The organism is Paenibacillus sp. GYB003 (assembly GCF_036577625.1).
In the GTDB taxonomy this organism is placed as follows: domain Bacteria; phylum Bacillota; class Bacilli; order Paenibacillales; family NBRC-103111; genus Paenibacillus_AB.
The window spans coordinates 1-104,092 of sequence record NZ_JARBDC010000085.1; the positions used below are offsets into that span (position 1 = coordinate 1).

Genomic DNA, 104,092 nt, shown 5'->3' on the forward strand with positions numbered 1-104,092 from the left:
TGAACCCGGACGGGACGTGGACGTATGTGCCGAACCCGGGCTATGTCGGCCCGGACAGCTTCACGGTAACGGTGAGCGACGGCCGGGGCGGTACGATCACGACGAAAGTCACGATCAATGTGACGGACCCGGGAACCGATCCTGGAACGAACCCAGGAACGGATCCGGGCACGGACCCTGGAACCGATCCAGGTACGAATCCTGACCCCGTAACGCCGAACGAACCGTCGACAGGCGGAGGAAGCGGAACGCCTTCAACAGGCGGAGGAAGCGGAACGCCATCGACAGGCGAAGGCAACGGAACGCCGTCGACAGGCGGAGGAAACGGGACGCCTTCGACGGGAGGCGGAGACGGAACGCCGTCGACAGGCGGAGGAAACGGGACGCCTTCGACGGGAGGCGGAGACGGAACGCCGTCGACAGGCGGAGGAAACGGGACGCCTTCGACGGGAGGCGGAGACGGAACGCCCTCGACAGGTAGCGGAAACGAAACGCCTTCGACGGATGCCGGAACCGGCACGACGCCGACAAATACGGAGACGGAAACGCCTTCCGCACAGCACGGCGTCGAAACGTCGACCAAGAAACCGGATCCGGAGAAGCCGCTGAACCGATTGCCGAACACGGCCGCCAGTTTTTATAACCTGGGCGCTGTGGGGCTGGCCGCTTTGCTCGCGGGCTTGGTTTTGACGAGAAGAAAAAATAAAGCTTGATGTCAAACTGAACATGCAAGCATGATCCCCGTTCAGGGAGATACATGCTTGCATTTTTTTATGGGAACTTAACGAAAAGGAGACACGAAAGTCGAATAATGTAATATTCTTCATTCTATTAGATTGTTTGTACTATTTACTGATTCATTTCTAGTTATTTCGTCGTGAATAATTGGTGATAATGGATTGTTTTAATCGAATAATAAAGGGATTTCGGATATCGCGCAGAAAATTGTCAAACGGTGGGAATAGGAGGTGATTAAAACGGTGCTAAAGATCATTAAAAGAAAGAGGAGGAAAAAACTTGAAGTTAAAAAGAAAAATGAGGGAAAGGATTCGTTACGTACTAACTCGCTTTGTGATAACTCTTATAATTTTTAGTATTTCTTTACCTTCTCCATCGTTTGTAAAAGCTGAAGAAACCGTGTTTCATTTTAATACTACTGACACTTTTTTAAGTGTTACATCTTATAACGGTAAGCCGGGCTTATGGTTATTGCAAATCGATGGTAATAATCCTTCAGCAGGAATCAAATTTGAGAAACAGTTAGCTTCTTCCATCACCAGTATAGACTCTATTGCAATGTCTAAAGATGGGACGGAGCTGTATGGAATAACAGCTGAAGTGAATACCTTGTTTTATAGAATTACTGGAGACGGTAATGTAACGGCAGAAACCTTATATATGCCGGGTGAACTAACGACGTTTAAACCCCAAGGTGGTGGGGCGGTTGATCCAATCTCGGGAAATTATGCTTTATTTGTTAGAGATTTATCACAAGGATTATCACGAATTATTCTCATTGACCCACATACCGGGACTGTAACAGATAGCAGTATTAGTCCAAATAACCGAGTTAACTTGCGTGATATCATTTTTGATGAAAAAGGAAACATTTATTATATTGATGCGACTAATGAAGAATGGGTGCGTTATGACCGTGCTACAGGGCAGGAAACGGTTTATGGACGAGTCGGAAATATTCCGGTTGCTACCCCTGGCCACGGTGCAGGATTAAGTTATTTGCCTTCTAATGAGTTGCTTATTGTGTTCACGCGAGGAGATCTCTTTGCTTCCAATCCAAAGGACAATATTGCGAGACACCTTGCGACAATACCAAATATCAATTTTCTATCGGATGCTGCATCTGCTGTTTTCCCTAATTTTTATACAGAGCTGAATGTAGAAAAATTCGCTAATGGAAGCAAAGGAACAAGTTCTTTTAAAAGAAATGACATAATCACCTACACAATAGTTGTTAGTAATGCGGGAAATATACCTGCCGACACTGTTGAATTAAAAGATAGCGTACCAGAAGGGACAGAGTATGTTGCGAATAGTACAAAATTAAATGGAAATGTCATTAGTGATATTGATGGTCAAAGCCCGTTAGTAACAGGGCTAAAAATTAAGTCATCTGCGGAAAATGCAAATGAAGGCGTGATACTTACAGGTGAAGAAAATGCTGCAACTATCAGTTTTCAAGTAAGAGTAAGGGATGATGCTGCATTAGATTCGGAAATTTTAAATACAGCAACTGTAACTTCATCCAAAGAAGTAATTCAATCCAATGAAGTCGTAAGTCGTGTGAATTATGATACTCCAGTGCTAGAGTCGCAAAAAACTGCAGTTATTGGAAAAAAAGCGGAAGGAAACACGGATAGTAATCATCCGGAAGCAGGAGATACTCTACTTTATACCATTCAAACACGAAATACGATCGCAAACAGTTTGGTGAAAAGTCTCACAATCTCAGATGTGATTCCTGCAGAACTGAAATACGTGCCCGGCAGCTTGAAGGTCGACGGCGTAACCGTCACCGATGCGGAAGGGGACGACAAGGGGCATTATGCTTCGGGTCAGGTCGTCGGACAGCTCGGCGACATTACAGACACCATCTGGCATACGGTTCAATTTGAAACGATCATCGAAGCCGGCCAAGCCGGCCAAGACATTCGAAATGTAGCCGCGGTGAATGGCGGCAATATCGTCACTCCGGACAAGCCGGAAGAAGTAGTGAAGGTATATCCGTCCAACCAAACGCCGATCGCACCGAACTTCGAACAATCGACGTGGAAAAATACGTCGGTGACCGGAAGCGTTTATGGCGTCGATTCGGACGGCGATCAGCTGACTTTTGAGAAAGGAAGCGATCCGCAGCACGGTACGGTGACGGTGAACCCGGACGGCACATGGACGTATGTACCGCATCCCGATTATACCGGCCCGGACAGCTTCACGGTAACGGTAAGCGACGGGAAGGGCGGAACGACGACGTCGACGGTGACGATTGGCGTCACGGAACCGCCGAACGAACCGCCGACGGCGCCGAATTACAGCGTAACGACGCAGCGGGACGCATCGGTAACCGGCAGCGTGTATGGAACGGATCCGGACGGCAACCCGCTGACGTATGCGATCGAAAGCAATCCGAAACAGGGCACGGTCGTTCTGAATCCGGACGGCTCATGGACGTACGTGCCGAATCCGGGCTACGTCGGCCCGGATATATTCACGGTGACGGTCAGCGACGGGAAGGGCGGAGTCACGACGTCGACAGTGACGGTTCAGGTGACGGACAAGCCGAACGAGCCGCCGACGGTACCGAATTATAATGTCACGACGCCGAACCACGTGCCGGTAAGCGGCAGCGTGCGCGGAACCGACCCGAACGGGGATGAGTTGACGTATACGAAAGGAAGCGATCCGCAGCACGGAACGGTGACGGTATATCCGGACGGCACGTGGACGTATGTACCGGCCCCAGGCTATGTCGGCCCGGACAGCTTTACGGTAACGGTGAGCGACGGCCGGGGCGGTACGGCGACATCGACGGTGACGGTCGGCGTCACGGAGAAGCCGAACAAACCGCCGACCGCGCGGGATGTGAGCGTAACGACACCGAAAGATACGTCGGTAACGGGAAGCGTGTACGGCACGGATCCGGACGGCGATCCGCTGACGTACACGAAAGGAAGCGACCCGCAGCACGGTACCGTGACGGTGAACCCGGACGGGACGTGGACGTATGTGCCGAACCCGGGCTATGTCGGCCCGGACAGCTTCACGGTAACGGTGAGCGACGGCCGGGGCGGTTCGATCACGACGAAAGTCACGATCAATGTGACGGATCCGGGAACGGACCCGGGAACGGACCCGGGAACCGACCCTGGAACCGATCCTGGAACGGATCCTGGAACGGATCCCGATCCGGGTACGAACCCTGACCCCGTAACGCCGAATGAACCGTCGACAGGCGGAGGAAGCGGAACGCCGTCGACGGGCGGCGGAAGTGAAACGCCTTCTACAGGAGGCGGAAGTGGGACGCCTTCGACGGGAGGCGGGAGCGGAACGCCTTCAACAGGCGGAGGAAACGGAACACCGTCGACGGGCGGAGGAAGCGGAACGCCGTCGACAGGCGAAGGCAACGGAACGCCATCGACGGATGCCGGAACCGGCACGACGCCGACAAATACGGAGGCGGAAACGCCTTCCGCACAGCACGGCGTCGAAACGTCGACCAAGAAACCGGATCCGGAGAAGCCGCTGAACCGATTGCCGAATACGGCCGTCCATTTTTACAACTTGGGTATTGCAGGATTGGCCGCTTTGTTCGCGGGCTTGGTTCTTCTGGGAAGAAAACGCAAAGCTTGATGGCTGACGGAAAAGCAAGCACGTTCTCCTCGGAGCAATGTGTTTGCTTTTCCTCTAAACCGCGAGGATGTCGGATGTGGAAACGGAGGGGATACCATGCGAAAGATCCTTGGCGCCGTTCTGGCGATATCGGGTACGATCGTTCTGTCTTTAGCCGTTATGCAATATGTGGATCATCGAACGAGCATCAACAAGGCGATGGCGGAAGCGAACGCTTTGATTCATACGTCGCGCGAAGAGGAACTGTCCGAAGAGGAGCCACAAACTCCCCCGGCACACACGGCCGAAACCATGCCTGCCCCTGAGCCTCTTATCGATCGGGAAACGTTTAACCCGAAACCGAACGATGTGATCGGCGTGCTGCAAATCCCGAAGCTGAAAGCCGATCTTCCCATTATCGAAGGCACCGACGAGGAAATGCTGAAAAAAGGAGTCGGCCACTACAGCGCAAGCGTATTTCCTTCGGACGGCGAGCAAATCGTACTGTCCGGACATCGCGATACCGTTTTTCGAAACTTCGACAAGCTCGCGATAGGGGATCGATTTGTCGTCAAGCTGCCGTACGGCACGTTCGAATATGAAATCAAAAGCACGGATATCGTGGATAAAGACGATACGACGGTCATTCGTTCGATGGGGAAGGAGGCGTTGGTTGTGACGACCTGTTACCCGTTTCGTTATGTGGGGGATGCGCCCGAACGTTATATATTGTACGCGTATCCGGTTGAGGACGATAAATCCATTTAATACAGCTGTGGCCAACTAAGGCGCTAGTACGGGAGACTTCCTGAGTTGGGGCCGGCCACGTGAAGTAGCGGATGAAAGTCCAGCTTGTCTTGCCTAAATGCAAAAGCCCTTCCCGGATTTTATCCGGAGGGCTTTTTTTGCGTCTGCGGCCGGCACGCGGCCCGGCATCTGCCTCCAAGTCCGCAGCTGCTCGATCGGTACGGCCGGGACTGGTGGTTCGAAACCGGCTTCTGTTGACTCTGACGTCCACTGGATCGGAGCAATCCCTTGATAAATATCGATTTTATGCACCCCCGTTCTACCGGGACGAGTTAAGCGGAATCCGCACCTATCGCCAGTCATGGGCATCGCTTGTATGCAAATTTCTTATGGATTGCTGTCTATCTCTGCATAAATGAACAAACATAAACATTTCGTTTATGTTTGCGAGTGCGGCAGTCGTTTTGCTGCCACGCTGAAGACCATACTGGAATTCGTATGGTTTTTCTTTTTTTTTCCGAATGTAAAGAAAATATAATACCGACCGGCAAACAACCGAAAATAAGGTACAAAATCCGAGCAATCGGGCATTACTTCGGGCACCGGCGGAATTTATACTGAAGTTGTCGCGACAAAAGGAGCATCATGGAGGGGGAAAGGCAAAATCGATTTGCAAATGTGGACGTTTTGCTCAAATATGCTCTATGTTATTTATTTGTAAACGTATTGACTGAATAGTAAGCGTTTTATATGATAGAAACGAGCAAAAATAAACAATTGTCAAAGGGGAAGGAGCAGCACATGAAAACTTCAACCTATGCGAAAACGGGGACCGTCCTTGCCGTCGCTATCGCTTTGGCGGGCTGCGGACAAAGCGGGGGGCAAACCGGCCAAGCCTCGGCGCCGGGAGAAAACAAAGTGCCGATCGAGAGCGTGGAGGCATTTACGAAAGAGCCGGTTAAATTGACGCTCTTCAATAGCGGGGCGGGCATCAATAATGCTACCGATTTGCAAAAGATTATTCTGGAACCGGTGCAAAAGATGTATCCGAATATTTCGATCGAATTGATTACGGGCAGAAAGCTGGAGGATTTGATCGCCGCCGGGGAAACGCCCGACATTATTTCGACCAGCAACTTTTCCCTGGATACGTTCATTAGTATGGGACTGGGGACGGATTTGAACGAATTCGTCAAAACATACAAAATCGATCTCGGCCGTCTGGAGCCGGAAACGATCAAAAATCTTCAATTGTACGGAAAAAACGGGGAGCTGTACGGATTTCCGTTCGCCATGAACTACGGCATGATGGCCTATAACAAAGATATTTTCGATAAATACGGCGTCGCTTATCCGAAGGACGGCATGACCTGGGAGCAAGTGATCGAGCTGGCCAAAAAGACGACCCGCGCACAGGACGCAACGCAAATTCTCGGAATCGACCCGGGCTTCCCTCAAGTGTTTTCACGCGCCTATTCGCTGCCCGTGACGGATAACGGAGCCAAGGCGGTGCTCGCGACGGACGGATACCAAAAAATGTTTTCCATGCTGCGGGGCATTTACGACATTCCGGGCATGGTCGAACCCAAAACCAACTATTTGAAGGACAATATCGACTTCTTCCTGAAGGAACAAAGAGTCGCGATGAAGCCTTACTGGATCGCCGCTTTTACGACGCGCGTATTGCCGCTTGTCGAGCAAAACCAAAACTTCAACTGGGATCTGGTTTCCTTCCCGAGCTTTGCGGATAAACCGGGATACGGCAGAGAGGTCGATTTCCATCTGCTCATGATCACGCCTTCGAGCAAAAACAAGGATGCGGCGTACCGCGTGTTGCAAGCGATGCAAACGTCGGAAGCGCAGACGATGATCAACAAGTTCGGGCGATTGACCGTATTGAAGGATCCGGCAATCCAAAAAGATTATGCCGCCGACCTGAAAATTTTCGAGGGCAAAAATTTGGCGGGCATTTTCTCCGTCAAGCCGGCGCCGGTTCCGCGCGGCAGCATGTACGATTCCAAAATTTATTCGTACTTGAACGAAGCGAATCGGGATGTGATCCTGAACGGCAAAGACATCAACACCGCGCTTCGCGAAGCCGAGGAAAAATCGAATAAATACATCGAAGAAGAAAAGCAAAAGCAGGCGAAATAAGCGAAAAACCTTGCGAATCGTCAATGACGGCGAGATCGCCGAACTTCTACCGGCGAGGAGCGAGAGTATACGAAACGACAATGGAATGGTATAATCATGACGGCACCCTAACAAAAGATGACAAAATAGGATTGTTGTCTACAATTTCATACATCGTACGACAATGGCAAACCCACTGAAAAGTGGCGACGCAAAGCTACAGGGGCTAATGCGGGGAATACCTCGCGATGCCAGCCAGCTGCCGAATACGACGGAAGCCTCCGTCTGCCTATCGATCTAGTCACCATTGGACGGAGGCTTTTTGTGTTCTTCATTATTCGAAGTGTCGAATAGTCAGGAGGATTGATCCAACCCATTATTTCGGGCGAACTATTATTATTTTACGAAGAAAGAAGGGGACTGATGACAGACATCGTTCGTTCGTGGAACCAAGCTACTGACCTTGACCTCTGTACATTACCGGAAGCAGACGGTCGTTTTCCTGCTACCCTCCATAGATCTGAAATCAATGAAAGGGCAGCGGAAAAGAAAGAGATTCTTGATTTGCTGCAAGAGGAAATCAGGAATATGAAACATTTGGTGCCCATACCCTATGTATTTGCTTTTGCCGATAGCGACGGAACGGTCTTGGATTATATCGGGGCGGATTCGTTTATCGATTTTTTGGAAAGCAATTATATTAAACACGGCACCTCATTTTCAATGAAAGACGCAGGAATCAATGCGATTTCATTATCCATGGAATCGCAGTCGCTTTCCGTCGTAATCGGGTCCGAGCACAGCAATGCTTCGTTTGCGGAATTAGCCTGCGTATGCACTCCGATTCGTATCAAACACGTTACCGTGGGCTACCTGGGTCTCAGTTTTCATTATTCGCATGAAGTTACATTTGCAATACCGTTAATAGAACGGCTCGCTAAGAACATTCAAGAAAAATTGCCCCTGAAAGATCCGACGATTCAAAAGGAATTGATTTACGCTCGTTTTGACGAATACGATTTGACGAATCGCGAGAAAGAAATCGCTTACGGATGGCTGGACAATAAAAGCGTGCCTGAAATAGCGGATCGCTGCGGAATTAGTCCGAATACGGTTCGTACGTTCATTAAAAAGATTTATGCCAAAACGAGAGTGAATCAAAAAGGAGAATTTTTAAAAAAATTTAAATAACCAGTTTGTGTACGGGACGCATTAAACAAAAATTATAAAAAAATACCCAACATTGGGTATTTTTTTTATGTATAGTCATTTCTATAATTACTATTGATGACACAACGACAAATTCATACATCGTACGACAATAGCAAACCCGCTGAAAAGCGGCGACGCAAAGCTACAGGGGCTAAGGCGCAACTTTTACCGCTATGCCAGCCAGTTGCCGAATACGACGGTAGCCTCCGTCTATTTCTTGTTGGGATGACGGGGGTTTTTTTGTTTAAGGAGGTGTTTAGACAGCAGGAGCAATCGGAAGGGCAGACTGTGCAAGTTTCAGCTGAACAAGTCGTGGAAACGCTAACAAAATGGAGCGGGACTAGAGCTCGGGAACGATATCATTACATGTTCATTCCGGAGGAACTTTATGAGCTACGTATTGGAGAACGATAAAGAGTTCGAACGGTTGGAACGGCAATCTCAGCTTGTGCACGATTGCCGAAAGGAATTGCAGGATGTTGACGTTAGGGATGGCGCTCATTTGCTGGATGCCGGTTGCGGATCGGGTGCCGTCAGCCGATACTTGGCCGAGCGGTTTCCGTCTTCCCGAGTCGTCGGGTGCGATTATACGGCCTCTCTTCTTGCACAAGCCCGGGAAGTATCGAGGGATATATCGAACCTCGTTTTCGAAAAGCAGGATCTAAAACAGTTGAGTTACCCCGACGGGCAGTTCGATCTCATCGTTACTCGTTTTGTCCTCCAACATCAGGATTCGGAAGGACGGTGTCGAATTATCGCCGAACTGGCACGGGTTCTGAAGCCCGGCGGCGAACTCGTTGTGATTGAGTCGGACGGTTCCATGCTCCATCTGTATCCGCAAACGCCCATCGTAACGGAAGGATTGAGGAAATTAGCGGCAGTCGGGGAGGTCGACGTACAGGTCGGGCGAAAAATCCCTTACCTGCTCGCCGAAGCCGGTTTTTCCACCGTTTCGTGGAGGATGGAAACGGTGGAATTCCAAGGGGAGATTAAACATCTCCACATTGGGTTGGCGCAGGAACGATTCCACAACGGCGGTGCGTTTTTTGAAAGGGTGATCGGCGGAAAAGATCGCTGGCGGGCATTCTCCGAATCGTATTTGGCATGTATGGAGCATCCGCAATCCGTTTACTTTTACCATAAATTTATAGTTCGTGCCGTAAAAACGAAGTGAAAAGAGGGGGGAATTTATAAATTAATCGTAAGCTCGGACAAAAAAGAATAAGGGAGGATTCACGATGCCGGGCCAACAACTGGACCTTGAGGCGGGAAACAAGCATCGGCAGATCGGTTTATCGGATCAACAGGTTCTGGGCATGTACCGGGCCATGGTTTTGGCACGGAAGGTCGACGAACGGATGTGGCTGCTCAACCGCGCAGGGCGGATCCCGTTTCTGGTCTCCTGTCAAGGACATGAAGCCGCACAGGTAGGAGCGGCATATGCGCTGGATCCGGCGACGGACTTCCTTTGTCCGTATTACCGGGATATGGGGATGGCCATCGTATTCGGAATGACGGCGAAGGAATTGATGCTTGCCGCTTTCGCCAAGGCCGAGGACCCGAACAGCGGCGGCCGGCAAATGCCGTGTCATTACGGAAGCAAACCGTATCGCATCCTCTCGACTTCAAGCGTCGTCGCCAGCCAAGTGCCGCATGCCGTCGGGATCGCCTTGTCCGCCCGCATGATGGGAGAATCTCTCGTCGTGCTGACCGCTTTCGGCGACGGGGCGAGCAATCAGGGCGAATTTCACGAGGCGGCGAACTTTGCGGGGGTGCACAGGCTTCCGGTTATTTTTCTGTGCGAGAACAACAAGGTTGCCATCTCGGTTCCTTATGCGAAGCAGGTCGCCTGCGAAAGTATCGCGGACCGGGCGCGAGGATACGGTTTTCCCGGCATCCGCGTGAACGGCAACGATCCGCTCGACGTATACCGTGCCGCGAAAAAGGCGGTCGACCGGGCCAGAAGGGGAGAAGGTCCTACATTGCTCGAAGCCGTCGTCGACCGACCGGTCCCCCATTCCAGCGACGATGACGACCGAACGTATCGCTCCCGCGAAGAAGTGGAGGCGGCGAAGAAGAACGACCCGCTGCTATCGTTCGGCCGCTATTTGAAGGAGCTCGGGCTGCTGGACGATCGTACGGAGCGAGACCTGTACGAGGGGATCGAGAGCGAAGTCGACGAAGCCACGGAGTATGCGGAGCATGCGCCGGATGCCGCCCCCGAAGATGCCCTTAAACACGTTTATGCGGAAGGGGGAGAGCGCAGTGGCCGTCATCTCTTTTATTGAAGCGATTACACAAGCTTTGCGCGAGGAAATGGAGCGCGACCGCAGAGTGTTCGTCCTGGGGGAGGACGTCGGGGTGCGCGGCGGCGTGTTTCGGGCCACCAAAGGCTTGTATGGGGAGTTCGGGGAAGGGCGGGTCATCGACTCGCCGTTGTCGGAAGCGGCCATCGCGGGCGTATCCGTCGGAGCGGCCGCATACGGGATGAGGCCTGTGGCCGAAATTCAGTTCGCCGAATACATCATGCCGGCCGTCAATCAAATCGTGAACGAAGCGGCCAAAATGCGTTACCGCTCGAACGGGGAATGGAGCTGCCCGCTGGTCGTTCGAGCCCCGTTCGGGGGAGGCGTTCACGGGGCGCTCTATCACTCGCAAAGCGTCGAGGCGATGTTTTGCAGCATCCCCGGCTTGAAGGTGGTCGTCCCGTCCACCCCCTACGATGCCAAAGGTCTGCTGAAAGCGGCGATCCGCGATGAAGATCCCGTGCTGTTTTTCGAGCACAAGCGATGCTACCGGCTGATCAAGGGCGAAGTGCCGGAAACGGACTATGTCGTCCCGATCGGAAAGTCGGCGATTGTGCGGGAGGGCAAGCATATTACGGTCATCTCCTACGGACTGGCCCTGCACTTCGCGATGGAGGCGGCGGAGCGGCTCGCGGAGGACGGATACTCCGCCCACATTGTGGACTTGCGCACCCTCTATCCGTTGGATCAGGAAACGATTGTGGAGGCTGCCCGAAAGACAGGAAAAGTCTTGATCGTTCACGAGGACAACAAGGAAGGCGGAGTCGGAGGAGAAGTGGCGGCTGTCGTTGCGGAGCATTGCTTCTACGATCTGGACGCTCCTGTCCGGCGGCTGTGCGGTCCCGACGTTCCGGCCATGCCGTACAACGCGTCGATGGAACACTTTTTCATGCTGAATCCGGACAAGGTGTATCGGGCCATGCTCGACTTGGCCGAGCTTTGATTCGCCGCGGCGAAGCGAAACAAATATATTTCGAAAGGGGAATATGTCGTGCATCCTAATCTTTCTTCGTGCCGCATCGTCGAAATCATCAACCCGTTTGAGCAATGGCGCGATCCCCTCGTTCGCGAGCTGTTCGAAAAGACGACGACGCTCAAGTTCGAAGGCTACGGGAGAAAATATCCGGCAGGCGTGATCCCGACCGATGCCGTCAGCTGGTTTTGCGATCATCTGCTGGTTTGCCGGGAACAAGAAGGCGAACTGCAGCCGATCTTGGGCTTTCAACGCGCTACGATGGAGCGGTACCGCCGGCATTACCGCCCGTTTTCTCCGCTGGCGATGTGCGAAAGTGTCGGGGACCCGCGGCATATAACGGCCATGAGGAAGCTGGCAGCCCAGTTTGACAGCCGGCCGCATCTGCTTTCCTATACGGGTTGTTTTGCGGTCGCGCCCGAGCTCCGGACGGACCGGACGTTGACCGAAGAACTCGTTCGCCTGATGGTGATTCTTCATTATTTCTTCCATAAGGAAGCCGGGGAAGGGCACGAAATCGTCACAGGTCCGACGATCCGGTTCCGACTGGATACGCTCTTGCTGAATTACGGATTTTTTCCGCTCGTGGAGTCGGAGGGCGAGCACGATAAAGCGGCTTTGCCGGTTAGCTCCTTCGACGGGGAAGAAGTCCGGATGGTGCGCTGCCGGGAGTTCAACCGTAATCTGGTGCAGCTGGCGGAGCCCTACACGTCGATGTGGGCGGATCGACTGGTGCTTCGCAGCCGAACGGATGCAAGCGGGACGCCAGGGGAGAGCTTGGTGCGGGCGCATGGCTGAATCGATCACGATGCCTCAATTGGGCGAAAGCGTAACGGAAGGGACGATCGTCCGATGGCTCGTCCGGGTCGGGGAACAGGTGAACAAGTACGATCCCCTGTGCGAAGTGACGACCGACAAAGTGAGCGCGGAGGTGCCTTCGGTCTTGAGCGGAATCGTGACCGAGATCGTTGCGTCCGAAGGGGAAACCGTGGAAGCCGGAGCCGTCATATGCCGAATCGAAGCGGATAGCGGATCGGCCGAGTCGGCGGACGCCGGCCAAGAGGCGTTACTCTCCGCGATGGCGGACAGCGGGCTCGGCGAAGCCGTCCCGGCGCGAACGGAGCCGGTTTACTCGCCGGCCGTGTGGAAGCTGATTCAAGAGCACGGCCTGGATCCGTCTCGGCTGCAAGGAACGGGCCGCTCCGGACGCATCACGCGCAGCGATGTTTTGGAGTTCCTCGAGAGGGGGGCGCCATCGGCCGCAGTTTCGTCGGCCGGGGCCGCTCCGTCTCCACGGGGCCTCAGCGAAACGGACGAAACGATACCGGTTACACCCGTTCGCAAAGCGATCGCTCAACGTATGACGCAGAGCAAGCGTGAAATTCCTCATGCCTGGATGATGCTCGAATGCGACGCGACGAACCTGGTGCGGGCCCGTCAGGCGATCAAGGACGAATTTCTGCGGACGGAAGGTATCGCGCTGACGTATTTCCCGTTTTTCCTCAAAGCGGTAGCCGAATCGTTGAAGGAATTCCCGATCGTCAATTCGCAGTGGGCCGGGGATCGCATCGTCCTGAGGAAAGAGATTAATCTCTCGATCGCCGTGGCCGCCGACCGGGCGCTGTTCGCTCCCGTCATTCGGAATGCCGATCGCATGGATATAACCGGTCTCGCCCGAGCGGTGCACGGCTTGGCAAGGAAAGCCCGAGAAGGCCGATTGACGGCGGACGATCTGAGCGGGGGGACTTTTACCGTCAACAACACCGGCTCCTTCGGATCCGTTCTTTCGGCGCCGATCATCAATTATCCGCAGGCCGCGATTTTATCGGTCGAAGCGATTGTGAAACGTCCGGCCATCGTCGAACGCATGCTGGTCGAGCGCGATAAGGTGAACATTTGCCTGTCCATGGATCACCGGATTTTGGACGGATGGGTGTGCGGGCAGTTTCTGCAGCATCTCCGGCAGAAGATCGAAGGCGTTGGACCGGATACCGGATTCGACCGGAACTTTGGGAAGGAGAATAGCGATGGGGCGGCAAGTCGAACCTAGCGTTGAATTCCATACGATGTCGGCTGGTTTCCAACGGGACAAGTATGCCGTCTTTAAGAAGATCAGGACCCGTCAAAGCCGCTTAGTAAACGGACATATGCAAGTCCGGTCGGCAGCGGCAATAGCAAAAAGGCTGGATATGGCGCAATGAACATACTCGTGCTTGGCGGCAGTCGTTTCTTCGGTAAACAACTGGTGCGCAGATTGGTTGACGATGGTCATGAAGTTACGGTAGCGACGCGGGGCTTTCAAAAGCTTGACGAGCTGAAAAAAAAGGTTCGGCATGCGATTGTCGACAGAAGCGACTGGGATTCGATGAAGGGCGCATTTAGCGGACGCAGCTATGATGTGATCTACGATCAGATTGCCTTCAACGCCCAGGATGCCAAAATCGCCGTTGATTTGTTTACAGGCCGGGTAAACCGATACGTGTTCACTTCCACGATGGCAGTCTACGACGGGAGGGAAGAAATACTCGACGAGAGGGCGTTCGATCCGATCGATTACAAGGTCGATTTGACGATGGACCGGTTTATGTACGGTTTATCGACGGACCGAGCTATGTACAAAGAGGGAAAGCGTCAGGCCGAAGCCTATTTGTATCAAAATGCTACTTTTCCCGTCGTGGCCGTCCGCCCTCCGTTTGTCATTAGTCACGAGGACGATTATACGGGCCGGTTCATGTTTCATGTCCATAAAATTGTAAACTGCGAGCCTATCAGTCTTGTCGGCTCATCGCCGGTCAGTTTCGTCTCCGCCGCGGAATTAGCCGAATTTCTCGAATATGCGGGCACGAATTCCGATTTTAAAGGACCCGTCAACGCGAGCAATACGGGATGGCTGGATTCGGAACAGCTGTCGCGGAAAATAGGCGACTTGTTGGGTGTCCCCCGATTTTTGGTGACGGACCGGAGAAATCTCCCTTTTGCATAAGCGAAACGTTCAAATTGTCGAACGACGTAGCCCGATCGAATGGGTTTACGTTTTTGCCGGTCGAAACGATGATCGAACGATTGATTCGTGATATGTCGGCGATGTCGGATGACAAGAAGTTAGGGCTCCGCCTGACGCAGAGAAACGATTATGCCGGGTCTTGATCGTACAGACGAGGGACGGAGTAGACCGATTCCTACATATACAGGAGGGAAGTTATGAGCTACGTGTTGGAGCACGACCAAGAATTCGAACGGCTGGAGCGACAATCCCTTATCTTGTACGATTATCGCAAGGAGCTGCGGGATGTCGAAGTACAGGATGGCGCTCTCGTGCTGGACGCCGGATGCGGGTCGGGGGTCGTGAGCCGCTACCTGGCCAATCGTTTTCCCGCCTCCCGGGTGATCGGCTGCGATTACACGGCATCCCTGCTCGCAAAAGCTCGGGATGCGGGCAAGGACATCCCGAACCTTGCCTTCGAGGAACAGGATCTGAAGCAGTTGAACTATCCCGACTGTCGGTTCGATCTCGTCCTTTGCCGGTTCGTCTTTCAACACCAGGATTCGGAAAGTTTGAGCAGACTCGTCGCCGAGTTGGCACGGGTTCTCAAGCCCGGCGGCACACTCGTGGTGATCGATTCGGACGGTCTCCTCTATAATTTGTATCCGCAAACGCCCGTGGTGGCAGAAGGATTGCAGAAATTGGCGGCGGTTCGGGAGATCGATCTCCATGTTGGCCGGAAGATCCCTTGCCTGCTTTCCGAGTCCGGACTCACATCCGTTACCTGGCGGATCGAAAATCTGGAGTCTTGGGGGGAAAGCCGAGCCGCTATGCTGGAGCTGATGCATGCCCGATTCCGTAATGCTTCCGCGTTTTTTGAAAGGGTGCTCGGCGGTCCCGAACAATGGCAGTCATTCTCCAAAGCCTACCTGGAATGTATGGAGCATCCGCAGTCGGTTTGCTTTGTGAACAAATTCATTGTCCGGGCCAAGAAGCCCTTATGACAAATGTCTTCCTATGATGACGGCAAGGACAGATTTCGAAATTTCGTAACGGAGGGGAAATCATGATGTCTTTGCAAACTTTTCCGTTTAATCCGAAGTCGTCTGCATTCCTGCAAGACAGACACGCCGTTTTTAAAGAGATGAGGGCCCATTCTCTGATCTATAAAGAGTCGGAGACGGATATCGGAGGACGTCCCTTTACCAGATGGCATTTTACTACCTATGAAGATGTTATGTTGATGTTTCGGGACAAAAGGTTCGTAACAGAGCTCAAGAAGGTCCTGCCCGCGGAACAGATTCCGCCGGTACCCGAAGATATACGGGCTCTGGACCGGACTCTAAAGAACGTAATGCTATATCGCGATCCGCCTGATCACACCCGTCTTCGTTCGCTGGTCAACAAAGCATTCACTCCACGGATTGCCGAACAGTTAGAGCCGCGAATTCGAGAAATTTCATCCCATCTTCTTAATGGGTTTGAACCCGGGGCGACTTTTGACCTGGTGCGCAATTTTTCATTCCCGTTGCCGGTAATCGTGATCGCCGAATTGCTGGGCTCTCCCGTAGAAGATCGTGACCTCATTAAGGACTGGTCGGCTTTCTTAACACGCACAATCGATTACAAGCCATCCAAGGAGACGCTTGTGAAAGGGAACCAAGCCGCGCTCGAGTTTCGCGATTACTGTCGCGGCCTAGTAGAAGATCGGTCTCGGAATCCCAAGGACGATCTGCTAAGCGAGTTGATTCGAGCTACCCATGAAGGCGATCGCATGTCCGTGGATGAACTTTTGGATATGTGTATCCTCATTCTTGAAGCCGGTCACGAAACGACGATGAATTTGCTTGCAAATTCCGTTTATTTAATGACCCAATATCCCGAGCAGCAAACATTGCTTCGCGCCCAGCCTAAATGGATGGAGTCCGCCATTGAAGAGATTCTGCGTTTCGAGCCGCCTGCCCATCTACGGCATCGCACAGTCGGGGAGGACATAGAGTATAAGGGCCACATGCTAAAACGCGGAGATTTAGTCAGCGGATGGATTGTCTCTGCGAATCGGGATCCCGAGGTTTTCTTCGCCCCCGATTCGTTCGACATTACCCGCGATAAAAATCCCCACTTGTCATTCGGACAGGGGATTCACTTTTGTTTGGGTGCACCACTTGCACGGAAAGAGGGGATGATCGCTTTGCAAACGTTACTTGACAAGTACTCACGACTGGATCGGGTTCACGAGCAAGTGGAGTGGATATCTTATCCGGGAAAGCGTTACTTGAAGGAGCTTATCATTCACGCGAAATGATGTTCACGCGGTCATCGAAGCTGCGATGGGAGGCGAAGATTTCTCCCTGTACCGGGAGCGGGTGCCCGGCTGCTTCATTTGGATGGGAACGGGGGGACCGAACAGCGGCACCGTCCGCGATTTACGTTGAACGAAGAGGCTCTGGCCGTCAGCGCTTCCTTGTTCGCCGAAACGGCCATGCTGGCTTTAAGGTCGATCGGATGAGCCGGATCCCTAAGCTTTGAATTTTCGGGAAAACTTGGCAGTTTAATGCCGAACCATCGGAATAAAGGCAAACCAATGAAAAGTGGCGACGTAAAACTACAGGGGCTAATGCGGTCGGAAAACCAACCGAGATGCCGGCCAGTTGCCTGAACGGCGGATGAACCTCCGTCTGTTATCCTTATGGTTTCCGGATGGAGGTTTTTTGAAAGGGTGATCGGCGGGAATGCCCGTTGGCAGGCATTCTCCAAATCCTACTTGGCATGTATGGAGCATCCTCGATCCGTTAACTTTTACCGTAAGTTTATTGTTCACGCCATAAAGACGAAATGACAACAGGGGGGACTCATAAGGCAGAAGCTTGAATGGGCTCACTAAAACTTTTGGAAGGGGAGTTTTGATGAGACAACATATTGATCAAAGTATTGAATTCAATCCCATGTCGGCCGATTTCCAACGGGACAGGTACGCCGTCTTTAAGAAGATCAGGACCCACTGTCCGATTTTAAAAGAATCGAAGACGGATCATTGGGGACGTAACTATACGACGTGGCATTTTACCTCCTACGAGGATGTCTTGTGGGCGTTTCGGGACAGAAGGTTCGTCAAGGACCTGACGAAGGTATTACCGGCGGAACAGATTCCGCCGGCCCCGGACCAATTGCGGGCTCTTCAACAGTCGATGCAGAACATGATGGCGTTTCGCGATCCGCCGGATCATACTCGCCTTCGTTCGCTGGTCAACCAAGCCTTCACCCCGAGCATCGCCAAACGGTTGGAACCGAGAATTCGCGAAATTGCATCCTATCTTCTTCAAGAGATCGAACCGGGCGAGACGTTCGACCTGTTTCACCGGTATGCCTACCAGCTGCCGATAATCGTGATCGCCGAATTGTTCGGTGCCCCTGCGGCAGATCGCGAGCTGATCAAGGAATGGTCGAGAAACTTGCTGCCTGCGGTCGATCACAACCCGTCCAAGGAGGCGCTTGTACAAGCGAACCAAGCCATGATAGAGATTCGCGATTACTGTCGGGACCTGGTGCGTGAACGATCTCGAAATCCGAAATTAGATCTGCTGAGCGGGTTGATCCGAGCCACGCATGAAGAAGACCGGATGTCCGAGGATGAACTTGTGAACATGTGTGTGCTCATTCTCGAGGCCGGTCACGAAACCACGACGAACTTGATTGCGAATTCAGCTTACCTGGTGGCCCGATACCCGGAGCAGCAAGCGCTGCTTCGAGCTCAACCCGAATGGTTGGAGTCCGCCATTGAAGAGATTCTGCGTTTCGAGCCCTCCGTCCAGCTGCGACATCGGATCGTCGGGGAAGACATCGAGTACAAGGGGCATCTTTTGAAACGGGGAGATTCGGTGGCAGCCTGGATTGCGTCCGCCAATCGGGATCCTGACGTATTTTCCGATCCGGATCCGGATACGTTCGATATTACCCGCGGCAAAAATCCCCATTTGTCGTTCGGACAAGGGGTCCACTTCTGCCTCGGCGCACCTCTGGCGCGGAGAGAGGGCGCGATTGCTTTGCAAACGCTTTTGGACAAGTACGAACGTCTGGAGCTGGTTGAGGGGCGTGTTGAATGGAAGCCGACTCCGGGGAGACGAAGCTTCGAGGAGCTTGTCGTTCATGTGAACTGATGTTTACAGCCACTGGAGAAAGGAGCTGCGTGACATGACCTTGAGCGCGAATTATTTCCGTGAGCAGTCCGTATCCTTGCAACCGAAGCTGGTTGCCATGCGGAGGGAGCTGCACCAATATCCCGAACTGTCGAACGAAGAATACGAGACGACGGCACGGATTCGAACCTGGCTGGAGGAAGCGTGCGTTCGGCTTCTCGACCTGAGGCTGCCTACCGGTGTATTGGCGGAGGTGAAGGGGGCGAGGCCGGGACCGACGATCCTGCTTCGCGCCGATATTGACGCGCTCCCCGTCGCGGAACAGACGGGCTTGCCGTTTGCCTCAAAGGTTCCCGGAAAGATGCACGCCTGCGGCCACGATTTTCATACGGCCGCAATCATCGGGGCGGCGGAGCTGCTGCAGGCGCGAGCGGACGAACTGCACGGTACCGTCCGCCTGTTGTTCCAGCCGGCGGAAGAGCTGGCTGTCGGCGCCCGCGCGGTCATCGAAGCGGGCGCCTTGGAAGGAGTCAGCGCGGTATTCGGGATGCACAATAACCCGGAACTTCCCGTGGGTACTGTAGGGATACGGACTGGGCCCATGACGGCGTCGGTCGATCGTTTCGATATCAGTGTCCAAGGCAAGGGCGGTCATGCGGGTGTGCCGGAGGCGGCCGTCGACCCGGTGGTGATCAGCAGTGCGATCGTCACCGCCCTCCAGACGTTGGTCAGCCGCAATGCCAGTCCGCACCATTCCGCCGTTGTCAGCGTGTGCAAGCTGCAGGCCGGTGCGGCTTGGAATATCATACCGGACACCGGGGTTCTGGAAGGCACGGTAAGAACGTTTCAGCCGGAGGCTAGGGCGCGAATTCCCGATCAGATGCGACGGATCGTCGAGGGTGTGGCCGAAGGATACGGGGCCGAGGCGTACTTGAAGTGGACGGCAATGATTCCCGCGGTGAACAACGATGCGCGAATGACCGGTATCATCCAAGCGGCGGCCGAAACGCAAGGACTCCGTATCGTAGAAGCGGTGCCTACGATGGGAGGCGAAGATTTCTCCCTGTACCAGGAGCGGGTGCCCGGCTGCTTCATTTGGATGGGAACGGGGGGGACCGAGCAGTGGCATCATCCGCGATTTACGTTGAACGAAGAAGCGCTGGCCGTCAGCGCTTCCTTGTTCGCGGTGACGGCCGTGCAGGCTTTGAGGTCGATCGGATGAGACCGGCCTCACCGACCTCGAAGTTTGTCAAATCCATTTTATTGTCAAGCAATATTTCGACAAAAATACCCTATTTTGGGTAAGTCGGCCGACTTATTTAAAAACAGTGTATATTTTGGTAGATTTATGCCGAACCGTTGAGAAAAAAGGCAAACCCGCTGAAAAGCGGGGACGCAAAGCTACAGGGGCTAAGGCGGACATGCATGTCCGCGATGCCAGCCAGTTGCCCGAAACGGCGGATGAACCTCCGTCTGTTTGCATGCGAATGCTGTCGGGCGGAGTTTTTTTGTTCGGCGGACATTGTTCGGGGAGGGAATGCCGTGAGCCGGAATCGGATTTACCCGGTACGGAAAGGAGGTGATTCGAATGAGGATTCGACACTAGAGACCGCCGGCGAAATGGCCGTACGGCACAGCCGGCATTTTGAAATCGAACAAGAGGGGAAGGAAATCGGAATAGATGGGGGAATCGGACCAATCGTTGACGAGTCTCGCCATTCACACCATACTCGATGCCATCATGCATTTAACAGGAGGTTTGTAAATGCTCACAGGTTCTAGACTGCGGCCGTTTCGGCCATTCGTTTCGGCTGTGCTCAGCGTGGCTTTGGTTGTTTCGGCATGGACCGGAACGATTCTTTTTCCGACTCCCGCCTCCGCGGCTTCCGCGCCGGTGACGAAGGTGTTTCAGGAAGGTCTTGACGGATACGCGGGCACGCAATGCAGTTATGTCAGCAAAGGTTTCCCCAATGATACCAATGAGACTAAGGGTCTCTCCATTGGCAAAAATGCATCCGGGACGACGGATATTCGGATTTTTTGTCAGTTCGATCTTTCGTCCATACCGCAGCATGCAACGATTGCGAGCGCCAGTTTTGAACTAACCAGAACTCCCTTTGGTGCAACGCCGGACGCGGCCGTACCCGTATCGGTCCATAAGGTCAATACGGCCTGGGATCAAGGTATAATTACGTGGAATAATTCGGTAACGACCGCGATTTATGATCCGACCCCCGTCAAGGTGCAGACAATCAACGCGATTGCACCCAGATCCGTGGCGACATTCGACATAACCCCCCTCGCTCGGCAATGGGTCGACAGAAGCGCGCCGAATTATGGAATCATGCTGCAGGTGGCGGAACTGCCTGTCGGTATAACGAACTGGTCTAGAGGGTTTAGTCATGAAGAGCTCACATTATATCCGGCTGATCGTCCCAAGCTGACGGTTACCTACACCATTCCTCCAACCGGCGTAGACGTAACGCCGACTACGTTATCGCTGGTACAAGGCGGAAGTACGGGACAGCTCAGCGCGACTGTGCTTCCCGATACGGCAACGAATAAAACCGTAACGTGGACGTCGTCCAATTCCGCCGTTGCGACGGTCGATGTCGGCGGGGTCGTCACGCCGATCGGCCCGGGCACGGCGACCATCACCGCGACGACGGAAGACGGGAACTATACGGATACGAGCACGGTAACCGTTAAGGCTCCGAATGTACCCGCTACGGGTGTGGACGTTACGCCGTCCACCCTATCGCTGATACAAGGCGGAAGCGCGGGACAGCTCAGCGCAACCGTGCTTCCCGATACGGCAACGAATAAAACCGTGACGTGGTCGTCGTCCAACACCGCCGTAGCGACGGTCGACGCCGTCGGGGTCGTCACGCCGATCGGCCCGGGCACGGCGACCATAACCGCGACGACAGAGGACGGGAACTATACGGATGCGAGTACGGTGACGGTTTCCAGCGCAAACCTGAGCAACCTTGTGCTATCGGAAGGTTTGCTGACGCCGACGTTCAACGGCGGAACGACGAATTATACGGTTGCGGTGTTGAACGGCGTGAACAGCCTGACGGTTACACCGTCCGTTTATGATCCGAATGCGACGGTGAAGGTGAACGGGAAACCGGTAACGAGCGGCACGGCGTCCGAGCCGATTCTGCTGAACGTTGGGGACAATAATGTGGTCGATGTAACGGTAACGGCACAAGACGGTACGACGACGAAAACGTACACGGTGACGGTGACTCGTGCGGCGGCGAGCAGCAACGCCGACTTGAACAATCTGACGTTGTCGGATGGCACTTTGGCGCCGGCATTCAATGGCGGAACAACGAGCTATTCGGCTACGGTAGCGAACAGCGTGTACAGCTTGACGGTTACGCCGACCACAGCGGACCCGAACGCGACGGTGACCGTCAATGGGACGCCGGTTGCGAGCGGCATGCCGTCGCAAGCCATTTCGCTGAATGTAGGGAACAATGAGGTCACGGTGACCGTCACGGCACAAGACGGCACGAAGAAGACATACACGATCGTGATTACCCGCAAGGCCGCGGCTCCGGCGCCGACCGACGATGGAGGCTCGGATTCCAGCGACAGCGACGGCAGCGGGGGCAGCAGCGGCGGAGGCGCATGGACGCCAACGGCTCCCGTCAACCCGACAAATCCTCCGGTAGATAAGCCGGATACGGACAAGCCGTCGGAACATTCGGGCGGGGCTGCATGTACGAAGCTTACCTGGTCGGATATCCAGAACCATTGGGCGAAAGCGGATATCGAATCGGCTTCGCAGCTGTGCGTGGTTCAGGGGCCTTCGAGCGACAAGTTTTTGCCGGACGACGAGGTGACGAGGCTGCAGTTCGCCTTGATGGTCGCACGGGCAATGAAGCTGCAGGCTGCGGGGAACGTCTCGAACCTGGAAGCTTTTGAAGATCGGCAGGACATCCCGGGCTGGGCAGCCGCCGAATTGACGGCGGCCGTCCAAGCGGGCATTATCGAAGGCTATGACGACAATACGTTGCGTCCGAACGAGAAGATCAGCCGGGCGGAAATGATCACCATGCTGATCCGGGGCTGGAACATGTCGGCTTCGTACGGGGCGACCACGTTCGCGGACGATGCGGACATTCCGGATTGGGCGAAAGGTTACGTTGCGAAAGCGGAGAAGGAAGGGATTATCGAAGGCCGCTCCAACAACCGTTTCGAGCCGTCCGGTACGGCCACTAGGGCGGAAGCCACCGTGGTGCTGGTCCGCATGCTGAGAGACAAGCCGTAAATCGGAGCCGCATCGGCTGCCATCACAACCGATGCCTCCGACTATGCATCCTGGCAAGCTGGACGAAGGGTTTTACGAACACGAAACAACCATTGCCGACTATTCCAGTCGTCGATGGTTGTTTTTTTGCGTAGGGTGGCATCTCGTCCCCCGCTTCGCTGCCGTTTCGCCACAACCAAAAGGTTCGGTTTGCGCAGCAATGGCGTCCGTATCGCTAAGCGCCAAAGCCGGGGCGGGTGGCGGGAAACGGCATATCGGCTCGTATGACCTGCGCTGCGTCGTCGGGAGTTGGAGCAGGGGCGAGCATGGGGCGGCGGCGGGACCGGACCTAAGTTCCAAGTGTCTAACGGACATGGCGGCCGCTATCGAGCCTCATTTCGGCTTATTTTGTTTCTAACGGACACAGGCGCACCTATTTGGCGAAAAACCCCTTTTTGGACGGCGGTTCGGAGCAAATAAGCGCAGTGGTGTCCGTTACGATTGGAAAACGGCCGATTTTCGCGAAATAAGCGCCGTGGCGTCCGTTACGTTTCGGAAGCAGCCTGGGGCGGCAATGTAATCGACCGGAACGGCAAGCTTGTATGGATCGATTGGGAGAGCGCAATCATCGCGCCCACGGTATGCGACTTGTTTTCGTACAAAGGTACGGAGTACGCCGCTTTTCGCCTAAATCTAAGCCAATGGCTTCACGATCTTTTGCATGAGAATTTCGGAGCCAGGCAAAAGCAAAACGATCCCGAAATGGTAGAGTTTCACTGTCCGGATCGCTGGGCGTCCATTGAAGCCGACATCGAGCAATTGTTCCGTAAAAAAACATGACGAACGGGCCGGATATTTCAGTAATAATCGTTCTCTACCGGTACCTTCACCGCATCCTCGAGTACGATGGAGTAGGTGATTAATAATCGGTTTACGAAGCCCGTAAAATACGGAGAATCCGCCGAATAGCTTTCCTATTTGACTCTCGGCCCGAATGCGGAAGAAGCATTGGGAATAACGCGGTAAAAGACTTGGAGGTTCAGCTATGCCGATTACCCGCGAAACGATTCTGAAAGAAATTGTGTCTGGTCTTGGCGGCGAAGAGTACATATTGGCCATTTGGCTGGAGGGAGCGGACGGCACAAACAGTTTGGACGAGTATTCCGACATCGATCTCGTTTGCTGCGCCAAGGAAGGATGCGTAGACGAGGCGATCGCGCGATTGGACGAATGTATGAGCGTTTTGGGACGAGTCGACATCGCCTATGAACAACCCGGCCGACCTAGCAATAACCGATATAAGGTATATCGCCTGGAGGATACGCCCGACTGTCCATTCATTGACGCGACAGTTCAAAGCGAGAGCGTGCCGGTTCCGTTCATTGCCGAGGACAAAACCGTCGTGCCGGTTGTATTGTTGGATAAGGCGGCTATTGTGAAGTATCGAACGATGGATCGCGCGTCCCTCCGTTCGCAACTGCATGCCCGATTGCTGCAAGCTCAGGGCCTCTACAGTCAAAGGAGTCGAGCGGTCAAGTATACGAAACGCGGGCTATTTTTGGAGTCGCTCATTTACTATCAGAAGTATGTATTGAACCCGCTTGTGGATGTGCTTCGCATCATCCATACTCCACTCCAAGCCGATTGTTTTCTGGTTCATGCGTCGCGGGATTTTCCCGCTGAAGTGGTGACGGCCTTGGAGCATCTGTATGGCGTAAAGACTGTGCAAGATATAGCCGAACGAATGGATTCGGCAGACGAATTATTTCATAAAGCTATGGCTGAGGCCGATGTCATGCTCTCGCAATAGTTCGGAGACGGGGGGTGTCGGCGATGACAAATCGTTCAGACTCGATGGTGCCGGGCGACGAGGTTTTGGACAAGTTCGGGATCCGACCGGTTGCCCCGCTCGGAGGGAGACTCAACCGGCATTGGCTCGTGAGTCGCAAGGACGAACTCCTTGTATTGCGCCTCTGGTCCGAGACGGCTCCGGTTGACGATATCGAGGATGAGGTGCGTCTGCTCCAAAGCATTGCAGCGCTGGGATGGCCTGTAGCAGCCGTCATTGAAGGGACGATCGAGCTGGAGGGGCGGACGTGGTGGCTGTTCCCCTATCTGGTCGCTTGACCCCGAGGATCGGGAGCTGCTCACGCCGATGTGGTGGGCGGGACTTATGGAGGGGGCCTGTCGGCACCTGAAGGAAGGGACTCGCAACGACGGCTGGATCGTCAAGAAATTGCTGGAGCGCTCTCCGTTGATGGGACCGGATGCCGTCGCATTTCGTTAAGTGCGGCTCCGATCGGAGAAAGCTTCGGTATAAGACGGGGCGCAATCATCGCTTGTCCCCGTGCATGTGCCGCTGTTTGGGCTGGGGAAGCCGTTTTCTCCGCTGTTGGAGACGGCTTCTTTTTTCGCAGATATGGAAAGGTTTAGCTTCGCCAAAGCGTTAAAGTGAAGTGGGGATTTCCGCCGGAGACGGTGTCCATAAACCGTGCCCCATTAATCCTGCACGGCCAACCGGAATCGAACGAACTGGAAAACCTCCGGTTCTGACGGTTTTTCTTAGTTTGCTTCGGGCAAAGTTGTAACCATACGGATCTGGGCGAATACATTGGTGGCATGGCATTCACACATTTTCAGGAGAGGACATCCGACAATGAGCGCTTACCGTCACCTGGCTTGGCATGAAACGTTAGACATGCATGAATTGGTCGCTTTTCAAACGATCGGATTAATAAAACTAAAGCGTTCCGTAAACGAAGTCGACGACCCTGCGTTGAAAAGCTTGTACATCGAAACGATCAAAGCGCTTGACGGCAATCTTCGCGAATTGCTCGCGTTTTACCCGCAAGCCCCTCACCCGCATATGACTCGCGATAAGGATGCGAAAGACCCCGAAACCGGATTTTTCGCAGGGGATCTTTTGGGAATGGCCAAAACGTTGGTAAGAAGCTATGCGATCGCCATTACGGAAACGGCTACCCCAAGGCTGAGGGAAGTTCTTCAAAAGCAGATTAACGGCGCGATCCAATTGCACGCCAATGTGTATTACTTCATGCTCCAGCGCAGTTACTATCCTTCGTATGACCTCGACCAACTGCTGGCAAACGATAAACGAAACGCTCTGCGGGCGCTGTCCATGTAAAAGCTTCCTCCCGCATGATTAGGAAGTCCTCGTCTTCGGCAGACGGGGATTTTGTTTCGAATGCGCGGGCGTTTTGCGAATATATTAGATAGCGGCTGCCGGTTGAACGGGGAGAAGGGGACATGACGATGACGGCTCGCTCCGATGCGGCTTCGATCGTCTTCGACGATGTTTCTTATCGGTATTCGGAACATGACGATTGGGCGTTGACGCATATTCGGTTCGGCATCGCTTCGGGCGAATGGGCGACCGTCACGGGAGGAAGCGGTTCGGGCAAATCGACGCTGGCCAAACTCGCGAACGGCTTATTGAAGCCGGATGCGGGACGCGTAACGGTTTACGGAACGGATGCTTCGAGCGGAGACGCGCGGACGATCCGGCAGCTTATCGGAATCGTCTTCCAAAATCCCGACGATCAGACGGTCGGCGGAACGGTCGAGGAAGACATCGCCTTCGGACTGCAGAACCTGCGGGTTCCCCGGGACGAGATGCGCCGACGAATCGACCGGGTTTTGCGTCTGCTGCGGTTGACGGAGCTGCGGGGCCGCCCCGTTCACGGATTGTCCGGCGGACAAAAACAAAGACTTGCCGTTGCCGGCGTACTCGCGATGAACCCGAGAGCGATCGTATTCGACGAAGCCGCGTCCATGCTGGATCCGGAAAACGCGGCGCATTTGCGCTCGGTCATGCTCGACCTTCATCGCTCCGGCATCACGATTATTCATATTACGCACGATCCCGAGGACCTGTTGAAGTCGGAACGGATCTTGGTTCTTCACGACGGGCGGTTGGCATTCGACGGCGATTGGCGGGCGTTGGCCGCATGCTCCGGCGTTTTGGAGGAAGCGCATATGCTTGCTCCGTTTCTGATTCGGTTTCAACAGGCGATCCGGGCGAAAGGATGCGACTGGCCGGTCTTCAGCGGATCGGAAAAGGAATTGGCGAGGACGATATGGGAATTCGCTTCCAAAATGTAAGCTTTGCGCATGCCAAACGATCGCCCGTCCGTCAAACGGCGATAACTCGTCTCTCGCTGATCGTCCCCGACGGGCAGATCGTTGCCGTAATGGGCCCATCCGGCTCGGGAAAATCGACCTTGGGCCAACTGGCCGGCGGACTGCTCGTCCCCGACGCCGGAACGGTATGGGTGGATGACGTCGATACGAAGCAGCGCGGAAACCGCCGCATCCTTTGGCAAAAGATCGGCTATGTCGCCCAGTTTCCCGAGCACCAGTTGTTCGAAGCGACAGTGGCCCAGGACGTCGGGTTCGGTCTTCGCGGGCTGAAAATGACCGGGCTGGAGGCGGCGGATCGGGTGAAGCGGGCGATGGAAAGCGTCGGTCTTCCTTACGAACGATACCGGGATCGTTCGCCGTTTCGGCTTAGCGGAGGGGAGAAGAGGCGGGTTGCGCTCGCCGGCGCTCTGGTGCGGGATCCGCGCATTTTAATACTCGACGAACCGACGGTCGGGCTCGATCCGTTAGTCCGCGGGCAGCTTCTGGATTTGCTCAAACGGATACAGGCGGCTCGCCGTATAACCGTCGTTTATATTACTCATGACTTGCAGGGCGCGCTGGAATGTGCCGACCGGCTCGTTTTTCTCGATAAAGGGGAGCTGGCTGCCGACGTCATGACATCCGATATTACGCCTGCCTGCGAGTTCGCCTCGTCGCTGCCTCCGACGCCGTTGATCCGGTTGTTGAAGGAGCTCGATGCGGCATTTCCCGGGCAGCTTCCGGCCGGGCTCGTTCGGGAGCAGGCGCTTCTCGACTTTATCGCGAAACGTTTGCCGCGTACGAAGGGGAGGGGCGTATGAACGAATCCGGAATTTTGTCCGTCCTGCAGTATTCGCCGGATACGTCGTTGCTGCACCGGTTCGACCCTCGGGCCAAGTTCGTTTTTTTCATTTCGTATTCGGCGCTTCTTTTCTCTTCCGCATCGTTGGCGGCGGCACTCGGATACGGCCTGATTGCGGTCGTCCTGCTCGCTCTCGCCAAGTTCGATCCGATTCGGCTGTGGAACTCCGTCAAGGGGATCGTCGTGCTTTTATCGGTCATGAATGCGGTGCAAATTGTCAGCCATCCCGGCGGGAAAGTCATCGCCGCCTGGTACGGAATGGCGATTACGACCGGTGGAATCGAAACGGCCGCCCGGCTTTCGTGCAGGTGGTTTTCGTTCTACCTCGTCGTCTTGCTCCTGTTCGCCACAACCTCTCCGACCAAACAAATCGAAGCATTGCGCAAGCTGATGTCGCCGCTCCGGCGAGCCGGGATCCGATCGGAGGCGTTCGTTTTCATGCTAACGATCGCCGTTCTGTATGTCCCTTATCTGCTCGAGGACATGAATCGAATCGTGCAAGCCCGGAAAGCGAGAGGGGGACTGCCTCCTTTCTGGAACGTGCCGGGGTGGAGCAAAGAAGCGATGCATCTGCTGTATCCGTTAACGATCGGGATTTACCGCCGGGCGGAAGCGCTGTCGGCGGCGCTCGAAGCGCGGGGCTACCGGCCCGGCTGTCCGAGAACGGAGTATGAGCCGCTGCGATTCGGCGCCAAGGATGCCGTGCTCGTCGCCGCGGCGTGTTTGCTTCCGCTGGCCGGATTCGTACTTCAATAGCCGGGTTAAGGAGGGCTCTCGCCATGCGAAAATTATGGCTGCGATATTGGGGACAGCCTTTGCCGGTCGACGTTTCCGCGATTGGGGGAAAGCCGAGCGCGGCCGATCAGACGAAGCGTCTCGTCACGGTCGCCTTGCTCGGCGCTTTGGCCGCGCTGCTCCAATCCGCCGGGGGATTGCTGCCGGGACCGGGCTTTTTGATCAGTCCGTTCGCTACCGCCCCGATGGTATTGGCGACGGTGATGTCGATCCGTTCGGGCTTGAGCTCCTATATGCTCGCCATCGTGCTGCTGCTGATCATCCAGCCGGGCGAACTGATCGTATTCCCGTTTACGACGGGGCTGCTGGGGCTGGCTCTCGGTTACGGCATCCTTCGCTTCGGCAATCGGGCGAAGGTCGTTACATTCGCCGCGCTCGCGTTGGCGGCCGGGATCGCGCTGCTCGTATACGGCTTGCGTTTCCCGATATTGGGTCCTTCCGTCTCCACGAACTTTCGAATAAGCGTAATCGTCTATATCGTCTTGTTTTCGTGGATATACAGCGCGATTTGGCTGGAAGCGAGCTTGCGGCTGCTAAGCAAACTCAAGAGGGCGATTTAGAGCGGACCGATTATCGTCCCTCGATTGTTGGCTTTACTGATTCCCCCCCCCCCCCCCCCCCGCTATTCCCTGGACAAAAAACGATAACCGAAGGTCGTATTCCGTCGGCGTCGCAGCAAGCTGATCGACCTTTTCGTACATTTGTGGATTTAACTTGAAAGAAGGAGAGGGGTATAGAAGGATGGAACAATCGGCGAAAATCGAACGGGAAACGGCCCGTCTGTCGCTGGGAGTCGTCATACGGATCAGTTTGGTCTTTAACGTGCTGTGCGGCATCGTATATCCTCTCGTATGCACAGGGGCGGCCCAGGCGCTGTTTCCGGGATATGCGAACGGGAGCTTGATCGAGAACGCCGAAGGCGAAGTCGTCGGCTCGGAGCTGATCGGACAGACGTTTGAGGATCCGGGCCATTTTCACGGCCGCGTTTCGAGCATCGACTACAAGGCGGAGGCGTCGGGATCGAACAACTATGCGCCTTCCAACCCGGACATGCTGAAACGGACGGGGGCATCGATCGAGGCGTGGAAGAAAGCCAACCCGGACGTACCGGTTAGCGAGCTTCCGATCGACTTGATCACGTATTCCGGCACCGGGCTCGATCCGCACATTACGCCGGAATCGGCCAAAGTGCAGGTGCCGCGTATCGGCAAGCAGACGGGACTTTCCGCGGACGAGCTGAACAAGCTGATCGAGGCGAATACCGAAGGGCGGGACCTCGGCCTGTTCGGCGAACCTCGCGTGAACGTGATGAAGCTGAACCTGGCTTTGGACGGATTGCTCGGCAAATAACAAAGCTTGGAAAAATGTCAGGATGAGAGCTGCATCTAGCGAAATCCCGAGGTCGTACTTGTGGACGGATTGGCGCATCGAAACCGGGACGGCGCCCGGTTCCCGACCCGGCTCGACGATATCCGGTTTTTGCTCAGCCGCGGCATCAGCGTCATTACAACCGTGAACGTCTTCGAGCTTGAAGACGTTCGGGACATCGCGCGAAGGCTGACCGGCATCCGCGTTTCCGAAAAGCGTCGGCTTGCTCGAGACGCACGGCCGCCAAGAAACGGCGGATCAAGCAGGCGCGCTGGACGTGCTGCCGCGCAAGACGATCGAATACAAAGGAACCCGGCTGGAAGAAATGGATACGGACGCAATCGTCCGCCGCAATCCGGAGGTCGTCTTGATCGACGAGCTTGCGCCTACGAACGTCCCCGGCAGCAAATACAAGAAACGGTACGAGGACGTCCTTGAGCTTTTGGCTGCCGGCATATCGGTCATTACGACGGTCAACGTTCAGCATCTGGAAAGCTTGAACGATGCGGTCGAGCAAATTACGGGCGTGCGCGTCCGGGAGACGGTGCCGGATCACATTTTGAGATTGGCGGACGAAGTGCGGCTGATCGACGTGACGCCGCAATCGCTGCAGCAGCGAATGAAGGAAGGCAAAATATATGCGATGGATAAGGTGCAGCAGGCTCTGACCCACTTTTTCAAAACCGGCAATTTGATCGCGCTTCGGGAATTGGCGCTGCGGGAAATCGCCGACGACGTGGACGAAAGGCTGGAGGCGTGGGAGCGCAGCGGCTCGCTTCGGGGACCGTGGCGGCGCAAAGAAGTCATTTATGTTTGCGTGAGCGGCATGCCGGATGCCGAACGGCTCATTCGCCGAGGATTTCGGATCGCCTACCGGCTGAAGGCCGTTTGGTACGTAACGTACGTTCGGACGGAGCGTTCGGCTCCGCCTGCGGAACTGGCGGAACGGCTCGAAGCTCTGAAGAAGCTGACGGAGCGATTGGGTGGGATTTTCGAGATCGGACATGCGAGAAAGACGAGAGTCGTCGCCGGCGTTCTTGTGCGCAAAGCGACGGAGTACGGAGCTACGCAGATGATCGTCGGCCAATCGAGGCCGTCCTTTTGGAAGGAGCTGCGGCAAGGGTCCGTCGTCAAGCGGCTGCTTCGGTCCGCCCGTCATATCGATGTGCTCGTCGTCGCCGATTGCGATCCGGCAACCGTTCGATGAAGAAGTCGTCTGTGTTATTCCGACGGAAGCGGTTATAAACCGAACCTCCGAAAACGCCTAAAGTCCGAAATCTTTGCCCGTCGAAGGAGGAGTACACGATCGCTTTATGCCCCGATTCGGTCGGAAGGCATGCCCGGTTTCGGAGCGCCATCCATTTCTTGTCGGCGTTCGACCTGTCCGACCGCATAGCTTTCATGTTACTGGAATATCTCCTTCTATATTTATCAATGGATAGGCGCTGGGTTAGTTTAACTGGAAAAGCTCCCGGAAATCCGGCGCTGCAGCGGCAAAAAGCTCTATTCGGGCGAAATTAACGGGAAGTTTTCCGGCAGTTAAGGTCGGCTGTAGGGTAACCGGCCAAATAGCATCAGGTTTTCCCTTTAAAAGTTTGCCGTCCGTTTTCTTTCCTATTGCCGTCTTCTCGGCAGACCTATTTGCGGACGATGGATGATGGCCCTGCGAATGTGTGGCGCCACAGCCCAATTAATCATGTATGAGCGAAGCCCGGCCGCACACAATAAAGGCCGCCGAAATTCGATCGGCGGCCCCGCTTGCGATGCCTACTTGTCGTATTTGAACAAATTGACGCCGGAGACGTAATACAGATCGCCGTTGTTATCCTGCGCCAGGAGAGAAGCGCCGCCGGAAACGAGCGTTACCGTCTGCTTCGTAGCCGGATCGATCCGGTACAGCTTGCCTCCGACCGTCGCGTACACGTAACCGTCGGGGTTCGGCTCCATCTTGGCGTCGCGCCATACGTGGTTCGCGCCGGAGTAGCTGACCGGGAATTTGTCGGCGCTGTATACGACCGATCGGGTGGCCGGGTTGAAGACGAACAAAGTCCCTTCGGCGACTCCCCAAATATTGCCGTCCGGACCGGCCATCAGCGCCGTAATGGCGCGTTTGCCCGCCACCGGTACGATTTCGAACGTTTTTTGATTCAACGTCGCGTCCCACACGAACAGCTTCGCTTCCGCCGCCGTCGGCGCAATTCCGAGTCCGCCCCAGACGGATGTGCCCCCGAACACTTCGTTGTTCTTGTAAGCGAGAGAGACGACGCTCTGATCGGGAATGACGTTGCGGGTTACGCTCAGGGCGGCGGTCCCCAAATCGTATACCGCAAACGCTCCGCCAAGCTTTCCGTAATCGGGCACGGTGCCTACGAACAGCTTGTTGAGCGACGGGACGGCCAGCATGCCGAACGGGCGGTCCTGCTCCCACGAGCCCAGGTTGAACAGCGTTTTCGGATTTCTGGGCGTGCCGGTCGGATTCCAGGGCTGCGTGACGTCGTACTGTTGAATGATGGCTCCGGGGTAAATGCCGAAGTAAAGAGAGCTGCCCGCCTCCGTAATATGTTCGGCCTGACCGACGCCTCTGTACTTCGTCTGTGCGCCCGTCGCCGGGTTGTAGACGCCCATGCCGCCGACCAAGTAGCCGACGCTGTATATATTGCCGTCCGGCCCGCGCTTGACGGACTGGATCGAGGTTGGGGATTCCGGCAGAACGACCGCCGTTTTGGCCCAATTGCCCGTGCTCGGGTTATATTTCAATAGTTCGCCCGATCTGAGCGCGGCCACGAACGAATAGCCCGGATACCCGGTCTCGTTCAACGCTATGAACGCGGAGCCGATCATATTGGAGCCTACGTTCGCCAGCAGCGTCTCGGTTTTGCTCGTCAAGTCGTAAGTGTACAGGCTGCCGTTCTTCGTGTAATACACCGCGTTTGCCGTTGGGGACAGCTTGGATACGCCGATGGAGCCGATGCCGGATAAGGTGCTTTCCACCTGCAGCGTCGCTTTATCGATGACGAGCGTCGCGCCGGACGGGCTCATTTTGGCGAAAATTTTGCCGCCCGCGTAATTCGTATAGTATGTAAATTCTTCTGTTGCATACGCGGCCGGAAGAATGTTCGTTTTGGCGCCGGTGTTGTTGTCGTACCGGATCAGATGCGCATGGGAGCCGATGCCCATATAGAGCCGGTGCGCGCTTTCGTCGTAAGCGATCGATCGGACATATTGCTCGCCGGGCTCGATTTGGCCGCCGAACGCGGTAAAGCCGATCCCGGGCTCGTACTTGAACGCTTTTCCGCCCGGGTAAGTGCCGCCGTATATTTTGCCGTTCGTTCCCGGCGTCAGCTCCCAAATCGTCGTCTCCCCGGCGACGGCGACGCCCAGATCGGCGACGGACGAAGAGCCGGGGATATAGCGAAACAGTTTGCCGGAGGCCGTACCCGCGTAGAGCGAGCCGTCGGTTGCGACCGCCATCCCCCACACGGCCGTCGCTCCGGGGAGATCGAACGTATGAAGGGACGCCCCGGTTTTGGCGTCGTATACGGCCAGTTTGGACGGATTGCCGTTAGAGCCGATGTAGAGCAGGTGATTGCCGTTCGAATCCGGACCGAAAGCGGCATACGAGGCGGAGGCGTTCGTAATCTGCACCCCCAAGTTGGATATGACCGGACCGCCAAGGGAAATGTCGTCGAAAAAAGCGGTAGCGGTCCCGCCAACCGTGCTGTACAGCAGGATGCTCATTTTCGCCGTTCCGGCCGGCGCGACGGCCGAGACGTACATCGGCGTCCACTGCGAGAGCGAACCGCCGAACGGCTCGGTTTGCATATGCAGAAGCGTATTGCCCGCATCCCAAAACCGGATGTTCAGGCTGACGGAGCCGCCGGCGACGTACGCCTTGGCGGAAGCCCGGACGAGCTGTCCGACCGAGACGGCGATTTTGTCGCTTTCGACGCCGACGGAGCCGGCGGTGCTGCCGTCGACGAGCTTCACGCTTTTGACGCCTTCGCTCGCCTGCTCGGTCGTCACGGAAACGCCGGAGCCGCCGAACGTCTGGGTCCAGCCCGGTATGGCCGTTCCTGCTGCGCCTTCCTCGAATCCGGCATTCCGGATGACCCGTTCCAGGACGACGCTGTCAAAATAAGCGGAAGCGGTGCCTGCGGCGGAGCTGTAAAGGAGAACGGAAGCTTGCGCGGCATTGGCGGGGGCGACGGCCGTAACGGATACGGACGTCCATTGGCCCGATGGGGAGGATACCGATCGGAAGCCGCTGGACAGAAGCGTGCCGGCGCTGTCGAAGAAGCGGATATAGATCGAAGGCGAGCCGCTCGCAATGTAGACTTTGGCGGATGCGGCGTACGATTCTCCCGGAGCGATGCCGGATACTTTCGCGCTTTCCTCGCCGGTCGAGGCGGCCGAGGAGGTGTCGGTAAGCAAAAGGCTTTGCGTGCCGTCGTACGCTTGCGCGGTCGATAACGAGATGCCGCCCGTGCCGAACGTTTGGGTCCAGCCCGGTATTCCGCCGGAGGAGGGGGCCTCGAACGACGGATTGACGAGCGTCAGCGGAATGCCGCCGGCTTCGGCACGCGGCGGTACGATCGGCGCGACCGCACCGAGAAGGAGCAGCAGGACGGCTATCCAAAACAGGGCGGGGCGGTGCTTGCGAACAATCATCATACGTGTCTCCCTTCAAAATGGTTTGTTAATCCGTTTTCCGAAGGCTAAAACGAACCACGACAAGGGACGAACGGGATGTTGATTGATTTTTGGCGGACACTCCTTCGACCGTCGGATCCATCCGGCGCTTGGTCCTTTTTATCGTAATCGGCTTTGTAAGCGCTGTCAACGGGAGGTGCGGCAAAATTGCAAGCATGCGCTGCGAACGATGTCGAGGGAGCGGCAGCCCCCCCCCGATCCGATCCCTCCATGGCATTCCGTCAAAAATCGGTGCCGCCCATTTTGCCGGATTGAAAGTCTTGAAATGCCCGAACGACTTCCTCTTTGCTGTTCATCACGAAAGGTCCGTGCCGGTAAACCGGTTCCCGGATCGGTTCGCCGCTTAATACGAGCACGAGCGTATCGTCGGTTTGGCCTTCGATGCGTATGTCCCCCTCCGTATTTTCAAACAGCACGAAATCCGCTTCGTTCGCCGCCGCGGCGTCGTTTATTTTCGCTTTGCCCCGGAGCACCAGCGCGGCCGTATTGAACGAGGACGGCAGCGTAAAGCTCGCTTTGCCGTTTTGCCTGAACGCGATGTCGTATAGATGAATGGGCGTAAACGTTTGCGCCGGTCCCTTCGTTCCGTTATAGTCGCCAGCTATGACGCGCACGGTGCCGCCGCCGTCCGGCAGCTCGACTCGCCCCATTTTCCCGCCGGGCAGCTCCTGGTATTTGGGCGGGGTCATCTTATAAGCGCGAGGGAGGTTGACCCACAGCTGGATCATATGAAACAGACCGCCCCGCTTGGAAAAATCCCGTTCGTGATACTCCTTGTGCAGCAGACCCGATCCCGCCGTCATCCACTGCACGTCGCCCGGACCGATCACGCCGCGATTGCCGTAATTGTCGCGATGCTCGATAAATCCTTCGTAAGCGATCGTAACGGTTTCGAAGCCGCGGTGCGGGTGCGCTCCTACGCCTTTTACTTTCGGGCTTGGCGGGAATTCGAACGGTGCATTGTAGTCCAACAAGAGGAACGGACTGAACCGGTCGCCGAAATCGTTGCCCCCGGGGAAGTAGTTGGATACGCGAAAACCGTCGCCTACCATATGAAAGGGGGCGCCTTGGAAAACGCCTTGTACGTTGCGTATCGTTGTCATAGTCGGTGCTCCTTTATCTTTATGTTAATAATCTTAATTTTAAAATATAATGCGATTGCCGGTTTGTCAATACCGTTTCTTCGGACGAACAAGTACGGCATTCGAATCCGTCGATCTATCGTGTGCCGGAACGGGTTCCAATATGCGACGAGCGGAAGGGAACGAAACGAGAAAAACCGGCCGGCGAAAACCGGCGCAGGCGCCTTCGAGCGAGAGGGCGCCCCGCCAAGCGAAGCTTCCGCCCGTTATTCGGCACCGCTTTCGCCGATTTTCTCCCCTGAACGATCTTGGGACGGCGGGGCGTATTTGATTTTCCAGACGAGTTCGCCGTCCTTCCGTTCCGTCACCACACCGTTTTCCATATCGTCCGTCAGCCGTTTGAGCCAGCTTTGTTCGGCTTCGAGCAGGGCGATGGAATACTCCAGTTCGATAACGAACACGCGGTCGATCCCCATCGCCAACGTTTCCTCCACGGAAGTTCGGGCGCCATGAATTTGCTCGGCAAGCGCTTCGGCCCTTTGCTTCAGCAGATCGAGCGCCACCCGCGGCTTCAAATGCCCCAAAAACGAAAGTCCGGCCGCAAACTGCGGATATTCCTTCGCGGGCGTACGCAACAATTCGTGCAGCCAGTCGAAAAATTCCGCCTTCCCTGCCGCGGTCGGCTCGTAAATCGTCCGCTCCGGATGTTTGCCTTCCCGCTCCGTTGCGATCGGCTGGATCCAGTTATGTTTCATTAACGAGTCGAACACGGCGTATAGCGAGCCGGTGTTCAGCTTGATGCTGTCGGACATTCCCCGTTGGCGCATCGTAACCCCGAGTTCGTAAGGATGCATGGGCCGTTCGTGCAGCAGCGACAAGATGGCCAAAGCGAGCAAGTTGCTCCGTTTCGGTTTGGGCATGCGTTTCAGCTCCTTAACGCGATAAAAGCATATCCTCATTATAGCCCGTTTTGATTAGTTTGTGAAATAGTAGTTGACTTTGTATAGTTTAAACAATATAGTTTAATTAAACTATATGAAGCTCGAGAAAGGATGATGGCGGATGGCAACCATCGGCAATCCGAAAAAAGCGGTCATTATCGGCTGCGGCATCGCCGGCCCGGCAACGGCTCTTTTTCTGAAAAAGGCGGGGATCGACTCCGTCGTTTACGAAGCGGAGGCGCGAGCCGACGATTATTCCGGATTGTTTCTTCATTTGGCTCGGAACGGATTGCAGGTGCTGAAGGAATTGGGGATGGACGACCAAATTCGCCGGGAAGGCATTCCGATGCATGCGATGAAGATGTACAGCGGGAAAGGCAAGCTGCTCGGCATTGTCGGCGAAACGGCGGGAGAGCCTCAAGGCTACACGATCAAGAGAGGGATGCTGCACAAGGCGCTGCGCGAGGAAGCGCTGCGTCAGGGGATTTCGATCGAATACGGCAAACGGCTGAAAAGCGTCGATGCGAACGAGCTTCGCCGCGTCGACGTTACTTTCGAGGACGGTTCGACCGCATCCGGCGATTTTCTGGTCGGCTGCGACGGCATTAATTCCCGCGTGCGGAAGATCGTGATGCCGGCCGCGCCCGCGCCGTCCTATACGGGACTGATTAGCTTCGGCGGTTTTTTGAAGAGCGATTCGATCGCTTGCGAACCGGGCACCCAGACGATGGTATTCGGAAAACGGGCGTTTTTCGGCTATTCGGTCCGAAACGGCGAAGAAGTATACTGGTTCGGCAACATGGACTATCCCGGAGAGCCGTCCCGGCGGGAGCTGCAAAGCATTCCGCAAGCGGAGTGGCGCAAAACGATCAACGGCTTATACGAAGACGATATCGATCCGATTCCGGAAATCGTTCGATCGACGAAGGACGAGATCGGCGCTTACCCGATCTACGATATGCCGCCGCTATCCGTCTGGCACGACAAGTCGGTCGTCCTGCTCGGCGATGCCGTCCACGCGACGTCGCCCAATGCCGGGCAGGGCGCTTCGATGGCGCTCGAGGATGCGATCGTGCTGGCCAAGTGCATTCGCGACATCCCGAACATGCAGCTCGCTTTCGCCGAGTTTCAACATGCGCGCCGCGACAGGGTCGAGCGGATCGTGCAGTATTCGAGGCGGATCGGGCAGCGCAAGCATGCGACCCATCCGGTGCAAGTGTTTTTCCGCGATTTGATGATGCCGCTGTTCCTGAAATCGGCGAGTAAAGGATCGAACCGATGGATGTACGACTACAAAGTCGATTGGAACGACAAGGCCGTACGATAGCCGCGAAAGGAAAAGCCCGATTCCGAACCGGAACCGGGCTTCCGTCCTTATTTATGCTGGGCCAGCCATAACGCCAGATTGGCGACTTCTTCTTCCTTCAGGGAGCTTTTGAAAGCGGGCATCCCCCCTTTGCCGTTCAAGACGAGCTTGTAGAGCTGTTCGTTCGTCAGCTTTGTTCCGACCTTCTGCAAATTCGGCCCCACTTTGCCTTCCAGCTGATTGCCGTGACAGGCGACGCAGGACTGCTTGTAGATGGCTTCGGCTGCGGCCTGGTCCAGCGTTACGCTCGGCATCGACGGCCCCTTCGCTTCCTGCTCCTTCTCCGGCTTGTCCGTTACGGCGCTTACGGTCAGCATGACGATGCCGAAGGCGCATGCTCCGAAAAACAAGACGGCCATAATCCATTTCTGCATCACGGTTCCCCTCCTTTATCAATTCATAATCATACCATTCATCCGCCAATGCCGTATATAGCCCCAATGAGTCATGCGGACGAGCGAGCGGAACGTCCCCGATGGCCCATACGAGTCATACTCAGCGGGCTGACGTTTGAGGTACCATAGGGAGGAACGCGCATTCGGGTTAACGAGAGGGCTGTCCGTGACTTACAAAGCCTGGCGCTATGTTCCAAGCGTCAGCCTAAGCGCCTCCGCGAATTTCGCAATCCCCGGCTCGATATCCTCCGTCCGCGGCCTGGCGTACGTCAGCCGGACGAAGCCCGACTCGGAGCCGTACACGCTCCCCGGGACGAACAGAACCCCTTTCTTGATTCCGTTTTCCAGCAGCGCAAAATCGTGAACCGGCCGGCGGACTTTGCACCAAAGATTCAAGCCGCCCTCCGGCAGGTCGAAAGCGATCTCGCCCGAGAGCTCCCGCCGCAGCGCCTCCGCCATAACGTCTCTCCGGCTGCGGAGGGCGGCCCTTAGCCGCATCAAGTGCGGCCGCAAATCGCGCGACTCCAAAAAATGCGCGGCAATCCATTGGGGGAAGACGCTCAAGCCGAAATCCATTTGCTCGCGGGCGTCCGCCAATCGGTTGATGACGGATTGGGGGGCGACGATCCAGCCGATGCGCAGGCCGGATGCGGCGATTTTGGACAGCGACCCGACGTACAGCACGGTTCCGTTCGGATCCGCCGCTTTCATCGGCAGCGGCTGACGGTCTTCGTTCAACGACGTCAAGCCGAACGGGTCGTCCTCGACGATCGGAATGCCGAGCCGCTCGCAGCAGGCGACGAGCTCCTTCTTTCGCTCCTCGTCGACAACGGTCCCCGTCGGGTTTTGAAAGATCGGGTTCAGAAACACCATGCGGATGCGGTGCTTCTGGTACAGCGACTGGATATGCTCCGGGTCGACGCCGCGCTTGTCGACCGGCAGTCCGAACAACCGGAGTCCCGCGGATTGAAACATCGGAAGCGAGTAGCAGTAGGACGGATTTTCGATGGCGATGGCGTCCCCGGGACTGAGCAAGCATTGCGTAATCAAATACAACGACTGCTGCGAGCCCGACGTAACGAGGATGGAATCGTCCGTGGCGCGAATGCCCCGATGCTCCCGCAAAAACGATGCCAAAGCGATCCTCAGCTTGCCGTATCCTTGGGGATCGCCGTATCCCATCTGTTCCCGGAACGGACGCCCGGCCATCAAGCCGCGTATCGCTTCGTTCGGCGACAATTCCGGGGCAAGCTCCCCGCTGGCGAAGTTGACGGCCGGATCGCCTCTCCGGATCGATTCGCGAATGCGGCGCATCAGCGGCAAGTTCGGCAAAAAGGTGCCGCCCTCGACGTAGCGGCTCCAGTTGGGGGGATGCTTCTGGGCCATTCCCCATTTATGTTGGCTGACGCGGGTCCCGCTTCCGGTCGCGCTTTCGATCATTCCCGAAGCGCGCAAATCGTCGTAAGCCTGCACGACGGTGCTGCGGTTGACGCCGAGCTGCTCCGCCAGCTTCCGTTCGGACGGGAGGATGCTGCCCGGCGGCAGCTCGCCGAACGATATGCGCTGCTCCATATAGTCCGCGATTTGCCGATACAACGGCGTTTTGCTGTCGCGATCCGGCCTCCACATGAACGACACCCCTTGGTAAGCGATCTATTATCGTGCCGCCAAGGCGGCATCTTCATCGTACCGGCAATTCGGCCGCGAGGCGAACGGCGATTGTTGCAGCTTCGTGAACATCTTGTTTCGATTTGTTGAAAAGTGGATGGGACAATTCCCGACCGATTGGACGGTCCCTTTTCGGCGAACTCGATTTAAGATGATAGGGAAGGATGGAAGCGCGTTTCGTTTCCGATGCGAACAAGGAGGCAGTGCGTTATGGCGCAATCGTTATATGTTTGGATCATTATTTTCTTCTCGATGTTCGCCGGCGTCGCGACGGTCGCGATAGGGATGTCGAAGGAAAACAAAGAGGGGAATCCCGGCTACGAACGCAGGACGAAAGGGAATTGGACCCGGCTTACGCTCGTTTACGTCGTTTCGGGAATCGCCGGCCTGGCGATCGTCGTCGCGTTTTTTCAAATACGGTAGCAGCGGGGGGCGCGCGATATGACAAATAGGCCGACATTTTGTGCTTGATAGGAATTGATATATTTGGTATGATAGTTCATGCAAAAGCATGTCACGATAACGGCAAACTTGTCGAAAGGCAAGGGCGCAAAGCTACAGGGCCTTCTTGATTCGTCAATGGCAGCCAGCTACCGAACGATTACGCTTTTTTTCTTTTTTTTCGGACAATCCCCCGCTCCGAATCGGTGAAACTCTAATACGATAATGGCAAACTTGTCGAAAGGCAAGGACGCAAAGCTACAGGGCCTTCTGACGACCGTCAATGGCAGCCTGGCCGCCGAAGGGAGTTTTATACATGCGCAACGTTTTGCTTGCCGTTGTCGCAATGTTCGCGCTTCTATGGTGCGCGCCGATCGTACAAGCGGTGCAATCGGACGATTGGCTCGGCTTGGAGCGCGTGAACGACGGCATCGTCACGATCCGGTACGACGTAAATGCCGATGTCAAAACGAAGCTGATGATCGCGAAGGAGCAAACTAAATATACGTACCGGCTGCCGCCGGACAAAAGAGAGCAATCGTTTCCGCTGCAGATGGGCAACGGCGATTATACGATTTCCGTCCTCGAACAAGTCGGCGGCACCAAGTACAAAGTGGTGCGGGAAGCAACGGTAAAGCTCGAGCTCGCGCAAGCCGAAGACGTTTACTTGAATTCCGTGCAAAACGTCGAATGGAGCGAAACGAGCCGCGCCGTTCAAATTGCGAAGGAATTGACAAAAACGTCCGCCACCGATTCGGAAAAAGTGCAGGCCGTATACGAATACGTGATCGGAACGATCCGGTACGACGACGCGCTCGCTTCCTCCGATCTCGCGGATTATATCCCCGATATCGACCGAACGATTGCGGAAGGAAAAGATATATGCTACGGCTACGCTTCGCTGTTCGCCGCCATGCTGAGGAGCGTTGATATTCCGGCGAAGCTGGTCATGGGAACGTCGGAATACGTCGAAGCGTATCATGCGTGGAACGAAGTGTATTTGAACGGTGCATGGGTCACCGTCGATACGACGGTCGATGCCGGCTGGAAAGGAAGCGGCACGGCTTTCGAGATGGTCAAAGACGCCGGCCGGTATGCGGCGGTCAAATATTATTAACCATAAGATCAACGTCAGCCTTGGACATCGCGTCCAAGGCTTATTCCAGTTTGTTCAGAAAATGTATAGTTTCTGGGGGTATACTGCAAGAAGCCCAGCTTGATCGGTGACGGAAAAACGGAAGCCGGGTCGTGCGCCAGAAGTGAGAAGCGGAGGTGAATGATCGAAAGCTCCTTGTCGGCACGCCAATCGTACGAGGCGATGCCCGTTATGCGCACGATAGATTAGGGTGATGGGGAGACCGATGGAGAAACTATGAAGAAGAAAACAAGTGGAATCGTTTTTGCGCTGCTGCTGCTGGTTCAGACGGTGTTCGGCGCTTCCGTCTGGGGGAACGCCGGCGCGTCGGAAAGCGTGCAACAATCCGTTTACGGGCAAGTCACGAATGCCGTTTATGCGCCTGCAGCGCCTGCAAAGCCTGCGGCGAATTCCGGGAGCATTTTGACCCGGGTCGTGCTGACCGACCAGAACGGCACCGTGATCGACGCCGTATACAATCCGGACAGCACGCTGGACATAGGAGCGGCCGTCAATCTGGCTTACGAATGGACGCTTCCGAACGGTCACGGCTACAAAGAAGGAAGCACGTTCGCGTTCGAGCTGCCGCCGCAGTTTGACATTTTTACGGACATCGACGAACCGCTCGTTTCCGGCCAGGATACGGTCGGACGGTTTACGGTAAGCCGGGACGGCAAAGTCGTCATTACATTCAACGAGTATGTGGAGACTCATTCGAACGTAAGCGGCAAGCTGGAAATTCGCACGGAATTTAAGGAAGAAATCGTCAAAGGCAGCACGGAGGTCGTTATCGCCGTGCCGGTAAACGGCGGCGTCCAAACCGTCATCGTTCACCTGAAGCCTCCGGGCGGAAAGCCGATCGACAAGCAAGGGCAGCAAAATCCGAGCGACAAAAACCGGATCGACTGGAACATCCAGATCAACAAATCGCTGGACAAGATCAAGCGGGCGGTCGTCACCGACACGCTGCCGGCCGGATTGGAATTGATTGCGGACTCGATTGAGGTTTATCAATTGCAGGTGAACGGAGACGGTACGACCGTGCCCGGCAATCCGGTCGAGAAAGGCGCTTATACGGTCGAAACGAGCGGAAGCGGGTTTAAGCTGGCGTTCCGCGACGAGACGATCGGCAAAGCTTACGGAGTGCGCTTTGCGACGCGCATTGCGGGCGAGCAAACGAAATTCGTCAACACGGCCGTGCTGTCGGGCGAAGGCATGACGGATGCGAAAACGACCGCAGAGGTAACCGTGCAGCGCGGCGAATTTTTGGCCAAATCGTACAAGGCCGACTCGACAACCGGGATCGTAACGTGGACGGTCAAATACAACTTCAGCGAGCGTAAAGTGCCGAAGGAAAAGGCCGTTATAACGGACCAATTCAGCGCCGTACACGAGTGGATTCCCGATTCGCTCAAGGTGTACAAAGGAGCGACGACGGAGCAGGTTCCTGCGTCCGAATACTCGGCAACCGCGACGGGGAACGGGTTTACGCTGCAGTTCAACAAAGATGTCGATTCGGCGTATACGATCGAATACAAAACGAAGCCGATCGATCGCACGGCTGCCGAAGGGAAAAAAGTGACGAACAAGGTCGTTTCGGACGGAGAATTCAAGGAAGTGACGACCTCGACCCAAAGAAGCCGCGTCCTGCGGAAGGAAAACGGAGCCGCGGATTATAAAAACAAAACGACGACGTGGCTCATTACAATCAACGGCGACAAAAATCCGGACGATAACGGCAAGTACAGCATGGACAACGTCGTTGTCACGGACACGTTCCCGAACGCCGGACTCGAGTTCATTCCGGAGTCGGTCATCGTCAAGGCGGACGGGAAGCAGGTCAAGGACGGCTACAAGGTCGTTTCCGCGGATCCCCGCAGCGGCTTCGTCATCGAATTCACCGGTACCATAAACAAAACGTATACGGTGGAGTATAAAACGAAGTTCAATGTCGGCTGGAAGACGGATAAAAACAAAGACTTTTTGAACAAAGCTTCCGTGACGTGGACCGAAAACGGCAAGCCGCAAGGACCGGTCGACAGGGATGCGAGCTTCGCCGCCGACGACTATACGAAAAACAACGGCGGCAAAGACGGCACGTACGATCCGGTCAACAAAGAAATCACGTGGAACGTCAAGCTGAACTACAATCTCGATCCGATCGCGCAGGCGAAAGTGACGGACGCGTTGAAGCAAGGCCAAACGGTTGTGCCGAATTCGGTGCGGGTGTACGAGATGACGTTGACGGGATCGAAGAACGGCGTCGAGAAAGGCGCGGAACTGCCGGCCGACCGATACGAAGCGACCGTGCAGCCTACGGCCGACGGCCATGAGCTGACCGTCCTTTTCAAGGACGATCCGTTTGCGAAGCCGTACTGGATCACGTTCAAGACGACGCTGAAAGGCTCTCTGATCGAGTCCGAAATCAAGAATACCGCCAAATTGATGAGCGGAGGCCAAACGGCGGCGACATGGGGAGCCAGCGTAACGGTGCCGCACGGCGGTACGTACGTGACGAAAAAAGGCGCGCAAAACAATAATAAAATCGATTGGACGGTTCGGATCAACGAGGGCCAATCGCATATTTCGAACGCCGCCATCATCGACCATCCGAGCCCCAACCAAGTATTGATCGAAAGCTCGTTCCGCTTGTACGCTACCCGGATCGACGCAAGCGGTCATGCGGAAAAGGCCGAGCTGCTGACGAGGGACCGCGACTATACGCTGAACATTTCGACGCTTTCGGGCGATCGGGAAACGTTCGAGCTGCGCTTTACGAACGACATTTCCTCGGCTTATATTTTGGAATACCAGTCGTTCATCAACGCCGCGGACAAAGAGGAAGTGCGAAATACGGTCGCGCTTGAAGGGGACCGGCTGACGACGGAAGTTCGGGAAACGTTCGACAAGATTATCGTGCGCACGTCTTCCGGCTCGGGTTCGGGCGGCGGCGTGACGGGCAATCTGGAAGTAACGAAGGTCGATAAGGACGATCCGTCCAAGCCGCTGGCGGGAGCGAAGTTCGCGCTCTACGACAAGGCGGAGAAGCGTGCGCCGATCGTGCAGACGACGGACGCGAACGGCAAGCTGCTGTTTACGAAGCTGCTTTACGACGACTACATTTTGGAGGAGCTGACCGCTCCCGAGGGCTACGCGATCGACGAGGCGAAGCAAACCGTTACGATCGACTCGAGCTCGACGAGCCAGGCGAATACGAAGAAGATTACCGTAACGAACCGCAAGAAAGCTCCTGTCGATCCCGTCGTTCCGACCGGCAGTCTGGAAGTGACGAAGGTGGATAAGGACGATCCGTCCAAGCTGCTTGCGGGAGCGAAGTTCAAGCTTTCCGACAAAGCCGGCGCGCGTGCGCCGCTCGAGCAAACGACGAATGCGGAAGGGAAGCTGACGTTCGCCAAATTGCCTTACGGCGACTACGTGCTGGAGGAGCTGGAGGCTCCGGCGGGGTACGTCGCGGGCGAGACGAAGCATGACGTGACGATCGGTTCCGCTTCGGCACAAGACGGGAACGTCGTGAAAATCGTCGTAACGAACGCGAAAAAATCGGATCCGGGCAACCCGGGCAACCCTGGCAACCCTGGTAACCCTGGTAACCCTGGTAACCCTGGTAACCCTGGCAATCCAGGAAACCCTGGCAATCCGGTAGACCCTGAAGATCCGGTCGAACCGGTCGATCCGGGCAACCCGACGACTCCGGGAACGGTCAATCCGAACGTCCCCGCCGATCCGCAGCAGCCTGGAACAACGCCGTCCAAGCCGGATAAGCCGGACGGCGTAGTGGATGTGCCGGATGAAGACGTTCCGTTGGGCGGAGTTCCCAAGGACCCGCAGACGGATAATCCGGGAACGCCGACGGAAGTTCCGGGAACGCCGAAGGACGATACGGGAACGCCGACCGTCGACATCGAAGACGAGGACACTCCGCTCGGCGGCGTCGATCCGAAGCCGGAAATCCCGGTCGCGACGCTTCCGAAGACCGGCGAATCGAGCCCGTATCCGTATTATGCGATGGGCCTCGCGCTGATCGGACTCGGCGTCTGGCTGGGCCGCAAGCGGATGAAAACGAAATAAGAACCGCAAGCGCGGCTCCCCTTGACCTTTTTCCGGGCAGGGGAGCCGTTCAACGTTTCGGAATCGCAGACGGAAAGGGGGGCGCTCGTGCGCTTTATATCGTACGCATTGATATTGCTCGGGATTGCGGCGATGGCCGCGCCCAAGCTGATGGAATGGCGGGCGGACCGGGAGCTGGACGCGCTGCTGCGGGAAGCGGAACGGCATGAAGCGGCGGCTGCGCCGCTCGCCGATACGGCTGCGATCGACGGCTATTTGCGCGTATCCCGCTTGCTCGGGGAGGAGAGCGGAAATCCGGAGGAGGCGGCTGATGCTGCGGCGAACGGCACTACCGCCGCCGACGCGACGGCCCCTGCGGCCGCGGCGCAGGATGCCGTCGCCGCCGAAGCGGATGCGGCGGGAAGCGAAGCGAAACGGCCGCCGCAGCCGCAGCCGATCGCAACGATCGAAATCGCCTCGATCGGCGTGAAGCTTCCGGTGCTGGAAGGCGCGACGGAGGCCAATATGGCGCATTCGGCCGCGCATATGTCGGAGACGGCGCCGCTCGGCGAGATCGGCAATGCGGCCATAGCCGCCCATCGGGCGCGAACGAAAGGCAGGCTGTTCAATCGTCTCGACGAAGTGGCCGAGGGCGACGAAATCGTCATACGGTCGGAAGGCCGCAAGTACGTATACACCGTCTTCAAGCGTTTTGTCGTCGAGCCGGACGACGTGTCGGTTTTAAACAAAATCGGCGACGAGAAGCTGCTGACGTTGATCACATGCGATCCGGTCGTGAACGCGACCCATCGTCTCATCGTCCAGGCGAGGATGGAATAGCCGGCCGATCGGACCGGAGCGGCTCCGGGACGCCGGGGCCAATCGGCCGCGATACGGTCGCCGCGAATATAAACGCGGAAGGAATACGGCCCGATACGGCGAATAAACGACTAGCTGGATAACACCATGCGTACGTATCGGGAGGGGTCGGCGGTCGATGGACAACAGTCGCAATAACGGGCGGACGCCGGCAGGCGACCTGGAGTCGATGAGGCTGCCGCTGCTGCGGTTTTGCTTGAAGCTGACCGGAACGAAATGGGAAGCCGAGGACCTCGTGCAGGATACGATCGTGCGGCTGCTCCATGCGCTGGAGGCAAAGCCCGGGCGGGACATCGGGCTTCGCTATGCGTACCGGACGGCGCGCCATTTATGGATCGACCGGTACCGGCGGTCGAAGCGGGTCGGCGTCATGGCGCAGGCCGACGCGGCGGAGCTTGCGGGCGATGACGGCGGCTCCCACGCCGGCGGGAAGACCCGCCGGGCGATGCAGCCCGCGGGCTCGTCCCATGCGGCGATGGACGCGCGCGAGCATTTGGAGGAGCTGGCGTGGCGGCTGTCGCCGAAGCCGTTCGTCATTTTGCTGCTCATGGACGTGTTCGACTTCACGGCGAAGGAGACGGCCGCCTGGCTGGGCGGCACGGAGGCAGCCGTGCAGGCGGCGCTGTCGCGGGCGCGCGCCCGGCTCAAGTCGCTCAGCCGCACGATGCATGCGGACGGGCGCGCTCCGGGCAAGCGCGAGCATGCCGCCGACCCGGATCGGGCCGGGGCGTCGCCGGCTTTTTTCGAGGCGGTGCTCGACGCGTTCCGGCGCCGTCATCCGGCCGCCATACAGCAAGCGTACTTGTCGCTTGCGGAATCGGGAGGCCGGCTGCGGCGAATTCGCGCGCAGGGCGGCCGGCTTTTTTTCACGTTACAGGATCCCGACGGCAACGTTTTGATGGTGTCGACTTGAGGAGCGGGCGTTTGAAGAACGCGCGGCCAGGTCCGACCGCCACGAATGCGTCGAGTACGTCGAGTAAGTCGAGACGGCTGGCGCAAAGGTAGTGGCATATACGGTCCGGCCGCGAAGCGAAAGCCGCTTTGACACATTTCGATCTGCAAAGGCAGGTCCGGTGTCGAAGCGGCTTTTTCGTTGCGGAGGCCCGATGATGCGAGCAAGGATGCGAGGATCGATTGTGCAAATACGGCTAACGAATCATGGGATCGTTATTGGTTCCCTTACGGGGGTTTGAAATTGTAACGAACCCCACAATCGTTATGGTCGGCAAATCTCATCGTTTCGTGCAGTTTTCGGCGCGATAAGGCTACTACGGTTCGTAACAAATATCGGAGCGGCCATTTCCCCGCTTTTAAGCATTGGACGATTCGTTAGCAATCGACGTGCGTCCGACGGCCGCCGAGCCGAGAGATTCGGGAGGCTATCGATCCCCGTTTCGTTGTGTTAGGACGGTTCAAGCGGAAAACTTGCCGATAAGCGACTCCAAGACTGAAGTTGTCCGGATTTAATGTAATATTGTTGACAATACAACCGACTTCCCCTATGCTAACGGTAACGGCCCGAAGGCGCAGAGTAAGTATGCGGCTGGCTGCCCGCGACGTCGCATGCTCCGCCGGCGACCGTTTCCGTATAACGGGCGCCGGGAGCCTCGCGCCGCGCGGAAGTATGGTCCTTTGCATGTATTGGTCGCACAACGGTATCATTGGCTGAAACGAATGAACGATGGACGGGGGCGTTGCAATGAAAAGATATTTGCAGGCGGAATGCCGCTGCGCGTATCCGGAGGCGGAGCAGGCGGCGCGGATCGCGGCCGAACGAATCGGCGAGATGGAGATCGAGACGGGCGAAACGCGGCGACTCCGATTGACGTTCGAGGAGCGCGAGACGGAAGGGGTTGTGCTGGAGGTGACCGCTCCGCTCGAGGCGACGATCGGCGCGAAGCGGAGAAGAGACTTTATCGCCGGGGTCGGCGAGCTGCTGCGCCGCCTGCTTGCCGCCGCCGATGAAGCATCCGCGGCCGACGGAGCGGGGGACGCCGGGGATGCGGCGGGCGCCGCGTTCGCGGCGGGCGCTTCCTCCGCCGGCGAAGGCGGCTTCGCCGATTCCGCGGCCGTTTTTCCCGGGCTGCGGACCGGGGTTTGCGAATTCGTCCCGGCGGTGAAGGATCGCGTCCACTATATGCCCGGCCATTTCGGCAATTCGTTCGAGGTGTGCTGGAGCGGGGAAATGAAACGGTATTTGGAGGATTTGGCGTTGTCCGGGGCGAGCGGCTACGGGGATTGGTTCGATCCGAACGACATGCCGGACCCGTACAATCCGCACGTATACCACAGCTCGTCGATGTTTTTGTGGCGGCGCAAAAAAGAATGGCTCGCTTACAGCCAGCTGCTCGGCTTGGACAACGTCCTCGTCGTCACGCCGAACGTCGGATATACGGACCAAATGCGTCCCGAATGGGTCGGCGTGCGCAACCATAGCCTGCGGGTGCAGGGACAGGTGCTTTGCCCGTCGAATCCGGCCGCCCGCGAGACGATACTCGGCAACCAGCGGCGGTTGTTCGACGATTTGCGGCGGTCCGGCATCCGGTTGAGCAAAATCGTCTGCGCTCCGTACGACGACGGCGGATGCGCCTGCGCGAACTGCCAGCCGTACTATCCGACCTTTTTGCGGCTGGTGGAAGACGTGTACCGGACGATCCGGCCGTTTTATCCGGAGCTGAAGGTCGATATTTGCGGCTGGTGGACGACGGAGGAGGAAGGCGCACTGCTTCGCGAATTCGCGGGCGGTCCGGCGAAAGCTTGGTTCGGCTCGTTCCAGTTCAGCGCGACGTACGGCGTGTTCGCCTTGCCGGACGACGTCCGTTCGCGGGTCGGCGGCATGAGCCTGGGCTGCTTCCTGCACATCGGCTTCTCGAACGACCGCAGGGACGTTTATACGAAGACGGGCGTACACAGCGCCTCGCGGCGCATCCAGTCCGTGCTGCGTTCGTTCGCCGCGGCGGACTGCCGCGGCTTCATGACGTACAACGAGTCGTTCGGCGACCATTTCAATGCGTTCGCGGCCGGATTGCTGGGGTGGAACCCGCACCGGGACGTGCGGGAAATCGCCGAATTTTACGGCCGACTGCTGTTTCGCGTCCGCGGCGAGGCGCTTCGCAAGCTCGTCCGCGTCCTGCTGGAGATGGAAATGCTGGACGGCGCGAAAGCCGCCGAATGGGCGGAAACGCTGAAAAGCGTCGAGCCCGACGTACGGACGCACCGGTGGCAGCGCTGGGCGTTCGGGCACATTTTGCTGAAGGCGGAACTGATGCGGCTGGACGCGGAAATCGAACGGACGATGCCGGCGTCGTTCGAGGCGGCGCTTCCGGCGATGCGGGAGCGGCTCGACTTGACCGAACGGCTGTGGCGGGACATGTACGGCTTCGGCGTGCTGCGCCACATACTCATACCGGAGCGGATGCTGCCGGACTGGTACGCCGTTTATCGCGACAGGGTCGGGGAGGCGGAGGGCGGCATCCGCAGCGGCGCGATGGCCGACGAAGCTTGATTTTTTGCGGCCCTGTCGAAAACGGGCGCGAGTGACCGCCGCCGCCGCCGCTTCCCGCAGGTCGATTCATTTTCGTCAACCGACGGCCGCCGCCGCAAGGACCAAAAACGCACGGATCGTTTGAGATCCGTGCGTTTTTTACGTATAGCCGTGCCTCCATTCCGGGCCGATCAAGAGTGGACGTGACGCGCCGAGGGAGCGGAGGCGATGGCTTCGATTTTTTCGCAAAGGGTCCTCTCGTCGATCAGGTCGGTCCAGTAATCTTTCAGCGTTTCATGCAGCGGCCGAATGGCGCCGGAAGGCAGGCGCAAGTCCGCAAATTTGCGAAAGCTCGGAATGATGTCGCGATACAGCTGAAACCGGGACGGCCGGTTGACCGTTTCGTCCTCCGGGTCGACGATCGCTTCCGCAGCCGGCTTCAGAGCCGGAATGCTTAACGTATGCTCGCGGACAAGCCGCTGGGCGCGAGGCGAGCATAAATAATCGGCGAAGCATTCGGCTTCCGCCCGGTGCTTGGAACGCTTGTTGACGGCGATTCCGGTCGCCGACACGAGCGTACGCGGAGCGCGGATATAAGGAACGGACGAAATATCGTAATCGAGGCCGGACGAGGCGAACCGGTTGAGCGATTCGTAGCCGGTCATAATCATCGACGTACGCTCCTGCAAAAACAACGTCCCGACATCGTTGTCGGAGCCGTATAACGGGTCCGGGAAAATGGCCGGGTTGCGGATAATCGTTTTGCACAGACGTATGCCTTCCAGCCACGCTTCGCCGACCCGATCATCGGCGCCGCCCGTTTCCCCGCGGTCTCCGCTCTGCAGCAAAAACACCGGCCAACGCTCGTCGAGCTGCACCTGAAAATGCAGGCCGTACCGCTGTCCGGGAACGGAAAGCTTCGCCGCGTTCGCGACGGCGTCCTCCCAAGTCCAGCCGGCATCCGGCTCCGTTAATCCGGCCTCCAGGAAATGCCGCCGGTTGTAGGCCAGCACGAGCGGGGAAAAGACGAAAGGCTGCGCGTACGGAACGCCGCCGTCCGCGAACAAGTCGCGGAGAAACGAATATTGGTGCGGGGCGCCCTCGCGCTCCGCGAGCGAAGACACATATCCCGCATCGGCGATTTCCCGAAAATGCCGGTCCTTCACCGTAAAAACGTCGATCAGCCCGTTGTGCAGGCACGGCAGCAGCGTGTCCGAAAACTGCGTAGAGGAGTGAAAAGCGACGACCTCGACGCGGATCGACGGATATTGTTCGTGAAAGTCGTCGACCAGTTTGGACAAAATCAGCTGCTTCTCATAGTTCGAATAGCAGCCCATCATCAGCGTTGCGGCCGGGGGAGCGGACTTCCGGATAGCGGGCGCGGTAACGAGGCTGCCCACCCGCGGTATTTTCTCGATCAGCCCTTCGGCAATGAGCCGCTCGAGTCCTTTGCGCACCGTTTTGTTGCTGAGCCGGTACTGTTTGGCGAGCGTTTTTTCGGGCGGGAGATACGTCCCGTTTGGATAGGCGCCCGAGGCGATCCCTTCGCGCAGCTGCTCGAGCATGTCGTTCAGACGGGTTTGAAACGTTCTTCTGCCGGATTCCGTTGAGCTCATAGCCGTCTCCAATCTCGTTATGGTTGCGATCCCCGATAAAGCGTCATGTTGAACTAATAGTAGCAAATCGAAAGGGCTATTGTACAGCACATAGGTTCCTCAACGGGCATTCGCGGCGACAAGGTTATGGAGGGGAGGGATTCCGCCGGGCGCCTTGCAAGCCGAAAGCCGCATCCGGGACGAAAATTGGCGATTGACACGTTTCCGAATCCCGATTTATGATAAATGTACATCAAGGGGAACCAAAACGAATTGCATGATGAAGAAGGCTTATTCGATGTGAAGGAGGATGTTGCCGACAAAAATTGAGTTTTGTTAGGAATCAACGGGAATCAAAATCGAAGGGGAGATGCACATGCGGTTTCGTTCATGGGCTGCGACGGTAGCGGCCGGGATTATGTGCGCATCGGTTGCGAGCGGCTGCAGTAAAAGCGCCGGCACGGAAAAGACGGGGACGGAGGACGCGGATCAAGGAACGGAGCCCGCGCATCTGGTTATCCATTCGATGAGCGGCTGGACGGAGGAGGCGTTCAACGAACGGTTCGGCGACGCGATCCGGAAAAAGTTTCCCATGCATACGTTTACGTACATCCAGTCCGCCAAAGGGTCGACGTATCCCGATTTGATCGCCGCCGGGCAGCAGATCGACATCGTTTGGGAATCGATCGGGCTGTTCCCGCGGGGGCCGCTTCCATACAAGCTGCAGTACGACATGACGGAGCGGATCAAGCTGCACCAGATCGATACGAGCCGGATCGAGCCGACCTTGATCGCTGCCATCAAGGAAATGTCGGGGGGCGGCATGTATGCGCTCCCGGTTATTAACAATACGGTCATGCTGTATTACAACAAAGACCTGTTCGATACATTCGGAGTCGCCTATCCGAAAAACGGCATGACGTGGGACGAAGCGCTTGCCTTGAACGAACGGTTGACCCGAAGCGACGGCGCGGTCCAATATGCGGGACTGGGCCTCGGCCATTTTTTCGCGACGAACTCGTTTTCGCTGCCTTATGTCGATCCGAAGACGGAAAAGCCGACGATCGCAAACGCGGAATGGAAAGCGCTTTACCAGATCTACATGCGAATGGCGGAGCCGCAAGGGTTTAAAGACAAAATGAGGCAAACGGGCAAAATTCCGGACGTCGCTTCGTTCGTGAAACATAAAGATACGGCCATGCTGGCCGCCCTGGCCAACACCCACATGAACCAGGATATGTCGGGCCTGAATTGGGATGCCGTCCCGTTTCCCGTATTCAAAGAAAAGCCGAACACCGGACCGCAGTCGTATCCGACTTATTTCGGCGTAACCGCCACGAGCCAGCATAAGGAGCAGGCGATGGAAACGATCAAGTTTTTGCTGTCGGACGAATATCAGATGGAGGCGTCGCGTAAAGGGGTGCTGCCGGTCGTGAAAAGCGATGCGGTCAAAGAAGCGTTCGCCAAAGATACGCCGTTCGCCGGGAAAAACGTAAAAGCTGCCTTCTACGATAACTTCGCCCCGGTTTCGCCGAGAACGATTTATGACGGAGAGGTGGAGAAAGCGTACAACGCGGAGCTCGTCAAGCTGATGCTCGGCGAGGTCGATCTGAACACGCTGCTGCGAAATGCGGAAGAGGCGGCGGGCAAAGCGATCGCGGAGCTTAAAAAGTAATGCGGGAGGAGTTCGTTTCGATGAAGCAAGCCGATACGGAGACGTACGTCAAGCTGCTGGAAAGATGGGTAAAGGGCGCCGAGCCTTACATATACGCATGTCCGGATCGGCCGGAGCTGGCCTGCTACGGAACGGGCGAAAACGGCTGGGGCGTGCAGACGAACCAGAAAGCGTTCGCCGCGTTCGGCATAGCGGCGACGAGCCCGCTGTTCGACGAACGGCGCGCCGGCGTCAGCCGGGATACCGTCCTCGACATCGCCTTGAAGCTGCTGCGGTTTTCCCTCCATACGCATAAGGAAGGGACGTATCCGTGTACGGACGGCGGCTCGTGGGGGCATACGTGGATCAGCGTTCTCGGCACGGAACGGATGATGCACGCCGTTCAAGCGATCGAGCCGCATTTGACGGACGACGATCGGTCGCTGCTGCGCTCGGTCATGCTGTCGGAAAGCGAATGGCTGCTGGACCGGTACGACGTCGCGGCCGGACTGTACGCCAAGGACGGAACCAACAGGCCGGAGAGCAATTTGTGGAACGGCGTCTTTCTGCACCGCACGGCGGCGATGTACCCGGACGCCCCGCGAGCGGAAGCTTTCCGGGAGAAGGGCAGCACGTTTCTCGTCAACTCGATTTCGGTGCCGGAGGATGCGGAATGCGGCGAAATGGTGGACGGCAAACAAGTGTCGGACCGTTTCGTCGGCGCCAATTTTTTTCCTTCCTTCGGCTTGAACCACCACGGCTACTTGAATGTCGGCTATATGGTCATCTGCCTGTCCAACATGGCGATGTATCACTTCGCTTGCCGCAGCGCCGGATTCAACCCGCCGGAATCGTTGTACCGGCACGGCCGCGAATTGTGGGAGCTCGTCAAATTGTGCACGTTTCCCGACGGCAGGCTGCTGCGGATCGGGGGCGATACGCGGGTCCGCTATACGTACTGCCAAGACTATGTCATTCCGGTTTGGCTCATGATGGCGGACTTGGCGGGCGATGCGGACGGTCTCCGATTCGAGAGCGGCTGGCTGGCGCAAATCGCCGCGGAAATGGACGCGAGCGGCGACGGGACGTTTTTATCGCATCGGTGCCGGGCGCTGCGGCAGCAATCGCCGCTGTACTACACCCGTTTGGAATCGGACCGGGCGTGCGCGCTGTCGATGGGGCTGGCCTGGCGCGACCTCGCGCTTCGGCGGATGGGCGGCGGGACGGCGCAGGCTGCGGCATCCGCCGCGTCTCCCGCGCGAATTCGTTCGGCGGGCGCGTGGCGGGACGAATACCATGGCGCCTACTTGCACCGGAGCGAACGGCGAATCGCTTCCTGGGTGTGGGATTCGGCGGAAAAGCCGCAGGGGCTGTGCCTGCCTCCCGACGCGAGCGATATGGCGGAATGGCGGGAAAACATGGCCGGGCGATTGCAGGGCCTCGGCCGCTCCGAAGCCCGGCTGCAGCGGCATGACGGCCGAGCCTTCGAAGGCGGCTTTCTCACATGGGGGAGCACGGTCGTCCAGACGGGCGATCTGCTTGCGGAAGGACAAAAGGACGAAAAAACGGCGGAATGCCGGTATGCCGTGGCGGCGCTGCCCGACGATGTCCATATGATCGTGCTGCACCAGGCGAAAGCTTTGAAGCGAAGAACGTACGTCGGTTCCGTCAAAGGGCTGCATCTGCTTATCCCGAACGATGTGTTCAACGGCAGCAGACGCACGTATTACAGCGAGAGCGGCACGCGGACCGTCGCGGGCGCAGGCGGCAAAGCGGAAACCGTCCGAACCGGCTCGCGCTGGCTGAACGCGGACGACCGGCTCGGCGTAATCGCCGCGTACGGTACGGACGAAATCGCGATCGTTCGCCCGGGCAGGCGCCAAATCGGATTGAAGGACAGCGCCAAAACGGCGGGCCTCGAACGCACGCTGTACGCCGACGAGATTTGCGGCCCGTGCAAGCTGGAAACGCAGTCGTTCGAGGAAGGTCGGCCGATGCTCGATACCGGCTATGTCATCCAGTCCGGCGAAACGAAAGAAAGTACGGCACGCTATGCGACGGACCGCTTGCTGCTGTCCGTCGTCCGCGCTCCTTCCGCCGATTTGCGGGGAGTCCGGCTGAGAGGAGCGGACGGCCGCGATTATATGTTGACGGCGAATTTCGGCGATATCCGGCACATTTGGCGCATCGCGCTGCCCGGGAACGGGATCGACGTCGCGACGGGAGAGCGGGTGAAGCCCGGTTCGGCCGGCGAATGGGAGCTGGAGCTTGCGCCGGGCGCCGCGCGGCTGCTTCGGATCGTGCCGTAACGATCCGCTGGCGGTTCGCGGACGGTTCGCGGGGGACGATCAACTCGCATAGGAAAAACGTCTCTTCTATTGTAAGACTTTGGAAGCAAAATGCGCCATAACGATTGCGCTCCGTAAGCGCTTGATGGAATAATGGAATGGAAAACGCTACGTCGAAGGGGCGGATCGGGCATGAGCCAAACGGCGTTCATCCTGCTTGCGATCGGCGCTTTGTCGCTTGCGACGGCTTCCGTTACGTTATATAAAACGATAGCGATGCTGAAGGAGCAAAGAGCGGAATATCGGGAGCGCAAGACGATTTTGGCCGAAGGAACGCCGGCCAAAGCGGTCGTTAACTCCATCAGGCAAACGGCGGCGAGCATGAACGGACAACCGGAAGTCGTACTGGACGTGACGATTGCGAAACCGGACGGCGGAACGGTGGACGCGGTTTTCCAGACGTTCGTTCCGATCGTGCATATACCGGGTTTTCAGAAGGGGTGCACGATCGACGTGAAATATGCGATGCGGGACCGACGGCTGGTCGTCGAGGCGGTCGACGCGTATTTGCCGTAACGGGAAAGAACTTTGGTGATAATGGATATAGACGAGGATGTACAAGGAGGCTGTGCCGAATGGCGCGGCTTTTTGTTTTTTTGGGACTTCGATCAAGTGCGAAGGCGGTTTTTTCTTTTATTTGGAAGTGTTAGACGCTCTCGGCACCCGGCGATCCGGGGCGATTGCCAATGAATCGACCGATGCTTATTGGCGGGAAAACGATCGTTTTTTCAGGCTAACAGTACATAATACGATTTGACATGGGTATTTTTCCCACTGGGAAGGGGATGCCGTGTCAAACAGTTTTGTCGTTCGCTCCTTGGGATTTCAAAAAAAAACGCCCGTGAATTAATCGAAGCGTGCCGGATAAAAAGTATCTTTCATCCACTGCTTGCCGACCACGTTTTCCGTGAAGCTGAAAGATTCTTTCTTCATTATTTGTTTTTTTTATTGAGTTATGCAGCCTTTCGGCTGCTTCTACAGCAAAGGTATAATTAACTCTAAGGGGGGGCAGATGTATGTTACGGCAAGTATTGTCGTTGGAGTCAGTGGAATCTGAAAAGAGGCGATTTGCGCCGAATAAGATCTCCTCAGTCCGTTACATTCGTGCCTAGCCTCAGCACATCGCACCGCTGGCGTTTTTCATCAGTAGCTCCGGCCCCGGCTCCTTTGTTCTCCGCCCAACTGCCCGCCCAACCGCAGGGGAGGCGCTATGGCACAACGGAGGGAACGTCGGTGTAACCAAAAAACCGTCTGGAACAAATTCCGGACGGTCTTTTTGAACGTTACGTTTAACTACGCTAAAGCATGAGAGCGGCAAAAAACTTTCTGAACCGCGAAAAGCTGCTTCTTAAGTGCTCGGATGTACTTCATCGAAAAGGCTTCGATAAGAAGATGAATGATACGAACTAAAACAGGTTCGTTTTTTACCCTAAGAGGTTCTTTCTCTTCCTTCCTGTCATTTTCAGACTGACCTATAATGAAAGCGGAGTGAATGCCGAATGAAAGTAGAAGAGTTTCTGTGGGACGTGACGGTCGATGTTTTCGGCGCATGGCTGCATAATTTCCCGGATAATTGGTTCTTTACGGACCGGAAAAATCCGCACTTTCGATTATGGGTGCTGCTCCAAGGAAATATTGTGGCCGATTGCCGCGGCGAACGCTATCAGGTAAGGGCCGGGGACGTCGTACTGTGGCCGGCGGCGGAAAGCGTTCATTTCGCAAACAAGGGCGGCGGGGAGATTCAACTGCTAAGCGTTCTGTTTACGCTTCAAAGCAGGACAGGATTTCGCTATCAGGATTTGCCGGGAGTGCCGATCTTTCTATCCGGCCTCGATATGCCGTTAGTGGAGGCGGGGATGCGGGCGATCGCCAAGGAAATGGGGGGGAGGAAGCTCGGCTACAAGATGAGCGCGAACGGCAAGCTGCAGGAGATGCTCGTACATATACTGCGAGCAGGAAATTACCGGAAACCGAAAAAAGCCGAGAAGTGGATCGACGCCGGCCATAAATCGTATTTGCTCGGACAAATCGTCAGTTTGCTGCAAGAGCAGCCCGCTCGTTTTCCGACGACCCAAGAAATGGCGGAAATTGTATCGGTCAGCGAAGTGCATTTGCGAAGGCTGTTCCAGAAGGTGTACATGATCTCGCCGAATCGATTTGTCCGCCAGTTCAAAATTCGCGAGAGCATTCATTTGCTGCGGGATACGTCTTTATCGATTTCGGAAATCGCTTACAGTCTAGGATTTGAAAGTCCAAATTATTTTTCAAAAGTGTTTCACCAGGAAACCGGATGCAGCCCTTCGGATTTCCGACGTTTGCTTCGGGATCGCGAGTTGTGATCAAACGGCTTGATACGAGACGAACATAACGAACATAACGAACGGGAAACGGAGTGCAGATCGAATGAGAATCAAAGAAGAGCATTACGAGCTTGTTGTATGCGGGGGAGGACTGGCCGGCATATGCGCGGCCGTGTCGGCGGCCCGTCACGGTGCCCGGACTTGTCTTGTCCAGGATCGCCCCGTCCTTGGTGGCAACAGTTCCTCGGAGATCAGGGTTCAACCGCAGGGTGCGGCTAATTTCCATGCATATGCAAAGGAAACCGGCATTATTTCCGAGCTGCTGATCGAGGAAAGGGCGGTGAATCACGAAGAGATTTGGACGAACAGCGTATGGGACATGATTTTGTACGATACGGTCATGCGGACTCCCGGCTTGACACTGCATATGAATACGTCCATCGTCGATGCCGTATTGGCGGAAGATGGCTCGATCCGCTCCGTTGTCGGACGGGTGGCTCATGCCGAGACGGAGCTGATTCTTCATGCGAAGCTGTTTATCGATTGTACCGGAGATGGAATTGTGGCCGATATGGCGGACTGCAGCTGGAGGATGGGCAGCGAAGGCCGCGCCGAGTTCGGGGAGCGGCATGCACCGGAGCAACCGAGTTCGGACGTGATGGGAAGCTCGATCTATTTCCGAGCGGTCGACACGGGCCGGCCGGCGCCATATCGGCCGCCGGAATGGGCCTATTCGTATGACGACGCTTCATTTTTTTATAACAAAGGAAGGATTCCGAATCCGAGCAACGGCTATTGGTGGATCGAACTGGGCGTTCCCTGGCATACGATTCACGAAGCCGAGACGATTCGCCACGAGTTGACTCGGCACTTGCTCGGCATTTGGGATTGGGTCAAAAACAAAGATCCGTTGCTGAAGGACAAAGCTTCGAATTATGCGCTGGATTGGATCGGCCAAGTGCCGGGGAAAAGGGAAAGCCGTCGTATTATCGGCGAATTCATGCTGACCGAGAACGATTTGAGTGACGGTGCCGTGTTTGCGGACGAGGTTGCTTTCGGCGGATGGTTTATCGATCTGCATGGTCCCGGCGGGTTGCTTGCCGAAGTCAGCGAGCCGACGGCGGTGGAGGGACACGATCATGCCGACCATGTTACCAAAAGCTACATCGGGCCGTTCAGTCTGCCACTGCGAACGCTTATCTCCAGAGATTGCGAGAACCTGCTGATGGCCGGTCGCAACATAAGTGTCACACATGTCGCATTGGGGGCCGTGCGAGTAATGGGGACGACGGCTTTGATGGGACAAGCGGCGGGAACCGCGGCGGCGGTAGCTTTGCGACGGGGGATGGCGATCAAGAAAGCGGCCGCAGAGGCGATAGTCGAAATACAGCAGACGCTGCTGCGTGACGGCTGTTTCCTGCTGGGCTGTCGGAATGAAGATCCGGCGGATTTGGCCAGAATGGCATGGATCACAGCCAGCAGCGAAGCAATGTTTTCCGGGATGGCGCCGGATACGGAGGAGGACGCGGGTCGCATCGACACGAAGCGTGACCTGTTACAAGAGCGGAGAGGCCAATGGATTGCGGTGGACGGGACGGCACTGGAACAAGTAGCCGTGTGCATCAGCAATTTAAGCGGCAAAGAGCAGCTGTTGCGGGCGTGTTTGGTACCCGTCGATCATATTTGGGACTACGCGACAAACCAGCGTTCAGCCGTAGCGGAGACGGAGCTGTGCGTACCTCCGGGCGTACGACAATGGATCGGCTGGCCAGTCGGTCTTCCAGACGGCTGGACGAGAGAAGGCTACGTCCGACTCGATCTCGAGGCCAATCCATATTTGATCTGGCACAGGGCGGCCGGGATGGAGCCGGGGTTCGTCAGCGGTGTCGATCGGGGAAACGGTCGGATGCGCCATTATAGAACAGGTATCGGGATGTCGCTTCGCGTCGAACCCGCGCAGCGTTGCTACCGTGCGGAGCATGTTATCAGCGGTGTGACTCGGCCTTACCGGTCGACGAACCTGTGGCGTTCCTCCCCCGAGCGGCTTTTGCCCCAATGGCTTGAACTCGAATGGGCGGAGCCGGTGACCATCGGCAGCATCGAGCTAACGTTTCCCGGTCAGTTACTTCAAGATTTTCGCTTTTATCCGATTGGCCACAAAGATCCGCAATGCCCGAAAGACTACCGCATTTGGGCCTGGCAGAACGGAGAATGGCTGCTGCTGTTGCAAATCCGGGACAATTACCAGCGTTTGCGCAAACATCCGCTGCAAGCCGAAACGACAAAAATCAAAATCGAAATCGAAGCGACAAACGGGGCGCCAACGGCAGAAATATACGAGGTTCGCTGCTATGGGAGTTGAGCCATACCGGAAGCGTCTTCGGCCGGAACAATCCGGGACCGTTTACTTGTTGATCACAACGTAAGGAGATTGGTAACATGCATACTTCAAAAGTGACCATTGCAACGGCGTTTGTTTTACTCGCATCACTTCTTTCGGGATGTGGTGCCGGCGATACCGCCGTCGATAAAGAGGCAGCGAACAAGGAGGACGAGAAAACGACGGTCGTAAGTGTAGAACCGGCGACACTGACCTTTTTCAACCTGGCGGGCATCGGTGATCTTACGTTTGAAACGCTGATTGAAGCGCCGATCAAGAAAAAATACCCGAATATTGCGCTGAAGATGATCAAAAACGTAAAAGGATCCACGCTTGAAGATTTGCTGGCGGCCGGGACGCCGCCGGATCTCATCCACGCCGGCACGTCGCAACTGCAGACGATAATCGACGCCGGACTGCAATACGATATGACAGAGCTGATCAAACGTCATCGATTCGATTTATCCATTTTCGAGGACGGCGTCATGGAGTCTGTCCGGAAAATGGCCCCCAAAGGGGAAATTTACGGTCTGCCGGCCAATAACAATACGCCATTGCTGTATTACAACAAAGATATTTTTGATCAGATGGGCGTTTCATACCCGAAGGACGGCATGACGTGGGACGAAGCGCTGGAGCTTTCCAAAAAAGTAACCCGCTCCATTGGCGGTGTGCAGTACATGGGGATGCAAATGAGCCATAGCTTCCTGCTGGATGCCAATCCGCTTTCCTTGAGGATTTTGGATCCGGTGACGGATATGCCGCTGCAAAACGCAGAGAAATGGAAATCGCTTTTTGAAAATTGGAAGCGTTTCTATGAGGTGCCTGGCAATCAGTTGGACGATAAAAGCTTCCATAACGGTCAAAACGACTTTATGAAGACGCGCAATGTGGCGATGTATGTGGCCAACAATCTGGTTATTGCGATCGAGCAAGCGAATGACCCAAGCTTTAATTGGGACATGGTGAGCATGCCGACTTTCAAGGAAGCGCCAGGCATGGCAACACAAATGATCGCACCGCTGTTCATGATCTCACCCACGGTCAAAAACAAGGATCTCGCTTTTCGGGTTGTGGCGGAGATGTTTACGGAAAGCGTTCAGAAGGAAAGTGCTCTGACCGGCCGGCCGACTCTGATGAAAAACGAAAAGATCAAGAAGGAGATCGGCCGAGACTTGAATGCGCTCAAAGGGAAAAACACGAACGCTTTCACCATAAACAAACTCGCACCAACTCCGGTCTTTTCCAAATATGAGGCGAAGGTGAGACCGATTTTGAACAAAGCTTACAAGCAGGCCGTCTTGGGACAAAAAGACGCGAATACCGCACTGCGCGAAGCCGAGGAGGAAATGAAGGCGGTCGTAGAGGCGGAAAAGCAAAAAAGAAAGTAGAAGGGACGAACTACAGCCGATGAGGAGGAACGGGTATGAAGGACCACCAAGGAAAAGAAGCAGAGCATTCGCTCAGGCAACATCCACTCGTAACGAACCATATGGATGGATCGTATGCTGCGGGAGAGAGTTGCACAAGGGACGCTGCAGCGGTAAAAACATCGCACAGCGCCATTGACCGAAAAGTCAGCCGCAGAAAGATGCTCGCCGCTCTCGGTTTGTCTACGGTCGCGTTAGCTTCGGGTGGACTTGTGAGCAGGTCCGAAGCGTTAAGCGGCAAACGGTCCGTTACCGGAGCAACCTATGGCGGAGGCGTTGATCCGGTTCCCGATGCGGATCAAGTGCCGTACCGTTATGCCGCCGGACAACCGCAGCACACGGTTGGCGACAAATTAAGGGAGTTCGTCAGTGTCATGGATTTTGGCGCCGTGGGCGACGGGGTAGCCGACGACACTCAAGCGATTCAAACGGCAATTTCAAGCTTTAATGATATGCCGGGAATCGTTCATTTCCCCAATCCGGGGGCGGAGTATGTCGTAACGGCTCCCCTGCAGATCGGAAAAGGACTGACGTTCGCTGGCGAATCGCGGATTGCAACACGCATCAAATATACAGGTCCGGCTGGGACAGGCTTGTTTGAGAGCAGGAGTGACGATTGGCCGTTCGAAGTCGTCTTTGAAAGGCTGCATTTGATCGGGAACGGGGTGGACGGGAACGGGAACGTAAGCCGGAACGGCACGAACCACGGCATATACATCGGTGACGAGGCTTCGACACAGTTGATCAATAACCCGTGGGTGCGAATTCGCGATTGCCGGCTGGAAGGCTTCAAGAGGGCGATTTATTTGGAAGGCTACGGTCATTCTATTGACGACACCTATATACGGCTGTGCGATACGGGAATCGCGCTCGTTCACCCCGAGCAAACAAGCGCGATGAACAGTTGGGTCGAATACTGCAACATCGGTGTCGATATCAATCCTGACTACAAATATAACAAGGCGGGACACCGTCTAACATGGATCGGCGGAGCCATTCAGCGCAACAACATTGGATTAATCGCCCGCAATTTTTACGATTTGCGCATTCAGACGTATTGCGAGCTGAACGTAACGAACGATATTGTACTGGGTGTTGCCGATGCGGGAGGGTATAAAAAAGGGGTTTTCGGCGCTATTGTCGATATGAACTCCGCCTCTAACGTAACCGACGCCCATATCAAGCTGGAACATGCTCAGGATATTGAATGCCAGGTGTCTTTTTTTGGAACGATGTCCAGCGTGCCACACATCAAGGCAGACGGATACTCGAAATATATCGCCATCACCTACGACGCGGAAAAAATCAGGTCCTCCAATCCGTGGAGCTTCTCGGGATATTCCGTCCGGTCCACTCTGATCAAAACCAAGCACAACAAGCAGGAGTATTTGTCATGGCTCGCCTTTGAGAATATATTCAAGGACAACGGGACGGAATTTGCCCGCTTCAAGACCAATTACGTGCAGACCAGGCTGGCGCTGGAATTCGAACTGAAACAAGCCAACTTCAACATATCCTCCAATAGCTCAAGTGCCGGTTTCAATCTTTACGACAAGCGAACCGACTTGACCAAATGGGCGTACTGCTACCCGGGCGGCAATTTTACAATGACCCAATCCGACTTCGAGACGGAAGCAGCTGGAAAAGGGCTTATCGTAAAATCCCCGAATGGGACCAAGTACCGCATAGGTGTTGACGATAACGGCGCGATCACGGCGACACAGCTAATTTTTTAATTTTAATCCCTCAGCTCGTTCAATCGGGAAGCCCAAGCGAATCACCGGCTTATGGCGCAAGCGCCCAAGACCCGGCAGATTCCATCGGGCTTCTTGTCGTCTTTTGCGTTCCGATTAGGCAGAGTTGACGATAGTATGCCTAAATCACGTGTTCATCCTCGCCGGACGAGGACGATCGCCTGTCATTTTAACGATAGGAGCCCGTCCTGCATAAAATGGAACAAGTAGCGACGAGAGGGGGAATTGCTGCCATGATGGAAGTCAAGCCGGTTGTGATCGAAGGCCGTACGATGATCGGAGTCACCGTGGAGCTGCCGAAAACGACATTGATCGCCGTTCAGACCGATAGAGCGATCTTGAAAATAACTAACGTGTGCGTTTGCATATAAAAGGACAGCTCGTTTAAAAGGACAGTCCGGTACTTTCGGGCGGTTTTTCTTAAACGTTTCAACGAATCTCGTCCAGTCGGGCAACCGGAATATAACTGGAAAACCTCCAGCAAACTCGCTATCCTCCATGAGTCGTTTCGAATTACCGGGAAAAACTACAGCTAAAACAGCCCGGTACCGGCGAAAATGCGGGTCTGAACGAAAATAACCGGATGTTTTCCAGTTCATATAACCGGAAAACGGGGTACTGCCTAAAATAGCTGGAGATTTTCCATTTCGCTTCGCGCTTCGCTATTGATCCAGAGCGCCAATCCGCCAAAACACGAATGCACCTCATCGAAAGTCTTCGCTAAAAAGCTCTTCTTTATCGCGAACGATCCCCCTGACGCATACGATCCCGCTGTCGCAAACGACCACTGTCGCAAACGATCACACTGTCGCAAACGACCTGATGTCACATACGCCCCTGATGTCGCATACGATCCCGCTGTTACATACGACCTTGCTGTCGCATACGATCCCCTTGACGCATACGATCGAGCTGGAAAATAATGACGCGGTTTTAGTCGGACCGACCTGCAAATAATGACAACGGAGCGAAGATCAGGAAGGAGCTGGAACCGAAGCGAATGACGAAGCTTTTGGCAAAAACGGCGCTTTTGCTGCTGCTGGCGGCGACGTGGTGCGTCCCGGCCGCGGCCCAAGGCGACGGACCTTATCATTTCGGATTCAAAAAAAGCAAAAACGGAGCGCCGGCTTCGATCGACGAAGAAGGCTTCAAAGACGTGCTGGCGAAGCACGGAGCCATTTTCCGGATGGACGGCGCGCAAAAAACGTTGTATTTGACGTTCGATAACGGCTACGAGAACGGGTATACCGCCGCCATTTTGGACGTGCTGAAGCAGAAGCGGGTGCCGGCGGTTTTTTTCGTCACCGGCCATTACATCGAAGACCAGCCCGAGCTGCTGAAACGGATGGTGCAGGAAGGTCATCTGATCGGCAACCATTCATGGAGCCATCCCGACATGACGCAAGTGTCGGACGAGAAAATCGCCAACGAGCTCGAACGCGTCAAAACGCAGGTGGCGTCGATCACCGGCCAAACGGAAATGCGCTATTTGCGCCCGCCCCGCGGCATATTCAGCGACCGTACGCTGGCCGTCAGCAAAAGTCTCGGCTACACGAACGTCTTTTGGTCGGTCGCTTACGTGGACTGGGATACGAAGAAGCAGTACGGCGCAAAATACGCCTATGACAAAGTCGTTTCCCAGCTCCATCCGGGAGCCGTCATTTTGCTCCATTCCGTCTCCAAGGACAACGCCGAGGCGATGGGAAGCATTATCGACTATGCTCGGGAGCAGGGCTACGAGTTCAAACGGCTGGATCAAGCTTGACCGCTCCACCCCAGCGTTACGCCGAGCCGCCTTTCGTCAAGGGCGGCTTTTTTCCGCATGCGTCGAAAAGAACGGCATCCGTTTTCAAAAAGCCGTTCAATATGACAGTCGTTGTCATGTACGCCCGTTTATACTGATTGTAGATAACGAAACGAAAGCGGGCGACAGTCATGACGGACGAATATATCGAAATTTTCGGCGCTCGGGAACACAATTTGCAAAACGTCACGATTCGTATTCCGAAGCGCAAGCTTGTCGTGCTGACCGGGCTTTCCGGCTCCGGCAAATCGACTTTGGCGATGGACACGCTGCAGAAGGAATGCCAGCGCCAATATATGGAGTCGATGGGGATGGTCACGGATTTTATCGGCAAGCCGAAGGTCGACCGGATCATAGGGCTTTCGCCTTCGATCAGCGTGGGCCAGCATGTGACGAACCGCAATCCGCGTTCCACGGTCGGAACCGTGACGGAAATATTTACGTATTTACGCGTGCTGTACGCCAGGCTCGGCGTACGACCTTGTCCTTCGTGCGGGGAACCGGTCCGTCCGTCGTTCGAAACCGGTCCGTTATCGGTCGGCGCGGACGACGAAGAATCGGACGAGGCGGAACCGCAGCGGCGAACCGAGCGATGCCCGAAGTGCCGCACGGAGCTCGTTCCGCTCAAAATGGCGCATTTTTCGTTCAACAAGCCGGAAGGGGCATGCGAAGCGTGCACCGGCCTAGGCGCGACGACGACCGTCGATATCGGGCTGGCGATCGACGAGGAGAAAAGCGTTGCGGAAGGCGGCGTCACGTTCTGGGACGGTTTCTTTATCGATTATTATGTCACCGTCCTGCAAGCCGCAGGCACCCATTACGGCTTCGCCTTCGATCCGAACGAGCCGATCAAGCGGTACGGGGAACCGCAGCGCGATTTGCTGTTGTACGGGGCCGGCAGCGAACGGTTCCGACGGCATTTTCCGGACAAAAAGCCGCCGAAGTCGGTCGGAGCCGGCAACTTCGAAGGCGTCGTCACGTACTTGCTGAGAAGGTACGAGGAGAAGGACGGAGATATCGGTTCGTCCAAAAAATTGGAGCCTTATTTCATCCGGCGAACGTGCGAACGATGCGGCGGCGCTAGGCTGCGCGAACAAAGCCGCCGGGTTGCGATCGAAGGCAGGTCGATCGTCGACGTCGCCTCGCTTTCGATGCGCCCGCTGCTCGAATGGCTCGAAGGGCTGCGCGACCGGCTGCCGGACGAAAGCAGGCTCGTGCTGATGCCGATCGTGGACGACTTGGCGGAACGCATCCGTCGCCTGATCGGCGTCGGCCTGGATTATTTGTCGCTGGAGCGGCAGGCGAACACGTTGTCGGGAGGAGAGGCGCAGCGGCTGCGGCTCGCTTCGCTGCTCGGCTCCGGTCTTACCGGCGTCCTGTACGTGCTGGACGAGCCGACGGCCGGCCTTCACGCGCGCGATACGGCCCGTCTGATCGGAATGCTGAAGCAGCTGCGCGATTTGGGCAATACGGTGCTCGTCATCGAGCATGATCCGGACGTGATGCGGGCGGCCGATCATTTGATCGACATCGGGCCGGGCTCGGGCCGAAACGGCGGGCGCGTCGTCGGCGCCGGAACGGCGGAGCTGCTGAAGGCGTGCCCGGACTCGGCGACCGGACGCTATTTGCGCGAATCGGAGCTGCGGCCGCCCGTCCGGGAGCGGCGGAAAGGGAACGGAAACGCGTTGACCGTCGTCGAAGCGAGCGCCCGCCATTTGAAAAACGCGACCGTCTCCTTTCCGCTCGGCTGTCTGATCGCCGTGACGGGGGTGTCCGGATCGGGAAAATCGACGCTGGTGTTCGATGTGCTGGAGGCCGAGGGCCGCCTCCATTTCGGCGGGGGAGGCGCGCCCGGGCGGCACGGCCGCGTCGAAGGGCTTCGGCATATCGACGGCATCGTCGCCGTCGACCAATCGCCGATCGGAAAAATGTCGCGCTCCAATATCGCTACGTATACCGACTTGTTTACGCCGATCCGGGCTTTGTTCGCGAGCTTGCCGGAAGCGCGGAGCAAACGGCTCGCTTCGAAACATTTTTCGTTCAATACGCCGGGCGGCCGATGCGAAACTTGCCAAGGACTCGGCACGCTGCAGCTCGACATGCATTTTTTGCCCGACGTCGAGGTGCGCTGTCCGGACTGCCGCGGCAGAAGGTTCAAGGACGACGTTTTGAACGTCCGGTATAACGGCTTCAATATTACCGACCTGCTGAATCGCACGGCGGGCGAGAACGTTGCCGTATTCGAACGGGAGGAAGGGGACATCGCGGACAGGCTGAAGCTGCTGTGCGAGGTCGGTTTGGATTACGTGCGGCTGGGCCAGCCTACGACAACATTGTCGGGAGGCGAAGCGCAGCGCCTCAAATTGGCGAAGGAGCTCGGCAAGAAAGGAAACGGGCATACGCTCTATTTGATGGACGAGCCGACGGCGGGACTTCACCCGATGGACGTAAGGCAGCTGGTCGACCTGCTGCACCGGCTCGTCGACGCGGGACATACGGTCATCGCGATCGAGCACAATCTCGATCTGATCCGCGCGGCCGATTGGATCGTCGATCTCGGTCCGGAAGGCGGCGAGGCGGGAGGTCGCGTCATGGCGGCGGGAACGCCCGAAGACGTGGCGCTCGTCGCGGAATCGCATACGGGAGCGTTTCTGAACCGTTAGCCGGCGCAATCGACCGGAAAAAACGGTTAAAACAATAACCGCCATTTGGAAAAAGGCGGTTTTTATCGTACAATGGCAATTATGCCGGCCCGTTCGCTTTAACGATCGTTTGGCGACATACAGCGGGCCGAGAGCAGCGCCTGGGCGATGCCGATAAAATATTCGGATTCGCGGCGAATATGGTTAAGCACGGTGATGGCGGTCGGATTGTTTTTCATCGCGGCGCTTTCCGTGCCCAGCTGGTTCAGCAGCCGGATGAACTGTTCGCTCTGCCGCATGGCGAACAGTACGAGATCCATGATTTGCTTGTAAACCTCGGGCGTCACGCTGTATCCCATTCGCCCGACGAGTTCGATATAGCGCACGAACGTCGCTTGCGTCCGCGCCAGCGCCTGCTCCCACGCCTTCAAGGCATCCACGAACGGTTGTTCCAGGTTCGGGACGAGCGCCCGGATTACGTCCGTATGCTCGGTTTCCTGCAGCTTCCAAAACTCGCCTTCGTCGAGTATGCGCAGCGGCATTTTATCCCCGTAATAATATTGCATTAGCCGTCTCTCCTCCGCCGTATCCAGTTTCGATCCATTTAATGTATGGCGCCGGGACGGCGATCATGCGTCAATTTAGCAATCGAAAAGAAACGTTCGGGGCCGAGGCGTGTTACGATAAGCCGGAGGCCAAACGACGGGGAACGGAAACGGAACCGGATCGGAAAGCGGGGGGAACGAACGGGAGTACGGCAGGCCGGCATGTACAAGCCGTCGAAGCGACGGCGTCTGTCTAACATGAAAATACGGTTCTTGGTTTGTCGCCTAACAACGAAGGAGGAAACGGTTTGAATACGAATAGCGCCGGCGCCGCTTCGGCGTCCGTCGATTTGCAGGACGTGAAGAGGCTGCCGATATTGATTTCGCTGATTATCGGCGCGTTTTTCTCGATTTTGAACGAAACGCTGCTGAATATCGCTTTTCCCGAGCTGATGGTCGAGCTGAACGTGTCGGCTCCGACGATGCAGTGGCTGGCGACCGGCTATATGCTCGTCGTCGGCGTGCTCGTCCCCGCATCGGCATTGCTCGTGCAATGGTTTACGACGCGTCAAATGTTTTTGGGCGCGATGACGATGTTTACGGTCGGGACGCTCGTCTGCGGCATCGCGCCGCATTTCGCCGTCCTGCTCGTCGGACGGCTGCTGCAGGCGGCCGGCACCGGTCTGCTGCTGCCGGTGATGATGAACACGATTCTCGTGCTGTATCCGCCGGAGAAGCGGGGAGCCGCGATGGGAAGCATCGGGCTGGTCATTATGTTCGCCCCGGCGATCGGTCCGACGCTGTCCGGACTCATTTTGAATTCGCTGGAATGGCGCTGGCTGTTTTACATGGTGCTGCCGTTCGCGATCTTTTCCATCCTGTTCGCGTTCATTTATTTGAAGAACGTGTCGCAGCCGACGAAGCCGAAAGTCGACGTCGTCTCCCTCGTCCTGTCCACGGTCGGCTTCGGCGGCATCGTCTACGGGTTCAGCAGCTCGGGCGAAGGGCACGGCGGCTGGTCGAGCCCGCAAGTGTACGGAACGGTCATCGTCGGCGCGATCGCGCTGCTGCTGTTCGTCGTCCGCCAGCTGAAGGTGCGGGAGCCGCTGATGGATTTGCGGGCGTTCCGCTTCCCGATGTTCACGCTCACCGCGATCATGCTGATCATCATGATGATGACGCTGTTTTCGACGATGTCGCTGCTGCCGTTCCTGTTCCAGGGCGCGCTCGGCATGACCGTATTCGCGTCGGGGCTGATCATGCTGCCCGGCAGCCTGCTCAACGGCCTTATCTCCCCGGTGACGGGCAAGCTGTTCGACAAGTTCGGCCCGCGGGCGCTCGTCATTCCGGGGACGGTGTTTTTGCTGGTCATCATGTGGTTTTTCACGAGAGTATCCGTCGATACGTCGAAGATCACGTTTCTCGTGCTGCACATTTGCATGATGGTCGCCATCTCGATGATTATGATGCCGACCCAGACGAACGGCCTGAACCAGCTGCCGCCGCGCTATTACCCGCACGGAACGGCGATATTGAACACGCTGCAGCAGGTCGCCGGAGCGATCGGCGTCGCCTTCTTCATCGGCATTATGACGTCCGGTCAGAACGTCTATTTGGCCAATGTGCCGAATCCGACCGATCCCGCCCAAATCGCCCAATCGACGGCCATCGGCGTCCACAACGCGTTCCTGTACGGCTTCGGCTTTGCCGTAATCGCCGTCCTGCTGTCGTTTTTCATGAAGCGCACCAAGTCGCAGCAGCATTAAGCGATGTGCGGGCAAATGCCCCGAAACGAACATTCAGGTCCTCCGGATCCGCGGACCTGGATGTTCGTTTTTTTCGTTACAGGAGGTTTGACTTCGCTCAAGGACCGTGTCGGCCGATGGAACGGATCGTAGTATGCTTATCGGCGGAAAAAACGATCGTTTTTCAGGCTAACGAATCCGGACATCGCTATTAAGCCCAAAACGGAAGAAACCGATCCGATTTGCCGGCAATAGCGATACAGGGGTTCGTAAACCAATTCACCCCCCCGCATTCGGCTCCGATAACGATTGTTCGGTTCGTTAGCCTCATGTCCGAGAACCGGGAAAGCGAACGGAAGCCAAGCTCAGAGAAACTCAGAGAAACCCGGGAGCTCGGAAGGAATGGGCGCTAGCGCGGAACAACCGCAGGTCGCCTTTGAAGTCGTGGTTGTTCCCTCCAAACCGCAAGAGACGACGCGACGGTCTTTTCCAATCTGCGTCATCAACCAGCCGGGTTAGCCTTCTTTTGAGTCCTGCGCATGAGAGGCGCACGTTTCCCCGAACATCGATAATGCACAAAAATCCGGTCTATTATTGAATAGACCGGCCGTTCGGCCCCGATGTATAGTAGGTTTGATTTACGAGCCTTGCGCGAAACAACGAAACGGGGGATACGATGAAACGGGAATTGCATGCGGACATCGCCGTCGTCGGCGGCGGTCTCGGGGGCTTTGCGGCCGCGCTGGCGGCGGCTTCGCTCGGATACAAAACGGTTTTGACGGAGGAGACGGACTGGATCGGCGGGCAGCTTACGAGCCAGGGGGTGCCGCCCGACGAGCACCGCTGGATCGAAACGCACGGCTGCACGCGCTCGTACCGCCGGTTCCGGGACGGGGTACGCGACTATTACCGCAGCCATTTTCCGCTGACCGAGCAGGCGAGGGCGAACGTTCAGCTCAATCCGGGCAGCGCGCTCGTCAGCAAGATCAGCCATGATCCGCGCACGGCGCTCGCCGTGCTGACGCAAATGGCGGCGCCGTACGTGGCCGGCGGCCGTCTCGTCATCCTGCTGCGCCATGCGGCGGAGTCGGTCGAGACGGAAGGCGATACGATCCGATCGGTCACGGTCCGCTGCCTGGATTCGGGCGATCGATCCGTACTCGTCGCCCCTTACGTGCTGGACGCGACGGAATGCGGCGACGTGCTGCCGCTCGCGAAGGCGGAATACGTGACGGGCGCGGAGTCCCGGGAACAGACCGGCGAGCCGCGAGCCCTGGAGGGCGCCGCCAATCCGCGAGACATGCAGGCGATCACGTACTGCTTTGCGATGGATTACAGGGAAGGCGAAGATCATACGATCGACAAGCCGAAAGATTACGCGTTCTGGCGCAGCTACCGTCCGGACTTTTGGCCCGGGCCGATGCTCGGTTGGATCGGTCCGCATCCGGTTACGCACGAGGCGCGGCAGTATGTGCTGTTTCCGGAAAACGACCTGTTCCCGCTGTTCAACTATCGGCGAATCGCCGACAAATCGCTGTTCGCGCCAGGAACGTTCGAAAGCGATATCACGATCGTCAATTGGCCGCAAAACGATTACTTCATCGGGCCGATCATCGACGTAAGCGAGGAGGAGCGCGCGCGCCATCTGGACGCGGCGAAGCAGCTCAGCTTGTCGCTGCTCTATTGGCTGCAGACGGAGGCGCCGCGTCCGGACGGCAAAATCGGCTACCCCGGACTGCGGCTGCGCAGGGACGTGCTCGGCACGGCCGACGGCCTGGCGAAATATCCGTACATCCGCGAATCGCGCCGCATCCGCGCCGAATTTACCGTGCTGGAGCAGCATATTACGGCTCCGTTCCACAGCGACGGCCGGGCGGAGCCGTTCGCCGATTCGGTCGGCGTCGGCTATTACGCGATCGACCTGCATCCGAGCACGGGGAACCGCAACTACATCCATTTTTCGCCGCTGCCGTTCCAAATTCCACTCGGCAGTCTCATCCCGATCCGGATCGACAATTTGCTCGCCGCCTGCAAAAACATCGGCACGACGCATATTACGAACGGCTGCTACCGGCTGCATCCGGTCGAATGGAATATCGGCGAATCGGCGGGCCTGCTTGCCGCTTTTTGCTTGAAGCACCGCGTCCGGCCGCGCGACGTCCGAAACGACAAACGGCTGCTCGAGCAATTCCAGCGGCTGCTCGTCGAGCAAGGCATTGAACTCGCTTGGGAGCCGCGCTGACGCGGACGCGGCTCGAACGATTCGAAGGGGGAATTCGAATGAAGGCGATACTGAGAAACGGTCTGGTTGTACTGCCGCTGGTCGCGATGCTGGCGGGCTGCGGCTCTCAAGGAGGAACGGCGGCGGACGGAGGCAAGGCCGGCGAACCGGCGGAGGCGGGCAAGCCGGCCGCTCCCGCCATCGACGAGAAGCTGAAGGAGCCGGTGACGATCAACTTTTTTTACAACGGCTATTCCGGCTCGCTGATGGAAGAATGGAAAGCGAAAATCAAAGAAAAGTACAACATCGTGCTCAATCCGTACATGAACGAAACGATCGAAAATTTGATCGCCTCCGGCGTGAAGCTCGACCTGATCGCCTACTCGGCGGGCGGACTGTTCAAGGCGCTCGATCTGCAGCTCACCTCCGACATGTCCGACCTGATCGCCAAGTACAAGTTCGACTTGAACCGGCTCGCCCCGGGCGTGCTGGAATCGGCCAAAATGTATTCGGACAAAGGCGAAGTGCCGGTCATGCCTTACGAGCTGAACAACAACGTGCTCATTTACAACAAAAACATATTCAACAAGTTCGGCGTGCCGTTTCCGAAGGACGGCATGACGTGGGACCAGATGAACGATCTGATCAAAAAGGTGTCGCGCACGGAAGGCGGCGTCAAATACAGAGGCTACGCGTATTCCGGGCTCAACCTGATCTACAAAAACCAGATGGGCTTGCCGTTCGTCGACCCGAATACGAACAAAGCGGTATTGAACACGGACAGCTGGAAAAAATGGCTGGAAACGATGGCCGGTTTTTACGCGATCGACAATAACGATATTGTGAACGCCAAGGAAGACGACTTGTTTTTCAAGGAGCAGACGCTCGCGATGCGCGGCGGCCCGAGCCCGCTCGAGCTGCTGCCGGCGGCGATCGAGAAGGGGCTCGATTGGGACGCGGTGACGAATCCGCGTTTTGCGGGCATGGAGAACGTCGGCTCGCAGATGAACGCGCCGTTTTTGGCCATTCCGCCGAACAGTCCGCACCGCGACGAAGCGTTCAAGGTGATCGCGTTCTTTTTGTCGGACGAGATGCAGACGGACAACGCGCGCGCCGGGCGGGTGCCGGTATTGAAAGCGGAGAACGTCGTGAACACGTTCGGCGAGAAGCTCCCGTTTCTGAAAGGAACGAACTACGCGAAGGCCGTCTTCGCGGATACGATCGGCAAGCCGATCCGGGTGACGAAGTACGACGGCACCGTCCGGTCGCAGCTGTCCGTCGCGATCGTCGACGTGGCGACCGGCAAAAAAGACGTCAACACCGCTCTGCGCGACGCCGAAGAAAATGCGAACAAAGCGATCGAGACGGCGATGAAAAAATAACGAGCGCCAAACTGTCAAAGAACGGGTGATATTCAGCATGAGCCATAAAAAAATTGCCGTCATTACGGCCGGACCGAGCGACTTTGCCGATTGGCTCGGGCGGCAAAACGCGTCCGTTACGATCGTTGCGCCCGGGGATACGCCGGATTTGGCTCCATACGATGCGATCGCCATACTCGGCGGCGTATCGGAGGAGCCGCTGCTGCTGCCGGCGCGAATGCGGAATGCCGTGGAGGCGCAGCTCGGCGCCGGCAAAAAAGTGTTCGCCGAATATGTCGGCAGCATCGGGCACGTCTATTTCGCCCCGCCGGTCAGCACCCGCTTCGAGCGGCTCGCCGTGTGCGCGGACGGGCAAATCGGCGATTTGCCGCAGGGGACGCTGATCGAAGACCAATGCAACATGCGGCTTCGGCCGCACTCCATCGCCTGCTCGCACGAGCGGCCGATTTTGCAGTACGTCAAAATGCACGCCCACGACAAGGTCGAGCCGGACGCCGTCTTGACGGGGAACGTCTCGGACCGGGGGCTTTGGTTCGAGGAAGGGGAACGATTGCTCGTCTGTTCGTTCCGCCTTGCCCATTTTGTGCGGGCCCGGTTCGCTCCCCGCGACGCCGCGCGGAAGCTGATCGCGTTCATTATGGAATGGCTGCTGGACGAGGCGGTCGATACAAGCGGGGCGGAGCCTTATTATACGGTCGGGCGGGGAACGCCCGACGAGCCGTTGGCGCGGCAAGTGCGGGACAGCGCGGACAAGGCGCTGCGCTGGTTCGAGCGGTCGGGAGTCGTGTACGACGAAGGGAGAAGCGGCGCGCTGGAAGGGCCGGGCACGGAAATATATCCCGACGGCAAGCAGCGGATGAGCCGCATCCATCGGGTCGATTGCATCGGCGAAATCGCCCTGCCGTATTTTTTGCACGGCATGCTGGAGAACGACGAACGCTCCTTGCGCATCGCGGGCCGTTTGCTGGATGTCGTGTTCGACGATTTCCAGTGCAAGGACGGCGGCCCGTGGCACGGCATGATCCGCTGGACGGAGGAGGCGTGGGGCGTTTGCTACCAGGACGACGTCGCCCGTGCCGTTTTGCCGCAGCTGCTCCGGTGCCTGTACGCGAATACGCGCGACCGGCTGGACGATATCGCGGCGGCGCTCCGTTTTCTCGTCCGCACGACGGGAACGGACGGCACCCGGGTATACCGGACCGACAATATCCGGCTGACGCCGGAGAAGATGGAGCAACTGCGGACGACGCCGGGCAACTTGCCGAGCGCCCATTACAACGGCTTTTACTTTGCCGCCCTGCTGCTCGCCTACAAGCTGACCGGCATCGGCGAGTTTCGCGATACGGCCGTGAAAGGCATGGAGACGATCATGGCCGCGTATCCGGACACGAAACGGGAGCAGAGCGAAACGCAGGAATATTGCCGGCTCGTGCTGCCGCTCGCGTGGCTGTACTGGAACACGGGAGAGCGGCGGCATCGCGACATGCTGTACCGGGTCGCGGGCGATTTGCAGAAATTCAAGCACCGCTCCGGCGGCTACCTGGAATGGGACGACGGCTATCGGGCGGCGATGCGGCACGAGATCGGCCAAGGGGAAAGCTCGCTGATCTCGAGAAACGGCGACCCGGTCGTCGACCTGCTCTACTCGAACAATTGGCTGCCGATCGGATGGATTCAAGCGTATTTCGTCACGAAAGACCCGTATTTCAAGGAGCTGTGGGAGGAAACGGCGCGGTTTATGGCGTCCGCGCAAATCCACAGCGGCGATCCGCTCATCGACGGCGCCTGGGCCCGCGCGTTCGATGCGGACAAGGCGGAGGTGTTCGGCTCGCCCGCCGATAAGGGATGGGGGCCGTGGTCGATCGAATCCGGCTGGACCGTAGCGGAGATCGCCTCCGGGCTGCTGATGGGCCTGCTGGAGGAGCGTCTGCTGCCGTATTACGCGGAAGGCGCGGGCGCGCCTGCGCAGTCGTAGATCGGCGGCGGCGGAGGCCGCGCGGCCCCGGCATCGGCGCCGCTGAAGAGGAAATAGCGCTCTTTCGAGCGCTATTTCACAAAAGAGGCATGCCCGGCGTGCAAATAGCGCTTCCAGGCGCACTATGCGGCCGATGCCGGAAGCGTTGCATTTTCCGGCATCGTTCTTTATGATGAGGGGGAGGAGGGGACGACGGCGTCGTTCCCTCAACCGGATCGGGAAAGGGGAGGCAGCCGATGGAGCTGAACCGCTCGCTCATTAACGAACCGCCGACTTGGAACGAAGCCGTTACGAGGTGGCTCGAAGATTTTCCCGTCTTTTTGCGCCACGACCAGCTCGGCACCCACAATCAGAAGCTGCACGTCCAGCGCGGCATCGAACTGAACTTGACGCTGGAAGGCCAAGGGACGTTCGTGGTCGACAAACATATTTGGAGGCAGTCTCCCGGGCAACTTCTCATCTTCCCCGGGCAGCTGCCTCATCAAGTCTATATCGATCCTTCCCGGCAATATACGCGAATGGTCGTCCTGATCGACGACCGTCGGCTGTCGTCGCTGATGCCCGGCGGCGATTGCGGCGGCTTCGAGGACATCTCGTGCCGGCAAATCAAGCTGCAGCCCGACACGTATTTGTCGATCAAGGAGCTGCTGTTCGTCATGCACCGGGAACGAACCGAACGGAGAACCGGCTGGCAGCAAATGATCGCCGCCGGTCTGATGAATGTGGCCGTCCTGATCCGCAGAAGCCTGGAGGATGCGGAGCCGAAGGGCGGACCGCACGCGGCTCGGAAAATGCACGGCGAGCATCCGATCAGCCGGCTGTGCGACTATATCGATTCGCATTTGCACGAAGATTTGACGCTTAAAACGATGGCCGCGATGTTCGACATGAGCCCCGATCACCTGATTCGCACGTTCAAGCGGGAGAAAGGGATGACGTATCACAAATATGTGCTGCTGCAGCGCATTTTCGAGAGCAAGCGGCTGCTTCTCCGGCATCCCGACATGACGCTGACCGAGATCGCCTATCAGGTCGGCTTCGCCTCCTCCTCGCAGTTCAGCAAAACGTTCAAAAACGCGAGCGGCTTGACGCCCAGCGAATTCCGCAGCCAATCCCAAACCGAGCCGCCGCTTTGAGACGCGCCTGCGGCAGCGCCTGCCGCCTCTTCCGTTTTGACAGCGGTTGCACGAGGATAGCGAAAAATCATCATAATCATCGATTCGCGGGCGGGGCCCCGACAAGGCCATCGTTGCGCCTGCTGCTGACTGCCGTCGTTTTTTTCGGAAAAAAGCGGTGTCCGTCGCCCCATTATTTGGTATCCTACATGTATGCGCCTTCTTTAACGGGGCGGAAAGCACAGCACGACGACAAGCGGCTCGCTGCGGGCCGTTCGCCCGCCACGGCATCCGGCGCAGCCCGGCCGGCGGGAAAAACGTATCGCCCGCGCCGAGCGCGGCTTCGCCGCCGACGTATAGCAGCGCGCCCGAGCCCGATACGACGATCGCCGCCGCGAATTCGTCGTCCTTGCAAAGCGCATGCCCGCCGGTTACGTTCAGGCGGCTCATGCGAAACCGCCTCATTCGTTCACTGCGGATTAATCGATTAGTGAACGGGGATGCGTGCGTATTTTTGTTATAAATCCCGGGTTGGTAAGGTTATTCGGATTCGGTCAGGCAGCGGTAGAACGCCAAAAGCGATAGTTCGTTTAGTTGAATAGTAAACAAACATCGTGTAAAATAAACTCATCAGGCCAAACAGAGGAGCTATCGCCATTTATGCCGACATTCGAAGATATCGCCAAAATCGCGGGGGTTTCGAAAGCGACCGTTTCGCTCGCGCTTTCGGACAGCGCCAAAATATCGCTGGAGACGAAAGTGAAAATTCGCAACATCGCCAAAAGCATCGGGTATAATTTAAGCGGAGCCGAAGGGAGCAAATGGCTGCGGAACAAGTCGATCGGGATTTTGTACGTTAGCAACATTCCCGATTTCGAGAAAGATTTTTTCCGGGACACGCTGATCGGCGTGACGGAGGACGCGGCGAATACGGGGTACGACGTCGTGTTCATCGGCAGCCATATGCCGAAGAGCGCCGAGGATATGACCGAGGATATCGCGGACAAAGTCGTGCAGTCCGGCGTCGAAGGCGTCATCGTCATTTCGTCGATACCGAATTTGAAAGGATTCGGGAAGCTGCAGCAGATGCATTTTCCGATGGTGTTCGTCGGCAACCGGAAAGTCGACGGCTCGGCGCGCAACATTTTCAACGTTTGCTCCGACCATTACAACGGAGGCAAAATGGCGGCGGAATATTTGCTCGACGATCTCGGCCATACGCGCATTTCGCTTGTCGGGCGCGTCCATATGCCGCATTGGGAGCAGGACCGGCTGAACGGCTTTTTCTCCTACTTGCGCAATTCGGGGCTGACCGACATCGAGAACGATAAAGTGCTCGTCTCCGAACGGTACAACCCGGACGACGAAGGCTGGAACCGGCTGACCCGCATTCAGCCGAGCGCGATATTCGCCGCCAACGCGGGAATCGGCATATCCGTGCTCCATTATTTGCGGGCGGTCGGGAGACGGATCCCGGAGGACGTTTCGCTCATCGTGTTCGACGACTTCGCCTCGTTTCCGTACGAAAATCCGCCGATTACCGTCATCAAGCAAAACAAAGAGGCGCTCGGAAGCTTGGCCGTCAAGCTGCTGCTCGACTTGCTGGAAAAATCGAAAATTCCGCCCAGACAAATGCTCATTTCCACGGAACTGATCGAAAGGCAATCCTGCGCGCCCGCGCGCAAATAACGAAAGGGGAATCGTTATGGAGCCCGTCTTGAGGTTTGGCATGGTAGGCGGCGGTGAAGGCGCTTTAATCGGAGACATTCATTGCAGGGCGGCGACGTTCGATCGCCGGAGCGCGATCGTGGCGGGGTGCTTCTCGAGAGATCCGGCCAAATCCGCCGTTACCGGACGAAAGCTCGGCCTGTCGCCGGATCGCGTTTACGCGACGTACGAGGAAATGGCCGAGAAGGAAGCCGCCCGCGAAGACCGCATCCATTACGTGTCGATCGTGACGCCCAACAAATCGCATTACGAGATCGCCAAAACGTTTTTGCTCCGCGGCTTCCACGTCGTCTGCGACAAGCCGCTTACGATCGAGCTGAGCGAGGCGGAGGAGCTGAAGCGGATCGCCGCGCGGAACGGTTTGCTGTTCGCCGTTACGTATACGTATTCCGGGTATCCGATGGTGAAGCAGGCGCGGGAACTCGTACGGCGGGGGGAGATCGGCGACATTATTACGGTCATGGCCGAATATCCGCAGGAGTGGGTGCTGAACGCCGTTAAGCCGTCGTGGAGAATGCTGGCGAGCGAAGGGAAGTCGTGCTGCGTGGCCGACATCGGGGTACATATCGCGCATACCATCTCGTACATGACGGGCCTTGCGATCGAGTCGCTTTGCGCCGACATGCAGACGCACGGAACGTTGACGGAGCTGGACAACAACGCCAACATATTGGTGAAATATACGTCGGGGGCGACCGGAATGTACTGGTGCTCGCAGGTGGCGGCCGGCAGCAAAAACGGCTTGAAGGTGCGCCTGTTCGGCACGAAGGGCTCGCTCGAATGGCATCACGAGCGGCCGGAGGAGCTGCTGCTTTCGCTGAAAGGCAAGCCGCTGCAGCTGCTGGCCCGCGGACGGGACGCGATGTATCCGGAGGCGGCGGCGTTCAACCGGCTGCCGGGCGGACATCCGGAAGGGCTGTACGAAGCGTTCGCCAACATTTACGCGGCGTTCGGCTCCGAGCTGGAAGGGCTGCTGGACGGAAGCGGGTCCGGCGCCGGGGCGGACTATCCGCGAATCGACGACGGAATCGACGGCGTCCGGTTTGTCGACAAATGTTTGGAAAGCGCGCAGGGCGGCTCGAAATGGGTTTCGTACGCGCCGTAAGGCGAGGCACTGATCAAAATGATAACGAAACGGCAGCCCGGAACGTCAAGTTACGGACTGCCGTTTGTTTTTGCCGGTTGCGGTTATCGGAGCGAATTTCCGTTATGCGGACGAAAAAGAGCGAACGCGCGAGAATAGCGGAATATAGTTCCGAATGAAGAAGCGGTCCCGACATGTCCCGTTTAAGGGACCGCCGCGCCGTTAACGCCTACGAGAAAAAACGCGACAAATGGGCGAGCGACTTCTGCAAGCCGCGGCGGTGCTCCGCGACGCTGCCCTTGTACCGGTGATCCTCCAGCTCGACCGTCACGGCGCCGTCATAGCCCGCCAGATCCAGCTCGAAGGCGATGGCGGCCCAATCCGCCTGCCCTTCGCCCGGGATCGCGTACCGCCACGGGCCTTCGCTCGACTTGATGCCGTTCCCGAAGACGGGGGGCTGGTGCCGGCCGTACAAATAGACGTTTTCCGGCAAAACGACGCAGTCTTTCGCATGCACGTGCTTGATCCGGTCGGCGAATTCCCGCAAAAACCGGATCGGATCGATGCCGAGCCGGATCAGATGGGAAGGGTCGTAGTTGAGCTGCAGCGCCGGCGACGGAACCGCCTCGAACATGGCGCGAAGCATTTCCGGCGTGCAGCCGATCGTCGGGTAATACGGCGCGTTGCCGGGCCAACCTTCCAGCACGACGGCCACTCCGGCCCGTTCGGCGTCGGCGAGCAGGGCGGGAAACATTTCCTTGAACAGCTCGAACGATTCGTGCCGCGTCGTCGACGGGTCCTCGGGCTTGAGACACATGAAGCACAGCTTTCCTCCGAGCGCGGCGGCGCCGGCGATGCCGGCTCGCACATGCTCTCTCGCGGCGTAGCGCGTTTCCTCGTTTTTGCTGAACAGGCGCGCGACTTGGACGTGCCCGACGTCGAACGTGCCGATCGCGAGCCCCGCCTCCTCGGCATCCCGCTTCGTCTCCGCGTTCAGCTCGGGCACGTCGACGACCCGGAAGCCGGCTTCGGCCATCCAGCCGAACCATTCCCGCCAATCGCCGCGCTCGTTTGCCATCGCGATGCCTTTCGTCAGTCTAACGCCGATTGAATGCGGCAAAGTAAACCACTCCCGTTTCAAAAGTTGGCGAACAAGGTCCGGTCAACGGACCGGATCGATCGAACCGGACCGCCGCCGGGCCGTACCGTTACCGGCGGTTGTCCGCTGCCTTCTACGAAAACGAAGGCAATTCGACGACGACTTCGCGCTTCAGCTCCGCCGAGCGGAGGATGCCGTCGATGACCGCCTGGTTGAGCAAAATTTGCTCGCCGGGGATCGGCGCCGGTTTCCCTTCCTTGATGGCGACGACGAAATCGCGCACTTTTTCGAAAAAGATGTCCAGCGAATGCGGCTTGACGGCGATCGGGCTTTCCGTCGGATGGCCGAGCACGTCGTGATACAGCGTAATCGAGCCCGGTCCTTTGTCCCAGGCGCCCGACGAAAGCTTGCTCAGCCCTTGCTCCGGTTCGATTTTCAGACCGCCCTCGGTGCCGAGAAACAGCGTCGGACCGAGCGTATCCATATGCATCGCCCAGGCGATTTTGAAATTGAGCACGACGTCCCCCTCGAAGCGAATGAGCGCCTCGCCGAAATCCTCGACGTCGAACCGGTCCGCGTCTTTATGGTATTTCGGATTCGTGCCGAAATAGTTGGAGCAGTACGCCGAGACGGTGAGCGGCTTCGGATAGCCGAGCGCGTCCATCGCCAAATCGAGCGAGTAGCAGCCGATGTCCGCGATCGCGCCCGAGCCGGAAACGTCTTTGCGGATAAAGCCCCGGCCCGGCATGCCGCGTCTGCGGCCGCCGCCCGTCTGCACGTGATACACTTTGCCGAGCAGACCGGACTGGACGATCCGCTTGATTTCTTTATGGTTCGGATCGTAGCGGGGCTGGAAGCCGACGGTCAAAATTTTGCCGGATTTCCGCGACGCTTCGACCATCTCGGTCGCCTGCTCCAGCGTGACGGCCATCGGCTTCTCGGTCAGCACGTGCTTGCCGGCGTTCAGCGCGTCGACGCTCGTGCGATGGTGGGCGATGTTCGGCGTGCATATGCTGACGCCGTCCAAGTCGAGCTCCAGCAGCTTTTCGTGGCTTTCGAACGGGACCGCTCCGGTCAGGCCGTTTTTCTCGATAAACTCGGCCGCTTTGCCCGGCACGAGGTCGGCGACGGCGACGAGGTCGACGTCGTTCATTTTCATATAGGCGGCGGCGTGGCGGGTCGCGTTGCTGCCGCTGCCGATAATGCCGATGCGAAAGTTTCTGCTCATGGATTTCCGCTCCTTAGGTTCGAATGGTCGAATGAGTGCGCGCTAATACAAGGCGTTCGAACGGTTCAGCCGTTCAACGAGCCGGCGGTTTCGCGACGGCCCGGCCGGTTCCGGCTTTGTCTGGCCGTCCGCAAATAAGCGTACAGCGCGTTCAAAAACGACTCGCGCGTCACGAACTCCGCCTCCCCGGCGAACCGGTCGACGGGCTCGGCGTTCAGCGACTTCGCCGCGGCCCGGTTCCAACGGCGCGCCATCTCCGGAGTGAGCAGCGGGTTGGCCGCCCAATACTGCTCCGGCGTCGGCTCCTCCTTCGGCGATTTCGGGCCCATGTCGACCCCGGCCGGCAAAACGTTCGCGACGGCGGGCAAACACGGCATGGAGGAGCCGCCGGGTAGCGAACGGCAGACCGCGATCCATTCCGACGCTTCGGCAACCGTGACCGGTTCGTCCGGCTTTCCTTCGTAGCCGCGGAAAAACGAGCGGGCGCCGAAATATTGGAACGCCTTGCTCGACTCGCTGCCCCAAGGAACGTCGTTCACATAGGTGATGACCTGCTTGTCGGCGAGCAGCTCGTCCTGCAGCCGGTCGATGTCGATCTCGCGCACGGTCCGTCCCGAAGCGATGGCGACGTCGGCCGCCACGCCCGCGGCATAGCCGATTTGCATCCAGCACGGCTCCATCCGGATCGTGCCGAGCCCCATGTGCGTGGCCGAGACGGCGACGGGCACGAGGAGGCCGTCGACGAGACGCGGGACGATGGAGCCGTACGGGATTTGGTAAATTTCCGTCAGGAAGCCGATCGCCATAAAGCCTTCGAGGCAAATGTTTTGTCCGATCGGCTCGCGCTTGCGGGTCGCGTGCGAATCGATGCCGTAATCGCCGCTGGCGATGCTGTCGTAATGGATCGGCGACCGTCCGAGCCCCGGGGCGCGCCGCGCGTCGTTTTCCGTGAACACGTATTCGCCGTGAATGCGGCGCGCTTCGCGGACGTAAATTTGCGGCGGAAAATGGTCCGTATCCTCGAATTCGTCGGCCGCATGTCCCCATTGGCGGGAATCTTCGCGAAACCACTCCGGCAGCTCTTCGTCGTTTTGCAAAAACCAAAGCAAGCCTTGAATGTATTCGCGATGCCGCTTGACGATGCGGTCGCGGACTTCCCAGCTGCCTTCCGGATACTCCCCGTTTTCCTCCGGCAAATCGGTCGAGCACAGACAATAATGGTAGTTGTTCGTATCGGTTTTGCCGTTCGGGATCATGACGGTGTTGCACACTTCGCTGAACCCTTTGACGCGGCCTTCGCGAACGTCCTCGATCAAGCTGACGTAGTCTTCCCGGTTATAGCTGTCCGGCTTGCGGAACGGCGCCTGGTTGCCGCGGTTTTTCGTCAGGCACAGCCGGAAATTGTAAGCCTGGATCCGGTCGTCGCCTTCGCCGGTGCTGCCCGGCAGCACTTCCTTCGTCCGGAAATTTTGGTACAGCGTGCCGGCATACTCCTCGTTCCAGTCGTCGCGCGACTCGCGTCCGAGCGAATAAGGGACGCCCGACATGGCGGCCAGGTCGCCCTCGTACGTCGCGTCGATGAAGACGGAGGCGCGGTATTCGACCGCTTCGCCGCCGCCGACCGGCCGGACCGTGACGGCCGCGACCGAGCTGCCTTCCTTCCGGACGTTTACGAGCTCGCGGGAGACGAGCGTCCGCAAATTCGGTTCCGCCTGCAGCATGCGGGCGAAAATCGCTTTGCCGACCGACGGCTCGAAGCGCAGCCCGTTGCGGCAATGGACGACCTGCTCGGAATCGGCTCCGTACGTGTCGATATAATGCTGCAGCACGTTGGAAGCGTATTCGCGGAACACCGAGCCGGCCGCGTTCAGCGAATGGATGTCGGTCATGCCGAGCCCGCTCGTCATCAGACCTCCGACGAACGGCGAACGCTCGATCATCACCGTTTTTCTGCCGCGTCTGGCGGCGGCGAGCGCGGCTCCGATCCCCCCGGGCGTCGCGCCCATTACGACTACATCGGCTTGTTGAATGTGCATGGAACTGCTCCTTTCCTTCGAACGGATGATTTTTCACAAAGTACGTTAACATGGAGTTAACCTATTTGATGAACAGAAGTATACCGCATTGCGCTCGTTTTTACTATCGCTTTTAAACGGGGCTTGTCGGCGATATGTCGGGAAGTAAACGGATTTTGTCGGCATTTCGCCTGAAATACTGCCGTTTTCTTGCTTTTTCGGGCATATATCTTCGGTTTGTATGTTTATATGCCGGTGAATGGCGTTTATGACGGGCGCGACGTTTTTTTTCGAAAGCGTATTGAAAAAGCGTTTTCCTCGAAGTATAATTTTAAACGTGAAGTAACTATTTGGTTAACAACGAACGCGGTATTCGCGGAACGGAAGGAGGACGAGTCGCCGAAACAAACCGATTTCGCTTCTTCAAATTGTTTAGCGTCCGATTAATCGACTACAATGAAGGGGTTCATGCAGTTTGCAACGACAACGGGAGGCTTTTGCGATGAAAGCTCAAATGAAAGCGCTTATCGTCATCGCCGTCGCATTGGCGGCGGGATGCGGCAAAACGGATCGGCCTGACGAGGCGGGCAGCCCGGGCGGGGCCAAAGGATCGGAGACGGCGCCGGCGCCCGGCATGACGACCGAGCCGGTTACGCTCACCTTCTTTACGGAAGGGAACTCGGCCATCCTGGCGGAAACGATCGAACGTCTCGTCAGTCAGAAGTATCCGAACGTCACGCTGCGCACGATCAAATCGGCCAAAGGGACGCTGATCGAGGACGTGATGGGCGCGGGCACGTCGATCGACCTGCTCTCCTATTCGCTGGGCGGGCTCGGCAAAGTGAAGGATTACAAGCTCGTGTCGGATTTGACCCCGCTTATGCAAAAATACGGCTTCGATACGAGCCGGTTCGCCGACGGGGTGCTCGATACGGTCAAGTCGTATTTCGAGGACGGTACCGTTTCGGCGCTGCCGTTCGAGCTGAACAACAACGTGCTGTTTTACAATAAAGGGATATTCGACAAATTCGGCGTTTCTTATCCGAAAGACGGCATGACGTGGGAGCAGGTGTACGACCTGGCCAAAAAGGTGACCCGCACCGAGGGCGGCGTCCAGTACAAAGGGTTCCAGCTCGAAGGCATCAATCTCGTCTATAAAAACCAGATGGGGCTCGGCTTCGTCGATCCGAAGACGCTTCGAGCGACCGTCAACAACGATCCATGGAAGAAATGGATCGAGCAAATGGCGGAGTTTTACAAAATTCCGGGAAACGAGCCGACGAACAACTACAAAATCAATTTTTTGCAAAACCAGACGCTGGCGATGAGCACCGGTCCGAACTTTTTGACGGAAATTCCGGAAGCCGCGGCGAAAGGGCTCGATTGGGACGTCGTCCAGCTTCCGCAGTTCGCCGGCCTGGAAGGCAAGGGCGGCCAAATGAACGCGCCGTATTACGCGATACCGCCGTCCAGCAAAAACAAAGACAGCGCTTTCCTCGTCATGCAATATTTGCTTTCCGACGAAGTGCAGACGATCATGGCGAGACAGGGGCGCATTCCGATCGTCAAGAAGGAAGAGGTGCGCAAAGAATACGCGAAAGATTTGAAAGGGATGGAAGGGAAAAATATCGCCGCCTTTTTCAAGGATACGATCGGCGCGCCCGTGCCGTCGACGAAATACGACGCGATCGCGAAATCGGCCGTTAACGCGGCGTTCAACAAAGTGGCGACGAACGCGGCCGACGCCAATACGGCGCTTCGCCAGGCCGAGGAAGACATCAACAAGCAGATCGACGCCGAAAAGGCGAAATGACCGGTCCCGGGCTGCGGCCCGGGCATCATCGAACAAGCGGGGGGATTCGGGTGAAAACGAGAGCTTATTGGGCAGCCGCGATGGCCGCCTTGGTTGCGCTGACGGCGGGCTGCGGCGGCCATACGGCCGCGCCGGGGTCGGGAAAGCAGGACGTCGGGCAGGCGCCGAAGGAGGATACCGGGCCGTTCAAGCTGACGATGTTCAAGGAAGACAACGGCGTTTCCGCGGAAACGATCGAGCAGATCATCCGCCAAAAGTTTCCGCAAATCGAATTGAAGCTGATCAAGAGCGGCAAAGGCTCGATGATCGAGGACGTCGTCGCCAGCGGCGAAATTCCCGATCTGCTGTCGTTTTCGCTCGGCGGCCTGTGGAAGCTGAAGGATTTGCAGCTGCTGTCCGATTTGACGCCGTTCATCGAAACGACCAAGTTCGATCTGAACCGGTTTGAAAGCGGTATCGTCGACACGGTGAAATCGTATTCGGACGACGGGACGAAGTTTCTCGTCATGCCGTTCGAGCTGAACAACAACGCGCTTTTCTACAATAAAGACATATTCGACAAGGCCGGCGTCGCCTACCCGAAGGACGGCATGACGTGGGACGACGTTTACGATTTGGCGAAACGGCTCGTCCGCACCGACGGGAACGTGCAAATTCACGGCTTCCACTACAACTTCCTCAACCTGATCTACAAAAACCAGCTGGCGCTTCCGTTCGTCGATCCGAAGACGAACAAGGCGGCGGTCGCGAACGAGCGCTGGGCGTACTGGACGAAGGTGATGACGTCGTTTTACACGATTCCCGGCAACCAGCCGCCGGTCGACGAGAAAACCGCCTTCCTGAAAAATCAAAACCTGGCGATGCGCACCGGTCCGAACTACGTCACCGAGCTGGCCGCTTCGGGGATGAACTGGGACGTCGCGGCGCTGCCCCGGTTCGCCGGAGAGCAGCAGTCCGGCTCGCAGATGAACGCGCCGTATTACGCGGTACCGCCGGCCGGCAAAAACAAGGAAGCCGCATACCGGGTGCTGACGTACTTGATGTCGGACGAGGTCATGATCCAGCTGGCCCGCCAAGGCCGCATTCCGGTCATGAAAAACGAAGCGGTTCGCAAAGAATTCGCCAAAGGCATCCCCGGCCTCGAAAACAAAAACATGGCCGCTTTCTTCAAGGATACGATCGCGAAGCCGAGCCCGCAGACGAAATACGACGGCGCCGCCAAGTCGGCGATGAACGCGACGGTCGTCTCGCTGCTCGGCGGAACGAAAGATATCAACACCGCGCTCCGCGAGCTGGAGGAGCAGATCAACAAGCAGATCGAGCAAGAGATGCGCCGGTAACGCCGGCGCCGATGCATCCGTGTAACCGCATACAAAAATTCCGTTGACGGAGGTTATGAGACGATGCGCAATTACGACGACGATCGGGCCATGGAGCCGCATTTCGCCGCGAAGGAGGGAGACTGCGACACGGCGCCGGGCGGACGGCCGGAAGGAATCAGCCGGCGCAAGCTGCTGGCGTCGCTGGGCGTCGCCGGAGCCGCACTCGCGGGCGGCGGGCTGCTCGGCGGCGGTGCCGCGGAAGGGAGCGGCAGCGTGCTCCTGGATACGTACGGCGCGCGCGGCAAGCCGCCGAAAAAAGAGGCGGCCGGGGACGAGGCGGCCAGCGTCGAGCAACTGCGCGCCACGCCCGGCGGCGCGGACGGCCGGCAAATCCGCCTGCTCGGCTACTATGCGGACACCCCGGGATTGGGCGGCGGCACGCTGTACTGGGACGAAGGCAGCACGGAGGCGGACAACGGCGGAACCGTGTTCGCCGTAACCGGCACGCCGACCGGGCGCTGGAAGCGGCCGCACGAAAACCGGCTGCGCCTGTCCTGGTTCGGCTGCCGCGGGCTCGGCACGGAGGACGATTCCGGGCGCGTGCAGGCCGCGGTCGACGCGCTCGCCGCGGGCGGGGTAATCGAGGCGGGCGCCGGCAAGGTGAGAATCGCTAGCACGATCGTCGTCCAGGGCGTCCCGATCGTGTTCGAAGGCGCGGGCAGCACCGACGACGACGGGCTCGCGACGCAAATCGTCGTCGCGACGGGCGCCGCCGACGGCTTTCGGCTGTCCGGCGTCCGCGGCGGCGGCTTCCGCAGCTTGCAGATGCGCGGCGAAGGACTGACCGGAGGCAGCCTGATCGCGACCGAGCGGCGAGGCGAGGCGGGCAACTATATGCTGTCCTTCTACAACGCCAGGTTCAAAAACGGGTACAACGGCCTGACGCTGCGGGCGTGCAACACGGTTCGCTTCCAAAACTGCATCTGGTCCGGCTTCAACGGCGAGCAGGTCATCCTGCTGAACGGCGCGGGCGACTCCTCCCGCGCCGACCCGGTCGAATTCGTCCAGTGCGCCATCGCCGCCGGAACGGCGAACAAGCAGACGGACAATCTTGTGATCGACGGCATGGGCGGCTCGATCAAGTTTATCGCCACGGCGATTTTGTTCGGCCGGCACGGGCTATGGCTGCGCAATACGACCGGACAGGGCGGGCCGAAATTTTTGTACTTCGAAAGCGGCGGCTTCGAGAACGGCCACGGCGTGCCCGTGCTGCTCGAAGCGGGGGCCCAGGTGCAGTTCGCGAGCACGTACATATCGTGCGACGGCGAAGAGGACAACGTGCGGATCGGCGCCGGCTTCGTCGGCATCGCGACGTTTACCGGCTGCGTCATCCGCGGCTGCGGCCGCAACGGGATCGATGTCGCCTCGTCGCGCGTCACCGTGACCGGCTGCCTGATCGGCAACAACGGCCGGACGGCGCACACCGCCTTTTCGCGGACGATCGCGAACGTCGCATCGAACGGAGCGGGAGGCGTCCGCGTCACGACGGCCGCTCCGCACGGCTGGGCGACGGACGACCGCGTCACGATCCAGAACGTCGCCGGAACGACCGAAGCGAACGGCAAATGGAGAATAACGGTCGTCAGTCCGACCGAGTTCGATTTGCAGGGCGTCGCCTTCGCGAACGGCTACGTTTCGGGCGGAACGGCTTGGCGGAACGGGGCCGGCATCCATATTCGCCCGAGCGCTTCCCGCGTCGTGATTGTCGGCAATGCGATCGGCTCGCTGCCGGACGGCGTCTCGCGGCAGGATTACGGCGTCGTGAACGAGGCGGCGGACGTGCTCGTGAGCGACAACGATTTGAAAGGCAATACGGCCGGCCCTTATTTGATCTATGGCACGCAAACGGCGCAAACCCGCTTCACGGGCAACAAAGGGGTCGAACAGATCGACGGCTGGCTGACCGCGCAAATCGCCGGTCCGGTCGCGAACGGGCTGTACGACCTCAAAAACGTATTATATGTGGACGGCCAGCGCATCCGGATCGTGAAGGCGACGCGCAAGCTCGCTTCCGGCACGTGCGACGTGCGGCTGGAGACGGACGGCTCCGGCGCGGGCGGCAGCGCCGTCGGCGTCTCGGCGACGCTCCAGTCGACGACGCTCGCGTCGCCGTATACGGTGGACGGGAGCGGCGGTCCGAAAAGGCTGCAGCTCCGGGTGCTGAACGCCTCGTCGGCCGACAGCCTGGACGTGCAGCTCGCCTACCAAATCGTCGGCTGACGACGAGCCGAAGCGAATGTCCGCATTGTGCAAAACCGTGTCGACGCGATGCAAATACGCGCGTCCGCGTCCCGTCGTATAATGGTCCCAGAAAGCCGGAGGAGGAATGGGAGCATGATTGCGCAGGACGATGTCGAGTTTTACAAAGAAAACGGGTACTTGCTCGTAAAAGGCGTCTATACGGAACAGGAAGTCGAAGCGATGCGCGGCGCGATCGATCGCATTATTCATCGCGCCGTCGAAGCGAACATGGACCGCAACGCCCGGTGGGGCGGCGACCATACGCCGGAGGAGGAGCTGAAGCGGGTCGTGCTGAAAGGCTATCACGACGTGCAGTACCACGACTCCGCCTTCACGCTCGCCGCCCTGCATCCGAACATGCGCGCCGTGCTGTCGCGGCTGATCGGGCCGAACGTGCAGCTGCACCATTCGAAAATGCTCGTGAAGCCGCCGGAGGTCGGGGCCGCCTTTCCGATGCACCAGGATTATCCGTACTTCCCGCACGAAAGCCATTCGATGATGGCGGGAAGCGTTCACCTCGACGATACGGACGAGGAAAACGGCTGTCTGCACGTCATTCCCGGCTCCCACAAGCAGGGGCCGCTCGAGCATGTCGGCCGGCATTACTTGAACCATAAAGAGTACCCGATCCGGATGGGCGTCCCTTGTCCGGCCAAGGCGGGGGACGTGCTGTTTTTCAACTATTTGACGATTCACGGCTCGGAAGTGAACCGCAGCGGCCGGACGAGGCGCAACGTGCTGTTCCAATACCGCGACCCGCTCGACCGGCCGATCGAAGACAAGCACGTCAACTGGGGCCAAGGGCTGATGGTATGCGGCGAAAATCCCGTATTCCGCCTGTATAAGGGCGCCCATTGACGGCTGCGGCCTCCCGAATTGAAACGATCCGGAATCGGAGCCGGAAGAAGGAGCATACGGTGAAACAAGTACAAGCGGACGTGGTCGTCATCGGGGCGACCCCCGGGGGAATCGGGGCGGCGATCGCCGCCGCAAGGCGCGGCCGAAAAACGGCGCTGATCGAGCCATCCCCCTATATCGGGGGATTGATGGCCGGCGGACTCGGCGTGACCGACATTCATTCATTGGACGCCGCCGGGTCCCTTTTCATGGAGTTCGTAGGCAAGGTGCTTCGCCATTACACCGACACCTACGGCCCGGATTCGGAACAAGTCGTGCATTGCCGAAGAGGTCTTCGGTTCGAGCCTTCCGTCGCGCGGAAGCTTTTTCGGGAGCTGACGGACGCCGAGCCTCTTCTCGAGGTCGTTTTGCGGCACGAGCCGGTATCGGTCCGGATGGAGGGGAACGCGCTAACGTCGGTTGCCGTCCGACCGGTCTCGGGGGAAGGCGACGGGCTTGTGTATACGGCCCGCGTTTTTATCGACGCCACGTACGAAGGCGATCTTGCGGCCATGGCCGGCGTTCCTTACTCGCTCGGCCGCGAATCCCGCGACGAATGGAATGAAGAGCATGCGGGCGTCATTTACCAAAATTTCAGAACGAAGCAGTTTTTGCCGGGCAGCACGGGCGAAGCGGATCACCGGATTCAAGCGTACAATTTTCGGCTCTGCCTGACGAAAAACCCGGACAATCGGGTGCCGTTCCGCAAGCCGGCCGGCTACAATCGGGAGGATTACGCCAGCTTGATCGAGGACGTCGCCGAGGGGCGGGTCAAAGGGTTCAGCGAGGTGTGCAACACGATCCTCATTCCGAACGGAAAGACGGACACGAACAATCATCATTACTGTTTATGCTCGACGGATTTGCCGGAAGAGAACCGGGATTACGCCGAAGGCGACCGGGAAACGAGGGAGCGGTTTGTTCGGCGTCTTCGCGAATATACGCAAGGCTTGCTCTGGTTTTTGCAAAACGACGAAGAGCTGCCGGACTGGTTTCGGGAAGATTCGCTTCAATGGGGCTTTGCGGCCGACGAGTTTCAGGAGACCGGCCATTTTCCTCCGCAAATGTACATCCGCGAAGCGAGGCGCATCCACGGCGAATACGTGTTTACGGAGAACGACGCGAGACTGGCGCCGGGCAAAGGGAGAACTCACATCCACCACGACAGCATCGCGACGGGGGATTACGGCATCGACTCCCACGCCACCCGGAAACGGCACGGCGTCAACCGGAACGCGACGCTGGAAGGCCTCATGACCGTAGGCCGGCTGCAGGACATTTATCAAATTCCGTACGGAGTCATCGTCCCGCTGCGGGTCGACCGGCTGCTCGTCCCCGTCGCCGTATCCGCCTCGCATATCGGCTTCGGCACGATTCGCATGGAGCCGAACTGGATGCAGATCGGGTTCGCGGCGGGCGTAGCCGCCGACGTCAGCCTGTCGACCGGCGCGGAAGTTCGCGATGTCGACATCGACGAGCTGCAGGACCGTCTTCTCGAAGACCGCCAAATGATCACATACTTCGCGGACAGCAAGCCGGGAGAAGCATTCAACATGGCCGCGCAATATTTCGGCTCCAAGGGCATGATCGCGGACGGCTATCAGGCCGGGCTCGACAGGAAGCTGACCGTATCCGAAGCGTCCGGCTGGATTACGTCGGCGCGTATGCTGTCCGGAGGCAAAAAGCTGCCGTGCCTGCCCGTATCGGATCGATTCGTGCCGGCCGGGGAAGATATGGCGCCGAGAACGATCAGCGAGGAGCTGCATCCGCGGGATTACTGGGAAGAACGTCCTCTGCTGAGCCGAAAAATGGCCGTCCGTTGGCAAAACGCGGCGGCGAACGCGCTCGGCGTCCCGGCGCCGGCGCTTGTGCGGAGCGGGACCGGCTTGGTGACGCGCGGAGAGTTTTTGTCCGATCTGTACGCGATGCTGAAGGCGGCGCGGCGAAACCGCCGCGGCGGCAGCGTTTGACATTCAAAGCGACGTATGCGGAGGCTTCCTTATGACGGAGAAGTGGATCGACGCGAAAAGGCGGCTGGAATCGCTCGCTTGCGAAATCGCGAGTCCGGACATTGCGTTCGCCGTCCATTATTGGGGCGTGACGCCCCGGCACGGCGACAATCCGGTTCACCGCCATTCGTTTTTCGAAATTTGCTATGTCGTCGAAGGGGAAGGCGTTTACGCGGAAGGAGCGGCTCTGCATCCGCTGCGCGCCGGAACGCTGTTCTGCTCCCGCCCGGGCGTCTTTCACCAGATCCGCAGCGAAACGGGCTTGTATTTGCTGTATGTCGCCTTCGAGGCGATCGAGGCGAAATCGCGGCCGGACATGCTGCGCAAGTACGAAGCTTGGGCGAGACAGGATCGCGTCGTCATCCAGGGCGGGCAGCGGCTGCCGTGCGTGCTGCTCTGGCAGGCGCTGCTTCAGCTGGCGTCGGAAGCGACGATGCGCGAAGCGATGACCAGCGCGGCCCATGCGCTGCTCGTTTCGTTCATGCCGGCGTTTCTGGACGACGAAGGCGACGAGCCGCGGCATCCGCCTTATCCGAACGAGCGGTACGTCAAACGGGCGACGCTGTTCGTCCGCAACAATTTGTCGGAGCCGCTTCCGATCCGCGACGTGGCGAACCAGCTGCACGTATCGGCGCGGCATTTGTCCCGCCTGTTCAAAAGCGTCTACGGCTTGTCCTTTTCCGACTACGTGCGCAGCGAACGGCTGCGGCTCGCGGAACGGCTCCTCGCGGAGACGGGGATGCCGCTCAAGGAAATCGCGCGGGAAACCGGGTTTCAGAGCGTTCATTATTTCACCCGCGCGTTTTGCCGCGACAAAGGAATCCCGCCCGGAAAGTTTCGCGAGGCGAAACGGAAGGAGGACGGAAGCCGCAGCATGTCCGTCTGACGGCGGACCGGCGGCGCCGCATCGGAAACGGCAAAGGCTTCGATCGGAAGTTTTCTTGGGGATCGCTCGGCAACCGGGATCGGTGCCGGTCGATGATGGGTTTGCGCATAAAAGGACCGTCCGGCGTATATCCGGACGGTCCTTTTATGCGCAAGAGGCTCTACAGAGAAGTCTGCTCCTGCCGGGTCGACTATCTTCGAAGATTCCACTCTTTCCCCCTGCCAACCGCACAACCTTTGCCGGCGACGGCGGCGTATACTGTCCGCGAGGAGGTGATACTATGCCCCAATCGTTGACTCCAAGAAAAGCCGTAGTCCGTAAAGCGCAAATCGCTCAGGTTCTTCCCCGTTTATCGATATGGGCGGATGCCAATTTTTCCGGCCGACGGCTCCGTTTCCGCGGCAACCTGGGGGTTCGCAGCCTGGTCGTCTTCAATTTCAACGACCTGCTGTCCAGCTTCGATTTTACCGGGCGGGCCGGAAGCACGCTCGTTTTGTTCGAAAACATCAACTATCAAGGTCAGCGCCGCGTCTTCCGCGGATCGACCGAAGTGTCGTTTTTGAGCGACTTCAACGACCGGACATCTTCGTTCATCATTTCGCGCGGACGTTTGACCAACGCGCAGATCGACCGGATTCAACGCCGCGGTTCGGCACCCGACAATTTTGCCGAGGTGCTGGCGAACGGGACGGTAAGCCGGAAAAAATAACGATCGACGGGCGCCTTCGGGCGCCCTTGTTCGTTTCGCGCGGCCGGGGAACGCCGATATTTGCGAATTTCGTCAAACCTCCGGGCGAAATCGTTCGTAAACAGGGTGAAATCGCATAACAAGTCCATCATTACGAGGAGGAATCGCATGATGAACAAACGCAGCAAGCTGGCGGCGACGATGCTCGCCGGATGGATGGCGCTGGCCGCGGCGATGACCGTCTGGGCGGCCGACGCGCCTGCCGCGGCCAAGGTGAAAACGGACGCCGAGGTGGCGGCCGAGCTCGGAGTGCTGCAAGGGGACGGCAGCGGCGTGACGGCGGGTTATTTGGCCAAGACGACGACGCGCATACAGGCGGCCGTGTTATTTTTACGCTTGAAGGGGCTCGAGCAGACGGCGCTCGCATACAAAGGGGCGGACAATTTCGCCGACGCCGGGCTCGTCGGGGACGGCAACAAAGCGATTTTATCGTATTTGAAAGCGAATCCGGCGCTCGGCTGGACCGGGACGGGGGAGGGCAACTTCGATCCGCTGTCCGGCGTCACCGATCAGCAGTATTACAAAGTGCTGCTGGAAGCGCTCGGCTATAAGCAGGACGCCGATTTTACATACGAGGACGCGCTCGCCTTCGCCAAAAGCAAAGGCTTGAGCCTGGTCGCCCAAACGGGGGCGCTGCGCAACGGCCATATCGCGACGGCGACCGTGGAGGCGTTGAAGGCGAAGCTCAAGGGCGGCGGCAAAACGCTCGCGGAATCGCTCGTCGAAGCGAAAGCGATTCCGGCGGACAAAGCCCCGTTGACCCGATACGCGCGCATCGGCGTGGCGGGCGATGCCGCGCTTGGCGCTTATCTCGTCGACGAAAACGGCAGGACGCTGTATACCTTTACGAAGGACGGCAAAGACGCGAGCGCCTGCAAAGACCAGTGCGTCGTCAATTGGCCGGTCTATTACGCGGAGAACATGCAAATTCCCGCCGAACTGAACGCGGCGGACTTTAAAACGATCGTGCGCGAGGACGGGAAGAAGCAGACGACCTACAAAGGAATGCCGCTGTATTACTTCGCCAAGGACGCGAAGGCGGGGGATACGCTCGGCCAAGGCGTGAACAATGTCTGGTACGTCGCCGGCTTTCAGGCGGTAACCGTCGCTTCGAAGGACGGCCTCGGCTCCTATTTGGCCGACTCGACCGGGAGGACGCTGTATATGTTCACGAAGGACGAAGGCGGCAAAAGCGCGTGCTACGGCATGTGCGAAACGAACTGGCCCGTCTTTTATTCCGGGCATGCCGCGGCGGCCGGCGGCGGGCTGAAAGCCGGCGACTTCGCCACGATCGTGCGCGACGACGGCACGAAGCAGACGACGTACAAAGGGATGCCGCTGTACTACTTCGTCAAGGACGCGAAGGCGGGAGATACGCTCGGCCAAGGCGTAAATAGCGTCTGGTACGTCGTGAGTCCTTCCGTGTCCGAGGAGGGGGGCGGGTCGGCCGAAGGCGGCCCGCAAATGCAGGAGCAGCCGCAGCCGCCGCAGCAGACGGCGGCGAAAGCTTATGCGATGGACATCGTTCGGTTCGAATTTTCGCAGCCGGAAATTACGATCGAAGCGGGCTCGAGCCTTACGTTCACGAATAAGGATCAAGCCGAGCATAACGTCGTGTCCGACCTGATCGTCGACGGCAAGCCGCTGTTCGAATCGCCGATGCTCGGCAACGGAGATTCGTTCACGCTTACGCTCGACCGGCCGGGCGAATATACGTACTACTGCGAGCCGCATAAAGAGCATATGAAAGCCAAAATCATCGTCAAATAAGGCGCGCATTGCGTTTCGACGTCCGGCTTTTCCCGGGAACGGTTTCCGGAAAAGCCGGACGCTGCCGTTTTAGGGGACTCCGCCGTCACTTGCCGCAGGCGCGTCGAAGCAGAAGCTCCCGCTATGGGGCCGTTAGGCGTATATCGCATCTTGCAAATCCGGCCGGAATGTAAGAAGATCACTGTATGAACCGGACAAGCGCTTGGAGTCGATCGACGCGGGGAGTGTCGCTATAGTGGGGCAATACACGGATGAACAATTGATGCGCATGGTCATGGAAAAACGCGGCAAAGCGCTCGAGGAGCTGTACGACCGGTACGCGAAGCTCGTCTATTCGTTCGCGATGAAGACGCACGGCGACGCCGGATTTGCCAAAGACGTCGTCCAGCTCGTATTCACGCGGCTGTGGACGACCGAGGTCGGGTACGATCCCCGCAGGGGGCTGTTCGTCAATTGGCTGCTGACGATCACGCGCAATATCGCGATCGACCAGCTGCGCAAGCTGAAAAAGCACGAGGCCGTCATGCCGCTCGAGCCTGCCGACTGGGAGCTCATCCCGGACGATCCGGACCGGCATCCGGAGCGGGTCGCGTCGCGCAAATGGCTGAAGGAGCGCATCGAGGAAGCGTACCGGCATTTGTCGGACAGCCAGGTGAGCCTCCTTCAATCGTTTTATTGGGAAGGGTACACGCTGAGCGAAATCGCGGACCGCAACGGCGAGCCGCTCGGCACGGTCAAAAGCAGGCTGCATCAAACGTTGAAAATATTGCGGAGGCATTTGGCGCCGGCCGGGGAGGAGGGGATCGAATGAATACGGCGAACGATCATGGCGAGCGGCTGCTGTCGTTTTTTATCGGCGAGCTGACGGGCGAGGAGAAGCGGGCTTTCGAAGCGCATCTGGCGGAATGTCCGGAATGCCGGGAAGAGCTGAAGCGGCTTCGGCAAGTATGGGATACGATCCCGTATTCGATGACGGAAATCGATCCCCCGGAGCAGCTGAAGTCCGAGGTGCTCGGAACGATACTGCGGGAGCATCCGGCGGCGGACGCGCTTTCGGCGATGGAGGAAGAGAACGCGTCCGCGCCCGCGCAAGCGAAGGCGCCTGCTCCCGCTCCCGCCGCGGAACGGAGCGGGAAGCGGAAGCCGTGGCGATACGCCGCAGCGGCCGTCGCGGCGGTCGCGATCGGCTTGGCGGGCTGGAACGGGCTGTCGGACAGGCTGCATCGGGAGCCCGGACATGCGGAGCTGCACGTTCCGTCCGAAATGGTCGAGCGGTACAGCTTGAAGTCGTTCGATCCCGCGGTACCGGGCGCCACCGGGCAAGCCTGGCTGATGAAAAAAGGGGACAGCATGCAGCTCGTGCTGCAAACGAGCGGACTGCCGAGCCTGACCGGAAACGAAGCGTATCAAGTATGGCTCGTCAAAAACGGCGAGCGTCACAACTGCGGCACGTTCCGGGTCGACGACAAGGGCAACGGCATCATGACGTACCCGATCGACGACGACGACCGGACGTTCGATACGATCGGGATAACGCTCGAGCCCGATTCGAAAGGCACGCTGCCGCGGGGGAAAAAAGTGCTCGGCACTTAACCGGCGGGCTCCCGTTTACCCTTCGCGAGCAAGCAACGGGGAAGGAGCGATGGCATGAACGATAATGTCGGATTTTTGGTTGCTTTATTGCTGGGCGCCGGGTTTTGGTTTATAAGGAAGGCAAAGCGGCGTACAAACGGCCGGACGGCGCGAACGACAGGGTATGCGCTGCTGGCGATGAGTATTTTTCTCGTTCTGTTCGTCGTCATCGGGTATCTCTCCGACGCATCGCACGGATACGGCCACTAGACGAATCCGGCTAAAATATCTTTACGGCGGTATCGGCGGATCCCGCAGCGTTGCCGCCGGCCGCGAGTCCGCATTAGGCAACCGGCTCCCGCACGGATCCGTTCGATCCGCGGCGGGAGCCGGATCGCTCCGGTTATTTTTTGGCGGCTATCGCTTCCTCGACTTTTTTGTTCGCCGCTTCCTCCGCTTCGCGGAGGGCGGTGTTCGTATCTTTTTTCCCCGTGACGACATCGGTGTAGGCCGTGTACAAGTAGCTCGGCACCAGACTCATGTACGAATTGAACGGATACGGGGACGCGGCCGATTCGAGCGGCACCGCGGCCTTCAAGTTTTTGCCGGCAAGCTGCGGAATGCTTTTTCCGAGCACGCCCGCAAGGTTGTCGATTTTAATCGGCGGGACGTACCCCTGCATCGCAAATTCTTTCTGGAACTCCTCGGACCCGATATACGCCGCGGCCAGGAACGCCTGGTCGCGGTTTTTGCTCGTGCTTGCGATCGCATAGAACGGAAGCTGCAGCCCCGCACCCGCTTTGGGGGCTTCCTTGAACCGCGGCAGCTCGACGAGATCCCAGTTGATCGGCGTCGTCTTCGCGAATTCCCAGGTGCCGGCGCTTTGGGCGGCGACCATGGCGATTTTGCCGTCTTTCCAGAACGGGTCGGAGTAGTTCGCGACGAATTCGTTTCCGGGAATCGTATGGAATCGCGCGAAATTGTCGATCAGCTTTTTCCAGTTTTCGTTGTTCAGCGTCGCCTTGTTCGTCTTCGTATCGATAAACCCTTGGGACAGCTGGTTGACCGGAAAAATATGCCCGTAGCCCTCCTGGAAGCCCATATACTGGACGCCGCCTTCCTGGCGCGTCAGCTTGCGTGCCAGCTCGTACACTTCGTCCCACGTCATGCCGTCCTTCGGATAGCCGACCCCGAATTTGTCGAACAGGTCTTTGTTGTAAAACAGCGCGACGGACACGGTGGCGTTCGGTATGCCGTATATTTCTTTGTTGCTGCCGAACTGCTCCATCTGCTCCCGAACGGCGGGGTACAGCTTGTTCATGTCGTAGCCATACAATTTGACCAGATCGGCGACGTTGTTTTCCAGCTTGTTGTCGGCCATGAGCGAGTAGAAGGAAGCGCCGCTCACTTTGACGAGATCGATCGGGACGCCTTGCGCGATCAGCTCGGGCAGCGTGCCGCCGCCGTTGTTTTTGTTCGCGGAATACAGCTTGAACGACATGTTCGGATATTTTTTCTGGACTTTGCTGCCGTACAGCTCCATAAACTGCTCCTGCGTATACGTCGCCGAATTTTCGAAAACATGGATGACGACCGGCTTCGAGGTCGCTTCGGCGATTTTGGCGGCGACGTCGTCTTTTTTGGCGGCGCTCCCGTCGCCCGCGTTATCCGCCGGTTTCGCTCCCGTACCGTTTCCGCCGCCGCTGCAAGCGGCCGTGACGACGGCGAGCGTTACAATGAACGCGGCGGCTCCCCATTTTTTCACCATATCCGTTTCCCCTTTCGAATGATGATGGCAGCGCTTCCATAAATGTCGTTCAGTCGAGTGAACTCTTCCGACGATGCCCGGGTCCGTAGGCGCCGATCGATCGCCGGACCTTTCCCCCATTGCATTGCAAACAGTTGGCGACGACACGCCCATCACGGAATCGATGCGGCAGCCGCGTGGAAAGGGCGATCCTCCTTTAAACGGTTCAGTATGATGAACCGCTTTCATTATAGTAAATTAAGCATAGTACAATCGAATTTTCGTGTCAATACGTCTCTTCTTGTTTAACTTCGGAGCGGGAAGCGATATGGCGGAAGCTGATCGAGCTGGAGCCGAACGCGGAAACGTACTACGACGAGCTGTTCCGGCTGCTGGCGGATGCGGGCAGCGCCGACGCCGTCCGCAAGCTGTACGAGGAGCTGCGGGATCGGCTTCGCAAAGATTGGGGCGTCGCGCCGTCCGAACGGATCGCGCGCTTTGTCGAGCGATTCGGGCCGTAGAGCCGTAGAGCCGTATGCGTGCGGCGGCGTTCCGATTGCGAGGCTTTGCTGCTTAACCCGTTTTTGTTTGGAGTAGCAACGACACGCTCGTGCCTTCCGTTGCTTAGTATGCCGTCCCGCCGTATCTGAGGGGATGGAGCAAAATTAACGGGAAAACCTCCCGTACATTTTATCGTTTTCCCCGCTGCCGGCCGTATTTGCAGGAAAACCTCCCGATAAATTCGCCCAAATCGTGCGTGTGGTCGTCGAGTCGCAGATTTAGCGGGAGCTTTTCCAGTTAAAGTGAAGCGTCATCTACTCGGTGACGAATTAACGGGAGCTTTTCCGGTTATATGGCGAGAGGATTTCGGCGAGCAAGTTTGGCAGGTTAGGGCAGGATACAGCCGAGTGCAGCAGAATAGAGCAAGCGGGGACGGTAAAGCAGAGACGTTCGGGTCAGAGTCACTGAGTAGAGCAGGTCGGAGCAGGTTAGAGTAGAGTAGAGTAGAGTAGTGTAGAGTAGAGTAGAGTAGAGTAGAGTAGGCCGGAGCAGGTTAGATCAGAACTGAATACAGCCGGGCTAGGCCGGAGAGGTCGGAGCAGGCCGGAGCTGATTAGAACGATGCAGAACCGGTCAGAGTGGGGGGGGGGGGGAACAGAGCGGAGTCGAGCAGAGTTGGCCGGCTTTATTCAGACCAGAGCTAATCAGGTCCGAGCCGAGTACAGCCGAGCAGGGCAAAACCGGTCAAAACCGGGCAAACCCGCCAGATGCCCAACCAAATCCCGGGGCTCGCTCCGCACGCGAGCGCCTCGGCCAAGTCCGCGCCCGCCATTGACAATCCCGCATAAACGCATGCATAATGACAAGAATACACAGCTTAACCGGCCTTCTACTTATTACCGGCAAGCTGAATCACCAGCTCATGCAATGGAAAGGGTCATCATGAAACGTACGACACAGCTTGAAACCTTTCTGGGCGGCTTGCAGTGGCTTTTTTTTATGTTTGCCAACACCGTCGTCGTTCCTTTGTCGATCGGCGCCGCGTACGATTTGTCCGGCGCGGAAATCGCCGCCGCCCTGCAAAGGTCGTTTTTGATTACCGGCGCCGCCTGCTTGCTTCAAGTCGCGATCGGTCACCGCTACCCGCTGCTGGAGGGGCACTCCGGGATGTGGTGGGGGATGCTGCTCGGCATGGCCGCGTCGGCGCCGTCGCTCGGCTTGTCGCTCGCCGGATTGGGGGGAGCGCTTTCCCTCGGCATTATCGCCGCCGGCCTGCTGACGTTCGTCATCGGAGCTACCGGCTTCAGCGGAGTGCTGTCGCGGCTGTTCGGCCCCGTCGTCACCTGCGTCTACTTGTTTTTGCTCGCGCTCCAGCTGACGCTCATTTTTTTCAAAGGCATGATCGGTTACGTGCCCGGACACCCGGTTCGAGCCGACGTACTCGTCTTGTCCGTACTGGTCGCCGTTCTCGTCATCGTCGTGCAGACGAAGGGCAAAGGCGCGGTGCGCAATTACGCGGTTTTGATCGGAATCGCCGCCGGGTGGATCGCCTATGCGGCATGGATCGCCGAACCGGCAGCCGAAAGCGCGGGGGGAGGCGGCGCTTCGCTGTTTCGGCTGTTCCCGTGGGGGGCGCCCAATCTGGAATGGGGCGTGTTCTTGACCGCGATGGTGACGGGCCTGCTTAACGCGTCCAACAATTTGGCCGCTATCCGCGGCGCCGACGAGCTGTACGGCCGCCGTTCGGACGGCGCCGCCTACCGCCGGTCGTTTATGCTGACGGGCGGCTTCACGTCGCTGGCCGGCCTGTTCGGCCTCGTGCCGTACGCGCCGTTCACTTCGACGCTCGGGTTTTTGCAGACGACCGGCCTGCTGAAGCGGGCGCCGTTTCTGCTCGGCGCGGCGATATTTCTCGTCATCGGCCTCGTGCCGCCGCTCGGGGCCCACCTGTCGGCGATGCCGATGAGCGTCGCCCAGGCGGTATTGTTCGTCGCGTATTGGCCGCTGTTCGGGTCGGCGCTTCGGGCCGCGTCGGCCATTCCGTTTACGAGCGGCATCGTGTACCGGCTGGGAGGACCGGTCATCGTGGGCGTATCGCTCATGAACATCCCGGCGGAGGCGTTTCTCGGCTTGCCGCCGCTCGTTCGGCCGCTGCTCGGCAACGGGCTGCTGATGGGGGTCCTTATAGCGGTCATAACGGAAAATATATTCGCGTCCAGCCGAACGTCCGTCCCGGAGAGCGGCGGTTAATCCGCTTGCTCCCGCGCTTTCGCTCTCGGCTCGGGGGTCGCCCGTTTCCGCCGCTGCGGCATATCCGGCAGCTCGTTGACGGAGACGATGCCGGCCGTCTTTTTGCGCGGCTTCGTCCACAGCTTTTCGCTGCCCGGCAGGTCGTCGAACCAGGAGGCGTCCTTCGGGCAGTCCAGCACCATGAACTTGCCGTACTCGTCGTCGCGCGACTGATGATATTTCAAATACGCCTTGCCGTCCTCGATCGCGAGAATTTCGATTTTGCCGGACGTGTGGCTCATCGACAGCCGGATGCGCTTGCCGAGTCCCGACGTCCGCGCCTTCGCCTCCTCGACGATCCGGTACGCTTCCTCCAGCGTCAGAACGAAATCGCGGTTGCCGGCGACGGGACGATTGATGAAAAAGTAGTAGGGCGTAACGCCGGCCCACGACAGCCGGTCGAGCAGCTCGCCGAGCACGGCCGGATCGTCGTTGATCCCTTTCAGCACGGGCGTCTGGTTGACGACGATCGCGCCGGCGTCGTGGAGCGCCTCGAAGCCGCGGCGCGCCTCGGGCGTAATTTCGCGGGGATGGTTAATGTGCGCCATGACGTAAATGCGCCGCTCGGCGTCGGAAAATTCGCGAATCGTCTCCAGCAGCTCCCCGTCCTCGTAAATGCGCATCGGGTTGAACACCGGCAGCTTCGAGCCGAGCCGAATGATTTTCACATGCTCCATCTCCCGCAGCCTTTGCAAAATCGACCGCAGCTTCGGCGTGGCCAAAATCAGACTGTCGCCGCCGGTCAGCAGCACGTTGTTGATTTCGGGATGCTTCGCGATATAGGCGAGACCCGGCTCGACGTCGGACATCGCTTCCTTCACGTCGTTGCGGAACAGCCGTTTGCGGAAGCAGTACCGGCAGTACGCGCCGCACACTTCGGAGACGATCAGCAGGGCGGTCGTCCGGTATTTGTGCTGGCAGCCCGGAACGACGTAGTTCGTATCCTCGTCCGAAGCGTCCCACCGGCCGTATTCCGCAAGCTCGCCCTCGTTCGGAATGACGAGCTTGCGGATCGGATCGGCCGGATCGTCCCAGTCGATCAAGTTCAAGTAATAGTCGTTTACGCGAAAAACGAACTTTTCCGTAATCGCCTTGAGCTTCTCCCGTTCCTGCTCCGGTATCCGCGTCAATTTCCCGATGTCCGTCATGTACTTAGGCTGCGCCATTGCTCATACCTCCCGATTTTCGTATCGATTTGATCTATATGATCCCCGATCGCGGCGCCTCTCGAGCGGCGTCGTTTGGAACGGGGGAAAGCGCGTCCATCCTCCCGGCGTTGGTTTAAATATTATTTTACAAATCATACATTTAAAGGATATTCGGACAAAACGAAAAGACCCGGCCCGGAGGAAGGAAAGGCAAAGCCTCCGGATACAGGGTCTTTAATCCGAAAAAAACGCAAAAAGACCCTGTTTGCGGGTCAAAAATGGCGAATGATTGACGTTTTGACCCATCTGCTGCTGACGAGGTTAGCTGACGGACTCGGGAAGATGGTTCCCTACGAGGATGCGCGGCATCGCTCGACTCGCCCCAAAAACTTGGTTCCCCCGCTTTCCGATCCAAAGAATCGGAAATTAAGCGTAATGAAATTGTAATGAATGCCGGCCGGAATGTCAAGCAAATGTTTCCATCGTGTTGTTCGTCTGTGATAATGTCATACCATAACTGTTCTGAGATAATGTCACTATGGGACAGGAGACAATTACACTGACAGAAGACGAATGGAACAAGGTGAGAATCGTTGAAAAAATATTGGAG

At 57.6% G+C, this 104,092-nt stretch carries 74 protein-coding genes, 4 pseudogenes and 7 riboswitches; of the genes and pseudogenes, 66 read left to right on the plus strand and 12 right to left on the minus strand.

Annotation, left to right across the window (positions count from 1 at the left end; genetic code table 11):
• The 28 genes and pseudogenes from PV407_RS26845 to PV407_RS26975 all read left to right on the plus strand — a co-directional run.
• A partial coding sequence (locus PV407_RS26845) for an Ig-like domain-containing protein (RefSeq protein WP_332093078.1) occupies positions 1-713 on the plus strand: 713 nt, incomplete at its 5' end.
• Positions 714-1,398: 685 nt separating this feature from the next.
• Positions 1,399-4,368, plus strand: coding sequence for an Ig-like domain-containing protein (locus tag PV407_RS26850; protein WP_332093150.1), 2,970 nt, complete (start codon positions 1,399-1,401; stop codon positions 4,366-4,368).
• 96 nt (positions 4,369-4,464) lie between these two features.
• Positions 4,465-5,115, plus strand: coding sequence for a class D sortase (locus tag PV407_RS26855; RefSeq protein ID WP_332093079.1), 651 nt, complete (start codon positions 4,465-4,467; stop codon positions 5,113-5,115).
• A gap of 780 nt (positions 5,116-5,895) precedes the next feature.
• Positions 5,896-7,248 (plus strand): ABC transporter substrate-binding protein, encoded by a 1,353-nt coding sequence (locus PV407_RS26860; protein WP_332093080.1) that lies wholly within the window; start codon positions 5,896-5,898, stop codon positions 7,246-7,248.
• A gap of 155 nt (positions 7,249-7,403) precedes the next feature.
• Positions 7,404-7,494, plus strand: a riboswitch (cyclic di-GMP riboswitch).
• 156 nt (positions 7,495-7,650) lie between these two features.
• Positions 7,651-8,418, plus strand: coding sequence for a LuxR C-terminal-related transcriptional regulator (locus PV407_RS26865; protein ID WP_332093081.1), 768 nt, complete (start codon positions 7,651-7,653; stop codon positions 8,416-8,418).
• Between the two features lie 122 nt (positions 8,419-8,540).
• Positions 8,541-8,631: riboswitch (cyclic di-GMP riboswitch) on the plus strand.
• Between the two features lie 196 nt (positions 8,632-8,827).
• Positions 8,828-9,613, plus strand: coding sequence for a class I SAM-dependent methyltransferase (locus PV407_RS26870; RefSeq protein ID WP_332093082.1), 786 nt, complete (start codon positions 8,828-8,830; stop codon positions 9,611-9,613).
• A 64-nt stretch (positions 9,614-9,677) separates the two neighbouring features.
• Entirely contained in the window at positions 9,678-10,727 is a 1,050-nt protein-coding gene (locus tag PV407_RS26875) for a thiamine pyrophosphate-dependent dehydrogenase E1 component subunit alpha (protein ID WP_332093083.1), read from the plus strand.
• The gene (locus PV407_RS26880; protein WP_332093084.1) at positions 10,705-11,688 is read left to right on the plus strand and encodes an alpha-ketoacid dehydrogenase subunit beta; all 984 of its coding nucleotides are present in this window, start codon (positions 10,705-10,707) and stop codon (positions 11,686-11,688) included. Before PV407_RS26875 ends, PV407_RS26880 begins: the two co-directional genes overlap by 23 nt.
• A 48-nt stretch (positions 11,689-11,736) precedes the next feature.
• Positions 11,737-12,516 (plus strand): hypothetical protein, encoded by a 780-nt coding sequence (locus tag PV407_RS26885; RefSeq protein WP_332093085.1) that lies wholly within the window; start codon positions 11,737-11,739, stop codon positions 12,514-12,516.
• Entirely contained in the window at positions 12,509-13,768 is a 1,260-nt protein-coding gene (locus PV407_RS26890) for a dihydrolipoamide acetyltransferase family protein (protein WP_332093086.1), read from the plus strand. Before PV407_RS26885 ends, PV407_RS26890 begins: the two co-directional genes overlap by 8 nt.
• A 147-nt stretch (positions 13,769-13,915) precedes the next feature.
• Entirely contained in the window at positions 13,916-14,701 is a 786-nt protein-coding gene (locus PV407_RS26895; protein WP_332093087.1) for an NAD-dependent epimerase/dehydratase family protein, read from the plus strand.
• A 218-nt stretch (positions 14,702-14,919) separates the two neighbouring features.
• Positions 14,920-15,705 (plus strand): class I SAM-dependent methyltransferase, encoded by a 786-nt coding sequence (locus PV407_RS26900; RefSeq protein ID WP_332093088.1) that lies wholly within the window; start codon positions 14,920-14,922, stop codon positions 15,703-15,705.
• Between the two features lie 62 nt (positions 15,706-15,767).
• Positions 15,768-17,006 carry a cytochrome P450 gene (locus PV407_RS26905; RefSeq protein ID WP_332093089.1) on the plus strand — a complete coding sequence of 413 codons (1,239 nt, stop codon included), beginning with the start codon at positions 15,768-15,770 and terminating at the stop codon, positions 17,004-17,006.
• A gap of 7 nt (positions 17,007-17,013) precedes the next feature.
• Positions 17,014-17,210, plus strand: a pseudogene (locus PV407_RS26910) (M20/M25/M40 family metallo-hydrolase); the annotation flags it as partial.
• Between the two features lie 56 nt (positions 17,211-17,266).
• A riboswitch (cyclic di-GMP riboswitch) is annotated at positions 17,267-17,360 on the plus strand.
• Positions 17,361-17,607: 247 nt separating this feature from the next.
• Positions 17,608-18,858: a cytochrome P450 gene (locus PV407_RS26915; RefSeq protein ID WP_332093090.1), complete on the plus strand. Its 1,251-nt coding sequence runs from the start codon at positions 17,608-17,610 to the stop codon at positions 18,856-18,858.
• A 34-nt stretch (positions 18,859-18,892) separates the two neighbouring features.
• Entirely contained in the window at positions 18,893-20,059 is a 1,167-nt protein-coding gene (locus PV407_RS26920; protein ID WP_332093091.1) for an amidohydrolase, read from the plus strand.
• A gap of 138 nt (positions 20,060-20,197) precedes the next feature.
• A riboswitch (cyclic di-GMP riboswitch) is annotated at positions 20,198-20,290 on the plus strand.
• Positions 20,291-20,602: 312 nt separating this feature from the next.
• Entirely contained in the window at positions 20,603-23,122 is a 2,520-nt protein-coding gene (locus PV407_RS26925) for a cadherin-like beta sandwich domain-containing protein (RefSeq protein WP_332093092.1), read from the plus strand.
• 480 nt (positions 23,123-23,602) lie between these two features.
• Positions 23,603-23,941: a hypothetical protein gene (locus PV407_RS26930; protein WP_332093093.1), complete on the plus strand. Its 339-nt coding sequence runs from the start codon at positions 23,603-23,605 to the stop codon at positions 23,939-23,941.
• A 205-nt stretch (positions 23,942-24,146) separates the two neighbouring features.
• Positions 24,147-24,911: a hypothetical protein gene (locus PV407_RS26935; RefSeq protein ID WP_332093094.1), complete on the plus strand. Its 765-nt coding sequence runs from the start codon at positions 24,147-24,149 to the stop codon at positions 24,909-24,911.
• Between the two features lie 23 nt (positions 24,912-24,934).
• Positions 24,935-25,228, plus strand: a complete 294-nt coding sequence (locus PV407_RS26940; protein WP_332093095.1) for a phosphotransferase — start codon at positions 24,935-24,937, stop codon at positions 25,226-25,228.
• A gap of 529 nt (positions 25,229-25,757) precedes the next feature.
• A complete protein-coding gene (locus PV407_RS26945; protein ID WP_332093096.1) occupies positions 25,758-26,246 on the plus strand; it encodes a spore coat protein in 489 nt (162 codons plus the stop codon).
• Between the two features lie 122 nt (positions 26,247-26,368).
• Positions 26,369-27,223, plus strand: coding sequence for an ATP-binding cassette domain-containing protein (locus PV407_RS26950; protein WP_332093097.1), 855 nt, complete (start codon positions 26,369-26,371; stop codon positions 27,221-27,223).
• Complete coding sequence (locus PV407_RS26955; protein ID WP_332093098.1) at positions 27,199-28,062, plus strand: ATP-binding cassette domain-containing protein; 864 nt, start codon at positions 27,199-27,201, stop codon at positions 28,060-28,062. The genes PV407_RS26950 and PV407_RS26955 overlap by 25 nt, the downstream gene beginning before the upstream one ends.
• Positions 28,059-28,859 carry an energy-coupling factor transporter transmembrane component T family protein gene (locus PV407_RS26960; protein WP_332093099.1) on the plus strand — a complete coding sequence of 267 codons (801 nt, stop codon included), beginning with the start codon at positions 28,059-28,061 and terminating at the stop codon, positions 28,857-28,859. The genes PV407_RS26955 and PV407_RS26960 overlap by 4 nt, the downstream gene beginning before the upstream one ends.
• 23 nt (positions 28,860-28,882) lie before the next feature.
• Complete coding sequence (locus tag PV407_RS26965) at positions 28,883-29,458, plus strand: hypothetical protein (protein ID WP_332093100.1); 576 nt, start codon at positions 28,883-28,885, stop codon at positions 29,456-29,458.
• A gap of 181 nt (positions 29,459-29,639) precedes the next feature.
• The gene (kdpC, locus tag PV407_RS26970) at positions 29,640-30,248 is read left to right on the plus strand and encodes a potassium-transporting ATPase subunit KdpC (RefSeq protein ID WP_332093101.1); all 609 of its coding nucleotides are present in this window, start codon (positions 29,640-29,642) and stop codon (positions 30,246-30,248) included.
• 39 nt (positions 30,249-30,287) lie between these two features.
• Positions 30,288-30,476, plus strand: a pseudogene (locus tag PV407_RS29675) (sensor histidine kinase KdpD); the annotation flags it as partial.
• A 7-nt stretch (positions 30,477-30,483) separates the two neighbouring features.
• A pseudogene (locus PV407_RS26975) lies at positions 30,484-31,473 on the plus strand (universal stress protein); the annotation flags it as partial.
• Positions 31,474-32,033: 560 nt separating this feature from the next.
• Here PV407_RS26975 and PV407_RS26980 read toward each other — a convergent pair.
• The 3 genes from PV407_RS26980 to PV407_RS26990 all read right to left on the minus strand — a co-directional run bounded on the left by PV407_RS26980 (position 32,034) and on the right by PV407_RS26990 (position 36,978).
• A complete protein-coding gene (locus PV407_RS26980) occupies positions 32,034-34,934 on the minus strand; it encodes a carbohydrate binding domain-containing protein (RefSeq protein ID WP_332093102.1) in 2,901 nt (966 codons plus the stop codon).
• Positions 34,935-35,197: 263 nt separating this feature from the next.
• Complete coding sequence (locus PV407_RS26985; protein ID WP_332093103.1) at positions 35,198-36,079, minus strand: pirin family protein; 882 nt, start codon at positions 36,077-36,079, stop codon at positions 35,198-35,200.
• 245 nt (positions 36,080-36,324) lie between these two features.
• Positions 36,325-36,978, minus strand: coding sequence for a PadR family transcriptional regulator (locus PV407_RS26990; protein ID WP_332093104.1), 654 nt, complete (start codon positions 36,976-36,978; stop codon positions 36,325-36,327).
• Between the two features lie 142 nt (positions 36,979-37,120).
• On the opposite strand from PV407_RS26990, the gene PV407_RS26995 reads away from it, so the two are divergent.
• Entirely contained in the window at positions 37,121-38,326 is a 1,206-nt protein-coding gene (locus PV407_RS26995; RefSeq protein ID WP_332093105.1) for an FAD-dependent oxidoreductase, read from the plus strand.
• 47 nt (positions 38,327-38,373) lie between these two features.
• Here the strand turns inward: PV407_RS26995 and PV407_RS27000 are convergent, their stop codons facing one another.
• Both PV407_RS27000 and PV407_RS27005 read right to left on the minus strand, forming a co-directional pair.
• Positions 38,374-38,739, minus strand: a complete 366-nt coding sequence (locus tag PV407_RS27000; protein WP_332093106.1) for a c-type cytochrome — start codon at positions 38,737-38,739, stop codon at positions 38,374-38,376.
• Between the two features lie 207 nt (positions 38,740-38,946).
• The gene (locus tag PV407_RS27005; RefSeq protein WP_332093107.1) at positions 38,947-40,389 is read right to left on the minus strand and encodes an aminotransferase-like domain-containing protein; all 1,443 of its coding nucleotides are present in this window, start codon (positions 40,387-40,389) and stop codon (positions 38,947-38,949) included.
• A 249-nt stretch (positions 40,390-40,638) separates the two neighbouring features.
• On the opposite strand from PV407_RS27005, the gene PV407_RS27010 reads away from it, so the two are divergent.
• The 6 genes from PV407_RS27010 (at position 40,639) to PV407_RS27035 (ending at position 50,456) form a co-directional block, all read left to right on the plus strand.
• Complete coding sequence (locus tag PV407_RS27010) at positions 40,639-40,851, plus strand: hypothetical protein (RefSeq protein WP_332093108.1); 213 nt, start codon at positions 40,639-40,641, stop codon at positions 40,849-40,851.
• Between the two features lie 91 nt (positions 40,852-40,942).
• Positions 40,943-41,026: riboswitch (cyclic di-GMP riboswitch) on the plus strand.
• 60 nt (positions 41,027-41,086) lie between these two features.
• Positions 41,087-41,172, plus strand: a riboswitch (cyclic di-GMP riboswitch).
• A 13-nt stretch (positions 41,173-41,185) separates the two neighbouring features.
• Entirely contained in the window at positions 41,186-41,986 is an 801-nt protein-coding gene (locus tag PV407_RS27015) for a transglutaminase-like domain-containing protein (RefSeq protein WP_332093109.1), read from the plus strand.
• A gap of 255 nt (positions 41,987-42,241) precedes the next feature.
• Positions 42,242-46,093: a collagen binding domain-containing protein gene (locus PV407_RS27020; protein ID WP_332093110.1), complete on the plus strand. Its 3,852-nt coding sequence runs from the start codon at positions 42,242-42,244 to the stop codon at positions 46,091-46,093.
• An 87-nt stretch (positions 46,094-46,180) separates the two neighbouring features.
• Entirely contained in the window at positions 46,181-46,912 is a 732-nt protein-coding gene (locus PV407_RS27025; protein WP_332093111.1) for a class D sortase, read from the plus strand.
• A gap of 157 nt (positions 46,913-47,069) precedes the next feature.
• Entirely contained in the window at positions 47,070-47,864 is a 795-nt protein-coding gene (locus PV407_RS27030; RefSeq protein ID WP_332093112.1) for an RNA polymerase sigma factor, read from the plus strand.
• 786 nt (positions 47,865-48,650) lie between these two features.
• Positions 48,651-50,456: a hypothetical protein gene (locus PV407_RS27035; RefSeq protein ID WP_332093113.1), complete on the plus strand. Its 1,806-nt coding sequence runs from the start codon at positions 48,651-48,653 to the stop codon at positions 50,454-50,456.
• Between the two features lie 170 nt (positions 50,457-50,626).
• Here the strand turns inward: PV407_RS27035 and PV407_RS27040 are convergent, their stop codons facing one another.
• Entirely contained in the window at positions 50,627-52,051 is a 1,425-nt protein-coding gene (locus tag PV407_RS27040; protein ID WP_332093114.1) for an extracellular solute-binding protein, read from the minus strand.
• A gap of 355 nt (positions 52,052-52,406) precedes the next feature.
• On the opposite strand from PV407_RS27040, the gene PV407_RS27045 reads away from it, so the two are divergent.
• From PV407_RS27045 to uvrA, 11 genes and pseudogenes are all read left to right on the plus strand, one after another.
• Entirely contained in the window at positions 52,407-53,705 is a 1,299-nt protein-coding gene (locus tag PV407_RS27045) for an ABC transporter substrate-binding protein (protein ID WP_332093115.1), read from the plus strand.
• Positions 53,706-53,725: 20 nt separating this feature from the next.
• A complete protein-coding gene (locus PV407_RS27050) occupies positions 53,726-55,993 on the plus strand; it encodes a hypothetical protein (RefSeq protein ID WP_332093116.1) in 2,268 nt (755 codons plus the stop codon).
• Between the two features lie 171 nt (positions 55,994-56,164).
• A complete protein-coding gene (locus tag PV407_RS27055) occupies positions 56,165-56,548 on the plus strand; it encodes a hypothetical protein (protein ID WP_332093117.1) in 384 nt (127 codons plus the stop codon).
• A 312-nt stretch (positions 56,549-56,860) separates the two neighbouring features.
• Positions 56,861-57,028, plus strand: a pseudogene (locus PV407_RS27060) (DUF2935 domain-containing protein); the annotation flags it as partial.
• Positions 57,029-57,531: 503 nt separating this feature from the next.
• Positions 57,532-58,371, plus strand: coding sequence for an AraC family transcriptional regulator (locus tag PV407_RS27065; protein ID WP_332093118.1), 840 nt, complete (start codon positions 57,532-57,534; stop codon positions 58,369-58,371).
• A 64-nt stretch (positions 58,372-58,435) separates the two neighbouring features.
• On the plus strand, positions 58,436-60,694 hold the full coding sequence (locus tag PV407_RS27070) for an FAD-dependent oxidoreductase (protein WP_332093119.1): 2,259 nt from the start codon (positions 58,436-58,438) through the stop codon (positions 60,692-60,694).
• Between the two features lie 77 nt (positions 60,695-60,771).
• Complete coding sequence (locus PV407_RS27075) at positions 60,772-62,103, plus strand: ABC transporter substrate-binding protein (protein WP_332093120.1); 1,332 nt, start codon at positions 60,772-60,774, stop codon at positions 62,101-62,103.
• A gap of 35 nt (positions 62,104-62,138) precedes the next feature.
• Positions 62,139-63,878: a glycosyl hydrolase family 28-related protein gene (locus PV407_RS27080; protein ID WP_332093121.1), complete on the plus strand. Its 1,740-nt coding sequence runs from the start codon at positions 62,139-62,141 to the stop codon at positions 63,876-63,878.
• 251 nt (positions 63,879-64,129) lie between these two features.
• Complete coding sequence (locus tag PV407_RS27085) at positions 64,130-64,267, plus strand: hypothetical protein (protein ID WP_332093122.1); 138 nt, start codon at positions 64,130-64,132, stop codon at positions 64,265-64,267.
• Positions 64,268-64,896: 629 nt separating this feature from the next.
• Positions 64,897-65,661 carry a delta-lactam-biosynthetic de-N-acetylase gene (gene pdaA, locus PV407_RS27090; RefSeq protein WP_332093123.1) on the plus strand — a complete coding sequence of 255 codons (765 nt, stop codon included), beginning with the start codon at positions 64,897-64,899 and terminating at the stop codon, positions 65,659-65,661.
• Between the two features lie 170 nt (positions 65,662-65,831).
• Positions 65,832-68,363: an excinuclease ABC subunit UvrA gene (gene uvrA / locus PV407_RS27095; RefSeq protein WP_332093124.1), complete on the plus strand. Its 2,532-nt coding sequence runs from the start codon at positions 65,832-65,834 to the stop codon at positions 68,361-68,363.
• Positions 68,364-68,461: 98 nt separating this feature from the next.
• Here uvrA and PV407_RS27100 read toward each other — a convergent pair whose 3' ends face one another.
• Positions 68,462-68,908, minus strand: coding sequence for a DUF2935 domain-containing protein (locus tag PV407_RS27100; RefSeq protein ID WP_332093125.1), 447 nt, complete (start codon positions 68,906-68,908; stop codon positions 68,462-68,464).
• A gap of 329 nt (positions 68,909-69,237) precedes the next feature.
• Between PV407_RS27100 and PV407_RS27105 the strand changes: the two genes are divergently transcribed.
• The 7 genes from PV407_RS27105 (at position 69,238) to PV407_RS27135 (ending at position 80,158) form a co-directional block, all read left to right on the plus strand.
• Entirely contained in the window at positions 69,238-70,653 is a 1,416-nt protein-coding gene (locus tag PV407_RS27105; RefSeq protein ID WP_442951714.1) for an MDR family MFS transporter, read from the plus strand.
• 655 nt (positions 70,654-71,308) lie between these two features.
• Positions 71,309-72,874, plus strand: a complete 1,566-nt coding sequence (locus PV407_RS27110) for an FAD-dependent oxidoreductase (RefSeq protein ID WP_332093127.1) — start codon at positions 71,309-71,311, stop codon at positions 72,872-72,874.
• 38 nt (positions 72,875-72,912) lie between these two features.
• Positions 72,913-74,235, plus strand: a complete 1,323-nt coding sequence (locus PV407_RS27115; RefSeq protein ID WP_332093128.1) for an ABC transporter substrate-binding protein — start codon at positions 72,913-72,915, stop codon at positions 74,233-74,235.
• Positions 74,236-74,272: 37 nt separating this feature from the next.
• Complete coding sequence (locus PV407_RS27120) at positions 74,273-76,210, plus strand: hypothetical protein (protein ID WP_332093129.1); 1,938 nt, start codon at positions 74,273-74,275, stop codon at positions 76,208-76,210.
• Between the two features lie 236 nt (positions 76,211-76,446).
• A complete protein-coding gene (locus PV407_RS27125) occupies positions 76,447-77,346 on the plus strand; it encodes an AraC family transcriptional regulator (protein WP_332093130.1) in 900 nt (299 codons plus the stop codon).
• A 639-nt stretch (positions 77,347-77,985) separates the two neighbouring features.
• The gene (locus tag PV407_RS27130) at positions 77,986-79,014 is read left to right on the plus strand and encodes a LacI family DNA-binding transcriptional regulator (RefSeq protein WP_332093131.1); all 1,029 of its coding nucleotides are present in this window, start codon (positions 77,986-77,988) and stop codon (positions 79,012-79,014) included.
• Between the two features lie 16 nt (positions 79,015-79,030).
• Positions 79,031-80,158 (plus strand): Gfo/Idh/MocA family protein, encoded by a 1,128-nt coding sequence (locus PV407_RS27135; RefSeq protein WP_332093132.1) that lies wholly within the window; start codon positions 79,031-79,033, stop codon positions 80,156-80,158.
• A 208-nt stretch (positions 80,159-80,366) separates the two neighbouring features.
• On the opposite strand, the gene PV407_RS27140 is transcribed toward PV407_RS27135, so the two are convergent.
• The 3 genes from PV407_RS27140 to PV407_RS27150 form a co-directional block, all read right to left on the minus strand.
• On the minus strand, positions 80,367-81,257 hold the full coding sequence (locus PV407_RS27140) for a sugar phosphate isomerase/epimerase family protein (protein ID WP_332093133.1): 891 nt from the start codon (positions 81,255-81,257) through the stop codon (positions 80,367-80,369).
• Between the two features lie 112 nt (positions 81,258-81,369).
• The gene (locus PV407_RS27145; RefSeq protein ID WP_332093134.1) at positions 81,370-82,464 is read right to left on the minus strand and encodes a Gfo/Idh/MocA family protein; all 1,095 of its coding nucleotides are present in this window, start codon (positions 82,462-82,464) and stop codon (positions 81,370-81,372) included.
• A 65-nt stretch (positions 82,465-82,529) separates the two neighbouring features.
• A complete protein-coding gene (locus PV407_RS27150) occupies positions 82,530-84,500 on the minus strand; it encodes an FAD-dependent oxidoreductase (protein ID WP_332093135.1) in 1,971 nt (656 codons plus the stop codon).
• A gap of 481 nt (positions 84,501-84,981) precedes the next feature.
• Between PV407_RS27150 and PV407_RS27155 the strand changes: the two genes are divergently transcribed.
• From PV407_RS27155 to PV407_RS27205, 11 genes are all read left to right on the plus strand, one after another.
• Positions 84,982-86,292: an ABC transporter substrate-binding protein gene (locus PV407_RS27155; RefSeq protein WP_332093136.1), complete on the plus strand. Its 1,311-nt coding sequence runs from the start codon at positions 84,982-84,984 to the stop codon at positions 86,290-86,292.
• A gap of 50 nt (positions 86,293-86,342) precedes the next feature.
• On the plus strand, positions 86,343-87,632 hold the full coding sequence (locus PV407_RS27160) for an ABC transporter substrate-binding protein (protein ID WP_332093137.1): 1,290 nt from the start codon (positions 86,343-86,345) through the stop codon (positions 87,630-87,632).
• A 63-nt stretch (positions 87,633-87,695) separates the two neighbouring features.
• Positions 87,696-89,894 (plus strand): hypothetical protein, encoded by a 2,199-nt coding sequence (locus PV407_RS27165; protein ID WP_332093138.1) that lies wholly within the window; start codon positions 87,696-87,698, stop codon positions 89,892-89,894.
• Positions 89,895-90,008: 114 nt separating this feature from the next.
• Positions 90,009-90,773 (plus strand): phytanoyl-CoA dioxygenase family protein, encoded by a 765-nt coding sequence (locus tag PV407_RS27170; RefSeq protein WP_332093139.1) that lies wholly within the window; start codon positions 90,009-90,011, stop codon positions 90,771-90,773.
• Positions 90,774-90,832: 59 nt separating this feature from the next.
• Positions 90,833-92,782 (plus strand): FAD-dependent oxidoreductase, encoded by a 1,950-nt coding sequence (locus tag PV407_RS27175; protein ID WP_332093140.1) that lies wholly within the window; start codon positions 90,833-90,835, stop codon positions 92,780-92,782.
• A 31-nt stretch (positions 92,783-92,813) separates the two neighbouring features.
• Complete coding sequence (locus tag PV407_RS27180; RefSeq protein ID WP_332093141.1) at positions 92,814-93,707, plus strand: AraC family transcriptional regulator; 894 nt, start codon at positions 92,814-92,816, stop codon at positions 93,705-93,707.
• Between the two features lie 280 nt (positions 93,708-93,987).
• Positions 93,988-94,416 carry a hypothetical protein gene (locus tag PV407_RS27185; protein ID WP_332093142.1) on the plus strand — a complete coding sequence of 143 codons (429 nt, stop codon included), beginning with the start codon at positions 93,988-93,990 and terminating at the stop codon, positions 94,414-94,416.
• Positions 94,417-94,563: 147 nt separating this feature from the next.
• The gene (locus PV407_RS27190) at positions 94,564-96,225 is read left to right on the plus strand and encodes a plastocyanin/azurin family copper-binding protein (RefSeq protein WP_332093143.1); all 1,662 of its coding nucleotides are present in this window, start codon (positions 94,564-94,566) and stop codon (positions 96,223-96,225) included.
• A gap of 235 nt (positions 96,226-96,460) precedes the next feature.
• On the plus strand, positions 96,461-97,036 hold the full coding sequence (locus PV407_RS27195; RefSeq protein WP_332093144.1) for an RNA polymerase sigma factor: 576 nt from the start codon (positions 96,461-96,463) through the stop codon (positions 97,034-97,036).
• Positions 97,033-97,818, plus strand: a complete 786-nt coding sequence (locus tag PV407_RS27200; RefSeq protein ID WP_332093145.1) for an anti-sigma factor — start codon at positions 97,033-97,035, stop codon at positions 97,816-97,818. Before PV407_RS27195 ends, PV407_RS27200 begins: the two co-directional genes overlap by 4 nt.
• Positions 97,819-97,872: 54 nt before the next feature.
• Entirely contained in the window at positions 97,873-98,067 is a 195-nt protein-coding gene (locus PV407_RS27205; RefSeq protein WP_332093146.1) for a hypothetical protein, read from the plus strand.
• A 133-nt stretch (positions 98,068-98,200) separates the two neighbouring features.
• Here PV407_RS27205 and PV407_RS27210 read toward each other — a convergent pair whose 3' ends face one another.
• Complete coding sequence (locus tag PV407_RS27210) at positions 98,201-99,565, minus strand: ABC transporter substrate-binding protein (protein WP_332093147.1); 1,365 nt, start codon at positions 99,563-99,565, stop codon at positions 98,201-98,203.
• A gap of 320 nt (positions 99,566-99,885) precedes the next feature.
• Here PV407_RS27210 and PV407_RS29680 point away from each other — a divergent pair, with 320 nt between their 5' ends.
• Together PV407_RS29680 and PV407_RS27215 are read left to right on the plus strand one after the other, a co-directional pair.
• The gene (locus PV407_RS29680) at positions 99,886-100,065 is read left to right on the plus strand and encodes a hypothetical protein (RefSeq protein ID WP_442951715.1); all 180 of its coding nucleotides are present in this window, start codon (positions 99,886-99,888) and stop codon (positions 100,063-100,065) included.
• A gap of 922 nt (positions 100,066-100,987) precedes the next feature.
• The gene (locus PV407_RS27215) at positions 100,988-102,295 is read left to right on the plus strand and encodes a uracil/xanthine transporter (RefSeq protein WP_332093148.1); all 1,308 of its coding nucleotides are present in this window, start codon (positions 100,988-100,990) and stop codon (positions 102,293-102,295) included.
• Here PV407_RS27215 and PV407_RS27220 read toward each other — a convergent pair.
• On the minus strand, positions 102,292-103,500 hold the full coding sequence (locus PV407_RS27220) for a KamA family radical SAM protein (protein ID WP_332093149.1): 1,209 nt from the start codon (positions 103,498-103,500) through the stop codon (positions 102,292-102,294). The two genes, PV407_RS27215 and PV407_RS27220, sit on opposite strands and share 4 nt — an antisense overlap.
• 277 nt (positions 103,501-103,777) lie before the next feature.
• Positions 103,778-103,925: riboswitch (cyclic di-AMP (ydaO/yuaA leader) on the minus strand.
• Positions 103,926-104,092 lie beyond the last annotated feature (167 nt).

Excerpts from the sequence above, each read along its gene's own strand:
- PV407_RS26850 (WP_332093150.1), top strand. The coding sequence starts at position 1,399 with ATGCCGGGTGAACTAACGACGTTTAAACCCCAAGGTGGTGGGGCGGTT.
- PV407_RS26855 (WP_332093079.1), top strand. The coding sequence starts at position 4,465 with ATGCGAAAGATCCTTGGCGCCGTTCTGGCGATATCGGGTACGATCGTT.
- PV407_RS26860 (WP_332093080.1), top strand. The coding sequence starts at position 5,896 with ATGAAAACTTCAACCTATGCGAAAACGGGGACCGTCCTTGCCGTCGCT.
- PV407_RS26865 (WP_332093081.1), top strand. The coding sequence starts at position 7,651 with ATGACAGACATCGTTCGTTCGTGGAACCAAGCTACTGACCTTGACCTC.
- PV407_RS26870 (WP_332093082.1), top strand. The coding sequence starts at position 8,828 with ATGAGCTACGTATTGGAGAACGATAAAGAGTTCGAACGGTTGGAACGG.
- PV407_RS26875 (WP_332093083.1), top strand. The coding sequence starts at position 9,678 with ATGCCGGGCCAACAACTGGACCTTGAGGCGGGAAACAAGCATCGGCAG.
- PV407_RS26890 (WP_332093086.1), top strand. The coding sequence starts at position 12,509 with ATGGCTGAATCGATCACGATGCCTCAATTGGGCGAAAGCGTAACGGAA.
- PV407_RS26895 (WP_332093087.1), top strand. The coding sequence starts at position 13,916 with ATGAACATACTCGTGCTTGGCGGCAGTCGTTTCTTCGGTAAACAACTG.
- PV407_RS26900 (WP_332093088.1), top strand. The coding sequence starts at position 14,920 with ATGAGCTACGTGTTGGAGCACGACCAAGAATTCGAACGGCTGGAGCGA.
- PV407_RS26905 (WP_332093089.1), top strand. The coding sequence starts at position 15,768 with ATGATGTCTTTGCAAACTTTTCCGTTTAATCCGAAGTCGTCTGCATTC.
- PV407_RS26915 (WP_332093090.1), top strand. The coding sequence starts at position 17,608 with ATGAGACAACATATTGATCAAAGTATTGAATTCAATCCCATGTCGGCC.
- PV407_RS26920 (WP_332093091.1), top strand. The coding sequence starts at position 18,893 with ATGACCTTGAGCGCGAATTATTTCCGTGAGCAGTCCGTATCCTTGCAA.
- PV407_RS26925 (WP_332093092.1), top strand. The coding sequence starts at position 20,603 with ATGCTCACAGGTTCTAGACTGCGGCCGTTTCGGCCATTCGTTTCGGCT.
- PV407_RS26935 (WP_332093094.1), top strand. The coding sequence starts at position 24,147 with ATGCCGATTACCCGCGAAACGATTCTGAAAGAAATTGTGTCTGGTCTT.
- PV407_RS26940 (WP_332093095.1), top strand. The coding sequence starts at position 24,935 with ATGACAAATCGTTCAGACTCGATGGTGCCGGGCGACGAGGTTTTGGAC.
- PV407_RS26945 (WP_332093096.1), top strand. The coding sequence starts at position 25,758 with ATGAGCGCTTACCGTCACCTGGCTTGGCATGAAACGTTAGACATGCAT.
- PV407_RS26950 (WP_332093097.1), top strand. The coding sequence starts at position 26,369 with ATGACGATGACGGCTCGCTCCGATGCGGCTTCGATCGTCTTCGACGAT.
- PV407_RS26955 (WP_332093098.1), top strand. The coding sequence starts at position 27,199 with ATGGGAATTCGCTTCCAAAATGTAAGCTTTGCGCATGCCAAACGATCG.
- PV407_RS26960 (WP_332093099.1), top strand. The coding sequence starts at position 28,059 with ATGAACGAATCCGGAATTTTGTCCGTCCTGCAGTATTCGCCGGATACG.
- PV407_RS26965 (WP_332093100.1), top strand. The coding sequence starts at position 28,883 with ATGCGAAAATTATGGCTGCGATATTGGGGACAGCCTTTGCCGGTCGAC.
- kdpC (WP_332093101.1), top strand. The coding sequence starts at position 29,640 with ATGGAACAATCGGCGAAAATCGAACGGGAAACGGCCCGTCTGTCGCTG.
- PV407_RS26980 (WP_332093102.1), bottom strand. The coding sequence starts at position 34,934 with ATGATTGTTCGCAAGCACCGCCCCGCCCTGTTTTGGATAGCCGTCCTG.
- PV407_RS26985 (WP_332093103.1), bottom strand. The coding sequence starts at position 36,079 with ATGACAACGATACGCAACGTACAAGGCGTTTTCCAAGGCGCCCCCTTT.
- PV407_RS26990 (WP_332093104.1), bottom strand. The coding sequence starts at position 36,978 with ATGCCCAAACCGAAACGGAGCAACTTGCTCGCTTTGGCCATCTTGTCG.
- PV407_RS26995 (WP_332093105.1), top strand. The coding sequence starts at position 37,121 with ATGGCAACCATCGGCAATCCGAAAAAAGCGGTCATTATCGGCTGCGGC.
- PV407_RS27000 (WP_332093106.1), bottom strand. The coding sequence starts at position 38,739 with ATGCAGAAATGGATTATGGCCGTCTTGTTTTTCGGAGCATGCGCCTTC.
- PV407_RS27005 (WP_332093107.1), bottom strand. The coding sequence starts at position 40,389 with ATGTGGAGGCCGGATCGCGACAGCAAAACGCCGTTGTATCGGCAAATC.
- PV407_RS27010 (WP_332093108.1), top strand. The coding sequence starts at position 40,639 with ATGGCGCAATCGTTATATGTTTGGATCATTATTTTCTTCTCGATGTTC.
- PV407_RS27015 (WP_332093109.1), top strand. The coding sequence starts at position 41,186 with ATGCGCAACGTTTTGCTTGCCGTTGTCGCAATGTTCGCGCTTCTATGG.
- PV407_RS27020 (WP_332093110.1), top strand. The coding sequence starts at position 42,242 with ATGAAGAAGAAAACAAGTGGAATCGTTTTTGCGCTGCTGCTGCTGGTT.
- PV407_RS27030 (WP_332093112.1), top strand. The coding sequence starts at position 47,070 with ATGGACAACAGTCGCAATAACGGGCGGACGCCGGCAGGCGACCTGGAG.
- PV407_RS27035 (WP_332093113.1), top strand. The coding sequence starts at position 48,651 with ATGAAAAGATATTTGCAGGCGGAATGCCGCTGCGCGTATCCGGAGGCG.
- PV407_RS27040 (WP_332093114.1), bottom strand. The coding sequence starts at position 52,051 with ATGAGCTCAACGGAATCCGGCAGAAGAACGTTTCAAACCCGTCTGAAC.
- PV407_RS27045 (WP_332093115.1), top strand. The coding sequence starts at position 52,407 with ATGCGGTTTCGTTCATGGGCTGCGACGGTAGCGGCCGGGATTATGTGC.
- PV407_RS27050 (WP_332093116.1), top strand. The coding sequence starts at position 53,726 with ATGAAGCAAGCCGATACGGAGACGTACGTCAAGCTGCTGGAAAGATGG.
- PV407_RS27055 (WP_332093117.1), top strand. The coding sequence starts at position 56,165 with ATGAGCCAAACGGCGTTCATCCTGCTTGCGATCGGCGCTTTGTCGCTT.
- PV407_RS27065 (WP_332093118.1), top strand. The coding sequence starts at position 57,532 with ATGAAAGTAGAAGAGTTTCTGTGGGACGTGACGGTCGATGTTTTCGGC.
- PV407_RS27070 (WP_332093119.1), top strand. The coding sequence starts at position 58,436 with ATGAGAATCAAAGAAGAGCATTACGAGCTTGTTGTATGCGGGGGAGGA.
- PV407_RS27075 (WP_332093120.1), top strand. The coding sequence starts at position 60,772 with ATGCATACTTCAAAAGTGACCATTGCAACGGCGTTTGTTTTACTCGCA.
- PV407_RS27080 (WP_332093121.1), top strand. The coding sequence starts at position 62,139 with ATGAAGGACCACCAAGGAAAAGAAGCAGAGCATTCGCTCAGGCAACAT.
- PV407_RS27085 (WP_332093122.1), top strand. The coding sequence starts at position 64,130 with ATGATGGAAGTCAAGCCGGTTGTGATCGAAGGCCGTACGATGATCGGA.
- pdaA (WP_332093123.1), top strand. The coding sequence starts at position 64,897 with ATGACGAAGCTTTTGGCAAAAACGGCGCTTTTGCTGCTGCTGGCGGCG.
- uvrA (WP_332093124.1), top strand. The coding sequence starts at position 65,832 with ATGACGGACGAATATATCGAAATTTTCGGCGCTCGGGAACACAATTTG.
- PV407_RS27100 (WP_332093125.1), bottom strand. The coding sequence starts at position 68,908 with ATGCAATATTATTACGGGGATAAAATGCCGCTGCGCATACTCGACGAA.
- PV407_RS27110 (WP_332093127.1), top strand. The coding sequence starts at position 71,309 with ATGAAACGGGAATTGCATGCGGACATCGCCGTCGTCGGCGGCGGTCTC.
- PV407_RS27115 (WP_332093128.1), top strand. The coding sequence starts at position 72,913 with ATGAAGGCGATACTGAGAAACGGTCTGGTTGTACTGCCGCTGGTCGCG.
- PV407_RS27120 (WP_332093129.1), top strand. The coding sequence starts at position 74,273 with ATGAGCCATAAAAAAATTGCCGTCATTACGGCCGGACCGAGCGACTTT.
- PV407_RS27125 (WP_332093130.1), top strand. The coding sequence starts at position 76,447 with ATGGAGCTGAACCGCTCGCTCATTAACGAACCGCCGACTTGGAACGAA.
- PV407_RS27130 (WP_332093131.1), top strand. The coding sequence starts at position 77,986 with ATGCCGACATTCGAAGATATCGCCAAAATCGCGGGGGTTTCGAAAGCG.
- PV407_RS27135 (WP_332093132.1), top strand. The coding sequence starts at position 79,031 with ATGGAGCCCGTCTTGAGGTTTGGCATGGTAGGCGGCGGTGAAGGCGCT.
- PV407_RS27145 (WP_332093134.1), bottom strand. The coding sequence starts at position 82,464 with ATGAGCAGAAACTTTCGCATCGGCATTATCGGCAGCGGCAGCAACGCG.
- PV407_RS27150 (WP_332093135.1), bottom strand. The coding sequence starts at position 84,500 with ATGCACATTCAACAAGCCGATGTAGTCGTAATGGGCGCGACGCCCGGG.
- PV407_RS27155 (WP_332093136.1), top strand. The coding sequence starts at position 84,982 with ATGAAAGCTCAAATGAAAGCGCTTATCGTCATCGCCGTCGCATTGGCG.
- PV407_RS27165 (WP_332093138.1), top strand. The coding sequence starts at position 87,696 with ATGCGCAATTACGACGACGATCGGGCCATGGAGCCGCATTTCGCCGCG.
- PV407_RS27170 (WP_332093139.1), top strand. The coding sequence starts at position 90,009 with ATGATTGCGCAGGACGATGTCGAGTTTTACAAAGAAAACGGGTACTTG.
- PV407_RS27180 (WP_332093141.1), top strand. The coding sequence starts at position 92,814 with ATGACGGAGAAGTGGATCGACGCGAAAAGGCGGCTGGAATCGCTCGCT.
- PV407_RS27185 (WP_332093142.1), top strand. The coding sequence starts at position 93,988 with ATGCCCCAATCGTTGACTCCAAGAAAAGCCGTAGTCCGTAAAGCGCAA.
- PV407_RS27190 (WP_332093143.1), top strand. The coding sequence starts at position 94,564 with ATGATGAACAAACGCAGCAAGCTGGCGGCGACGATGCTCGCCGGATGG.
- PV407_RS27200 (WP_332093145.1), top strand. The coding sequence starts at position 97,033 with ATGAATACGGCGAACGATCATGGCGAGCGGCTGCTGTCGTTTTTTATC.
- PV407_RS27205 (WP_332093146.1), top strand. The coding sequence starts at position 97,873 with ATGAACGATAATGTCGGATTTTTGGTTGCTTTATTGCTGGGCGCCGGG.
- PV407_RS27210 (WP_332093147.1), bottom strand. The coding sequence starts at position 99,565 with ATGGTGAAAAAATGGGGAGCCGCCGCGTTCATTGTAACGCTCGCCGTC.
- PV407_RS27215 (WP_332093148.1), top strand. The coding sequence starts at position 100,988 with ATGAAACGTACGACACAGCTTGAAACCTTTCTGGGCGGCTTGCAGTGG.
- PV407_RS27220 (WP_332093149.1), bottom strand. The coding sequence starts at position 103,500 with ATGGCGCAGCCTAAGTACATGACGGACATCGGGAAATTGACGCGGATA.